General features: G+C 33.6%; 95 protein-coding genes (1 of these 95 running past the window's edge). 33 read left to right on the forward strand and 62 right to left on the reverse strand.

All coding sequences use genetic code 11. The annotated features are described in order from the left end of the window. Positions 1-395: 395 nt before the first annotated feature. Together HGP29_RS24515 and HGP29_RS24520 are read right to left on the reverse strand one after the other, a co-directional pair. Positions 396-608 carry a YozE family protein gene (locus HGP29_RS24515; protein ID WP_168885104.1) on the reverse strand — a complete coding sequence of 71 codons (213 nt, stop codon included), beginning with the start codon at positions 606-608 and terminating at the stop codon, positions 396-398. 397 nt (positions 609-1005) lie between these two features. Next, positions 1006-2574, reverse strand: coding sequence for a 7TM diverse intracellular signaling domain-containing protein (locus tag HGP29_RS24520; protein WP_168885105.1), 1569 nt, complete (start codon positions 2572-2574; stop codon positions 1006-1008). A gap of 292 nt (positions 2575-2866) precedes the next feature. Between HGP29_RS24520 and HGP29_RS24525 the strand changes: the two genes are divergently transcribed. Next, positions 2867-3298 (forward strand): PepSY-like domain-containing protein, encoded by a 432-nt coding sequence (locus HGP29_RS24525; RefSeq protein WP_168885106.1) that lies wholly within the window; start codon positions 2867-2869, stop codon positions 3296-3298. Positions 3299-3353: 55 nt separating this feature from the next. Here the strand turns inward: HGP29_RS24525 and HGP29_RS24530 are convergent, their stop codons facing one another. The 5 genes from HGP29_RS24530 to HGP29_RS24550 all read right to left on the reverse strand — a co-directional run bounded on the left by HGP29_RS24530 (position 3354) and on the right by HGP29_RS24550 (position 7854). Then, entirely contained in the window at positions 3354-4067 is a 714-nt protein-coding gene (locus HGP29_RS24530) for a hypothetical protein (RefSeq protein ID WP_168885107.1), read from the reverse strand. Between the two features lie 178 nt (positions 4068-4245). Next, positions 4246-5826: an alkyl hydroperoxide reductase subunit F gene (gene ahpF, locus HGP29_RS24535; protein WP_168885108.1), complete on the reverse strand. Its 1581-nt coding sequence runs from the start codon at positions 5824-5826 to the stop codon at positions 4246-4248. Between the two features lie 126 nt (positions 5827-5952). Then, entirely contained in the window at positions 5953-6516 is a 564-nt protein-coding gene (gene ahpC / locus HGP29_RS24540; RefSeq protein WP_168885109.1) for an alkyl hydroperoxide reductase subunit C, read from the reverse strand. Between the two features lie 239 nt (positions 6517-6755). Next, complete coding sequence (gene ahpC, locus HGP29_RS24545) at positions 6756-7319, reverse strand: alkyl hydroperoxide reductase subunit C (protein ID WP_168885109.1); 564 nt, start codon at positions 7317-7319, stop codon at positions 6756-6758. Between the two features lie 160 nt (positions 7320-7479). After that, on the reverse strand, positions 7480-7854 hold the full coding sequence (locus HGP29_RS24550) for a hypothetical protein (RefSeq protein WP_168885110.1): 375 nt from the start codon (positions 7852-7854) through the stop codon (positions 7480-7482). 329 nt (positions 7855-8183) lie between these two features. Between HGP29_RS24550 and HGP29_RS24555 the strand changes: the two genes are divergently transcribed. Further along, positions 8184-8744 (forward strand): outer membrane beta-barrel protein, encoded by a 561-nt coding sequence (locus tag HGP29_RS24555; protein ID WP_168885111.1) that lies wholly within the window; start codon positions 8184-8186, stop codon positions 8742-8744. 97 nt (positions 8745-8841) lie between these two features. Here the strand turns inward: HGP29_RS24555 and HGP29_RS24560 are convergent, their stop codons facing one another. The 5 genes from HGP29_RS24560 to HGP29_RS24580 form a co-directional block, all read right to left on the reverse strand. Beyond that, a complete protein-coding gene (locus HGP29_RS24560; RefSeq protein ID WP_168885112.1) occupies positions 8842-10065 on the reverse strand; it encodes a TlpA family protein disulfide reductase in 1224 nt (407 codons plus the stop codon). 79 nt (positions 10066-10144) lie between these two features. Then, the gene (locus HGP29_RS24565; protein WP_168885113.1) at positions 10145-11263 is read right to left on the reverse strand and encodes a BamA/TamA family outer membrane protein; all 1119 of its coding nucleotides are present in this window, start codon (positions 11261-11263) and stop codon (positions 10145-10147) included. A 149-nt stretch (positions 11264-11412) separates the two neighbouring features. Further along, positions 11413-13014 (reverse strand): mechanosensitive ion channel family protein, encoded by a 1602-nt coding sequence (locus tag HGP29_RS24570; RefSeq protein ID WP_168885114.1) that lies wholly within the window; start codon positions 13012-13014, stop codon positions 11413-11415. Positions 13015-13049: 35 nt separating this feature from the next. Then, positions 13050-13565, reverse strand: coding sequence for a hypothetical protein (locus HGP29_RS24575; RefSeq protein ID WP_211093408.1), 516 nt, complete (start codon positions 13563-13565; stop codon positions 13050-13052). 232 nt (positions 13566-13797) lie between these two features. Beyond that, positions 13798-14313 (reverse strand): glycine zipper domain-containing protein, encoded by a 516-nt coding sequence (locus HGP29_RS24580; RefSeq protein WP_235958346.1) that lies wholly within the window; start codon positions 14311-14313, stop codon positions 13798-13800. 519 nt (positions 14314-14832) lie between these two features. On the opposite strand from HGP29_RS24580, the gene HGP29_RS24585 reads away from it, so the two are divergent. Then, positions 14833-15633, forward strand: coding sequence for an SDR family NAD(P)-dependent oxidoreductase (locus HGP29_RS24585; protein ID WP_168885116.1), 801 nt, complete (start codon positions 14833-14835; stop codon positions 15631-15633). Between the two features lie 322 nt (positions 15634-15955). Here HGP29_RS24585 and HGP29_RS24590 read toward each other — a convergent pair whose 3' ends face one another. Next, complete coding sequence (locus HGP29_RS24590) at positions 15956-16882, reverse strand: helix-turn-helix transcriptional regulator (protein WP_168885117.1); 927 nt, start codon at positions 16880-16882, stop codon at positions 15956-15958. Positions 16883-17142: 260 nt separating this feature from the next. Between HGP29_RS24590 and HGP29_RS24595 the strand changes: the two genes are divergently transcribed. Further along, complete coding sequence (locus tag HGP29_RS24595) at positions 17143-17733, forward strand: hypothetical protein (protein ID WP_168885118.1); 591 nt, start codon at positions 17143-17145, stop codon at positions 17731-17733. A gap of 64 nt (positions 17734-17797) precedes the next feature. Here HGP29_RS24595 and HGP29_RS24600 read toward each other — a convergent pair whose 3' ends face one another. Beyond that, a complete protein-coding gene (locus tag HGP29_RS24600; RefSeq protein ID WP_168885119.1) occupies positions 17798-19210 on the reverse strand; it encodes a DUF1254 domain-containing protein in 1413 nt (470 codons plus the stop codon). A gap of 557 nt (positions 19211-19767) precedes the next feature. Here HGP29_RS24600 and HGP29_RS24605 point away from each other — a divergent pair. Continuing rightward, positions 19768-20472 (forward strand): FadR/GntR family transcriptional regulator, encoded by a 705-nt coding sequence (locus HGP29_RS24605; RefSeq protein ID WP_168885120.1) that lies wholly within the window; start codon positions 19768-19770, stop codon positions 20470-20472. 153 nt (positions 20473-20625) lie between these two features. Here HGP29_RS24605 and HGP29_RS24610 read toward each other — a convergent pair whose 3' ends face one another. The 10 genes from HGP29_RS24610 to HGP29_RS24655 form a co-directional block, all read right to left on the reverse strand. Beyond that, positions 20626-24477, reverse strand: coding sequence for a fibronectin type III domain-containing protein (locus HGP29_RS24610; RefSeq protein ID WP_168885121.1), 3852 nt, complete (start codon positions 24475-24477; stop codon positions 20626-20628). A gap of 30 nt (positions 24478-24507) precedes the next feature. Further along, positions 24508-25803 carry a polysaccharide lyase family 7 protein gene (locus tag HGP29_RS24615; RefSeq protein WP_168885122.1) on the reverse strand — a complete coding sequence of 432 codons (1296 nt, stop codon included), beginning with the start codon at positions 25801-25803 and terminating at the stop codon, positions 24508-24510. A gap of 61 nt (positions 25804-25864) precedes the next feature. Then, on the reverse strand, positions 25865-27232 hold the full coding sequence (locus HGP29_RS24620; RefSeq protein WP_168885123.1) for a RagB/SusD family nutrient uptake outer membrane protein: 1368 nt from the start codon (positions 27230-27232) through the stop codon (positions 25865-25867). Positions 27233-27246: 14 nt separating this feature from the next. Next, positions 27247-30396, reverse strand: a complete 3150-nt coding sequence (locus tag HGP29_RS24625; protein WP_168885124.1) for a SusC/RagA family TonB-linked outer membrane protein — start codon at positions 30394-30396, stop codon at positions 27247-27249. Between the two features lie 461 nt (positions 30397-30857). After that, positions 30858-32444, reverse strand: coding sequence for a polysaccharide lyase family 7 protein (locus HGP29_RS24630; RefSeq protein WP_168885125.1), 1587 nt, complete (start codon positions 32442-32444; stop codon positions 30858-30860). Between the two features lie 89 nt (positions 32445-32533). Further along, complete coding sequence (locus tag HGP29_RS24635; RefSeq protein ID WP_168885126.1) at positions 32534-33298, reverse strand: SDR family NAD(P)-dependent oxidoreductase; 765 nt, start codon at positions 33296-33298, stop codon at positions 32534-32536. Between the two features lie 261 nt (positions 33299-33559). Then, positions 33560-33934 (reverse strand): cupin domain-containing protein, encoded by a 375-nt coding sequence (locus HGP29_RS24640; protein WP_168885127.1) that lies wholly within the window; start codon positions 33932-33934, stop codon positions 33560-33562. Between the two features lie 50 nt (positions 33935-33984). Then, on the reverse strand, positions 33985-36279 hold the full coding sequence (locus HGP29_RS24645) for a polysaccharide lyase 6 family protein (RefSeq protein WP_168885128.1): 2295 nt from the start codon (positions 36277-36279) through the stop codon (positions 33985-33987). Positions 36280-36568: 289 nt separating this feature from the next. Further along, on the reverse strand, positions 36569-37510 hold the full coding sequence (locus HGP29_RS24650; protein ID WP_168885129.1) for a helix-turn-helix domain-containing protein: 942 nt from the start codon (positions 37508-37510) through the stop codon (positions 36569-36571). 274 nt (positions 37511-37784) lie between these two features. Further along, positions 37785-38909, reverse strand: coding sequence for an acyltransferase family protein (locus HGP29_RS24655; protein ID WP_168885130.1), 1125 nt, complete (start codon positions 38907-38909; stop codon positions 37785-37787). Positions 38910-39130: 221 nt separating this feature from the next. On the opposite strand from HGP29_RS24655, the gene HGP29_RS24660 reads away from it, so the two are divergent. Beyond that, positions 39131-40081, forward strand: coding sequence for a helix-turn-helix domain-containing protein (locus tag HGP29_RS24660; RefSeq protein WP_168885131.1), 951 nt, complete (start codon positions 39131-39133; stop codon positions 40079-40081). 40 nt (positions 40082-40121) lie between these two features. Here HGP29_RS24660 and HGP29_RS24665 read toward each other — a convergent pair whose 3' ends face one another. The 3 genes from HGP29_RS24665 to HGP29_RS24675 form a co-directional block, all read right to left on the reverse strand. Continuing rightward, positions 40122-40571, reverse strand: coding sequence for a cold-shock protein (locus tag HGP29_RS24665; protein ID WP_168885132.1), 450 nt, complete (start codon positions 40569-40571; stop codon positions 40122-40124). Between the two features lie 232 nt (positions 40572-40803). Next, positions 40804-41598 (reverse strand): DUF2071 domain-containing protein, encoded by a 795-nt coding sequence (locus HGP29_RS24670; protein WP_168885133.1) that lies wholly within the window; start codon positions 41596-41598, stop codon positions 40804-40806. 166 nt (positions 41599-41764) lie between these two features. Further along, the gene (locus HGP29_RS24675; RefSeq protein WP_168885134.1) at positions 41765-45259 is read right to left on the reverse strand and encodes a T9SS type A sorting domain-containing protein; all 3495 of its coding nucleotides are present in this window, start codon (positions 45257-45259) and stop codon (positions 41765-41767) included. A 266-nt stretch (positions 45260-45525) separates the two neighbouring features. On the opposite strand from HGP29_RS24675, the gene HGP29_RS24680 reads away from it, so the two are divergent. Continuing rightward, positions 45526-45972 (forward strand): hypothetical protein, encoded by a 447-nt coding sequence (locus HGP29_RS24680; protein ID WP_168885135.1) that lies wholly within the window; start codon positions 45526-45528, stop codon positions 45970-45972. Here the strand turns inward: HGP29_RS24680 and HGP29_RS24685 are convergent. The 9 genes from HGP29_RS24685 to HGP29_RS24725 all read right to left on the reverse strand — a co-directional run bounded on the left by HGP29_RS24685 (position 45969) and on the right by HGP29_RS24725 (position 60185). Then, a complete protein-coding gene (locus HGP29_RS24685) occupies positions 45969-47501 on the reverse strand; it encodes a caspase family protein (protein WP_168885136.1) in 1533 nt (510 codons plus the stop codon). The genes HGP29_RS24680 and HGP29_RS24685 overlap by 4 nt on opposite strands. Before the next feature lie 223 nt (positions 47502-47724). Further along, the gene (locus HGP29_RS24690) at positions 47725-51225 is read right to left on the reverse strand and encodes a T9SS type A sorting domain-containing protein (RefSeq protein WP_168885137.1); all 3501 of its coding nucleotides are present in this window, start codon (positions 51223-51225) and stop codon (positions 47725-47727) included. A 664-nt stretch (positions 51226-51889) separates the two neighbouring features. After that, positions 51890-52708, reverse strand: coding sequence for a hypothetical protein (locus HGP29_RS24695; RefSeq protein WP_168885138.1), 819 nt, complete (start codon positions 52706-52708; stop codon positions 51890-51892). 12 nt (positions 52709-52720) lie between these two features. Continuing rightward, positions 52721-53224 carry a hypothetical protein gene (locus HGP29_RS24700; protein WP_168885139.1) on the reverse strand — a complete coding sequence of 168 codons (504 nt, stop codon included), beginning with the start codon at positions 53222-53224 and terminating at the stop codon, positions 52721-52723. Between the two features lie 91 nt (positions 53225-53315). Beyond that, positions 53316-54362, reverse strand: coding sequence for a glucosaminidase domain-containing protein (locus HGP29_RS24705; RefSeq protein ID WP_168885140.1), 1047 nt, complete (start codon positions 54360-54362; stop codon positions 53316-53318). A 138-nt stretch (positions 54363-54500) separates the two neighbouring features. Next, positions 54501-56240 (reverse strand): toxin-antitoxin system YwqK family antitoxin, encoded by a 1740-nt coding sequence (locus HGP29_RS24710; protein ID WP_168885141.1) that lies wholly within the window; start codon positions 56238-56240, stop codon positions 54501-54503. A 13-nt stretch (positions 56241-56253) separates the two neighbouring features. After that, positions 56254-56583: a hypothetical protein gene (locus HGP29_RS24715; protein WP_168885142.1), complete on the reverse strand. Its 330-nt coding sequence runs from the start codon at positions 56581-56583 to the stop codon at positions 56254-56256. A 70-nt stretch (positions 56584-56653) separates the two neighbouring features. Then, positions 56654-57775 (reverse strand): response regulator, encoded by a 1122-nt coding sequence (locus HGP29_RS24720; RefSeq protein WP_168885143.1) that lies wholly within the window; start codon positions 57773-57775, stop codon positions 56654-56656. Then, entirely contained in the window at positions 57747-60185 is a 2439-nt protein-coding gene (locus HGP29_RS24725) for a restriction endonuclease subunit S domain-containing protein (RefSeq protein ID WP_168885144.1), read from the reverse strand. The genes HGP29_RS24720 and HGP29_RS24725 overlap by 29 nt, the downstream gene beginning before the upstream one ends. A gap of 127 nt (positions 60186-60312) precedes the next feature. Here HGP29_RS24725 and HGP29_RS24730 point away from each other — a divergent pair, with 127 nt between their 5' ends. Beyond that, positions 60313-61791, forward strand: coding sequence for a sigma 54-interacting transcriptional regulator (locus HGP29_RS24730; protein ID WP_168885145.1), 1479 nt, complete (start codon positions 60313-60315; stop codon positions 61789-61791). Between the two features lie 51 nt (positions 61792-61842). Here HGP29_RS24730 and HGP29_RS29090 read toward each other — a convergent pair whose 3' ends face one another. The 7 genes from HGP29_RS29090 to HGP29_RS24765 form a co-directional block, all read right to left on the reverse strand. Then, on the reverse strand, positions 61843-63654 hold the full coding sequence (locus HGP29_RS29090; RefSeq protein WP_168885146.1) for a TonB family protein: 1812 nt from the start codon (positions 63652-63654) through the stop codon (positions 61843-61845). Positions 63655-63754: 100 nt separating this feature from the next. After that, complete coding sequence (locus HGP29_RS24740) at positions 63755-63979, reverse strand: hypothetical protein (RefSeq protein ID WP_168885147.1); 225 nt, start codon at positions 63977-63979, stop codon at positions 63755-63757. Positions 63980-64041: 62 nt separating this feature from the next. Beyond that, a complete protein-coding gene (locus tag HGP29_RS24745; RefSeq protein WP_168885148.1) occupies positions 64042-64476 on the reverse strand; it encodes an energy transducer TonB in 435 nt (144 codons plus the stop codon). Positions 64477-64596: 120 nt separating this feature from the next. Further along, entirely contained in the window at positions 64597-66486 is a 1890-nt protein-coding gene (locus HGP29_RS24750; RefSeq protein ID WP_168885149.1) for a serine/threonine-protein kinase, read from the reverse strand. A 247-nt stretch (positions 66487-66733) separates the two neighbouring features. Further along, positions 66734-68893, reverse strand: coding sequence for a serine/threonine protein kinase (locus HGP29_RS24755; protein WP_168885150.1), 2160 nt, complete (start codon positions 68891-68893; stop codon positions 66734-66736). Between the two features lie 37 nt (positions 68894-68930). After that, positions 68931-71348: a BspA family leucine-rich repeat surface protein gene (locus HGP29_RS24760; protein ID WP_211093409.1), complete on the reverse strand. Its 2418-nt coding sequence runs from the start codon at positions 71346-71348 to the stop codon at positions 68931-68933. 1 nt (position 71349) lies between these two features. Then, complete coding sequence (locus HGP29_RS24765) at positions 71350-73305, reverse strand: serine/threonine protein kinase (protein WP_168885151.1); 1956 nt, start codon at positions 73303-73305, stop codon at positions 71350-71352. A gap of 153 nt (positions 73306-73458) precedes the next feature. On the opposite strand from HGP29_RS24765, the gene HGP29_RS24770 reads away from it, so the two are divergent. The 4 genes from HGP29_RS24770 to HGP29_RS24785 are packed head-to-tail and all read left to right on the forward strand — an operon-like array spanning position 73459 to position 76644. Continuing rightward, the gene (locus HGP29_RS24770; protein WP_168885152.1) at positions 73459-74235 is read left to right on the forward strand and encodes a caspase family protein; all 777 of its coding nucleotides are present in this window, start codon (positions 73459-73461) and stop codon (positions 74233-74235) included. Continuing rightward, positions 74235-75137 carry a hypothetical protein gene (locus HGP29_RS24775; RefSeq protein ID WP_211093410.1) on the forward strand — a complete coding sequence of 301 codons (903 nt, stop codon included), beginning with the start codon at positions 74235-74237 and terminating at the stop codon, positions 75135-75137. The genes HGP29_RS24770 and HGP29_RS24775 overlap by 1 nt, the downstream gene beginning before the upstream one ends. Before the next feature lie 29 nt (positions 75138-75166). Then, positions 75167-76264 carry a peroxiredoxin family protein gene (locus HGP29_RS24780; RefSeq protein WP_168885154.1) on the forward strand — a complete coding sequence of 366 codons (1098 nt, stop codon included), beginning with the start codon at positions 75167-75169 and terminating at the stop codon, positions 76262-76264. Between the two features lie 8 nt (positions 76265-76272). Next, positions 76273-76644: a hypothetical protein gene (locus HGP29_RS24785; RefSeq protein WP_168885155.1), complete on the forward strand. Its 372-nt coding sequence runs from the start codon at positions 76273-76275 to the stop codon at positions 76642-76644. Positions 76645-76714: 70 nt separating this feature from the next. Here HGP29_RS24785 and HGP29_RS28790 read toward each other — a convergent pair whose 3' ends face one another. The 5 genes from HGP29_RS28790 to HGP29_RS24810 are packed head-to-tail and all read right to left on the reverse strand — an operon-like array spanning position 76715 to position 80261. Further along, positions 76715-77374, reverse strand: coding sequence for a hypothetical protein (locus HGP29_RS28790; protein WP_211093411.1), 660 nt, complete (start codon positions 77372-77374; stop codon positions 76715-76717). Positions 77375-77393: 19 nt separating this feature from the next. Further along, positions 77394-78230 (reverse strand): PP2C family protein-serine/threonine phosphatase, encoded by an 837-nt coding sequence (locus HGP29_RS24795; protein WP_168885156.1) that lies wholly within the window; start codon positions 78228-78230, stop codon positions 77394-77396. Positions 78231-78235: 5 nt separating this feature from the next. Further along, positions 78236-78892, reverse strand: coding sequence for an FHA domain-containing protein (locus tag HGP29_RS24800; protein WP_168885157.1), 657 nt, complete (start codon positions 78890-78892; stop codon positions 78236-78238). Between the two features lie 20 nt (positions 78893-78912). Next, a complete protein-coding gene (locus HGP29_RS24805; RefSeq protein ID WP_168885158.1) occupies positions 78913-79593 on the reverse strand; it encodes a hypothetical protein in 681 nt (226 codons plus the stop codon). Between the two features lie 29 nt (positions 79594-79622). Further along, positions 79623-80261, reverse strand: coding sequence for an FHA domain-containing protein (locus HGP29_RS24810; protein ID WP_168885159.1), 639 nt, complete (start codon positions 80259-80261; stop codon positions 79623-79625). Between the two features lie 344 nt (positions 80262-80605). On the opposite strand from HGP29_RS24810, the gene HGP29_RS24815 reads away from it, so the two are divergent. The 3 genes from HGP29_RS24815 (at position 80606) to HGP29_RS24825 (ending at position 83675) form a co-directional block, all read left to right on the forward strand. Beyond that, complete coding sequence (locus tag HGP29_RS24815) at positions 80606-82108, forward strand: caspase family protein (protein WP_168885160.1); 1503 nt, start codon at positions 80606-80608, stop codon at positions 82106-82108. A 174-nt stretch (positions 82109-82282) separates the two neighbouring features. After that, positions 82283-82717 (forward strand): cupin domain-containing protein, encoded by a 435-nt coding sequence (locus HGP29_RS24820; protein ID WP_168885161.1) that lies wholly within the window; start codon positions 82283-82285, stop codon positions 82715-82717. A gap of 46 nt (positions 82718-82763) precedes the next feature. Further along, complete coding sequence (locus HGP29_RS24825; protein ID WP_168885162.1) at positions 82764-83675, forward strand: DUF5996 family protein; 912 nt, start codon at positions 82764-82766, stop codon at positions 83673-83675. Positions 83676-83716: 41 nt separating this feature from the next. Here HGP29_RS24825 and HGP29_RS24830 read toward each other — a convergent pair whose 3' ends face one another. The 4 genes from HGP29_RS24830 to HGP29_RS24845 all read right to left on the reverse strand — a co-directional run bounded on the left by HGP29_RS24830 (position 83717) and on the right by HGP29_RS24845 (position 89432). Beyond that, positions 83717-84427 carry a hypothetical protein gene (locus HGP29_RS24830; RefSeq protein ID WP_168885163.1) on the reverse strand — a complete coding sequence of 237 codons (711 nt, stop codon included), beginning with the start codon at positions 84425-84427 and terminating at the stop codon, positions 83717-83719. Between the two features lie 109 nt (positions 84428-84536). Further along, positions 84537-85721, reverse strand: coding sequence for a PepSY-associated TM helix domain-containing protein (locus tag HGP29_RS24835; RefSeq protein ID WP_168885164.1), 1185 nt, complete (start codon positions 85719-85721; stop codon positions 84537-84539). A 54-nt stretch (positions 85722-85775) separates the two neighbouring features. Then, positions 85776-87014 (reverse strand): DUF4374 domain-containing protein, encoded by a 1239-nt coding sequence (locus HGP29_RS24840; protein WP_168885165.1) that lies wholly within the window; start codon positions 87012-87014, stop codon positions 85776-85778. A 60-nt stretch (positions 87015-87074) separates the two neighbouring features. Further along, positions 87075-89432, reverse strand: a complete 2358-nt coding sequence (locus HGP29_RS24845; protein WP_168885166.1) for a TonB-dependent receptor — start codon at positions 89430-89432, stop codon at positions 87075-87077. 160 nt (positions 89433-89592) lie between these two features. On the opposite strand from HGP29_RS24845, the gene HGP29_RS24850 reads away from it, so the two are divergent. Both HGP29_RS24850 and HGP29_RS24855 read left to right on the forward strand, forming a co-directional pair. After that, positions 89593-90639 (forward strand): sensor histidine kinase, encoded by a 1047-nt coding sequence (locus HGP29_RS24850; protein WP_168885167.1) that lies wholly within the window; start codon positions 89593-89595, stop codon positions 90637-90639. Then, on the forward strand, positions 90636-91307 hold the full coding sequence (locus HGP29_RS24855; protein WP_168885168.1) for a LytR/AlgR family response regulator transcription factor: 672 nt from the start codon (positions 90636-90638) through the stop codon (positions 91305-91307). The genes HGP29_RS24850 and HGP29_RS24855 overlap by 4 nt, the downstream gene beginning before the upstream one ends. Before the next feature lie 54 nt (positions 91308-91361). On the opposite strand, the gene HGP29_RS24860 is transcribed toward HGP29_RS24855, so the two are convergent. Further along, on the reverse strand, positions 91362-91760 hold the full coding sequence (locus tag HGP29_RS24860) for a MerC domain-containing protein (RefSeq protein WP_168885169.1): 399 nt from the start codon (positions 91758-91760) through the stop codon (positions 91362-91364). Positions 91761-91848: 88 nt separating this feature from the next. Next, on the reverse strand, positions 91849-92352 hold the full coding sequence (locus HGP29_RS24865; RefSeq protein WP_168885170.1) for a Fur family transcriptional regulator: 504 nt from the start codon (positions 92350-92352) through the stop codon (positions 91849-91851). 97 nt (positions 92353-92449) lie between these two features. Between HGP29_RS24865 and HGP29_RS24870 the strand changes: the two genes are divergently transcribed. The 9 genes from HGP29_RS24870 (at position 92450) to HGP29_RS24910 (ending at position 100268) form a co-directional block, all read left to right on the forward strand. Continuing rightward, a complete protein-coding gene (locus HGP29_RS24870; RefSeq protein ID WP_168885171.1) occupies positions 92450-94870 on the forward strand; it encodes a TonB-dependent receptor in 2421 nt (806 codons plus the stop codon). Between the two features lie 7 nt (positions 94871-94877). Further along, positions 94878-95561 carry a hypothetical protein gene (locus HGP29_RS24875; RefSeq protein WP_211093412.1) on the forward strand — a complete coding sequence of 228 codons (684 nt, stop codon included), beginning with the start codon at positions 94878-94880 and terminating at the stop codon, positions 95559-95561. 9 nt (positions 95562-95570) lie between these two features. Then, positions 95571-95984, forward strand: a complete 414-nt coding sequence (hisI, locus tag HGP29_RS24880; protein WP_168885172.1) for a phosphoribosyl-AMP cyclohydrolase — start codon at positions 95571-95573, stop codon at positions 95982-95984. Further along, positions 95985-96656 (forward strand): GTP cyclohydrolase I FolE, encoded by a 672-nt coding sequence (gene folE / locus HGP29_RS24885; protein WP_168885173.1) that lies wholly within the window; start codon positions 95985-95987, stop codon positions 96654-96656. A 137-nt stretch (positions 96657-96793) separates the two neighbouring features. Then, positions 96794-97264 carry a hypothetical protein gene (locus tag HGP29_RS24890; protein WP_168885174.1) on the forward strand — a complete coding sequence of 157 codons (471 nt, stop codon included), beginning with the start codon at positions 96794-96796 and terminating at the stop codon, positions 97262-97264. Positions 97265-97269: 5 nt separating this feature from the next. Next, positions 97270-97761 (forward strand): hypothetical protein, encoded by a 492-nt coding sequence (locus tag HGP29_RS24895; RefSeq protein ID WP_168885175.1) that lies wholly within the window; start codon positions 97270-97272, stop codon positions 97759-97761. Between the two features lie 152 nt (positions 97762-97913). Then, a complete protein-coding gene (gene cobT / locus HGP29_RS24900) occupies positions 97914-98927 on the forward strand; it encodes a nicotinate-nucleotide--dimethylbenzimidazole phosphoribosyltransferase (RefSeq protein WP_168885176.1) in 1014 nt (337 codons plus the stop codon). A gap of 10 nt (positions 98928-98937) precedes the next feature. Then, positions 98938-99720, forward strand: a complete 783-nt coding sequence (gene cobS, locus HGP29_RS24905; protein WP_168885177.1) for an adenosylcobinamide-GDP ribazoletransferase — start codon at positions 98938-98940, stop codon at positions 99718-99720. Beyond that, on the forward strand, positions 99705-100268 hold the full coding sequence (locus HGP29_RS24910; RefSeq protein ID WP_168885178.1) for a histidine phosphatase family protein: 564 nt from the start codon (positions 99705-99707) through the stop codon (positions 100266-100268). The genes cobS and HGP29_RS24910 overlap by 16 nt, the downstream gene beginning before the upstream one ends. Before the next feature lie 65 nt (positions 100269-100333). Here HGP29_RS24910 and HGP29_RS24915 read toward each other — a convergent pair whose 3' ends face one another. From HGP29_RS24915 to HGP29_RS24925, 3 genes are all read right to left on the reverse strand, one after another. Next, positions 100334-100894, reverse strand: a complete 561-nt coding sequence (locus HGP29_RS24915) for a TetR/AcrR family transcriptional regulator (RefSeq protein WP_168885179.1) — start codon at positions 100892-100894, stop codon at positions 100334-100336. Between the two features lie 84 nt (positions 100895-100978). Next, positions 100979-101539, reverse strand: a complete 561-nt coding sequence (locus HGP29_RS24920) for a GNAT family N-acetyltransferase (protein ID WP_168885180.1) — start codon at positions 101537-101539, stop codon at positions 100979-100981. Between the two features lie 184 nt (positions 101540-101723). Beyond that, complete coding sequence (locus tag HGP29_RS24925; protein ID WP_211093414.1) at positions 101724-102551, reverse strand: alpha/beta hydrolase family protein; 828 nt, start codon at positions 102549-102551, stop codon at positions 101724-101726. A 93-nt stretch (positions 102552-102644) separates the two neighbouring features. Here HGP29_RS24925 and HGP29_RS24930 point away from each other — a divergent pair, with 93 nt between their 5' ends. The 4 genes from HGP29_RS24930 to HGP29_RS24945 all read left to right on the forward strand — a co-directional run bounded on the left by HGP29_RS24930 (position 102645) and on the right by HGP29_RS24945 (position 107735). Then, positions 102645-103718 (forward strand): sensor histidine kinase, encoded by a 1074-nt coding sequence (locus HGP29_RS24930; protein WP_168885181.1) that lies wholly within the window; start codon positions 102645-102647, stop codon positions 103716-103718. Further along, a complete protein-coding gene (locus HGP29_RS24935; RefSeq protein WP_168885182.1) occupies positions 103715-104476 on the forward strand; it encodes a LytR/AlgR family response regulator transcription factor in 762 nt (253 codons plus the stop codon). Before HGP29_RS24930 ends, HGP29_RS24935 begins: the two co-directional genes overlap by 4 nt. Positions 104477-104596: 120 nt before the next feature. Beyond that, complete coding sequence (locus tag HGP29_RS24940; RefSeq protein WP_168885183.1) at positions 104597-106921, forward strand: TonB-dependent receptor; 2325 nt, start codon at positions 104597-104599, stop codon at positions 106919-106921. 10 nt (positions 106922-106931) lie between these two features. Then, on the forward strand, positions 106932-107735 hold the full coding sequence (locus tag HGP29_RS24945) for a DUF4249 domain-containing protein (protein WP_168885184.1): 804 nt from the start codon (positions 106932-106934) through the stop codon (positions 107733-107735). 78 nt (positions 107736-107813) lie between these two features. On the opposite strand, the gene HGP29_RS24950 is transcribed toward HGP29_RS24945, so the two are convergent. The 4 genes from HGP29_RS24950 to HGP29_RS24965 all read right to left on the reverse strand — a co-directional run bounded on the left by HGP29_RS24950 (position 107814) and on the right by HGP29_RS24965 (position 112043). After that, positions 107814-109349 carry an amidase gene (locus HGP29_RS24950; protein ID WP_168885185.1) on the reverse strand — a complete coding sequence of 512 codons (1536 nt, stop codon included), beginning with the start codon at positions 109347-109349 and terminating at the stop codon, positions 107814-107816. Positions 109350-109552: 203 nt separating this feature from the next. Then, positions 109553-110935: an alkyl/aryl-sulfatase gene (locus HGP29_RS24955; protein ID WP_235958347.1), complete on the reverse strand. Its 1383-nt coding sequence runs from the start codon at positions 110933-110935 to the stop codon at positions 109553-109555. 19 nt (positions 110936-110954) lie between these two features. Beyond that, positions 110955-111149 (reverse strand): hypothetical protein, encoded by a 195-nt coding sequence (locus HGP29_RS24960; protein ID WP_168885186.1) that lies wholly within the window; start codon positions 111147-111149, stop codon positions 110955-110957. Between the two features lie 84 nt (positions 111150-111233). After that, positions 111234-112043 carry an AraC family transcriptional regulator gene (locus HGP29_RS24965; RefSeq protein WP_235958348.1) on the reverse strand — a complete coding sequence of 270 codons (810 nt, stop codon included), beginning with the start codon at positions 112041-112043 and terminating at the stop codon, positions 111234-111236. Positions 112044-112280: 237 nt separating this feature from the next. Here HGP29_RS24965 and HGP29_RS24970 point away from each other — a divergent pair, with 237 nt between their 5' ends. Further along, positions 112281-112730: a MarR family winged helix-turn-helix transcriptional regulator gene (locus HGP29_RS24970; protein ID WP_168885188.1), complete on the forward strand. Its 450-nt coding sequence runs from the start codon at positions 112281-112283 to the stop codon at positions 112728-112730. 97 nt (positions 112731-112827) lie between these two features. Next, on the forward strand, positions 112828-113481 hold the full coding sequence (locus HGP29_RS24975) for an NAD(P)H-dependent oxidoreductase (RefSeq protein ID WP_168885189.1): 654 nt from the start codon (positions 112828-112830) through the stop codon (positions 113479-113481). 79 nt (positions 113482-113560) lie between these two features. On the opposite strand, the gene HGP29_RS24980 is transcribed toward HGP29_RS24975, so the two are convergent. Further along, a complete protein-coding gene (locus HGP29_RS24980) occupies positions 113561-114718 on the reverse strand; it encodes a DUF1624 domain-containing protein (RefSeq protein ID WP_168885190.1) in 1158 nt (385 codons plus the stop codon). Between the two features lie 360 nt (positions 114719-115078). Here HGP29_RS24980 and HGP29_RS24985 point away from each other — a divergent pair, with 360 nt between their 5' ends. Next, positions 115079-115343, forward strand: partial view of a MerC domain-containing protein gene (locus HGP29_RS24985; RefSeq protein ID WP_168885191.1) — the 5' portion only. Its footprint extends 155 nt past the window's final position; only the first 265 of its 420 coding nucleotides appear in the window; the start codon lies at positions 115079-115081; its stop codon lies off the right edge, out of view.

Raw genomic sequence — 115343 nt, forward strand, 5'->3', positions numbered from 1 at the left:
GAATTGTCTTTTATGGATCCGCTTTCGCTGATCTTGTAATTACTTTTCAATACATTAAAAGAACGTTTGAGCCATTGCTCAATGAACTGTATATCAGTTTGTTTTGTGCTACTCCGTTTGAGAAGCGAGTGCAAAGGTAAGAACTAAATTTTAATCTCCAAACTCTTTTTGAAAAAATTTTATTTTATTTTTTCGAGCTAATTTCTGAAGATTTTCAACTCCCACTCTCTGCTTAAAAAGACCAACGTTTTAGTCTAGATCACTTCTTTGTTTCAGAAGCGAGTACAAAGGTAATATCAGATTCTTTAAATGCAATAAAATCTCACTAAAATTACATTTAACAAAATCAAATATCTATTATCCCTATAACTTACCCTCTCATAATCAAGCATTAGTTACTGAAGATATTTTGCAAAATTCTTTATCAATATTTGGAATACATCATTTGTACCTCCCATTGAAGTATGAAAATCCAAGTATCCTTTTATTTCTTCTATTGAAGTATCCCATGGAAAATTAGTATCTATCATAATATGTCTTGCTAAATCACTTTGAGCAGAATCTTCATTTGATATACTAAATATAAAGTCTCTAAATTTTTCGATCATTCCCATATGTATTAGTAACACAAAAGTAACAAATAAAAAAAGAAGGAAACAAAGCCTCCTTCTTTTCAATGTAAAGCCTTTTTAAAGACTTCCATTTCACGACATATTATATTACGATTTGATATTCTGAGAATAGTTAGTGTTAGGTTTACTAACAATGAGAAATTACTTAATTATAATTCTTCATGTTCTTGTCTACTGTGTAAATTTTTAAGATGGCTTCAGACCATTTGATAGCAATTAAAAAATATGGCTGAAATCTATCTTAGTATATCTTATGATGAATCACTTTTGATTTACTGTTGTGATTAATTCATGTTTCAAAGGAACTAAAATCCTCCCTAATTGCAAGGAAATGGGAGGTTACAATAAGTTACATTGCCTTTACAAGGTGTTACTACACTGTGATTATGTAGTCATTTAATGTTGTTTCTAGTCCTAATTTCTTCTTAATCCTAGATTTATTCACTTTTACCGCACCTTCTGAAGTACTTCTAAAACTTGCAATTTCTTTTGTTGAATAATTCAATTTTAATAAAGAACAAATTTCTAATTCAGCTGGAGTAAGATTTGGATGCATTGTTTTAAGCTTCTTAATAAAGAAAGTATCCACTTCGCTAATGTTATCTTGGAAATGAAGTTGTTTCTCATCGGAGATATTTTGATGAGAAAGATCCATAACCATCGACCTTACCTCCTTCTCTATATTTTCTTTGTTATTCAAGATCTCTTTTAATTGTAGCATTACATTCTGATGTACCGTATGTCTTCTTTTATTATCTAAAATGACTACATCTAAATCGTCTTGTTTCGTCGCCAATGTTTGTGAAAGCTTCTTCTTCTCTATTTTAATTTGTCTATATCGATCTGCAAGAGCAAAAGACATTAGTAAGACTTCTGTTACGATAGCAAATAAATAGAAATTCTGAGTTACGATATTTTGAACTAAGATTCCGTAGAAGATAAGAGCCTGACTAATGATACCTAAAAAGTAAACTGTCCATCCTAGTAAATAGAACTTTGCCACCGAATTACCTTGTTGCACTGACTTAACACCAGTTGCTAAGGCAAAGAAGCAGTATACAGTTGTCATTATCGTTAGAAACTTATAAGTGATATCAAAACCAATGGCTTGAAGTGTACAAACAAAAACAAAAATGACGATATCTACGATCATTACCGTTCTCATTATCATATAGTATAACTTACTGGTCTGTTTCAATTTCAAGAATTTGATACAGAAAACACATGAAATTACACTAACTGTACAAACGCTGACAGCAATGATATGTGGTAGAAGTACTGCTGGTATATTTAGATACTTTAGCGTAAAGAAACCTTCCAATGATAAGGCTCCAAGTAAAACAAAGAAGGCATGTAATGCATAATACCCATAAATCGAATCTTTTAAATTCACTGATAGGAATACATTATATAATACCATGACAATGAAAATACCTAAAAGGATTCCATACTTTGTTATTTGAATGAATTCAGTCTTTTCTATTTCGATATGATCCACCAAAGTGATTCCATAGATATGACTGTAGTTATTTTTTGCTCTGAAATAAAATACATTAGAGCCTTTGTGCAATGTTATGGGAAAATAAAAACCAGAAGCATTTGTTTCCGAATTGTCTACTTTCACTCCGCCAAGCTGTGATACAAGTTGATTATTTGCATCATAATGATAGAAAGTAAGACTATCAACAAGTGTCTTATTAAATTTCAGAAATTCTCTTCGTACCTCATCTGATTCTATTTCAGCCTTGATCCATACCGGAGTTGGACTGTAACTTAAATTAATCTGATGACCTGGAACGTCATTAAAAGGTACCTCGTCGATAGTACTGATTTGAATTGAATTGTTTCGATCCCATATGTATGACAATGAAAGTTTTGAATTTTTTGCACCAAGAGACGAAAAAGCAAATAGCAAAAAGATGAATAAGTGTGAGTAGTTCATATTTAAATAGTGTCGTGTAGATTCTTTAACCAGTAAAGGGTGAAAGTAGATAGATGTACTCAATTTATGTTATTTTTTTTTAGATAACATAAAATAATACGTGAAAAAAATAACATAGACTCTCCCATTTTAGACACTATTCACCACTTTTTAATCAGATTATTATACCCTTAATTTTATTCACAAATATCTATTAAATAAGTAGTTAAGAAACGTAAAATAGTTAATCTAACAATGATCACAACCACGTATTCTTCATAGTCAATGTGCTACATTAGAAAAAAACAAAATCATGAAAAAAACTTTATTTATCTTTTTATTCACCTGCTTAATATCATCATTATTTATAGGTTGTGATACTGCTCAAGAGGTGAACCCTGCCAATCTTCCAGATAACATCTATAATTATATAGAAATGCATTTTCCAGATGCTCAAATCACTTCATCAGAAATTGATGACGATGGATATGAAGTTACTTTGGATTCTGGGTATGAATTAGAATTTAATGGTCAGGGAGATATTGATAAGATCGAAGCATTAAATAATCAGCCTATTCCTCCTAGTTGTTTAGAGGAAAATATTACTGAATATGTTGAAAATACTTTTCCTGGAAATTATGTAGTCGAATGGGAAGACAATGGCGTATCTCAAGAAGTTAAAGTATCGAACGGAGTTGAAATAATTTTTGATGCCGGTGGACATTTTATGGGATATGATGAATAAAGATAGATTTTAATAAACAAAAAGGTCGAAGCGATATCACTTCGACCTTTTTGTTTTATATATCTTTAGATTGTAAGTATTCATTAAATCTGTTCATTTTGGATATTAATACTTCTACCCAATCTAAACTTTTAAATACTTCCATTCCATTTTCAGCATCATAATGTCCCGATAATAACAACATGGAATGTACAAACTTTTCTGTTTCGATCTTCTGAGCAATCCACATAATCACTAAAGATACACTAGTAAATTGAAAGTGTTCGTTGAGCATGTCCAATGCCATGACCTCTTTCAATTTAAAAGGTTTCATTAATGATTCTACTTGTTCAATAGTTGTTTGAGGAATTTTATCTCCTTCAGCAAGATTCTCCATATCCTGGTCTTCTGCCAAGGGTAAATTAATATAAGCATCTCCTAAATACTCTTTCAATTCGGTAATTGCCTTTACCTCTTCTGTATTACTTGTATTTAATCTGAATGCCCTATCCCATTGTATCACTTCAGATATATCATATTCTAATTCATCTTCATCCTCTAATTTAAGTGCAGTCAGTGAGCTTAAATTACAATAGATATAACTTCTTTGCGGAATGAAATGTCCTTCTTCATCGTACATATCACTTTCATTGAAGTCATCCATCAACATTTTAGTCACTTCTTCAGGTGTGGATAAAATTGGGTCTCCAGCATGGTTCAATAAAGGAATACTTTCATCTTCAGTTACCAAGATAGCGTGGTCCTGATCTATTCTTTGAATTTTGTACATGAGTATATTTTAGAGATGATAAATCCGTACGGTGCCAAAGATCTATAATATTAATTTGTAATAAAAGGATGCTCCAAATTGATTAATACTTATTGTGCTTAGTATTATATGAGAAAAGGCTGTTACATATTTAATGCAACAGCCTTTTTATATATTCATCTAACCTAATTTTGTCTGCTTATGCCAGTTCCAATTCTTGAGCATTTACAGTCTGTAAGTTCTTTATACTATCTTCAAAAGATGAAAGTGCCGCTTTAGAGCCTTCTCCCATTGCAATTACAATTTGTTTGTAAGGAACAATAGATACATCACCAGCAGCATAAATACCTGGTTGAGTTGTTCTACAGTGAGCATCAATCTCGATTTCACCCATTCTATTTGTCTTTACAATCTCTTTGAAAACATCACTATTTGCTTTTAAACCAATTTGTACAAAAACACCATCGGTTTCAATTGATTTAATTTCTTCAGTCGCTCTGTCTTTATATTGAAGTGCCGTTACTTGTTTTCCATCACCAATTACTTCTGAAGTAGCTGCATTTTTCACCACAGTAACATTTGGTAGAGCATTTACTTTATCTTGTAATACTTGATCACCTTTTAAAGTATCCATAAACTCTAAAACTGTTACTTCTGAAGCAATCGCAGATAAATCAATTGCAGCTTCTAAGCCTGAATTACCTCCACCTACTACAACTACTTTCTTATTTTTAAAATAAGGAGCATCACAGTGAGTACAGAAAGCAACACCTGAACCGATATATTCCGTCTCACCAGGAACACCCAGTTTTCTCCAACTTGCACCTGTAGCGATAATTAAAGAAGGAGTAGTGAAAACTTCACCCATAGAAGTTGTTACTTTTTTATAACCATCTACCACTTCAACATTTTCAACCATACGGTTTTCAAGAATATCGATAGGGTAATCTTTAAGATGACTATAAAGGTTGGCAGTTAATTCGGCTCCAGTCGTTTTTGTAATTGAAATCATGTTTTCGATACCCACAGTTTCTTTTACTTGACCACCAATTACACCTGCAACTACTGCTACTTTAAATCCTTTTCTTGCAGAGTATACTGCCGAAGCTACACCTGCAGGTCCACCACCTACAACTACAACATCGTATTCTTTTTCGATAGCTTGTGTTGGATCAACTTTAGTTTCTACTGTTGATTCTAATTTTGCTAATAATTCTCCTAATGATGCTCTTCCTACATGAAGTTGTTCACCATTAGCCAATACAGTTGGTACAGCTTGGATACCTAATTTTTCAACTTCTTCCTTATTAATACCACCATCAATAATATTGTGCTCAATATTTGGGTTTAAGATAGCCATCACATTAAGTGCCTGAACTACTTCTGGGCAGTTCGTACAAGTCAGAGAGATATAACTATTGATGACTACTTTTTCACTAATACTTTTGATTTTAGCTGTAACACCATCATCAGGAAGGTTTTTACCAAGACCTTCTAAATTTAAAACAGCCATTAAAAGTGTTGTAAACTCATGACCTGTTGGTACTGCTCTAAAAACAATATTCGACGGTTGGTTATCTTTTACTATTCGTAATGATAATCCTTCTCCATTCTGAACATCTAAAGTGACTTTATCTGAAGTTGAAGCAACATCTTCTAAAAGAGTTACCAAATCATTTTTACTTGAATGATCTTCTGCTACTTCTACCTTTAATGTATATTCACTTTTTAGGTTACCAAAAAGGGCTGTTACTTGACTTTTTAATGCTTGTTCTAACATGATGGTTTCTTTTTTCAAATGGGGGTTAGGAAGTGAAAGCCACCACACACGATGGCTTTCAATATATTTATCAGAGTGAGTGTAAATTAAAAGTACTTTTCCATTAATTAGAAAAGCTATTTGATATTAGATTAAACCTACTAGATCGATACTAGGCTTTAATGTTTCGTTACCTTCTTTCCATTTTGCAGGACATACCTCAGATGGGTTAGCAGCTACAAATTGTAAAGCTTTTAATTTTCTAAGTAACTCTTCAGCATTACGACCTACGTTACCTGCTACTACTTCGTAAGATACGATCTCACCTTCTGGGTTAACGATGAAAGTACCTCTTTCTGCCATACCATCTTCTTCGATCATTACATCAAAACCTCTTGATAACACTCCTGTTGGATCTGCTAACATTGGGTAGTTGATTTTCTTGATGGTCTCTGAAGTGTCATGCCATGCTTTGTGTACGAAGTGTGTATCTGTTGATACTGAAAATACTTCTGTTCCAGTTGCTTTGAACTCCTCGTATAAGTTGGCTAAATCTTCAAGCTCAGTAGGACATACGAAAGTAAAATCTGCTGGGTAGAAGAAGAATACTGACCATTTACCTAAAACGTCTGATTTAGTTACTTCTTCGAATCCGTTGTTTTGGAATGATTGTACTTTGAAGTCTACGATTTGTTTTCCGATTTGTGACATAATGTATGTTTAGTTTAAAAGTTTTCTTTCTGATTGATTACGATACAAACATACGGCGACTTTCTGTATTTGTAAAATTGATTGTTTTTATAACACTATAACAAAAAACTATAATCAATCATTTTTTCTTATAAGAAAAGCTTATATACCTTATAAAAGTAACTTCCGCCAGTAAAGAATAAAGCCATTGCAGTAATAAAACTACAATGGCTATTATTCTTATGGATATATTCTGATGATTAGATTAAACCTACTAAATCAATACTAGGCTTTAATGTCTCATTACCTTCTTTCCATTTTGCAGGACAAACCTCAGATGGGTTAGCAGCTACAAATTGTAAAGCTTTTAATTTTCTAAGTAACTCTTCAGCATTACGACCTACGTTACCTGCTACTACTTCGTAAGATACGATCTCACCTTCTGGGTTAACGATGAAAGTACCTCTTTCTGCCATACCATCTTCTTCGATCATTACATCAAAACCTCTTGATAACACTCCTGTTGGATCTGCTAACATTGGGTAGTTGATTTTCTTGATGGTCTCTGAAGTGTCATGCCATGCTTTGTGTACGAAGTGTGTATCTGTTGATACTGAAAATACTTCTGTTCCAGTTGCTTTGAACTCCTCGTATAAGTTGGCTAAATCTTCAAGCTCAGTAGGACATACGAAAGTAAAATCTGCTGGGTAGAAGAAGAATACTGACCATTTACCTAAAACGTCTGATTTAGTTACTTCTTCGAATCCGTTGTTTTGGAATGATTGTACTTTGAAGTCTACGATTTGTTTTCCGATTTGTGACATATGATAATATGAGATTATAAAATTATTGTTTTATTTCCTTTTTGATGACACAAACTTAATAGGCATCTCAAAATAAGTCAAAGTGATAATATCTATACTGATATAGAATAAATTTATAAACCTATATTCATCTCTTGTCTTTCAGGGTATTGAAGTACTTTTATTTCTTTACATACACCTCTTGCCAATTCGTAATTTTATCTTCTTCATTAAATTTCAACATTAGCATTGTTGAAAAATGATCTTCAGAACCATCTAGCCTCGTAATTGCAGGATCCATCACTATCACTACATTATCTTTATTACAGACATATTCTTGCACATTGTAATTAATAGAATCTATTGTCGATTTAAAACCTAGAAGGTAATTAAGGTAAGATTCATAATTTACTTCGTACTCTCTTCCATTCACCTTTATCGTAAATTCTGGTGCGAAGGATATAGCAATATCATATTTGGTAATTTTTGAGGAAGAAATTAAATGTTTAATATTCCATGCTAATAACTTTTTGGCTAATAGTTCTTTCTTTTCCATTCAATATTACTGTCAATTTTTAAATGTTTAAATTTAAGTAATTCTCTATTAGCAAATAGGCTTATTTATAGTTATTTAGATAATGCAGGCTTTAATTAAGAGGAATTATTTTTTCGACTCTTCTCCAATACTGAAGTTGATTTTATTAGAAGGTTACATCTGAGATCTCTTGTGGCTTAGTGCTTCTTGTTTTTGATGGTAAGCACTTTCTAACACCATATAATCGGATTTTGAAAAAACATAAACAAATTATAAACAAAAATACTGATAATCATCACGTTAATAAGCTCAGATGTAATTTAAAAATAATCAATTTATCAAATAATCAAATGAAAAAAAGTTTATTACTGACTTTATTTGCCCTGTTATGTATCACGGCATCGTCACAAGCTCAATTTTACGTAGGTGCCTCAGGAGGTAACTCATTCATCAACCATAACCTAAAAAGCATCGAAGGAGATAACTTTAAAGTAAACGATAACACTGGTAGCTGGAAAGTATATGGTGGTATTGGAAATAGATTCTTAGGATTAGAAGGTGGTTACCGTAGCGTAGGTACTGTACAAGGTAACGAAGGTGGTTATGCTTACGATAGCAATATCACTGGTTGGGATGCTGCTTTAAAAGGTACTATCCATATTGGACCTGTTTTCGGTTTTGCAAAAGCTGGTGCATTCTTTGGAAAATATGAAGACCAAATTACTGGTGGCGAAATGGTAAGCTATAAAGATACTTCATTTATGTGGGGTGTAGGTGCTGGCGTTCTTTTAGGTAAAACTTTCGAGATCCGTATGGAGTGGGAAGCACTTAACCTTTCTAGCAGCCAAAAAATATCAACTCTTTCTCTAGGTACTGCTATTCACCTTGGTGGAAACAAAGATAAAAACTAAGCTATCCTACATTTAGAATAATACCTTTTCAATAAAGGATAAGCTTAAGGAAAAACACCTTATCGCATAGATATTAACTATACGATAAGGTGTTTTTTTATAGTGATTTCTTTTTCTTCTTTCCTTTATTCTTGTCCGGTTTTTCATCATCAACAGGCGGAATATATTCTTTTGCTAAAGCTTTATCGATACTATAGGATAGCCTATCTACAATGTCTTTTTTATATCCAATTGTATAATTGATATAATTACCATCCTTATCAATAACAATATTTGTTGGATAAAGTGCTACTTCAAATTTATGTGCCAACTCTCTTGCCTCTTCCACTTGAGGATACTGGAAATTATACTTCCGATTGAACTTTTCAATTTTATAAGCGGGATCAAGTGAAAGTGCTAAAAAGATAACATCAGGGTTGTCCTTATACTTATTATAAAGTTCGTTTAACTTCGGTACCTCCATAATACAAGACTTACAAGTCGAAAACCAAAAGTTATAAACAATCACTTTACCTCGATAATCTTTGGTCTTCACTTTATCAAAATCCGTTGTAGAGCAACGAATATCTGGGGCCTTATTTCCTAAGAAATCGTTCTTAGCTTTATCTTTTATCTGTGCTGCTCTATCCTTTGATTCTTGTTCTTTCTTTTTAAACTCCTCTTTAGAAATAACATAATAATCCTCGATGTTATAGGCTGCATTGTCCAAAGTTGTGAAAATAACTTTCTCTGCCACTAATTTATAATGACCATATCTTTTAGAGTATTTAGGTAATTCCATAAAGAACTCTATTCTATCAATATCAAAATTCTGGACATTCTTTAAACCAAATTTTTCGGTTGTATACAAGTATTTCTTTTCACCTTTAATGATTACTTCATACTTCTTGCAATTATATCCAGCTATTTCTTTTGACTCTCCTTCTATTAAAGTTGCAGGTTTTAATTTTTCGTCTTCTGAAAAACTCTGATAGTAGCCTGCTCCGGATTTGGTTTGTCTATACCTTTTCAGGTAATATACTTGCTCTCTTTTAAAGTCGACATAAGTTAAACTCTCTAAGTAATCTGATTTGGGATTTACATAAGTAAGCTTGCTGACCAACTTTTTTCGGTTGAAGTAAACCACTCTTTCTGATGTAAAATTGGGATCATTCTTCTTTAAATTTGAAATATCATGATCAAACACTTTTCTATATTGAATCACCACATCTCCTTTCATTTTTTGAAAGGCTTCTGTCATATGTTCAGATTCTTGGGCATTACTTATTAATGAAAAAAATAGTAGTCCTAGCCACACCAATTGTAGGTAAATAAATTTCATAGATTGAAAAAAACGTTTGCTTAGTTGATTATTAACATGATAAAATTAGATAAAAATATGAATACTAAAAACATCTTCATTAAAATGCTTCTGTCATATTAAAATATATAAGCTGCTGGTTTTGAATAGGGTCATGTCCAATATCAATTCTAAAATTCATTCGAGGTTGTACTTCAAAACGTAAACCTAAACCAATGTTTGGAAGTACTCCTTTGGGAGTAAAAATATCGGGACCAATGGTTCCTACACCACTCCATACTGCATAGCCAAACTTTGAGAGAAACTTTGATGAAGAATTGACCATAGACCGAAATTCAACCATCACATAAGCTGAAGTTTTATCTCTGAATTGTCCCTTATAATATCCTCTTAGATCAAATGGAGAACCTATTGTTGATAGTTCTGTAAATGGTATATTCCCTGATGCTGTTCTCATGTAAGCAGTCCAAGCTAATACCTTTCTTTCTCCTAATCTTGGTAATTTTTTGTACTGTCTGTATTCTAACTTGATGTAATCCCAATCACTAGAACTTGATAATGCCTTATCATATACCCGCATTGAAAAGTCAAAATAAATCCCTGACCAAGCATTAGATGGAATATCTCTGGTATCGTAAGAAAGCCGTACACCTATTCCTACATTATTAAAAACGGCTCCTTTATCAGTACCTCCTTGTTCAATGTAGCTTAAATCTTCTCTCACCCCCTTTGATACATGTGTAAGTATTCGATTGGTATAATCGATAGATGGTCCTAAAAAGAACGGTGTTTTATTAATCCGAAAAAGTATATCGTTTCTTATAATTACGGAATTTTGAAAGAACCTTGTCGTATGGTCTCCTCTCTTTATTGAAATATTGTCTTCGTATCCAATACCATAAAAGTGATTGAACTTATTGAGGTATTGCCAATTAGAGAATACTCTTATTTTTCCTTGTGCAAAGTATAACTGAGGTTTAATAATAACATCATGCCCTTCTTCTAAAATGGTAAAACTTAATGGAACAACAGACCGTTGCTGGATAGTTTTACTCGTTCTAAAAGTACATAACATAGTTCCACCAACTAATAAACCATAATCTGGAGAATAAGCTGGTCCACCTAAAATAGAATATTTAAAGTCCCTTTTCTTACTTTGACCTGATGTCTTCACTATCACAAAAAACACCAAACAGAATAAGCATGTTAATTTTTTCATAGTATAGATTCATAGCATTACAGTAATCTCAAAGATAAATATAAAAACTATTCAATCGAATGATTTAATTTTATTTCACAAAAAAGCTTTTCAATTCATAATGGAGAACTGAAAAGCTATATTTCAGAAAATAAGAACGAACACATTAGTTAGTCGTCTCTTTTCATGTATAATGTTTGTGTTGGGAAAGCAAAATCAACACCTATCTCTTTTGCCTTTCTAAGAATGGAAAGGATCAGTTCTTCTCTTGCATTTAATTCTTCTGACCAGTCCTTTACACTAAAGAAAACATACAATAATACATCTAATGAACTAGCTGAAAATTCGTTCATATGCACTTCGTAAAAGTCTTTTCTAGTTCTAGGGTGTTGCTTTATAATATCCTTAACTACTTTAATAAATTCTTCGATCTTGTCTGGAGTGGTATTGTAAGGTAAAGACAGGTACGTTTTATAACGTCTATATTCTCTTTTTCCAAAGTTATCTACATCTGTATTCACTACTGTTCCATTAGGGATATTCAATAATGAATCTTGAAAAGTACGGATCCTTGTCGTTCTAAAGCCAATTTCTTCTACGATACCTTCCTGTCCTTTGATATTTACCCAATCTCCTACGACAAAAGGTTTATCAGCAAAAATCATAAGTGAACCAAAGAAGTTTTTTACCGTATCTTGAGCTGCAAAAGCTAAAGCCACACCACCAAAAGAAATACCGGTAATTAACCTAGAAACGTCTATTCCGAAAACGGATAACCCAAACAATATACCGATGACAATAAAAGTGATACGAAAACAAACCCTTATCACCGGAATTAAGTTCTTGTCTACTTTACTTGATTTATGTGAAAAGTATTGAATACGAACTACGAAAATATCTGCAATGTAGAAGAGCAATATGATAACATAAAAGCTCGAAATAAGCTTTATGATATTCATGGCAACATAAGTCACTTGTTCGGAAAGTAAAATAAAAGGAACCATATAGTACCATATCACCATAATCATGATCATAGCTATCGGGTTTCTCAACTTTAATACAATCAACTTCCCTAAGTTTTCTTGATTGATCTTCGCCAAAAAGTCTTTTAAAAACTTATTTGTCAACCATACTCCAAAGTAATAAAACAAATAACTAGAGATAATTAAAACCGCTAACGATGCCCATTGCCACAGTTTCACTCCTAAAAACTTTGAAGATGATTGCTTCGGTTTTGAAGCAAAAAGCACCAAGTTACTGGTTAGAGAAGGATATAACTCTCTAAATAAAGTATGGATTCTTTGGGTAGAATAGATCGAATACATCCATTCTCCATTTTCCTGCTTCTCTAGGTAAATATTAGGGAGATTCTTACTAACAAAATATCTATTCGTATTTGATTTTTTATCGATATAATTCTTCGTTAAGGGGATATCTTCATTATCAATAAAAATCCCTTTTTGGAAGAAAATCAATTTAAGTTCAATGGCCAGTTGTTTCCGTTGTTTGAAGGTTAAATTATACTTGGGAAACGCCATTGCTGCCACTCCAGGGTGATAATTATCTTCATCAAGGTTATCTATATGAGTATGCAAAGTATGGTAAGGAGTACTTAAAGAATACTCGATACTATCTACTTTGGCAAAGTTATAAAAGTCATGATCCGTTGGATAACTAGATAATTCCTGAACGGTTGTTACTACATTATCTGCCATTACCGAGATGATTCCCCAGAACAACAGAAGAATGAAAAGATGAATTTTGTTAAGCATTATTGAAAAGAAGTCTAGGTGATTGAAAATAGGTTTTATTGTTGTCGGTTTCGTCTTGAATATTCGTTGTAATCCTCAGTTTTAATGATTCGGGCAGTACCTGAAGCAGGAATTCCTCTTTGTCCTTGAAATAAATAATAAGATACATCAGAGATCTCTTCCATCTGTACACTGTTCATCATATCTAGTTTTATGATATACTTGTCTCCATAATCCAGTTGACTTTCAGTTAATAATCGAAAGGTGAAGTGGTCATCATGTAATTCTAAACTCTTATGTTTTCCATCCGCTTCTACGACGAAATCATTTTGATCATTTTGGTTTAATTTTAGTAATATATTCTCTCCCAAATACCCATATGGAACGGTCTCATTACTCCATAGTAAGGTATCAGTAAAGTGGAAATTCAAAAGATCCAAATAGCATGTTGGATGCTGATCTAAAACGATAATAGAATCATTAATTTGTAATTGTAACGATTGAACTCCGATAAAAACAGAATCAACATTATCTAAATTATGATGAATGGCTCCTTTAATAGGTTTCGCCATTTTAAAACCGGTAGCTTGTAAGCTAACACTAGCCTTTGTTATTGGGGTTTCAATTTGAAGTTGACATGAAGTAATAACAAGGCTGATTGAAGAAATAAAAAAAAGTAGCCTTTTCATAAAAAAATTATCCACCTGACTAATACGAAAAAGATTAGCCAGGTACTTTATGGTTAATGATAATACTGTAACTCTTAAAGAGTTTCTTGAGTATTGATTTATCTTAGAAATAGCATTATTTCACTGTATAACCTTTGCCGGTCATACAAGCAGAAAAAGCCTTTTTAAATTGAGCATCCATTTGCTGTAACTGTTGCTCAGCTTGTGCATTATTAGCAGCTTGTTGTTCTTTTTTTTGATCGTGCTTTACTTTCGCACCTCTAACAGTTCCTGCAATAGCACCTATTGCAGCACCTTTTCCTGCATCACCAGCAACAGCTCCAATTGCAGCTCCTGTTCCAGCTCCTACTGCTGTATTTTTTACTACCGTTCCATCAGCACTATTGGTTGCTTTTGTGGGTGTAATTTGGGGTGGATTGGCAGGATCATAACCTGTCTGGTTTACCGCCCATTGGTAGCACTCCGATTGGTCTTTAGTAATGTTTGCAGCACTTTGTCCGTCTGTTGGTACTATATACATCCCAAACTTCTCGGAAATTATTGCATCTTGTTTCGCATTACTATGATGCGTAAATAAGTAAAGTATGGCTACAACCAAAACAGCAACTGCAGCTATATGTGACTTTTTCATTTTAAAGCTATTATTAATATCTATACCTATTAAAAAACGAATTCAGTCTCTATACTGTATTCAAAAAAACGCTGTGGTTTTGCAAAAAATGTTTATTGGTTTTCAGTATTTCACCTCACAATAAACACTCCTATCCTGTTTATCATAAAATACCTTTACTAACTAAAATGATAGATTACTTAAAAAGTATAGATAAAAAGAAAGGGTACCAAAACGGTACCCTATCACTTAATTTAGACAGTTTTTATAGTTAGAAAATTACCTAACTCACCTATTTTCCTATACGGATATTATTACACTACTTTACTTCATCTATCTAATGTCTTTAGAGGTTTTATTTGCTATGTTGTACTTTTTCGTAGTGTACACTAATAGAAACGGCAGTTCTCAAAAAAATAAATGCATTTGCTGATTGTTGTTTTTAAAAAAATAGCTTTCTCATTTTTTCTACTCATCCTCTGATGTTTATCAACAATTATTGGATTAAATTGGTTATGGTATCAATCAATTTAAATAATCATGAAGAAAACTATTCTTATTACTGGTAGTACCGATGGTATTGGAAAACTTGCTGCAATACAGTTGGCAAAAGACGGACATATTGTTTATATCCATGGAAGAAATGTTGATAAGTTGAATGTAGTTGTTGAGGAAATCAAAAAGTTATCAACAAATGAGCATGTCAACGGATTTATTGGTGACTTATCTGATACTAAAGGGGTCCAATCGCTAGCAAATGACATTCTCAATCAACTCGATCATTTAGATGTACTTATTAATAATGCAGGTGTGTTTAAAAGTACATCAGCTAATAATCAACAAGGCATTGATCTAAGAATTGCCGTAAATTACTACGCACCTTATATTCTAACCAATGCATTACTTCCTATTCTAAAAAAAGGTAATCATCCAAGAATCATCAACTTAAGTTCTGCAGCACAAGCTCCTGTATCATTAGAGTTACTAAAAGGAAAAGCAGAGCAAAACGAAAGTTCTACGTATGCACAAAGTAAACTAGCACTAACCATGTGGAGTTTTGATCTTGCTCGACAAGAAAAGGACATTACTGTTATTCCTGTCAATCCGGGATCTCTTTTGAATACAAATATGGTAAAAGAAGCATATGGTAAATTTTGGTCTTCTGCAGATAAAGGGAGTCAAATTTTGTACGATTTAGCTACAAGTGAAGAACATGCCCAACATTCTGGAGAGTACTTTGACAATGATGCAGGCAAGTACAACAAAGCTCACTCTGATGCTTATCAAAAAAATAAAATAAAGGATTTGTTGGCTGTAACTTCTGATATGACACAGCTATAAAAACAAAGGAAGTTGTCTTAGTAATTAAAGACAACTTCTTTGTTTTATTGATCATATTAGACTTATCAACTCAACATTTTTTGATATCGTCTAACACAAATCAAGTTGGTTCTAGAATAACTGAAGTATCATTTTAATTGGATTAGTTCATAGCATCCTAACCTAATTTTTATTGTCAATCAATCATTAATGTATCAGGTTATAGATCTTAGAGAGTGTACTAAAATAATCAACTTTGTTTTTGCTAAGTACAATTATAAAAACGGTACTTTTTAAAGATGTACTAAGAGATTCTGTCAGAAAAACAATAAATTTTGTTAGATCACTCTGGTAATTGTTTTTGATATTGTTTGGGTGTTGTACCTACCTCTTTTTTGAAAACTGAAGCAAAATGACTGGAGTTTGAAAAGCCTAGGTCCATTGCAATCATCCTTATAGACTTTTCACCTCTTTTTAATAATTCTTTAGCGGAGTCAAGACGTACTTGCTGTTGAAATTGATAAATTGGGATACCAAAAGTACTTTTAAATTGTAACCTTAAATTACTATTACTCATCCCACATTCCCGAGCAATATGATCCACATCTAAAGGAGTACCATTGTTATTAAGTATCATATCTCTGGCTTTAAATACCAGTTGAATATTGATTGAAGTATATTCTTCGTTTTTTATCATTTCTCTTGAGGAAATTTGGTCCATCAAAAGGTGAAAAATAAACCTGACAAAATCCTCAAGAAATTCACTAAACAATAGTGACTCTTTCTGTTCTAGTATTCTAAAAAACGCTCCCCGTATTAAAGTAGTTAGTTCTTCAAATACAGTAAATGTTTTTCCTTCCGGGAAAACTTTCTGTAATGCTTCTGATTTTGCTACAATTTCCCGAAAGTAACTTTTTCGTACCCTAATTAATACCATTTCAACTCTTTTGTTGGCTGGTAAAGTCCATCGAATATTCTGTTTGTTGTTAGAGAGTAATGCTCCATTTAAGACCGATTGGTACTTCCCTTCGAAAATTACAGAAGACTTATGACTAAAAATGATAGGATAAAAATCTTCATCATCTTCCATAATAAAAGTAGCTCCTGAGATATCCTTGTTGAGTTTAAAACATAGCCTTGCTACATCAAAATTTGAAGATAATTTATAGGCATCCAATGTGCCCTCTCCATGTTCTGAAGGAATGGTGATTTTTCCATCTTTTTGTTGACCTCCAACTAATTCTCTCCAATAATTCAGAATATTATGCATACTATATCTAACATGATCGTTTATAATAATTTACAAAAAATCATCAAGACTTCTGATAAGGCACAATCAATTAATATGTGAATAATGTTACAAGAAATAACTCACAGAAATATTATATCTCTATATTTGCCACATCATAGTGTAACTGACACCCTATTATCATCAAAAAGATCTAAAAACAATTCCTGTAGATGCTGTGTTTTTAGGTTAGATATTTAATACGACAACAACAATCTTATATCCGTTTGACATTCTTCATCATGAAACCTAATAGAAAAAATTACAAACAACTACTTGTTTTCTTGGTTCTGTTTATCATCATAGATATCATTCAAGCCAAGTTGAGAGTTGAAGGGCGACCTACAAATTTTCTGATGACTGCAAATTACCTTGCTGCCATCGCTGGAATTGGGTTAGTTTCCCGTCTAATGATTCCAAAAAAATATGTACCATTAATCATGAGTATATCCTTCTTTTTCTTTTTGTTTGGATACATTTTCGGTATTCTAAATAATATAGATGAAGGTATTATTCAGTGGGTAATTATCAGCAGTGTATTTCTTTTAGGAGTGATGATCTATATGTTTCCAAAAGGGCATTATTATCTAGTAATAATAGGCTTATTCTTTGCATCTTTTGTCAATAGCTATTCCTTAGGCACCATTCAGTATCATTATTCTACGATATACCTATTTACAGTTCATATGCTTCTACTGTCCATTATTCTATTCTCTGTTGGATGGATTGGCGGAAAATTACTAGAAGAAAGAAGACTCCCCACTAACCCTCTAAAATTAACTGGGGCCAGTATGTTTTTATTAAGTTTAGTTACTATAGTTAGCTTTATATAAAAAAATGGAGATACTTTAAGCATTAAGAGTATCTCCATTTTATTTTCAAATAACTACAAGTGATTTAGTTTACTTTTTTTACACCTGGCATTACCCAAGTTCTATTTAAAATGGCTTCACTTGGCCAATACATTCTGAACGTTAATTCGAATTCAACGCCAGCAGTTGTAGATGGTAACCAATTGGACTCCATTCCCTCTGGAGCAGTTGCTTGGATATAAATGTCCAAAGAACCATCCTCATTATATTGTAGTTCCTTTTTATTACTCAAATTGTATCGATCGATGGTATTATCTACCAAAAAGCCTTCTTTATTGTACATTGTGATTGACCAGAAACCTTTAACAGGAGGTAATTTATCGGCATCAAAATGCAAGATATATTGATTTGATCCATTAAACTTATTTCCTTCTACGTCTATTGCTGCATTTGGATAAATCGCATCTTCTGCTGTATTCGCTCCAAATCCAATTTTAGTAACATAAGCTCTCAAGGCATAGTTTGTTCCGTATTCTCCTAATCCCTTTGTCACTACAAACCACCCATTTTGTACTAAATTCTTATCCGGATGAGCTGTTAAGTGAGCAAATAATTTTTGAACATTTGATGGAATAGCTTTTATCGCCTTTTGCTCCTCACTAGTAAATGCTGTGATATCAAAATTTCCACCAGGTGTAATACCTACTTCAGCAAGCTTTTCGATAAAAGCTTTGTCAGCTTCTTGAGGTGGATTCGTTAATAATAATTCCATCATTTTATTATAAAAAGCTGTAATTTCTAAATCATCAACAGCTTTCATAGGTACTACCTCATTGGCAGGTTTATATGTTCCTTTTGGTGCTTTATATTTTGAATTACCTCTTTCAGCAAGTGGACGAACAATCATTTCATTGTAAAAGTTTTTTACTTCTGATTTTCCATCTTTATCATTATCAACTTGTACTCTACCAAGCATCCAGTTAAGGTTTGTATTTGAACGGATCACCAAAAGATCTTTGGGTAACTCACCATTAAAATCTGGTCCTACAAGTACAATGTCTAAATCATCTTGTCCGGTAGTTCTTGATCCTAAAGACTGAACTACATCGCCATACGCATTAAGTATAGGAATTAGATAATACCTCTTTGTTGCAGGTAAATGAATATATAGTGGGCCATTCTCAAGGTTAGCATAGACCATATTGTAATATGTATCTAAATTTGGTCTCACTACGGCTGTAAAACCTGCTTTTGGAAATGGATATAAAGTTGCCGCCTGATTCACTGGTGACTTCCCCTTAATAGGATCTGGAAGTTCTGTATTTGTTACAGACCTAAATGTTTCTGCCATGGTTAGTACAGGATAACCATATAAATAAGCTTCCGTTAATAACTTCACTTTTTCGGATTGTTCAGTGCCTGTATTGCTTTGTGCATTCGCCAAGTTCATTAAACCAGATACGAATACCATAAATGATAGATAAATGCTACGTTTCATAATTATTGTTTATTCAAATCATTAAATATTACAATAAACTGAACGGTGAATGTGGTAAGTAAATCAACAAATTCTTTTATAAAAACAACAAATTATATTATATCTAAAGATATTATTGATAAATTTTATCGTTTTTATAAAATATCATATCACCACTTAGTTTTGGGATAGAAATAAGAAAAGGCTTGCTTGATTGAATAATAAATTTGCGAAAACGAATATTTGGTATACCAATTTCAAATAATTTTTCGTAAATTTATATAATTGAAAAAGTGATATTAGGACATTTACGGCTCAAAGGAAAGGTTTTATTTAAGTATAAAATGCTTCGTTTTTTGAGTTTTACATATACTTTCCATTAAAGGCTATTTGATTTTCAAATTTACACTCTATCAAAACTTAATCAGGAATAGCCAATAATGAATTATACTTACATTTGGACGATAAACAAGACACATTAAAAAAGTGCAAATTGACAGTACTCATGCTTCAACTATCCGATCCAAATATTTTTTCTAATGTTACGTCTGAAACTATAAATTAAGATGGATATAGAAATGGAAAAAATACTTGTGGAGAAACCATCAAGTATTATTATTCGAAGACTAAAAGAAATGATTGAATTAGGTGTTTTAAAACCTAATGATACATTACCCCCAGAAAGAAAACTAAGTGAGCAGTTTGGTGTTGGTAGAAGTCATGTGAGAGAAGCTCTTAAAAAAATGGAGTTTTTTGGACTGCTTAAAACTCAACCTCAAAGTGGAACTGTAGTAGTGGGACTTGGAGCTAAGGCCATCGAAGGACTTATCTCTAATATGTTGGAAATCGACAACAACGACTTTTTCTCATTAATCGAAACCCGAGTTCTTTTAGAAGTTAAAATCGCTGGACTTGCGGCAAAAAGAAGAGAAAAAGACGACCTTGATAAAGTATTAAAAACCCTTGAAGCTTATGAAAAAGCGGTAGAGGAAAATCAGGAAGATATCACTGAAAAGGATTTCCTTTTCCATCTTTCTCTTTGTCGATGTGCCAAAAACTCTACGCTTAAAAGTTTAATGAGTATCATTACTCCTGATATTCTTAACCACTTTGAAAAAGAGAGAGTTTGTACTAAACAAAGTAGACAAGAAGCGATAGAAGAACATAGAGAGATCTATAATGCTATCGAAAGCGGCGACTCTGCTAAAGCTAGAGAAGTTATGGAACAACACTTAGCTCCTATTGTAGATGCAGCTAAGAAAAAATATGATCTCGATTTATAATAGTAAGTTTTGATCTACAAAAAAGGAATGAAGACTTTGGTTTTCATTCCTTTTTTTATGAGTCTATCTAAAAAGTAAACCCCTTTTAAAAGTAGCTAATATTACTTTTAAAAGGGGTTTCACCGGTCTTCAAATTATATGTCTCTCTTTATTTTAGAAGCACAAGAGTTTTGTTGCTTCTTTATTGCCATGTTTATCCCAAGCAATCAGGATATATGAACCTGAAGGTAAATCAACAGTCACTTTTTGAGCAGTACCAGATGTTAAAGTCTGTCCTGTTAAATCAATCACTTGGTAATTTACTTCAGAAATAAATTCAATATTTACATCACTTACTGATGGATTCGGATATACTTTCTGGATTAGTTTAGAAGCTAAACCATCTTCTAGCGATAATGGTGCATCAGAAGTTTTCTGAGAGATAACATCAGAGTTTTCAGAAACATATCCCATTCCGTCTTCTGCTCTCACCACGATTTCGTATTCTGTTCCTACTTCTAAGCCTGTTAGGTTGAAAGAGAAAACTTCACCACTTAAATGAGCTACCATTTTAAACTCTTCTTCACCCTTTACTCTTACAAATACATAATATGCTGTAATTCCATTCAATGAATTTGAAGGAGCCCAACCTACAGTAAATGAACTTGCTGTAACCTGAGATGCTGTTACATCTTTTACTACATTTGGTCTATCTCCAACAACTTCGTCTTCATCGTTTGTTGTAATTACCAATGCAGTAGATTTATCAGATTCATTACCAGCGGCATCAAATGCCTGTACTTCAAATGTATATTCTGTTGATACACTTAGTCCACCTACTTTATATGAAGTAGAAGTTACTTCCTGAATTTTCAATCCATCTTGGTAAATGTAGTATCCTAAAACACCTACATTATCTGTAGAAGGTTGCCATGATAACGCCACATTTGTACCTTGAACATCTAAAGCAATTAGATCCGTTGGTGCAGTTGGTGCTTCAAAGTCGGGCTGACTGTCTGCTGATACAGAAGCAGTAGATTCCATTGAGTAGAAGAGAGCATTCGAAGAGCTGTTCTTTCTAAATAAGTGCCCTGCCTCAATGGTAAACACTTTTACAGACTTCAAATTCTCTTTAGAAATCACATACTCGTTTCCTACTACATCTTCTTCTTCCAATCCTTCTAAACGAACTCTGTAAGTAAATTCTTTTTCAGTAAAGATATCAAGGTTATAATCATATAACTCACCTGTAAGTACTGGGTCATCCCAAGATAATGTTACTGTAGTTTCATCATTTGCTTGGATTCTCACCTTCACCGGATTAATAATCGGTAAGATCTCTTGCTTAGGTGCATACATCAATTTTGCAATTTTGATATCTGGATAAGCCATAAATAACTCAATCTCATTGATACCTGCTTTTAGCATCTCTGCATTATTATTTCTGATTTGATAACCTACTAGAATCCATTGCCACTTACCTACTAAGTCTTCTGAAATTCTAGATCCAAACGAACTACCATATTCACCTGCTGTTCTTTCGTCAACATCAATACCGTTTACATTACCATACAATTTACCAGAGTGGGTAGCTCCTTGTTGTACCAATGCCCAGATGAAACCAGTTTGTACCTCTGGCATACTAATCTGATACATTAATCTTGGACTTTTTGCTCTATCTTCAGACACCTTGTTTGAGTTTGTAGTTGTATCTGTATTAGATAAGTACATATATCTACCAATTTCAGGATCTGTAGCTGTTAACCATTTCTGACCTTCAAACTCATCAGTACCCGGTAAATTTGATGCGAATTCAACTGCCTCGAATAAGAAGATTCCATTTTCGTCCGATTGATGAATAAAATCTTGGTAATCACCATCAGGGTTTTGTTCTACTGCCTCAGTTTTTACAACGTGTGTTGTAGAAGCTGCAGACTTATTACCTGCTGCATCGTAAGCGACTACTACAAAAGTATATTCTGTATCTGGAGATAAGTTGGATAATGTTACTGAAGTACTACCTGTTACCTTCTCCGGTAACTCTTGCCCATTTTGTATAATTTGATATCCTGATACTCCTTCATTATCTGTTGAAGCTGTCCATGATAGTGTCAATTTATTTTGAGATACATCTGATGATGTTAAATCAGTAGGTACTGATGGTGCTTCTAAATCTGGCTCTTCACCTGGATCATTTGGTTGAGATGAAGCATCAATATCAATCTCTCCTGGAATAGAATAAGTGCTATGAACAGAAGAACTACTCTTTTTAAACTCATGTGCTACTTCTAAAGAAAACGTTTTCGATTCCGTTAAATCTGCTACAGGAATTTGAATATTCTTTGCTGTTAAATCTGCAGCTACTTCTTCTCCCCCTAATAAAACTCTGTAGAAGTATGACTTAGGATCATAGATAACATCACTGTTATTGTATAAATCACCTGTTATTGTTGGATCATCCCATGATAAAGTAATATTCGTACCATCATTCGCCGTTACTCTTGGCATCGGAGTATCTAAGATTAAGTTGATATCTTGTCTTGGAGTAAAAGCAATCTTTGCAATCTTAATATTCGGTCTTGCCTTAAAAATTTCAATCACATTTTCACCGTCCTTTACAACACCGCTATTCGCTTGGTTATTCAAAACGATCCATTGCCACTCACCTTTCATCGCATCTGAGATACGAGATCTTGCTGCGCTACCATAAGAGTTCGCACTTCTTTTATCCAGATCCAAATCGTTTACGTTTACGTAAATACGTCCTGCATCTTTAGACCCTTCATTTACCAATGCCCAAACATACCCTGTCTGTGCTTCAGTCATGTTGATCTTATATACTAACGATGGACTAGCGTATCTTTCTGAAGAAGTCTCATTTCTATTATCAGACGTAGTATTTTCTAAGTATACATAGTCTCCTACTTCAGGATCATTTCCTTTTAACCACTTTTCTCCAGTAAAATCTTGAGCACCGAAAGCTGAACCTTCTTTTGCTTCTGCTACTTCTGTTGCAGAGAACATATAAATACCGAACTTATCTGCCACATGTGGAGTATCCGTAATTGGTAAACCTTCGTCTTCACCTCCATTGTCTGGCATAGATGAAGCATCTACACTAATTACAGTTGGAGTAGAGTAAGAGTTAATATTTGAACTACTATTTTTTCTAAATAAGTGACCTGCTTCTACAGAAATTTCTTTTGCTGTTCCTAAATCAGCCACAGGGATCGATAAACTTGTTGTTGTTAATTGATCGCCTTGTGATTCACCATCAATACTTACTCTATAGAAGAAACTTTTTGGAGTGATGATCTCTTCTGTAAAATCATATAATTCTCCTGTTAAAGTAGGCTCATTCCATGATATCGTTACATTAGTACCATCATTCTCTGTTACTTTTACTTCTGGAGCATTGATAATTAAATTAATTTCTTGCTTAGGTGTAAAAGCGATTTTTGCAATCTTAAGGTTTGGTCTTGCTTTAAAAACTTCAATAACATTCTCCCCTGCTTTCACAACACTGCTATTGGCTTGGTTATTTATTAAAATCCATTGCCATTGCCCTGCCATTTCTTCAGAAATTCTTGATTTAGCAGCACTACCAAATTCTCCTACTTTTCTTTTATCAAGATCAAGATCATTTACGTTTACATAAATTCGACCTCCATCTTTTGATCCCTCGTTGATCAATGCCCACACAAAACCCGTTTGTGCTTCTGGCATATTGATCTTATATACAACTGAAGGGCTAATTTCTCTATCTGCAGAAACCTCGTTTCTATTATCAGAAGTTGTATTTTCTAGGTAAAGATAGTCACCTACTGTTTCGTCTGTTCCTTGCAACCAATTTTCTCCATCGTAAGCATCTGTACCTGCTTCCATTTCGAAATATTGAGTGGCTTGAAATATGTATACCCCATTCTCATCAGCTTCATGAGGAACACTTGTTTGCTGTGCCTGAGCCATTCCTATTCCTCCAAAGAATAAGAATAACCTAATCAAAATGTTGTTTAATGTTTTCATGTTATTTAATCAATTTCTTTCATACTATTTCTAATAAGTCTCTTTTAGCTCTATGGATTGAACCGCTACTTCTGCGTAAGCATCCAAGGGTTCGCTTTCGTCATATTCAGACTTGAACTGAGACAAGAAAATTGAAGATTGTGTGTAGCATCCTACTTTAAAATATCCTGTCTGATCGATAGATGTCCATGTTTTTTCATAAGACTGACCGTTATCGAGGTTTTTAATTTTACAAGTGATATCACCATGGTTCACTATCACTTCAATTTCTAAAACCTCACCCAGTTCGTAATCTATCTCTGTTTGTTCTCTATTATCTTCATTCCAAATGATATGTAAACCATTGGATCCAGTTGAATATTGTACCCTCAGTGGTTCATCTTCAGGTCCATGAATCTGTACCATAGAAACTTCAGGTTTTACTACAGGAAGGTGAGTAACTCTAAGTTTTGTTTTTAGGTGTTGTTCGTCATGAACAGACCAGTAATTATTTCCACCTCCTACTCTTTGTCTGAGTTCAGATCTAGGATATTTTGATCCTTTTGTAGTTGTTCCTGCACAATGCCCTCTAAAAATTACTTCGTTGTTTTCGGCGAAGAAATACGGACGATATTCGTAACCAATAAGATCGTCATCATTAATTTCTAAAGGATCATTGTATCTATTATCTACATGATCGATTGCTGAATTATCATTTCCATCTTCATCCACTGGTAATGTCACTTTCCAATCTACCAATGAAGGAATTACATCTGTAGGTTTTTGGTCTACGATTGGAGAAGAATCTCCAGAGTAAATGGCTATAGAAAAATCATCAATTCGACCTTCTTGCTCATAAAACTTTGCTCCTATTGTGATGTACTCTTCTGTCGAAGTAAATACTAATTTCAGTTCTTCATAATCATCAAAAACAACCGTTGTGTCTTCTAGTAGACTATTGTCTTGATTTACAAATAAGTTGATGCCTCCTTTTACATAAGCGGAAACTTCATAAGTTACGTTTGTATTTACTTTTATGCGTTGTGATAGCTGATCTCCTTCACTACTTACTTTGGCGGCATTGTTGCCACCATTAGACTCTTCAGTATTACTAATTGTACCCACCTTTTCCCAATCTGGAAAGTCTTGCATTTCCAAACCTTGATCGATAATCTGTAATAATTCGAGGTCAATTACCGTAGTATCTTCGTCTTCCACTTCTGGCTCTGGAGTTTCAGTTTCTTCCTTTTCAGGTAAAGGAGGAATCTCTAACTCACTATCATCTACAGCACAGTTAAAAAGTAGAAATAAACATATGAAGCTAAAAAAATGTATAGTACTCTTCATAGAAGTCTTGTTGTTTTGTACTACCCATGAAGCCATTTTCTGACTTCATGGGTAATAAATATTAGTAACCAGGATTCTGAGATAATTGTCCTTTACTTGTATCAATTTCTCTTTGAGGAATTGGAAGTAGTAAGTGACGTTTATCGAAGTTTAATCCTTGATCATTCATGAAGTTCGTAATCGTATATTCTAGATCGCCTGTTCTGATTAAATCAAACCAACGCTTGTTTTCATAAAGGAACTCTTTACGACGCTCAGTAGCTAAAGTTGGTTTTGTGATATTGGCAATCGGATCCAAACCTGCTCTTGCTCTAATTGTGTTGAAATAATCTAAAGCTGTTGCATCTGATGTTTGGAAACCTTCACCGATTAGTGCTTCGATGTATAGCAATAACACATCAGAATAACGTAACAAGATGTAATCATTTCCTGCAAGACGGATATTACTAGAGTTGGTCAAGAATTTACCACATCCTTTTCTTTCTCCTCTATGATCTACAATATTGGTCGTATATCTAGTATCTTCTCCCGAAGTACCAGGCTGTGACTCATACAGTGCGATCATGTTATCTGTCGCATAGTTATGCGATCCTTGTTCGTATAGGAAGTAGTAAGAGAACGTTTGAGAATTATCGGTATTATCATCAATAAATGAGATCGGAAAGATAATTTCATTACCTAATTCTTGATAAAAGATATTGTCATATTCCGCTGTTAAACTGAAGTTACCTCCATCAATAATCCCTTGTAAGAGTGCTTTCGCATCATCATAATTTCCAATCTGTAGATAGTATTGTGCCAACATCATCTCTGCAGATTCTTTATTCGCTCTACCCAAATCAATATCAGATTTTGAAAGCAAGTTCTCTGCCGCAAATTTCAGATCAGATTCTACTAAGCTGTACACCTCTTCTTCAGAAACTTGAACGTAACCATCAACATCTCCTTCAGCCACCATTCGGTCACCTAGTGGTACATTACCAAATAGTCTCACTAAGTTAAAATGCATGTAGCCTCTAACAAATCTTGCTTCACCTTCGAACTGTGCTCTTTTTGTAGAATCCGCAACATTTTCAATATTGGCTAACACAAGGTTTGAACGATAGATCGTCGTATAACAAGCATTCCAATATGCTGCCACTACAGAGTTGGTAGTTAATACCGTAAATGTTTCGAATTGTGCCCAATCACCTACACCACTTCTTGTACCAGCGTTGTCAGACCTCATCTCAAGAAGAGCATATTCTTCTTGTACTACATCTTGCAATCCACTGTAAATACCAAGAACAGCAGTCTCTACTTCGTCATCGTTTCTTAAGTAGTTATCAACACCTACTTCAGATACGGGGTATTCTGTTAGGAAATCATTACAACTTGATAGTAATGATAAGAATACAACTGTAAAAAATATTTTAATTATATATTTCATCTCAAATACGTGGATTAAAATTCAGCGTTAATACCAATAATAAATGAACGAGGAATTGGTGCAGAACCTCTTTGGTAACCATAGTTCAATGGACCTTCATCGCGAATACCTTCAGGGTTGAATGATGAATAATCATCAGACATGAAGTATAACAAGTTGGTACCCGATCCGTAAATTCTAGCCTTATTTAAACCAACTTTTGAAATCCAGTTCTCAGGGAAAGAGAAACCAACGTTTACATTTCTCAATGAGATAAATGAAGCATCTTCGATAAAGTCGTCTGTTAAGATTCTCTCTCTCACTTGATCCATTTCATCAAAGAAAGCTGTATTTGGTCGCTGTCCTTGCATTGTTTGGTATTCGTAGTATTGAGGGTCAATATTCAATACCTGCCCGCCCATAGATCCTTGGAACATGAAGCTTAGATCAAATCGACCTACTTGGAATGAGTTGGTGATTGACCAGATAAAGTTAGGGTAAGGATTACCGATGATCGTACGGTCATTTTCATCTATTTTACCATCTTCATTTAAGTCTTGAACATATCCCATTTGCGAAGTACCACCAATTGGCCAGAAACCTTCATATAAATATTCGAAAGGTACTTTACCATTATCACCTTTTGAATGATCTATTTTATATCCATAGAAAGATGAAATTGGTTGTCCTTCTACTGCAATCCAGTTTGCAGGACGCTTACTATCTACAATTGTGATTAAGCTGTCTACTCCACCAAAATCAACTAATTTATTTTCGTTTGTAGAAGCATTACCTGTTAATGTCCATTGGAACTTATTGGCAACGATTGGCTTCACACTAAGTTCTACTTCAAAACCTTGGTTTTGTACCTTACCTAAGTTTACTGTACGCTCATCAAAACCAGTAATTGATGGAATTTGTTGAGTAAGTAATAAATCTGAAGATGTACGGCGGTACCATTCTAATGAACCAAATATTCTATTTCCGAAGAAACCGAAGTCAAAACCAGGGTTCAATTCTACTTGCTGCTCCCAACGTAAATCAGGTTGTGCAATGTTAGAAGGAGCATATCCAGAAGATACTGTACCATTAATTACTGCACTTGATGGAGACATTCTCTCTAAAGCTTCGTAGTATCCGATACCTGAATTGTTACCAGTTACACCATAAGAGATTCTTGGTTTCAATACTGAGATCCAGTTCACATCTCTCATAAAGTTTTCTTCTGTAATTCTCCAACCGAATGAAGCTGCAGGGAACACCCCGTATTTGTAATTTGCTCCAAACTTCGAGCTACCATCAGTACGTACTGAAAGTGATAATAGATACTTGTCTTTGAAAGCATAATTAACACGGGCGAATACTGAATGTAATGTTTGTACTGCTTTATTATGATCACCGTAAGCGATTGTAGAAGCTGCATTCATTGTTTGTACAGCATCGTTGGTAAAGCCTGTACCAATGGTCTCTGTAAACTCGTATTGTCTATGTTCTAATGACATACCCAATGTAGCACTGATATCATGCGAACCACCAAATGTTCTGTTATAACTAAAGTAGTTATCATTAATCCATGCTAAGTCATTATATGTTCTATAACGTAAACGAGCATCCGCTGCACCGTTTCTTGACGCCTTAGTACCATCATAATAGTCTCTAACTCTGTTTTTGTAGTTAGATACAATCGAAGATCTAAAGTTTAATCCCTTTGCTACCTTGTACTTTAAATAAGCACTAGCATAAATTCTGAAAGTCTTCTCTTGGTAGTTTCTTTCAACGATATTCGCATAAGGGTTAGAGTTGTTTGTTACACTAACATTTGGAAGTGTCTCTGTTGGATCTTCCGGATCAGGATAATTATTAAAATGCGATTCCTGAGTATAATCTCCCACTGCAATATTGGGGAAGTTATTTCTATCAACAAACTGAATAGTATGTTCGTCGTGTACAATCGGCAACCAAGAAGACTGACGTAACGACTCATGAATTGATGTCGGGAATACACGCTTTTCCTCTCTTGTAGGGTTAAAGTTTACTCCTAAAGTTAACCTTTTGTTTAACTTACTCTTCAACTTAAAACGTACGTTCATTTTGTTGTACGAGTCAGTAAGTAACACTCCATCATCTTGCAAGTAAGCACCCGAGATATGATAGTTTGTGTTTTCTGATCCACCTGTAGCACTCAAAGAGTACGATTGAATATTACCATCTTCGAAGATGATATCTTGCCAATCTTTTTCTTCACCTTGAGAAATACGCTGCATGTGTTCCATTCTTTCAACAGTGCTTAACGCTTTTCTGTAAACAGCATATAACTGCTCATCGTCCTCAAATCCTGGGAAGTTGTTTTCAATTTCCTGGATATATGTTTCTGCTTTTAACTTTGTCTCTGCTACAGTTGGACGGAAGTTTTCTCTTCTAATCGACCATTTTCTACCGTAGAATGAATTAAAGTTAAATTTAGTTGCTCCTGATTCTCCTGATTTTGTCGTAATCATTATTACACCATTACCACCACGAGAACCAAAAATTGCTGCAGATGAAGCATCTTTTAATACTTCAATAGAGGCTACATCATTCATATCTAATGATGCCAAGTAATCTGAATCTACTAAAACTCCATCTACAACTACTGCTGGAGATGCATCTGCTCCGATAGATCCTACACCACGTACTTGAATCGTTGGTGATGAACCCGCTTGTGGGTTAGTCATTTGAATGTTCACACCAGATACCTGACCGATTAAGGCTTCATCCACTCTGGATACTGGAATCTGATCTAACTTTTCATTTTTTACTTTTGATATTGCTCCTGTTAAATGTGATTTCTTTTGTGTACCATAACCTACAACCACAACTTCTTCTAATTGCTCTGTAGACACATTCATAATTACATCGACAGTACTTAATGTACCTACTGAAACTTCTTGTTGTTCCATACCGATGTATCTAAATACTAACACATCTTCTTGATTACACATTAAAGCATACTTCCCGTCAAAGTCAGTGATTGTACCTTTTGATGTTCCTTTTATTAATACAGATACACCTGGTATCGGAAGCTGGTCTTCAGATGATGTTACTGTTCCTCTGATTGTTGTTTGTGCAAAGACTGAAGAGGTTGATAGTATTGTGAGAAAAAATATTAATGGAGTTAACCATTTAAATAGTGATGTTTTTGACATGTAAGTATTTGTTTATCTTATGTTCATCATATTTTAAGTGAAATTGGATATTGGTCAACCAAAAAATTATTTACAGCAATTTAAGTGAAAAAATTACACTTATCAACATTTTTCCGCATAATTATTAATAAATATTAATGAAGATGACTTTTAATTCCTTTATAAGACTTTTTCAACTGAAAATCAAATAATTACAGAAAGAGTACTACTGCCAATTATTTTGTATTGGATACAATAAATAGCCTATAATCAATAAATAATTGTCGTGTTTTATTCTAAAATAAGTATTCCTTGTGTTAATCGTCAGATGAAAGAAGTGTAGTAATATTAGATTTGAAGTAATTTCAATTCATTCTACTATGGTAGTAGGAATAACTTATGACCTTATCCAATCAAAAATTAGTGTTCATAATGTTACGGAAAAACGAAAACATTAGTGGATCAAAAGTTATTCCTTTCTATTATTTGCTGGGTGAATAAGTGGTTTTTAACACAATAGACTTAACGGCTACTTCACCGTACGAATTTTTCGGTTCGTCTCTTGCTCCACTCTTGATTTGACTTTGGAACTTTGAGGCTTGGGTATAGCAACCTACTTTAAAGTATCCCGTCTTATCCATAGACTTCCATATTTTCTTGTATTCTTTATTCTGATCCAAGTTTTGAATATGGCAAGTAATGTATCCCTTATCTACTGATACAGTTATTTTTAATTGCTCCCCTAACTTGTAAGGTACAGCATTGTCGTAATCTTTATTGTTTTCATTCCAAACAATATAAACACCTTTTCTAGTATGGTATTGTACTCTTAATGGCTCATCATCTGGACCATGAATTTGAGTGATACAAACTTCTGGTTTATATACTGGAACAGATGTAACTCGTAATTCTGTCTCTAGGTATTGCGGAAGATCCATAGACCAATACAAGTTACCATATCCAGAACGTTGTCTTAGTTCTGAACGTGGATATTTTGATCCTTTTGTTGTTACCCCTGCACAATGTGCTCTGAAGTATACTTCTCCATTTTTAGCATAAAAGTAGGGCTTGTATTCAAAGTCTACAATGGCACCATCGGCGATCTCCAAAGGATTTTTAACTCTTGTTTCTACATCAAACTGTTTTTGATTATCCCTTCCTTGTCCATCGATAGGTAATGTCACTTTCCAGTCTGTTAAAGATGGAATTACATCTGATGGAAACTGATGGTTGGGATCGATTTCCTGATTCAATAACGTTACTTTAAAATCATCGAATCTCACTTGTTTTTCAGTATACCTACCTCCAATAGTCACATATTTTCCTTTTGCTGAAGCTGAAAATTCTAAAGAAACGACCTCAAACTCTTTCGTATCAAAATCCTTGGTTACTTCTTCACCTTTCACTTCAGCAAAGATCTGTCCTCTACCTTTTACAGCTACATCCAAACGATACGTTTGCGATGGGTAAATTTTTACTTTCTGTCTCAACTCAGCTTTTCCATCCATTTTAGCAGATTTCACTCCACTGTTGACAACATTCGAAGCAGAAACTTCTCCTGTAGATTCCCAGAAGTTAAACTTACTTTCGAAACCACTATTGACAACGATAATTGGATTAAAAGTTTGAGATTCCTCTGAAGTAGATGTCGCTATTATTTTGAAATCATCTAGCCTAGATTGTTCAGAAAGATATTCTGCACCAATGATTATATTTTTTGCTTTACCAGAATTAAATGTAATCTCAGTGCTTGCGTATTTTTTGTTGTTTGTTGTCACCTCTGTTTTTTTCCCTTTTACGGAAACAAAAACGGTTGCTTTTCCTTTAACACTGACAGTCAGTTTATAGTCTGTCTTTGGTGTAACTCTTATAAATTGAGAGATTGTTGCTCCTTTTTCTGCTAGTTTGGCTGCTCCAACTCCTTGTTGAGTGTCCTGAGACTTCTGAACTTTTCCTTTTACTTCCCAATTCTTTAAACCGTCTTCAAATCCACTATTGAGAATTAGAACCGGTTTTTGAGCAAATACTTGTGATTGCCATAACAAGAATAACAATAAAAAATATTTCATAGTTGTCTGTTTTATTGTGATCAAAACTACTAAGGAAGCTATACTCCACCCGAAAACGAAAAGGAGGTGGAGTATAGGTAAACATTCTACTAAGAGAATGCTAAACCTCCATTAATATCAATGTTATTTCCTGATATAAATGACGATTTACCTGATGCTAAATATACAACCAAATCAGCAACTTCTTCAGCATTTCCTTCTCTACGAAGTGCTGTAGCGTTTGCTACATTTACTCTTGCTTGATCTGGTGTGTGATCATCATGGAATTTTGTCGCAATCATACCTGGGCAAATTGCATTACAACGGATACCATGAGGACCTAATTCTTTTGCCATTGCTCTTGAGAATCCCATTACTGCTGCCTTTGATGCACCATATAATGAAGCTCCTGCTCCTGCTCCATCTCTACCTGCTTGAGAAGCAAAGTTAACGATAGAAGCACCTTCTTTTAAATGTGGACGAACGGCTCTTGTCATAGACCAAACAGTTTTCATGTTCAAGTCCATCAATAAGTTATACCAGTTTTCGTCTTGCTCTTCAATTTTCTTACGTCCTACAATACCTCCAGCAACATTTACCAGTATATCTATCTGTCCATCAAATGTATCTAACGCAGTTTGTACTACATTGTCTACATCTTCTTGTTTCATTAAGTCACCTGCAACAGTTACTACTTTAACTCCTTTTGCCTGTGCCATTCTTGCTGTTTCTAATGCATTTTCTTCTGCATTTTCCTCTGCATCATAGTAGTTAATTACTAAGTTCGCTCCAGCATCTGCCATCGCTAAAGAAATGCAACGTCCTATGTCACGCACACCACCTGTAATGATGGCCACTTTTCCTGATAAATCCATAATTCTAAATTTCTGATTTGATCAATATTCTATTGTTAGTTTTTCCAATAATTAGATTGCAAAGAGAAAGAAATCAAATACTCCAATTTCAATGTGTTAGCTTCCAGTCCGATTTACCGTAATTACGCTAAACGAAATTATACTAACGATATATTAAACTTATTGCTCTCTGCTAATTTTAATAGTGAGTTGTTTATTGGATAGCTTTATGACACACTCACTACTTGTTGACCTATGATATATTCTTACTAAATATTATCCTTATTTACCTACAAGGTATGCTGGCTTTGAACCGTCTAAGAAATCCATTCTTGCCGGACCGAAAGTATCGATCAACATACCATCTTCTAGACATAAAGCTTCATGTTCTACATGTGGCTCACAGTAAAATGCATCTCCTGCATTAATTACTTTTTCCTGATCACCAATTCTCATTTTAAAAGAACCTGATACGCAATATGTTACTTGTGAATGAAAGTGCTCATGTGGTGTACCCACTGCACCTTTTTCAAAAAGAACTTTAACTGCCATTAATTGATTGTCATAACCAATAATCTGACGCTTAATTCCATTTCCTAACTCTTCCCATTCATTTTCTGATGACACAAAAAATGCTTGACTTTGTATTTTTTCCATGATGTTGAAATATGTATGTTACTTTCTAAAGTATCGCTTAATTTCTTTTCTTAAGATCCTTTTTTCGTAGATTCTTGAAACCCTATTTGCATCGATTTCTTCTTGGATAAAGCCTGTTCTTTCGACATTTCAGAAGAAACTGTTGTTATATTTTCTCCCAATCTTGGGTAATAAGATTCGAACCTTCCCGATTCAATACTTAAGATATTATTGATATTTGCTACTGCCCAATTAGGGTCTTCAAAGCGTATTGTTCTACCTGATCTACCAGAATTAAAGAAAAACAGTTGATCTACATTTAATTTCTGTACTCCCCACAACAACACTGCACTTCCTAATTCTTTATTTCCAACATCGATAAAATCGCAATTTGTTAGTGAAACATAAGGACCTGTTGTCGACTCATCGTTCCCTAATCTTGTGATTTCCATTGCTCCGGTCATCACATTTTCAAACTTACAATTATCAATAATTACCTCCTCTGCACTATATCTACCCTTGTTTTCAGCTTGTCCATTAATATTTAATGCAACACCTGATATATTGTAAAACTCTGAATTCTTGATTACAATTTGATCCGCAAAAGTGCTTGTGTAAGCTCTAAAAACACAATAATCAGAAGCTTCAAAGTGATGGAAGGAACAGTTATCAATCACTAAATTATAATGTTGGATCATTGGTGATTTTGATGTTGATATCCCAGCTTTTGCAATGCCAACTTGAGATCTACCATTCAAATCTAAACCTTCAATTGTCAAGCTTCCACCGTTTTCAATCACAAAAAATGATTTCTGCTTAGGGTTATTCTCATAATAAAGCTTTACCCTATTTTCTGATTTGTTTATTATGGCTAACTCAACTTTTAGATGAATAGCATCTTCAAAAACTATCTTTTCTGATGTTATTTCTATTACTGCTCCATTCTGTGCTTTTTCCACTGCTTCTACTAATGAAGTATAATCCTCTACTTTATAGTGTTCTTTACTTAATGCTTTCACAGTGTTAGATGCTTGATACCAACTCGGTCCACACACCTCTTTTGTTACTGGAACTTTTGGTTGGAATGATTTACTCTCATAAAGACCTGCTTCATTTTTTGTAAAACTTTCCTTCAATGGCTTCATTCCTTTGTTGTATTTAAGAGGAGAGCCATCATTTTTATATTTGTTGTTTTTAAAAGTAAAACCCGAAATATCATCCAATACTGTAAATACTTCTTTCTTATCAGTATAGTAGAAAGTATTGTTCTGAATAGTGATATGATCTGGTGTTTGTGTTCTTTCTCTATCTGATCCAACACACAACTCTATATGGTCACAATTAAAAAAGTAGTTGTCTTCAATATTTACATTATGTGCTCTGATATATCTATTAGGTAAAGAGTTCGGAACTCCATTCATTACCGGTAGAGCTCCGAAAAATCTCTTTCCTTTTAAATCTTGGAAGTAATTGTTCTTAATTGTATGTCCACCATTAATTACTCTTACTCCACCTGCATTCTTAGAATCCTCTCCTAAGAAATAATTACCCGATACGACATTTCTATCGCCATGTCTTAATGCTAACACACCATCACAAGCCACAAATAAATTATCTTTTATGATATTTTCTGAAGATTTTATGGAAACCACTTCTACCTCTCCTGAGCATCTGTCAAACAAGTTGTTTTCTATAATCGTTTGTGATGACTCATTACAATAAGTGGAAACACCTACTCTTAATGTCTCTCCTCCATTCGAACCTAACTTTGGACGGTAACCAAAATGATTATGATGAATGTGGTGTTTATTTTCTCTTGACTCTAAGTTGTTTAACTTAACTGCCATAAGTACACCTGCATTCAACTTCCCTCCAAAGTAGCAATGATCGATTTCGTTTTCTTTACCATACACTTCAACCCAAGATGTTTTTTCGAAACGATCTGCAGGATTATAATGATCCACAACGACATTGGTCATACGGCAATATTTTGCCACTTGATCTTTTATTTTAAATTTTATCGCCACTCTACCTTTAGCATATCCTTCTCTGAATACTAAACCATCTACCACCAAGTGTTCACCTCCAATCTCTAAAGATGAATTACCTGCAAGAATTGTTTCTCCTCTTTTTTCAACAGTCAAAACAATAGGTTGGTCTGCTGTACCCTTACCTTTAAATTTTATCTTCACATCCTTCCATACTTGTGAGGCCATAATGATGGTATCCCCTGGATCAGCATTATTAATTTGTTGTTCCAGTTCATCAATAGTCGTCACTTTGTTCTCTTTGAGTGTGTCAAAAGACATCGCTCCAAGAGTTGTTAGTACTGCTATGCAAAAAATTGTGATAGTATAATTTTTCATTTCAGATTCTCTAGATTGAGTAATTCGAAGTCATTGTGTCCAGCCAATATTAGATTGAAGTCTAATTTTAACTTTACTGGTTATTGGTTGACCAAATATGATAAATGATTTTTTATTATCCTAAATATGGGTAAAAAATACTCTTATAAGTCGAATATTTTTTTTGATTTTCTGAGTATTATTCAATTATCAACTAAATAAAATACTATTTAGTATTTGATAAGTACATAGGGTATTTCGAGATAATAATTCTTATAAATAAAGAAAAAACAGCTATAACAATGTGTATTTAAGGGTTTTCAAGCTCCTCTTTTTGTTTTTTCTGATACTGTTTAGGTGTAATGCCGAAAGCTTTTTTAAAAACAGACGCAAAATGACTCATATTTGAAAAACCTAGATCTACAGAGATCATACTCACTGTCTTTTTCCCTTCTATTAAAAGGTCCTTTGCTTGATCCAACCTCACTTGTTGCTGAAATTGGTAAATTGGTTGGCCAAAAGTTTTTTTGAACTGAATCCTCAATCCACTACTACTTAACCCTGCTAACTTGGCAAGACGATCAACCTCAATTGGAGGACCTATATTTTCTAATATCATCGCCCTTACTTGTATCAACCCATGAAAGTGAATTCTAGTTTCGTGATGTTCACTCGAAGTATCTTTTTTCGATAATTGATCGATTAATAAATGGAATAAATAATAGGTACAAGAAAACAATAACTCGTCTAAATAATCTGAAGTTTTTATATCCAATAATTTATAGAACCCGCCTTTGATCGCTAAGCTCATTTCTTCAAAGACTATATATTCTTTATCAGACTGGATATACTTAGCAAGTTTTTGGGATTTCCCGATCATCTTATAAAAGTAGTCGAACTTTACTCTTAAAATCACGAGTTGTAAGGGTTGATCGATAGCTAACTCCCAAGTGACGTTTCTTTTTTTATTCGAGAACAATGCTCCATTCAATGGAATATTAATTTTGCCTCCGAAAAGAATAGATGAAGCATCTCCGAATATGATTGTGATGAACTCTTCTTCATCATCATACACATATGGGCTTCCCTCTAATTTTTGATATAAAATGGCATCCACTCTTACCATCTTGAAATTTTCATTAAACTGGTAATAATCGACAAGTCCTTTTCCGACATGATTATCAAACTTCAGAATGTTATCCTGAATCTCTCCATGTAAATTGATATTCCAATATTGTAAAAGTTCCTTCAAAGTAGTGATCTTTTGTGATACAATAAGATACTACATTATCACTTTTTTAAAGAGCCTTAGACTCAATTTTTATTTTTTCAGATAACGTTAGGGTTTTTGTAGTGCTTTGTCCCTTCTTAAAGTGAAGATAAAATTGGAATACTTAAACGATCAAAGTCATAAACAACAGAATAGATTTAAATGCTTTCTACGCTATCGTAGACTATTTACAATAAAAAAATCCCCTAAAGAACTTTATTTCAATCTTTAGGGGATTCCAGTTTTTCTATTTTCTTTATGATCTCTTTAACCACTTAGAAGACCACCATTTTCTAAGTGGTTCATCATAGAACTTCACAGCTACCCAAGCGATAAGTATCGAAAGTATAAATGTCAATGCACCGTATACAAAAGCCATTTCGTAAGATGCTTTTCCTTTTAATACTTCATCGAATACCCAAGCTGTATATAAATAGATTAGAGGATAGTGAGTGATGTAAATAGGATAAGATATATCCCCTAGGAACTTCGCTACCTTCTTTGTTTTATTGCTCTTAATTTCTCCATTTGCTCCTATGTAAACAATAAGAGGAAAGATTATTAAAATCACTAAACCCTCATATAAACCATTCATCCATATTTGTTCTCCTCCAATTCTAGGAACAGACAGTACTACAGTCATAATTAAACTACACCATAAAAATGCATTTTTAATATGGGTTGGTTTCATCAGTCTAGACAATAATAAACCACTTAAAAACGGATATGTTAATCGGATAAAACCAATTTTCAATTCTGTTTCATTGAGAGCCCAGCCCCCAGCCATATCGCCTCTTTCTCCTGTTACAGCATAATGCATTAATAAAGCACCTGCGATAACTGCCAAAATAATTAATATGATGTTCGGTAATTTTCTAAGAATAAAAGCATACACCGTATAGGCAATGTATTCGAAGAATAAAGTCCAGCCCGGTCCATTTAAAGGATACATCTCTTGCCAACCTCTAACATCCATAGATTGACCTACAGGAATCATTGTAAACCCAATGACCATTACTACCAATACTTTCCATATTGGAGCATCGTTAATTAATGGAAATAGTTCTGGAGATGCTTGTGCATAAAGTGTTACTGCTCCAATAATAGAACCGATAATCACCATGGGTTGTAATCGGATGATTCTCCTTTTGAAGAATTCTGTTAGGGTCATTTTATCCCAACGGTTGTCGTAAGCATAACCAATCACAAAACCTGATAAAACAAAGAAGAAGTCTACTGCCAAATAACCATGATTAATTATTTGATCTGGTCTGTTTCCTAATGCAAATGCTTCCAGTATGTGAAATAGAACGACAATAATTGCTGCTACACCTCTGAGACCGTCCAAAATCTCGAAATGTTTGTTAGTAGATTTAATCATTATGACTTTATAGTTGAGTTAATATATCGATAAAACAATTTATCACAATACTTATTTATGATGTTCAAAATAAGAATTTTTTCCTCAGATATCATTAGCTCTCAGTATAAATTTATAATGAAAAAAAGCTAACAATTCTATATACAAATCTGAAAGTCAGTACTTATTCAAAAAGTCTATTTTTAATCGTGTATTTTAAATAATACACCTAAAAAATAACTATGAAAACTATTTATGGTAAAGACCGCCCGAAGATTCCATACATTGACTTTATACAACAAAAATTAGGCGGTGAAAAAGTATCTGATATTGAACTGCGTATTGATAATGAATTATCTACTGCAAAATTTATCGTTGTTGAGACAGACCAATATCGAATTACAGGCTTTGAATATACAGCAAAAGAAGATACACAATTTCAAATTGTACATGACCCCAAATACGATTACACACTAAGTATTTTCGCGAGAGATGTTATTTACTATAAAGAAGAGGAAGAGAGAGAAATTAGTGTCCCCAATGGGTTTATCTTTGCAAAAGGAACACAGAAGATGGCCATCAACTTTAAGAAAGGAGTAACAAAGACCCAAATGGTCTATGCATTTAACAAAGGAAATATCTCTGAGTATTTACTACAAGTGATTGATACTTTAGACCATTTCTTTTACCACTCTGGAAATGAAAATATCACTGCATGGAAGAGTTCCTTTACACAAGAACTACGCAATAATATCCATGAACAATTCAGAAAAGAATTTGTGACACATAAGTTGATGGAGTTGAAAGTGATTCTTCACAATACATTGTACCAATTTAATGAAAAGAGTGATGATGTTCTGTTTACGGACTTCGAGATAAATGCCGCTTTTTCTATCAGAAACGATATTAATAAAGATTTTACACAACGCCCTAATATCAAAAAATTAGCGTTAACATATGGAATCAACCATACTAAACTAGGAAAGATATTTAAGGAACTTTTTGGTAAAACGATCTACAAATATTTTAAAGATGAAAGACTCTTTAAGGTAAAAGAGTTAATTACTAACACCAATAAAACATTTACTGAAATTGCTTACGAATATGCTTTTACAGACGTGAATCATTTCTCTAAATCCATTGTCGATGAATTTGGTATGACTCCAAGTGCTATGAGAAAAGAAGGAAAATAAAAAAACCACTTTCCGTTCTGAAAAGTGGTTCTTATATATATTATGACTTGGTAATATCAACACATGATTTTCCTTTAGGAGTATCAATAACGTTGAATTCAACAAAATCTTTATCTTTAATATCAAAGTTTGGATCTACATCATTGATGTGGAAGAATAACCTTTCTCTTCTTTCTTTTTCAATGATAAAACCAAATTTCTTTTCAGTATTGTAGAAATCTACTCTTCCTTTTTTCTTACTAGGAGCCTCATTGTTTCTAGATACTGAAATTTGAATATCCTCCAGTTTTATTTCTTCTTTCTTTTCTGTCGGATCTGGTGGAGTATCAACAATATTGCCATATTCATCAACATAGGCCATCATGCTTTCCAAATCTCCACTACCTTTGTTCTTTTTTTGGGCTTCTTTTTTGGCTAGCTTTTCTTGTCTTTTCTTCTGCTTTTTTTTCTCTTTCTCTAATTTATTAAATGCTTGTTGCGATTTTGCCATTTCGATCTTTTAAAGTGAATTGCCAAGTATAACTACTATATAAGAATGAACATTTAATAAATTAAACTGTTTTACAAATTCAAGATGAAAAATGAAAATAAATATGTAGTCATGTGTATTCAAATACGAATACCTTATGCAATTATAAAGGTACGGATATTCATTCTGACATCATAATAAAGTTGACGTTTGTAAAGATAATAGACCTATTAAATAACAGATGTTCAATTTGTTAGTATATTTTTAATTTAATAGGTGGTAAGAAAATGTCAAATTCAATTTGGTTTGTAATCAGTACTGAGTGTGGGTTGTTCATATCTTTTTGTGATAAAAAAACCAATTTCTCGAGAAATCCAAAGTACAAATTTTGAGGTTTTGCCTGATATAATGAAAACTTTGGATGCCATATCTCATACGTACCAATCTCCTGTTTTGGTAAGTTGTAATAACCTTTTACGGGGTGAGTTAGAATTAAATATTGTTCATCGAGGTCTTTAAAACCTTCTAATAAAGTCATCTCTTTTGTAGTTCCAATGAGATCTATTTGTCCTTTTCCAAAAGAGGAAGAAAAATCAACTTGATACTTTCTGTAACGGTCACCTTCCATTTCAAAACTTAATGAATACTTACCATACTCCCAAGGCATATTCCAAAAATATTTGGGTAGTATATGTGTCACAGAGCCTAAAGTTGTTCCAAAAAACCACGCCGCATAAGATCCATCTCGTTCATCTATCACATAAGTTCTGAAATTGGTTTGAAAAAAATTAAACTTTAAAAAAGGGAACAGTTGACAAAAATGAAAATCTACATCTTTGAAAGGAACTACACTTACCAAAGCAAATTCATCGCCCGCTTCATCTTTAAAACTCCATAGTTTAAATGGCTTTGGAATCAAGTGTTCAATCTTTCTGATAGGAACTTTATAACTGATGATTGCAAAATGTTCAAGTATTGTGTTCACATCAATACCGCTTTTGGATGGTCTCTGAGTAATTCGTTCTTGGAGTGTCTTGGCTGATATCATGTACACTAAGTTAGTGCTGAAAACTCATTTATTTCTCTTAAAATAAAAAAGTAGATTGAAAAGTAGTTGACAGTAACTGCCAATACTTTTCGAATCTACTAGATAAAGAAGATGTTTGTTAGTACTTAGTTTAATAAATCGATATATACTTATTGAAAATAGTTGATTAATTGACAATTAACTTTTTAAGTTGTCTTTCTTTTTTATTGATATATTCTACGATATATACCCCTGAGGCTAACTGAGAAGTATCCCATCGTAAACTATTGTTGTATGAGCTATCTACTAAAATACGGTTTACTATTTCACCTAATTGTGTATAGATATTTAACTGAATAGCATCGGATGAAGTATTGAAAAACTTAAAAGTAAGAATACCTTTATTGGGATTTGGGTACATTAAAAACTCTCCAGTAGCCTCTTCTCCCATAGTGATCTCTTGAGGAGAGAATACTTCCATTTTTCCATCAAAATCTAGCTGTACCAATCTATAGTAAGAAGTTCCTTGAAATGGTGTAGTATCTTCTGTACTGTAATCATTTCTTACTGAAGTAGTCCCTTGTCCTTTTATAAAGTCTACTTCATGCCAATGTTTTTTATCCACTGACTTTTCAATGTAGAAACCATCGTTATTTAGCTCTTGAGCCGTTGACCACTTCAATTCAACGATACCAGTATTCACTTCAGCTGTAAAATCGATTAATTCGACTGGTAAATCTTCGTTGATAGATAGGCCTGGAGTAAACTCATAGTTTGAAAGCCCTGACATCACTCTTAACCCTGAGGCTCCTGATGGAATCTCTCCGGCATTAAAAGAAAAAGCCTCTGTCTTTATAGCTAATAGTTTATCTTCATTGCCCGGAGTATCGTCTCGTTTAAATTCTTTTGGCGGGTTACCAATGCCCGATCTGTGCTCCCAAGTCATATTATTCGATAAAGAAGAATTATCTCTCGTTAGCACTCTAAGGTTATCCGACTTATCTTCCCCATCTACCTCTGTGATATCTGCATTTTCTAAAAAGAACGTTATTTCTGTTGATGTTGCCTTATTCGGATTAATACGCCACATCCCGTCTTCATACTTTTTAGAATACTGATCACTTGGAATATCACCTCCAATGGCCTCATCTACATACATTGCTTGCCATGTGATTAGATTTGCACCAGCACTAACAGTTCGATTAAAATCGGTTAAAGGAGCTGGCCCAACACCTGCAAGGTAAAATCCACTTGTTCCTCCAATTGGGAAGTAAGCACTACCTCCTTGATCTACAATAAACGATGCTTTACCTATGATATAGCTGTCTTTACTGATTGCAGAAGATTGTTTTTCGTCTGTAGTAGTATCCCAAGTCAATAGACCATTTGCATTTAGTAATCCATTATTGAAGATGACATTGTTGGTAAATACTTCATAGTCTCGTACTACCAAACCTGGTTGACTTCCCCCTACTGACTTGTCGATGATTAACTGACCAATTCTAAAATCAGTATCAAAGTCAGCTGAAATATAAGACTGTCTTGTCCCCGAAAATTTTATTACGGGATCACTAGCACCTGATCTTTTTACGACCTCTGTACCTTTAAAGAAGTTTCCTGTCAGTGTCATGATTCCCGAACGGTAATTAAATTTACTGTTGCTTCCATCAAAAGTAACATTACCATCTACAGTCAATAAGCCATTAGTACTACCTCCATTAGAAATTCCTAATTGTAATGTTCCTTGGATGGTTAGATTGGTTTTATTTAATGCAATTTCTGAAGTTGAAACGGCAGTCATAAAACCTCCATTTTCGATAATAAGAGATGCTGTATCTATTGTATTTACACTGATTTGATTACTACCTGAAATCCAGATATTCATACCATCAGTAATCTTTCGAATAGGGTTTTCTCCACCAACTGTAGAGGTAATCAGTTCATGTTGTACATTATCGGCAAATCTTAATCGACCTTTTACCAATTCGATATGGAATAAACTTGGATCGTAATTTCCATCACCATCAAGACCATTATTTGGGGTGGCAGAGTTAAATTCTAACTGATAGGCTTCATTAGTAGATATAATCTGTACTTGATCTTTTACATCGGGTCTTTCTATTCTTACCTTTTTGACCTTTGTAGGGCCGCCAATCTGAAATCTTTGATAGTAGGTGTTATCATTGTCTTTCGACCCTTCACCTTCGAATCTTACTAGTGTGTTTTCTATATCTACTTCACAACCATCAGAAATATTAAAATGCCCTCTGATCATTAACTCCCTATCATTTCCATCATCAATGATCTTAGAAGAAGAGTAGAGTACAAAATTGGAATCCACCTCCATATCATGCGTCAATTTTATCGTTGAATTATATACCTTCAACGTATCATAGACATGTACATCAGATCCAAAATCAAATTCATAAGCTCCAATATTCACGATAAGGCTATTAAAATTGAAAGTACTATAACGATCATCAGACAAAGCTACATCACTATTATTATTAAGGTCATCTGCTGAAAAATGGAAAATCCCTCCTCCTTCAAGATAGAAGGTTTCATTGCCTAGTAAATCACAATTGGGTAACTCATTGGCATATGTTCTATACGTACCTGTACCTTTGAACGCATGGAAATTATGGTTGATATACTCACGAGCATTAACGACTGCATTTTCATCAATCATCAACTCATTTAAATTCACATGATTTTCAATCATATTTATTGTATGCCCTTTCATTACAAAAGCTTTATCTCCTGTTACAGGGTATGAATAGGGTGCATTCCCCACATCAAGCGTGGTACTATCTAGTGACCATGCATTGGTACCATCCCAAGATGTACTTGAAGCTGTTGTAAACCATTGACGTTGTTGGATCTTGTATTTATCCTTGATATAGTCTTTCAAATCATCTTGTTCACTGAATGAATCATTGTAAACAATAACCTCTGCAATTTCTCCTTGAAAGAACATATTTGTATTATGAACTAAACGACCTAACTCAATATTACTCCAATTTCCGTCTCCATTTGTTCCTTGCACTAAATCTCTTGAAGTAATGTATTCCACCTCTACAATTTCCCATTCATTATAGGTCCAGGCATCATCTCTTGGATCTGTATTATCATGATATTCATCGGATAAGGAATTAAAGTTGATAGCATGTTTTGCTGTTGGATTCCACTCACTATTACCATCTAAACTAAAAGTATAGGGTACATATTCTCTGCCCAATCCTGCATTTACAACTCTACTTCTTGTTTCTAAAGCTACTTGAGTATAACGATCTCCAAAAAGCATCATTAAATCTGTGCTATTATTATACAGAGGTTTGAAACTAGATTTGTAAACGATAAAGACACGCTTTACATCTGAATAAGTCACATTCGATTGCAACTTTAAATATCCATTATCTGAAAATTTAACAGCAGAAAAGTCTGTGTTTAGACCATTGTATTTTACATCGACTACTTCAAGGTCTGTTGTTCCATCACTGACAAAAGAAGCCCCTTGAATCTGTTCTACCCATGTTACCTTACCATCTCCTCCTACCGTTAGGCCTTGATCAGAATCTAAGTGGAAAACTAGACCTGATGTTGGCAAAGTCTGTGAGTATACAGTGTTAGAAAAAAAGTAAAGACACAAAGATATAAGTAGTGTTAGTTGTATTGTTCGCATAGTATAATAAGTGAAATTTAATTCCGTCCTGGCTTATTCTAAAAAATTCTTAACGGTAATATTAGAGGATAATCTTTCAATAAATGGGGACGAATTTTACTTAATCTTCAAAGAGACACCTACAACAACAATTTTTAAACGCTTAACAACAAAGTACTATAAATATGGAGAAGATCTTTCAAAAACATTAATGAGGATATTACCTTAAAAACCCTTATTTTAATAGTAAAATCGACTAGTTTTCATAAAAACAGCCTTAAAATAAAATGATAAATCAAGTACTCCCAGCAACAATAAATAATGAATATAAAGGACATAAATTAGCTCTTTATGTCTTTTACTTGATCACTGTAATGACAGTGGGAAGATCGCTGGTTCATATGTTTGCTACAGATGGAGGAGCACAAAGTATCGCTACTATTCCCTTAGATAGTTACTCTACTCCTGCTGCTCAAACTGTCATTCTTATTTTTGCGTTATGGGGGCTTTCACAACTCACAATGGGTGTATTCTATGTTATCATCATCTTCCGTTACAAAAGTCTTATTCCGCTTATGTATATCTTTCTTTTTATAGAATATGCAATGCGTTTAGTAATGATGTATATGAAACCAATTATCACTGAAGAGACTGCTCCTGGTGCAACGGGCAATTACATTTTTATACCTCTATCGATTGTTATGTTTATTCTTTCTATGAGAAAAAGGAGTTAGTATGTTCTTAAAAACGCACCTTTAAGATTGATATCTTCTGTATGAGATTTTATATACTGTTGATATTTGACTGCATCTTCTTTTGTTGCATAATGGTTTAATATCACTCTGTAATATGTTTTACCCTTTACATGTGATTTCTGGATATAAGGAGTTCCCAACTGTTTATCGTTATATACTCTTGCTTTGGTTAATGAATAGACCAAGGATGTATCTGAAAATATTTGAATACCATATCCAGAGAAATCTTGAAGTATCAAATCAGTATTGTAAATCTCATTCAGCTCAATGTTATCGTTGGTGGGTAGTTGGCTACTTTTAATAAATGCTCCTTGGATATGTTTATCTTGAGGGTACTTCTTCTTTAATGATTGCAATTGCTTATCTGCATAACTTCGATCGTTATATCCACCTGTTAATAGACGATACCATTCTTTCCCTTTGATGTTCACTTTTTCAACTTTTAAAGTGAGTTCAGGATAATTTTTATAAACTCCGATGCTCTCCTGCAACTCATTAAATGATGGTTCTGATAGAATTTGAGTATAATATTTAGCTGGTAATAATTCATTGTTCGAAAGGTCGTATACTTTCCCTAAAGCATATGTGGGTATAGAACTTCTAGATCGAAAATCTTCCACACTTGGTGTATATTCTTTTTTTAGAACAATCCCTGCTTTCGAATTAGACACCCCTAATATATAATCTGCTCCAGGTTCATGATCCCCAAAATGACCGACTACTGGTTGAGATTCCATTCTAGACACATAACTATACAAGTCGCTTCCTGTAATCACAGACTTTTGAGATGGCAGTACTCTTAATGCTTCAATAAATTTATAGGCAAATGGCGAATGATGCCCTTTTACTCCATCCAATACAGGTTCTAATCCGCCAGAGGTAATGACAGACCTTGTGGTTAGCTTTAGTTTTCTCTCAGCAAATTGTACTGCTTCCAGTTCATCATAAATATTTGATCTATAAGCTGATCTATAGTTCTTCATTTTCTCATTAAAAGAACCACTAAAACAAACATCTAATACTACTAACACTTGTTTTGCTGGTAACTTATTTATCAGACTGTTTAAGGTATTGTAAGAAATATAGGTTTTACGATTGATATCATCGGCTAATGGCTTTGAATCCTTGGCAACGATAAACCCATCATCAAAGATTTGGTCATCATAATCTCCATGCCCTGCCACAAATAGAAAAAATCTATCATTCGCTTTTAATACTTTATGATAACGTATCAATGTCGATAGTATCTGATTAGACGTAGGATTTCGTAATATTTCAGTATTATACCCCATATCTTCTTCTAAGATAGCTCCAACAGTTTCTGCATCATATACCGGATTGTTAAGGTCTACCCAATCAGGTTTCCCATCATATTTATCCGTTCCGATGAGTAGAGCAAAAGTTCTACTTTCAATAGTATTTTGCTTTAACTGTAAACCTTGAGCTTTAGAAAAGGAATAAAAAGAAATTAGAAAAAGAACAGTGATAGGTAAAAGTCTGATTTGCATGGAGTATTCAAATAAAGTCGAGTTTCTTATTTAAAGTTATGACTTTACAATCAACTTTTAAATTTTTAGTACAGAAACCTACACTCAAAATCACTCCTTCCGATAAAAGAAAAAAGTAGATTGAAAAGTAAAAGGTGGATACTCCCAATACTTTTCGAATCTACTTTAAAGTTCTATTATCTCTGAATACTTAATTTTATCGACATCTATCAGAATGCGATATCTAATTGACAATTAACTTTTTAAGTTGTCTATCTTTTTTATTTATATATTCTACTATATATACTCCTGAGGCTAACTGAGAAGTATCAATTTTTAAACTATTGCTAGTTAAAGCATCTACTTTTGTACGATTCACTACTTCTCCTAATTGTGTATAAATATTAAGTTGAATAGTCGAAGAAGATGTTTCATAAAACTTAAAGTTCAGTACTCCCTTATTGTTCGGGTTCGGGTACATTAAAAACTCTGCTGCCACCAATTGTCCAAAAGATATTTCTAGTGGCGAGAAAACTTCCATTTTCCCATCTAAATCTACTTGGACCAAACGATAATAAGAAACCCCTTGATAAGGTGATGCATCTACAGCACTATAATCGTTTCTTACAGAAGTTGTACCTTGACCTTTAATAAAGTCTACTTCATACCAATGTTGTTTGTCTACTGATTTCTCAATATAAAACCCATCGTTATTAAACTCTTGTGCTGTCGACCAATTTAACTCAACAACACCTGCGTTAATTTCAGCTGTGAAGTCAATCAATTCAACAGGTAAGTCTTTCTCTATCGATAACCCTGGTGTAAATTCATAATTCGAAAGTCCAGACATTTTTTTTGAAAAGTCCAATGGAATTTCACCAGCATTAGTGAAAGTAAACGCTTCTGTCTTTATCGCTAATAGCCTGTTTTCACTACCTAGTGTATTATCCATTTTAATTTCTTTTGGAGAATCACCAATGCCAGGTTTATGCTGCCAAGCCAAGTTATTCAATAAAGAAGAGTTATCTCTAGTTAAAACTCTTAGGTGGTTAGACAAACCCTCCTCATTAGCGATATCAATATTCCCCATGAAGAGTGTTAACTCTGTAGAAGTTGTCTTATTAGGGTTGATACGCCACATGCCCTCTTCGTACTTTCTGAAGTATTGATGGCTAGGAATATCTCCACCAATTGCTTCATCGACATACATTGCTTCCCATGTGATTAAGGGAGCACCTGTTCTTACTGTTCTATTTGTACCAGACAAAGGAGTAGGCCCAATCCCTGCCAAATAAAACCCATTGATTCCACCAATTGGAAAATATGCACTACCACCTTCTTCTACAATAAAGGAAGCCTTACCAATAATATAGCTTTCTTGATTGATAACAGAAGTTTGTTTCTGCCCTGTAGTTGTATCCCAAATTAAGAAACCATTGGCATCAAGTAGTCCCTTATTGAAGATGACATTATTGGTATACACTTCATGGTTTTCTATCACTACCCCAGGTTGATTAACGATCGACTTGTCAATAATTAACTGTCCTAATCTAAAGTTGGCATCGAAACCTTCTGCAGAAATATGAGACAAATTAGTACCTGCGAATTTTATTATAGGATCACTAATACCAGGCATCTTTTGTAGCTTCGAAGTAGTCTTCAAATTACCATGAATAGTAAATACACCAGAACGATAGTTTAACTTACTATTCTTACCCTCGAAAATAACATCTCCACCTACTGTTAAGAAGCCATTACTATTTCCTCCATTAGAGGTACCTAACTGTAATTGACCTCTTACTGTTAAATTCGTTTTGTTGAATTCAGTTTCAGCATTAGACATAGCAACCAAATACCCTCCGTCTTCAATAATGATCGAAGCTGTATCTTTAGTATTGACATTAATCTTATTATTATTTCCTGAAATCCAGATATTCATATCTGCTGAAATTTTTCGAATCGGTTGTTCTCCTTCAACAGTAGAAGTAATCAATTCATGGCTAATGTTATCAGAAAATCTCAAACGACCTCTGACTAATTCGATACGGAATAAACTCGGGTCGTAATTTCCTTTACTATCAATACCATTGTTTGGTGTGTTGGGGTTAAACTCTAATTGATATTTCACCTTCGAAGATCGAATCTGCACCTGATCTCTTACACTAGGTCTATCGATTCTTACTTTTTTAACCTTTGTAGGTCCACCAAATTGAAATTGTTGGTAGTAACTATTAAAATCATCTTTTGAGTTCTGGCCTTCAAATCTCACCAACGTATTTTCCATGTCAATCACACAGCCATCATTGCTCACAAAGTGTCCTCTAAGCATTAGCTCTCTTTCATTCCCATCATCCATTACTTTTGCTGGATAAGTCAGAATAAAGTTGGAGTTCACTTCCATATTATGAGTAAGCTTTAATGTAGAGTTGTTTACTCTCATTGTATCAAAAACATGTACGTATCTACCAAAGTCAAATTCAAAAAAGCCGACATTGACAATTACACTATTAAAGTTTAATGAGTCATATCTATCATCTGAGAAAGTGACATTACCATGGTTGTTTACATCAGCAGTAGAGAAATGAAAAATACCTCCACCTTCTTTATAAAATGGTTCCTCCATTAATAAATCACAGTTAGGCAGTTCATCTGCGAAAGTGATGTACGTTCCTTTACCTTTGAAAGAATGGAAGTTATGATACTTAAACTCACGAGTATTTACTACAGCATTTTCACCAATAGTTAACTCGCTTACATTCACATGGTCTCCCATGATGTTTATTGTATCCTCTTCCATTATATAAGCCTTGTCTCCTGCTACTGGATAAGGATATGGAGCATCACCTATAGTAAAACTTGTACTGTCCAATGACCATGAGCCTGAACCGTCCCAAGATTTAGCTGATGCAGTAGTAAACCATTGACGCTGCTGAATTTTGTATTTATTCTTGATGTATTCTTTAAGGTTTTGTCTATCAATAAATGAATCATCATAAACAATAATTTCTGCAATTTCTCCTTGGAAGAACATCGTAGTATTATGAACCAGTCTACCTAATTCAATTCTACTCCAGTTACCATCTCCATTTATTCCATGCACTAAATCACGAGGTGTATTATATTCTACCTCTACAATTTCCCATTCATTGAAAGACCATGCATCATCTCTTGGATCTGAATTATCATGATACTCTTTCGATAAAGAATTAAAATTGACAGCATGTTTTGCAAGAGCAGTTTCCTCGCTTTTACCATCAAAGCTAAAAGTATAAGGAATATATTCTGCTTCATTCACTTTTTGGTTTCTTGTTTCTAAAGCTACTTGAGTAAAACGGTCACCAAAAAGCATCATAAGATCTGTACTACCATCATTTAAAGGTTTCATGGTAGATTTATAGACAATAAATATTCTTTTTACACCCGAATATCTAATATTATTGAGCTGTGGTTTTAAGTATCCACCTCCGATAAATTTTACGGCATGGAAATCTGTATTTATACCATCATGTTTTACATCAACTACTCTAAGGTTAGTAGTTCCTGCAGTCACAAAAGAAACATTTTGAACTTGTTCGACCCAAGTCACTTTTCTATCAGCACTTACCGTTAGGTCTAGATCAGAAGATAAATGAAAAACTAGTCCTGATCCTGGTAATTTTGTCGATGAATGTTGTGGGTATACATTATTAAGAGAGAAGTAGAAACACAACAATACAACGAGAAAAGGTAGCTGTTTTGTTTGCATAGCGTTTAAAATGAAACGGAGTTCACTTGTTTAAGTATAACATGTAATTAATCGCAAAATTATAATTACACCTTAAGCTAAATAGTGACAATCATCACCAAAAACACAAAGAGATCTAAATAATAACACATTTTAATTCTACAGTAATAAAAAGGATAAAAAATCGACTATTTTTCTCTATTTTTAACATTAAAAATTCAAACACAAAACACTAATTACCAATTATTTACCAAACTAAAAAGTAATTCAAAAACAGAGTATATTAACGAAGTCATAAATAATATAAAATTAGCAATACACCCCCAATTTATTGAACTTTACTAGGATACTAGAGATGTGATAATTTAGAATAAAACAACGTAGAAAAAGACAATTACAATCTTAAAATAATCACATTTAAAACCACACCGAAAACACTGTAACTGTATCCTTCTTACTTTAAAAAATATTTTACAACAGATTGAAACTTGTAAACGCTATAGTATTCCATTATTTTATCAAACACATTTATTTCCGTTGACAACTGAAATCAAAAACTTTATAAAACCACTCCCAACTACGTATACGAAACCTTTTCTTTCCATCAGGGAAATTGATATTTTAAGTTTTAAAAAAAAGGAATCTACTGATGCGATTAAAATCTCAGTTTAATTCCTTTAGTTTATTATAATTCAATAGTTCTATCCGCTAAATAAATCATTTGGAGGTCTGGAACCCGATGTTTAGGTACTTTCATCTGAACAAAATAAAAATGATCTGATTTTTCTTGCCTTGATATCACTTTAAAATGATCTGAAAGTGAAAATGATCTTTTATACCATGTGATATCTTCTTCAGTTGGTTTTAATTCCCACTCAGTACAGTAGATAAAGGACAAGACATAATCTTTATCTGTTTCTAACATATTGTAAAATAGAAATTGAATGAATGGTGGTAATGCTTGCTTTGCCTTTCGCTCTTTTTCCCAACTTTTGATATAATCAATATTTAATGAAGTGTAGTCTTGAATTTTTTTTACTATAAAGGTCTGCTGTAAGTCAAATACAGTTTCGTTTATCTCTATTCCTAATAAAGTATTCGATTCATTTAGGTTGAAATTAATGATCTCGACCTTCATCCAATAAGGTTCACCAGTTCCTTGAAGTTGACTATTATAAGTAATATCAATTCTTTGTGTCTTTCGATTAAAAAAAGTAGTAGAAAATTCTGGGTAAGGTTCATTGTTGTTTCTCAATACAGGAATCAGAAAAGTTAACTCTTCAAATTCCCTTTCTTTATGATCTACTTTTCTGTTGTGATGAAGATCAAATAGCCCTTCAATAGAAATGTATTGATTTTCACCCTCAGCTAATTCTTTCCAAAAATTATAATAGTATACCTCTTCTGGATTATTAAAGTTAATGGGGCGCTCAAATCCATAACTCAAACAAAAAGAATCGATTGAAACGAAAGACAATAATACTATTACCATAAAATACTTCATAGACACTACTTATTAAATCAAGAATTTATTTTGCTCTAGCTCTTTCTGTCTAACATACATCACAATAGACTTTCCAAACATTGAAAAGGTAAACAACACAACCGGCTCATCTAGACAATCGCATCTATATCCTGGTTTAAATTGATGTATAGTGAATTCGATAATAGAATCATGGTAACCTTCAAAGTAATTATCGCTTGTAAAAAAGGCTCCTTTTCCTTGATGAAGGGTATAATATTCCTTCTCTTCACTAGTTAAGAGTTTACCGTATTTCAGTTCATACACCTTCCTATACTGACCATTGTTCAATAATCGATATACTTCTGCATGATATTCTCCATCTTTATTTTTCAAGGATAACTTCACCTGTTTTTCTAAAAACATCTGACTTGTTTTGGGTATTTGATTTCCGCATGTGGCTAAGAAGTTTCTTGTTACTTTAATGGGGTAAACATCGATATTTTGTGAGTAAGCAGAAACAGTAAAAAACAATAGAAAGAACAGAGTACGCATCATATCATTCATTAGAGTGAAAAGAAAGAAGTACCTGCCATAACGTATATGGCAGGTTGGGGGTAAAGAGTCGGTTAATCACCAACTAACTATGTCACATTGTTTGGACATTTTCCAGTTGATATTTTATAATAATCTCATTCAGTTCGGCCATTTCGTCTTGGTTGATGTAACCCACTTTTACCAATAGCTGAGTCCACTCCTCATAACTTTTATCGGCATTCAAAAACTTCTTTGGTATTCTATAGTTTTTTAAAATGTATTGAGCAGCGTCGTTATAGCTTTCCTCAACGGATGGATATACTCTGTAGACTGTTCCTTCGGCAGTTTTATAAGTACCCCAATCCCAATCTTTATAAATCGTTAGGCTAAAATGATTATTCGTAAATCTTGCCATATCACTATTACCAAAATCTGAGTAATAAGCACCTAACGCTAATATAATTTCAGCAGGAAGACTGTATTCTTCTTCTACAGCAAGAGCATACATTTCAAATTTCGGATTGAAATACCTCTTGTGTGATAAATTCTGAATAACACCCAACTCATTTATTTCTTCACCTTCATAGAGTTGTACTGTATTTGTTTCTTCCTCTGCCTCTTCCCATTCCGATGCTTCAGAAGGATAAGGAGATGAATAATTTTCTAGAAACGCAGCCACATCTTCTTCGCTTGCTTCTTTCCCTAAGCGAACAACACTCAGTAATAAGTGCATTTTATCTTTTTCTAAAAACCCTCCCCATGAAGCAAATTGTTGATTATCTGATGTTAGAAATGCAGTAGTCGGGTATGATAAAGGCTTTTCAGAAATAAACACTTCAAATTCATGAAAAGGTGTTCCTTCTAGTTCATCCTTTCCGTATTCTTCACCGTTGAAAGTAAAAGTTCCGGAGGTTTCAGGGTTAAATTTCACCGCCCAATAATGTTCATTGATATAATCAATAATAATTGGGTCTGCATACGTTTTCTTATCTAATTCTTTACACCAGCCACACCAATCTGTGTAAATATCTATAAGTATGGGCCTTGCTTCTGTTTTATTTCTTTTTTCAGCTTCCTGAATAGTGATCCATTCGATTTCAGCTCCTATTGTAGTCAATGAGAGTAAGAGCAATGTGCTTAGTGAAAGTAATAGTTTCATGATTAAAGAGATTAGTGAAATAATTTATTTTCACTTACACATTATTCATAAAGTATACCAACAGAAAAACACAATGAAAATCAATATTTTATTAAAAAATTAACTCAATAATAAATTTAAATAATCAATATTTGAGCATTAATCACCAATAATAGAGTTTAAAAAATATAAAAACTGATCTACTGAAAAATTAAGGTTCTTTATTCCAAAGATAGGCTGTTCCTTTTCATCTAAAATTAGAATTGGCAATAGTTGGTTCGTTGGAGATGTAATTATTTCATAGTTCATTTTTTTAGGGTCATCATCGAATACTACTACATGCATTGAAGAATAAGTCTCCTTTTCTTGATCACTCATATTTTGAAACCTATAGCAGTATAAATTTTTCTTCACGAAGTCAATCACCTTCTCATCATAGAAAATGCGTTTCTTCAAATCTTCAAATTGATTAGAAGGAACATACTCGTCCATCAGAACCAAACATTTAAAGTCAACATAAAAGTACTTGATTGGATTTTTCGCAGTGTAATTCCAGTAGATCGATTTATAATCCTCATTATAATAATCTCTTCTGATCTTGTTGTTTCGAGAATTGACAGTCAGCTCAAATTGTAAAACATGATCCCAATCTGTTTTATACACTCTACTGATTTTATTGTCTGAAAATTGAATATGAAAGTAATACCGTAGCATCGTTCTATTCGAATACATCACACTTTCTACCTCTCCTTTGTCATTTGTTTCTATTTCCAGAATGTGTTTATCAAGATCTGCTGTCAAAAAATCATCCCCATTTAAAAGGATCTGATCATTTACCTGATAATGCTGATCTATCACTTTGTTATTCTTATCAACAATTAGATATACTTTTAAGTCACATTGCCTACATGCGGGAATTAAATGAGGGTTTATAACAAATAATCTATTTCCATTAGCAGAAGTAAAGATTTGATAATACTTCGAATGATCAGTATAGTTATATTCCACATCACGCCAAGTCACTGAAATTAGTGAATCTGATACCACTTCTTTTTTCAGTAATTCAGACTGTTTGTTATATAAGTATATAACCTTATTTCTATAATCTGGACTACGTTCTGTAATCACTTTAATTTTGTTAGAGCCTTGATAGAAACCCGTCGATTTTTCCCAATGATTCTCCCAATTAAATTCTTCTAAATAGGTCAGTTGTCCCTTCCTATCATAGGTTTTCTCATATCGAATAGTACCTTCTGTATATTTTTCCGTTTTCAGTTTTCCATCTTCATAGTAAGAAAGTGCTTTCCCTAATATTTTACCTTCTTGGTTATAATGTGCTTTGTATTTCAGAGACCCATCATCATAAAACGAAGTTTCGTCTCCTACATTTCTTGAAATTTTTTGGTTATAAAAATAATGTTGGACCAAAATGGATGTATTTTTTGAATAGGATTTCTTTTCTATGACCTCTTCGTTTCCATCCTTATAGTCAGCGTATGTGGTATAAGCTTTTTCATACTTTCTCCATATACCTACTTTTTTATTATTGACTAGCAATCCTTCCTCTGCTAAAATTCCATCATAAAATTGCTGCTCATATTGTGAACTATCGTTTAGAAAAGTTACCTCTAATTCTTTGTCACCTGAATAAGCATCATAAAACTTCCAAGAACCTATCAATGTATATTGACTTGAATCGTAAGCATGACGAAACGTAAACAATGTAATCGAGAGCGAAGCAGTATCTACTTCTTCATGGAGAACAAGGTTTCCTTCAGACTCTACATTGTAACCAAAGTCATACGTTTTATGATAGATAGATTGGGCAAAAGTTTGATAATTAGCAAGAAAAAGTAATAGACTAAAAAAAAACACTTTCTTCGATACGGTCTGTAACATTAATATTATTCAGTTAATAGGTAAATACTTGCTCAAAGCCTCCACACTCTCTAAGACAAATTTCTTTCTCGTAGTCTGAAGTAAAAAATCCTCTGCGATCTATTTCTAAAAGTCCACAGATTTCAAAGCCTTCCATTGATTCGATGGTTAAAATAAACATCCCCGGTTCACCGTTGAATGCTCCTTCTATTTCTCCTACCTTTTCTCCCTCAAAATATACTTTACCTCCTTTGTGGTGATAATTATATATTCTGATAGTTCCATTACTACAATAGTCTCCACATGAAAAAAATTGTGTAGCAAATACTAATAGCAAGAATGATAAAGTTTTAATTTGCTTCATTTGTTGAGAATTTTCAGTTACTAATGCATCCTACTTTCCTAGTTAGCATCCATAGTAAGTGAAATCTCAATTATAAATAATACTTCACAAAATAAGGATACCTCTTCCTTGTAGTAGGACTTGTGTTTTTTTCAAATTGCGTTACTTCTATTTCGTCCCCTTCCTTATTGTGATCATAGACAAAGCGTTTATTCAATAGAAACTCACCACAATGGTAATTTCCGAATTGATCTTTTTCTATAATCCCTTTATAATTTTGGGAAACTACTTCTTTCCAATTATTCGCTTGTGGATGGGTATCTATAAAAGACTTAAACCAACATAGCACATCAAACAGCTGATACAATACGCCTTTAAGAAGGTAGTTTTGAGTATTCAACTCTAAGTGTCCATCCAAACTCGATCGATGAGAAGCAGGCTGGGTAACGGCCAAAATAAACTTCACTTGATCCGCAATTAATCTTGGAAAATAAGGTTGATTTAGCTCGAATCCGTCTACATCGAATCCTGCACAAAATCTATTCGAGGGGCCTAACCTCACTTGTCCGTTGGGTACTAAGGCCAAGGGTATTAAATCTTTTCGATACAACACTTTGAAGAGATCTTCCAATAACTTTCGGATGGGATTGAATAGGTAGACTTCCAAGTTGTTATTCACTTCACTATCATCCTGAATAATGGATAATAATGTGATCAATTCTTTTTCTGTATGCTGCCCTAAGTATTGATCAGAACAAAGTTTAAAAAGCTCGTAATGTTCATTGCGAATCTTCCAATTCACCGCCTCTTCCTGTACAAAGGTTTTAATTCGTTCTATAAGGCGATTGTCGTCCTTTCCCTTTAAGAAAAACTCACTATCGTCCTCATCAAAACCATATGTTTCTCTAAAGGATTCATCATATTCCAGATTTTTTACACCAGTGAAGGTAAAGAACTTCATCTCTTGGGTAGTAAAAAAAGACACCGCTTCCTGATAGGCCTTTTGCCCTACTTTAGTACTTCCTTTTTCGAGGTAAAAACGAACATCCAAGATCACAGCATCAAAGTGATTCTTTTTATTTAAAATCACTTCTTTGGCTTCTTCCAGGCTTTTTACTTCGAAAATATCCAGACCTTTCGTTTCAGCATTTACAATAAACGATTCTAATTGATCCAGTTGATCATCAACTAATAGTACCTTTATTTCTAACATCACAAGAGAAAAATAACTTATAGCATACAGAATATTCGCTATTCCTATCTAAATATAAGTCAAATTCTCCTTTCATGGCCTTCATTGTTCTATAAATATCATTCCCTCCAAGGCCTGTATTAGAATTTCGTTTCGACGTTTGTCCTCTTTCAATCAAAGCATTAAAATCAAAGTCATCAGGAAATGGCTCTCCATTATTACTAATTTCCAAGCAAAGGTTCGTTCCTTCTTGATTTTGAATTAGGTTGAACTCTGCTTTTAAAGCATAGCTTTTAGTACGGTCAACAAACCCATGATGAATAGCATTTTGGACAACATTATCTACCACTTTTACAAAAGCATCTTTGTTGAGATAAATATTGATATCAATATCTTTTTTGGGTTTCTCGTACTCAAACGTAAATTCTTTACGGTCTTTGAAACGTCGCTCTAAAAAAGAAATCACTTCCGGTATCGGTACTTTTTCTAATGGATAATCTTGTCGAAGTTGATCCTCGAAGCTCTTCAGCCAATTATAAATATCGCCACTACTTTTCTTTACTTTATTCACTTGATCACCAAAAGTTACCTGTCTTTTTTTATTGATCACAGTAGCTAAGTCAATATCATAATTTCCATTTTCAAGAACATTACCGATCACCTCAATGCTCGACTGAATGGTAGAAAGTAAATGGCCAATATTATGACGAAGAGACCTATATTCTTTATAAAAGTCTTCCTTCAAAGCTAGATTAGCTTTTTCCAACCCAATTTCTTTTGCTTTTGAATGTACATAAGCCTCTCTAAAACCAACCACTTTTAATTTCTGATCATGAATTGAGATAAGAGGAATCTTTATTTTCAAGAAATCATCTATTATGATTTCCTTTATTACATTTCCATTGGCATAGGCCTTCAGTTGCTCTAAGAAATAATCCGAATGCAGTTCATTAATCAAATAAGGAACATAAATTTTATTTTCATCTACCTGAAAATACGTCAGACTTGTATCTGCTATTATTCCAATCTCTTCCTGATGCGTCACCCAACCATATTGCAACTGTTGATTTTTTAAATGCTTTAAGTGACAGATAAAACAACTCTGGTCGATGGTTCCTTCATTTTCAATCCAAAACTTTTCTCTTAGCTGATCGATTTCAATTTCATAATTCAAAAAGCTTTCGCTGAGATCATCGGAGGTTAGTTCGATAAACTTTGAAGTATAATCACTAGTATCTGAAGCAACGTTTAAAACAGTGAGCACATCTCCCAATGTGATGTATGTTTCCTCTGTATCATCAGCTTTCAACAAATACCTTCTAGGTGAAAGGTTGAACTGATTTTCTTTCAACTCGCTATTACTTACGATAATCGATTGTAGGCCATCGTCAGTTGTTTTAGCAGAAAATTGCACATTGGGTATATCCTGCTTTCCTTTTTTGAAGAGTAAAAGAGTATCTAGTCCATTCAGTATTTCATCACCTAGATCATAAATTTCCAACTCTGAAATACACGACAAGAAATACTCTTTATAACTTTTCAACTCTTGCTTTTCAAGAAAAGAAGAATGCACAGCCACTACAGCCCTCCCTTCATTTTTTAATAACCTTAAGACGATATCGACAAGATACCAATGCGTATTTTCGGAGGATATTTTATGCTGAACTCTTTCATTGGCCAATGATACTGCTATTGCATTTTCATCATCTACTTTAGGAGGATATATACTGATGATCGCGTCTTCTAAATCTTCCTCTTCTGTTTTGAATATATCGCTCTTTTCCTTTTTTAAATCGTGATGCTCATTGGATAAAAAAGTATACATAAAAACAAGCTCTCCAAATAGCTGGTCTTTTGTGACAAGTTTTCTAAACTGTATACTTAAATGTAAATGATCACTCAAATAATTTTCAGAAATCAATAGAGCATGGTCCACCCCTTCAGTAAAAATTTTTGAGGTAGACATTATCTGAGAGAGTATTTTTTGCTCGAAAAGTTCCTTGTCTTTAACATGAGAAAACTTTCGATGCATCAATTCTTCAATGGTAAATTGGAAAAGTGAGAGAATAGAATGATCGTCTGATTCGATATTATCTAATACATGGGTATAATCATTTCCATAAAGATCATTTTCCTCCATATAAATATCTAGTTCGTCAATTCCTGTTATCTCCAATTTGATATAGGACAACAACTGAGTGAGTTCAAAAAAAGGAAAATCTTTAATCCTGTCTTTTACCGTAAAATCTCCAGAAAAAGATACAGACTTATTCTTACCTTCCTTTTTATCCCTTCTTTCTAGCTCTAAAAAAAATAAAATATACGCTAGACCAACCAATTGATCTGTTCGTACTCTTTGGTATTCTTTTTTTGCTTCGATCTCAAAAATTGACTGACGGAATAATTTATATATAATCTGAGGTTTGTTCATGATGATCATTAAGTATGTTAGCTAAAGACATGCATAGATAATACCAAGTGATTTCCTTTGCTATAATTCAATAAATAACTATTTTTCATATCAATAATTAATTTACCACTCAAATATTGAATATAAAATGAAGGTCTTAATTTCTTTTATCGCTTTTTCACATGACTTTATCAATACTGAAGATCATGAATTAAAAGTCAATAAAAAAGGAACGACATATAGTTTTTATCAAGATGTATTTGAGTCTGAAAAATATGACAAGCACCACTTAATCATAGCTTCACCAAGAAATGAAAATAGAGTGCGACAAAACCTATTAATCAACACACTGCAAGAAGATTTCCCCCAACATAAAGGTAAAATTGTTCGCTCAGAATTGATGATCCGAGACATTATCAATCACTCTGAGATTTCATCTGAAATCAGAAAGTTTTTAATTGGATTAGAAAGTGAAGATGTCAGCCAAGCAGATTTATTTATCTCACCCGGTACACCTGCCATGCAAACATGTTGGATTGTCGCTCACCTAAATCCAAACATCAAATTAAATACCCGTCTTATTCAAACTAAGAAGCCTTTAAATGAGGAAAAGACCAGTCTGCAAGAGGTGTATTTTGAAATGGGAGGTATTCCTGAAAATGTGGAGCGTAAGTCTTTATATATTGAGAGCAGTAATAGTGTTGAACATAAAGAAGATTTCTTGCTTATTGATGATCTAAAAGATGTATACTCTAGAGCAAGAATGGTCGCTGAAAGTAAAGATGTTACTACGCTTATTTATGGAGACACTGGGTCTGGTAAAGAAAATCTCGCCAAAAGCATTCACCTGTTTAGCAGTAGAAGAGAAAATAAATTTGGAGCTATAAACTGTTCCGCATTAAATGATGAACTTCTTGAAAGTAGACTCTTCGGGCATAAAAAAGGTGCATTTACAGGGGCTATAGACAACCATAAAGGAATCTTTGAGCAATGCAACGGCGGCACAATTTTCCTTGACGAAATCGGTGATATTTCTCCCAAAATGCAGCAAACACTACTAAGAGTATTACAAGAAAAAGTGATTACACCTATTGGCGGCAATGATAAAAAAATAGATGTTAGGGTAGTTTGTGCCACACATAGAGACTTATCAAAAAAGTGCGAAGAAGGAACATTTCGTTGGGATCTTTTCTACAGATTATCAGTAGTAGAACTCAACTTACCCTCATTGAAAGATATTTCAAAGGAAAGTAAAAAAGCATTAATTAAGCACTTCTTAAAAACACAGCAACGCTATTTCAAAAGGAAAAAAGTAATGAAGCTCGCTCCAGAAACGGAGAAAATGATGATGGATTATCATTTCCCTGGAAATATCAGAGAACTAGAAAATATTATTATGGGACTCTATGTTTTTAATAAAGAAGGGGAAACTGTTACGCCTGCAGAACTCCCACAACGTATTGGCAATGCTATCGACAAACAAGTCAACTCATTAAAGCAAGATTTCATTCTTCATCAACACTACCATAAGGTCTATCACTTAGTCAATAAGAATAAAGCCAAAGCCTATAAATTGATAGGTGTATCTCAGAATACCTTTGAGAAATATTTTAATATGAGTTTTTAGACATTAAAAAAGAGTAGTGAAAAATAATCCACTACTCTTTAATACTTTATGTTAACCTAATTTAAAGCTTATTGGTAAAACCATTCTCTGTTTTACTTTTCGACCCCTTTGAGTACCAGGTTTCCATTTCGGAGCTTTCCTAATTACTCTAACAGCCTCTTCATCACATCCTGCACCGATACCCCTTACAACTCTTACATCAGTAAGGGACCCATCTTTATCTACTACAAATTGAACGTATACTTTACCCTCTACTCCCATTCTTTTTGCCTGTGATGGGTATTTCATATTTTGACCAACCCATTTATAAAATTGTCCCATACCCCCAGGGTATGCAGCAGGATCTTCAACAATCTCAAAAATTTCTTCGACTACCTCCTCTGGTTCATTATCTATTTCAGCTTCACCTATTGCCATCTCAAGGTCTATGATTGCTTGTTCAGCATTTGTTCTATATTTCCCTTTTTTATAATTGGCTAGATAACTTTTATACGCTGAAATTGTATTAGTTTTTCTAGCCTTATCCCAAGCTTTTTTATCTTTTGCTTTAGCATATGCTGCTCGAAGTGCACTAATTCTACCTTTTGCATCCTTCACATAATTTCCTTGTGGATATTCTTTAAGATAAGCTTGGTAAGCACTTACTGTATTTTTCTTTCTAGCTGCATCATACGCCTCTTTATCTTGTTGCTTTAATAACTCTTCTTTGGAAAGTTGAGGTTTTGTTGTTTCTACTTTAGCCTCTTCTGTTTTAGCTGGCACTGCTTCTGAAATAGTTTCAGAAGATGGTGTTGTTTCGTCTCCTCCATAAAAAACAACAAAGACTGTAGACAGTAATACTATAATACCTACTGCTACACCGATAATTATCTTTTTATTGTTATCTCCATCACCTTTTGTCACCGGAATAGCCTTCTTCTCTTCTTTTACTTCTACTGACTTTTGTAAAGATGGACGTTCTTCAATAACGGTCGCTTCGCTATTTTTGGGATTTGTTTCAATCACCGTATCATCACCTAAAATAGGTAATGGAAAATTATCCACATCAGATAAAGCTGAACTGAATTCTTCACATGACTGAAATCTTTGTTCCAAATCTTTAGCGGTCGCTTTATCAATTATAGCCTCTAACCGTGGAGTTACTTCGCTATTAAACTGACTTGCTCTCGGCAATGGCTCTGAAACGATTTTATTCATTACATCCCACTCTGATAAAGTAGTGGTATCGTAAACCCTCTGGCCCGTTAATAATTGATATAAAGTCACTCCTAAACTATAAATATCACTGCGGTGATCTAAATGCTTCGCACTTTTTACCTGTTCAGGAGACATATACAATCTACTTCCCATCAAAGCATTTGTACCCGTTAACGACAGCTCTAAATTATCCTGTAGCTTAGCAATACCAAAATCTAGGATAATAGGAGTTTCATCTTTCTTTACCATTATATTAGATGGCTTAATATCCCTATGTACAACTCCTTGTCCATGGGCAAAAGAGAATGCTTCTAGGACTTTTTGAAAGAACGTTATTGCTACATCAGGTGATTTTATCTCAGGATGAAGTTGAATATGTTCTTTTAAATCAACCCCATCAATAAAATCCAAAATCATGATCAATTGCTTGCCATTATCTTCATAATTGAGAAGTCTAACAATATATGGGTGACTTAATTTATATAGTGCCTTGGCTTCATTGATAAACCTTTGGCGAACTGTTTCATTAGAAACAAAAGCCGAGTCCAAAACCTTAATAGCTGCTGGGGTTTCTAATTGCTCATGTATACCTAAGTATACTTTAGCCATCCCTCCTTCACCTATTTTTTTGGTAAGTCGATAGTTAAAAATTACAGAATCCAACATGATGTTAAGACGGATTTAAGTTAGGGTTGAGTTAAAAGAGTGATAAATAATTTGAAAGATTGAAATACCTATATCTATATAAATATGATTTTATTGAACATTAAACTGCACCTGGTGTAGAACCTGCATGGGTACACCCTACAACAGTACCTTGTCCAATAGGTGTTGAAATAATATCTCCTTCCGAATAACCATAATTTGGTACTCGAGTTTCACCTGCTGGAGTAATTACTTTTACCCAATCACAATACAATGAATTGTCTTCTTCATAGGTACAACTAACAAAGGGGATTGTAAGTAATAATACTACTATTATTTTTTTCATAATTGTAAGTTTGCTCCTGAGTAAATCACCCAGAAATGGTAAGAATCTATTTTATATCAGTGCTACGATTTCTTATTCAAGAATTTCTTTCTGGCTTTATAGTCAAAAGATATAGGTAACATCATTTTTTGTCTCACTAATTTTTCATTATTCTTTGCAGGAATCCATGGAACTAATTTCTTTACGATATCTTTCGCTGCTCGATCACATTCTTCATTTAGAGATCTTTCAACTAAAACATTGGATACCGTACCATCTTTTTCAACAACAAATGATATATACACCTTCCCATTTAACTTACTTTCAAAAGCCGAAATTGGATAATCTATCTGCTTTTGTACTTCCAAGTAAAATGCTCCCATACCCTTTGGATACCCTGCCGGATCTTCTGGATTTTCATAGACTGTTGTATCAGATAGTATCAACTCGTCAGACATTGAGCCATAAACAGTAGGTGCAATAAAAAATAAAGCACTAAAAAAAATTAAATATTTCATGGTAAAGATTAATAAGGCAGTTTCATTCTACAGATGATAACACAGAGAAGTCTTGAAAATTATTCTAGCTCTTAGAAAGATTTCTAAAAGCTAGAATAATACTTGTTTATATAAAATAGACTAGAAGACTGCTTTTTTGCCTTCTGATAATTTAATGGCTTCATTAATAAGGTCTACTAGATGAAGAGGTGTCAATTTATAATCAACGTTTCCTGTATACTCATTAATATTATCCCAATTAAACGGAATGTTCACTTTTTTATTATAATCTGAATTTCCTTCACTATCTAACGGTATTACCGTTTCATAATTATAAGACATAAAGTAAGATGTATTTCCATCTCTTAATGATAGAGATCTAATTCTAAATCCATCTTTAGACTTTTCGAAATTATTAGAAGATAGAGGTTTTAATGAAGATAATTCAAAATCATCATAGTAATCACCTTCACTATCCCAACCATAAGCTGTACTTAATTGATTGGCTTTCCATTTCTCCCAATGTTCATGTATAAATAGCTTACCTTCTTTAATATACATGTTCATATTCACTTCCAACTTATACGCTCTTCTTAGACCACTTCTTGCGAAATACTGTTCTGAATCATAAAGTTTTGTCAATTTTGTAAGTTCAGTACTAATAGCAGCCAGTCTTGCTTGTCTTACCTCAAATTCTTGTTTCGATTCTTTAGGTTCCTCTACTACAACTTCTTGAACAACCACTGGCTCTTCTTTTTTACGAACAGGTTCAGGCTTTGTAACCTGAGGTCGTGGCTTAGGTTTTGGTGCTTCTTCTTGAACTACTTCTATAGGAGTTTCTTCTTCTGGAGCCTCTTCGTCAATGTTCTCTTCTAAAGATGCAATAGATAGACTATCTACTAAACTATCACTTGCGATTTGCATAGATGTCTCCTCAGGGGTTTCCTCTACTACATTTGCTGTCACTACAGAATCATCTGATGATGATAATGAGAAAGTGAGAATAACAATTAATAGAACGACTGCCGCTGCTGCACCACCGAACATGATCATCTTCTTCTTTCGTTCTTCTTCATTATCTGAGCTTTGGTTATTCTCTTTAGGTATTGAAGCCTTTTCTGTAGGGACTTCATTGACAGGAGTTGTATCAATTTTAGTCTCTTCAAAGTTAGGTTCTTCTTCTATAATGGTTGAATCATTAAATTCATCCAAGTTATTTAAAGCATAAGAGAATTCCTCACAAGATTCAAAACGAGCGTTAGGGTCTTTTGCTGTCGCTTTCTGAATAACTTTATCTAAAGCAGGAGTAATATTTGTGTTTTTTGAAGAAGGCAATGGCAGTGGTTCATTGACAATCTTCATGATTAAATCATATTCTGAAAGTGTATTGGTATTGTACGCACTTTCTCTTGTTAAGAGTTGATAAAGAGTGATACCAAGACTATAAACATCCGACCTTTTATCAATATGCTTAGAACTTTTAATTTGTTCTGGACTCATATAAGGTCTACTACCCATCATTGCGTTAGTACCTGTCAACGAAATCTGTAAATCGTCGGCTACTTTGGCAATACCAAAATCTAATATTATCGGTTTTCCACTAGACGTAACCATTATATTAGACGGTTTAATATCTCTGTGAATAATATTATTTTGATGGGCAAAATTAAAGGCTGCTAAAATTTGAATAAAGAAAGGAATAGCATTCTCTAATTCTGAAATTGATGGATTCTGTTCAATATAGGTTTTAAGATCAATACCGTCAACATAATCCAATATCATGACTAATTCTTCTTCAGATTCATGATAATTTAAAAGTCTTACAATATTTGGGTGTGATAATCCATAGAGTGCTTTTGCCTCATTGGAAAATCTTTTTCTTACATTTTCGTTAGTGGTTAAATTCTGATGTAAGATTTTGATGGCTGCTTTTGTTTCTAATTGTTCATGTATCGCTTCATAAACTGTGGCCATCCCGCCATCACCAATTTTCTTGGTGATTTTGTAGTTAAAAAATGTCTTTCCTATCATTTTAGGGTAAGGGTAGAAGTTGTTGAATAGAAGGTAAAAAAAATAATCTGCCTCTGTATTTAGATCCTGATTGCTATAGAACTAATTATCGGTAAAGAAGCGTGATTCACAAGTATACAAAATTTAATTTACGTTAAAAAGAGTTCTCTTTTTGAATTAATAATAGGTTCAATTTAAGATGTACTATAAGTAGTTTTCAATGAAAGAGATACACCAGTATTGAAACTGGAGATATCTCTTCATGTATCTATTTTCGACGTTTAAACAACCCTTTTCTTTCTGCTGCTTTCAATACAGTTGTTATATTTTGTGCTGTACCAATGGTGTAATACTTTTTTTCATAACCTATAAACGAAAAATAAATAGTTTCACCTGTTTTTACAGACAAAGAATAATTACCATTATAATCCGAAACAACACCTCTATTAGTGCCTTGTACTATCACAGAAATTCCTGGTAATGCATTTCCATATTCGTCTGTAATATGGCCTCTAATTGAAGTGACTTTTTTGAATTTTTTCAGAAATTCTTTTGCCTCATTTACATGTTTTCCATTGGGGTATTTTAGCAAATAATTACTGTAAGAAGATTCTGTATTTGTTCTTATCGCTTTTGCCCAAAAATCTTCCTCTTCTTTATTTATCTCTTCATTTTCAATTTTTAAAGTCGAAATAAAAAGCTCAGCATCTGTTTTATAAACACCATAAGGATATGATCTAAGATAATACTCATATGCTGATATTGTATTTTGTCTCTTTGTGGATGCCCATAAATCATTTTCTTCAAATGAGGCCTGATTTGTCTTTAGTTCCTCAATTTTCTTTTGTGCAACCACTTTATATTTTCCTTGAGGATAATAGCTTAAATAAGTGCTGTAAGCAGTTATTGTATTTTGCTCTTTTACAAAGTTCCAATATTTTACTTCTTCAGCATCTTTAGCATCTGCTTTTAACTTATTTATTCTACTTCTCGCACTTGTTTTAAATTTCCCTTGAGGGTAATAACTCAAATAATTTTCGTAAGCTGATACTGTATTTTTCTTTTTTGAAGAAACCCATAACGATTCTTCTCGCAAGGTCTTTATTTTCTTCTCTGCTTGTATTGTATATTCTCCATTAGGATAGGATGATAAATAACTTTTGTAAGAAGTAATACTATTTTCCTTTTGTGCTAAACTCCAAGATTCATCCTCTGAACTTTCATCTATCTCACTTTTGGTGATATTATCACCTTGAGTAATTACTTCCTCACTCGTATTTTCCTCTTCGACAGCTGGTGCTTCTGAAAGGGTTATATTCTCACCTTCCAAATGATCAGAAGAGTCAGTGGTAAATGAATAAAATAATACTCCAAATAAAATACAGAAACCTACAACTCCTGCAGCAACTAATGGAAGTTTATTTTTACTCTCTTTATCCTCATTAATAACATTGTTTTCGCTTTTTTCATCACTCTGTACAATGTTACTAGTTGTGCTATTGGAAGATAAATTCTCTTCAATTATTGTGTCTTCTACAGACTTTGAAGGGAGAGCTTCTTCATAAACTGTCGCTTCATAGTCTATTTCTGCTTGCTCTAACATTTTATAGTTGACAAGCGCTTCAATAAACTCTACACAGTTTTGATAACGTTGAGTAACATCTTTCGCTGTAGCTTTATCGATTACTTTTTCAATACCACTAGTCACATCTGAATTCTTGCTACTTGCTCTAGGTAGTGGTTCAGTAACGATCTTATTCATTACATCCCATTCAGAGAGCGTTGTTGTATCGTAAGCATTTTCACCAGTGAGCAATTGATATAATGTCACTCCTAAACTGTAAATATCACTACGATGATCTAAATGTTTAGCGCTCTTAATCTGCTCTGGAGACATATATGGTCTACTCCCCATTAAGGCATTTGTACCTGTTAAAGACGCTTCCATATTATCTTGTAATTTGGCGATACCAAAATCCAAGATAACTGGATTCCCATCCTTATTCACCATTATATTAGAAGGTTTGATATCTCTATGTACCAATCCTTTTTTATGTGCATAAGCAAAAGCTTCTAAAACCTTTGCAAAGAAAGGAATCGCATTATCTACTGATTTAATTTCAGGATGTTTCTGAATATATTCTTTAAGGTCTACACCGTCTACATATTCCAAAATCATGATTAAATGTTCCCCATTATCATCATAATTTAAGAGTCTTACAATATATGGATGAGATAAAGAATACAATGCCTTCGCTTCATTAATAAAACGCTGGCGTACTTTTTCATTTTTGGTAAAGTTCTTATGTAAAACTTTTATGGCAGCAGGTGTTTCCAAATTTTCATGGATACCTAGGTAAACGGTTGCCATACCCCCTTCACCAATCTCTTTGGTGAGTTTGTAGTTAAAAATAGTTTGGTTAAGCATATCTATAAAAATTATAGTATTATTTCAAATAAGGCTTTTAATACTTATTCACATTAAGTACTCTATCATCTGATGATATATAAATATAATCCTTAAACTTTTTCCCTTCATAGGTTAGTTTATAAGAAAAACCATCAAAATCACTAACAGAAAATTCCGGTTCATAAAATATTATCTCTCCTTTGTCATTTGTATACCTTGTATATTTCGTTATTCCTAACCTATTTCTAAACTCTATTTTAGCATTCTTAATTATCCTATCGTTAAAACCAGTAACTATAACCTTCATTGCATATTTTTCTACTCTTTTGATCGTACCTGTTATGTCAGCTTTGGTTTTAATTGGTTGTTGACTCCAAGTCTTAATAAAACCTTTATTAAAAGAATCTGCTCCTTCAAACATGTCACTCATATCTTTTACATTACTTACATCCCAATGTGATATATCGGAATTAAACGACTTTGCTCCTTCAAACATAGAATTCATATTAGTGACATTACTTACATCCCAATTTGAAAGATCACTATTAAAATAATGTGCCCCATGAAACATACCTCCCATATTAGTTACATTAGAAACATCCCACTTAGATACATCTCCATTGAATGAGTAAGATGTATTACTTTTTCCAGATGACGTCACCATCATTCCCTTGATATATTTTTGGAAAAACATATATTCCATTTCGGTAACATTACCTACATCCCAACTTGATATATCGGAATTAAATGATTCTGCACCTGCAAACATCCTACTCATATTAGTAACATTACCTACATCCCAATGTGATATATCGGAATTAAATGATTTGGCACCATTAAACATCTCATACATACTTTCAACATTGCTTACATCCCAATTTGAAAGGTCATCGTTAAAGTCTGTTGCACCTTCAAACATACCTGCCATATTTGTTACATTACTCACATCCCAGTTTGAAATATCTCCATTAATACTAGTGGCTCCATAAAACAAGTAGCTCATATCTGTAACGTATGTAGTAATTATATAAGTTAGATTCTTACCGTCTTCGACATATTTTTTTAATGATAAATAATCTACAACTAAATATGCATTTCCATCAATTTCTACCTTATCACCTACTTTATAGGTTTCATCACTAGAGTTATTTGAGGAAAAGTTTACCTCTTCATTATTAGTATTCTGATTATTATCTATATCTGTTGGCGGAGTATAGGGTTCTTCTTCAGTTTTAGAAGGATTATTATCAATAGTAGCATTATTCAATGATGAGCCTGTTTGTGTAGCGTCATCAATACCTTCTACTATTTCCACATTCTGACTTTCTTCTATCTTTTCAGATTTCAAAACTTCAACAAGGTCAGGTTCTTGTTCTTTAACAGTTTTATCTACATCAGAAAAAGAATAATAAAGAATCCCTGTAATTAGAAGTATCCCCACAATACCAGCGGTAATAAATGGAAGTTTACTATTGTTTTTATTATTGATATTATGAACATCTGAAGAGGAAACCTCTTCTGTAACTTTTCTTGTTTTAGTTTCTTGGGAAACATTTTCTTCTACTACAGTTGACTCTAAGTCATTTGTTTGAGCGTTATGCTCCTCTACAAAGGTTGCTTCGTCAATAATATTTTCAACGTCTAGGCTTTTATAATTAATAAGTGAAGTAGCAAACTCATCGCAGTTTTGGAAACGGTCTTCTGCTTTTTTTGCTGTCGCCTTATCAATTACTTTTTCAATGCCAACACTAACCTCAGTGTTCTTTTCACTAGCTCTTGGTAATGGATCATTTACTATTTTCATGATCACATCGTATTCAGAAAGTGTTGTTGTGTCATAGGCATTTTCACCCGTCAACAATTGATATAATGTTACACCTAAGCTGTAAATATCACTTCGCTGATCTAGGTGTTTTGCGCTCTTTATCTGTTCTGGAGACATATATGGTCTACTTCCCATCAAAGCATTTGTTCCAGTTAAAGAAGCCTCCATATTGTCTTGTAACTTGGCGATACCAAAATCTAAGACCACAGGATTCCCTTCCTTATTCACCATAATATTTGAAGGTTTGATATCTCGATGTACCAATCCTTTATTATGTGCATAGGCAAATACCTCCAAGACCTTTGCAAAAAATGGGATAGCATTATCTACAGATTTGATTTCAGGGTGCTGCTGAATATATTCTTTAAGATCTACCCCGTCTATATACTCTAAAATCATGATTAGATGTTCTCCATCATCTTCATAATTCAAGAGCCTTACGATGTATGGATGAGATAAAGAATACAATGCCTTCGCTTCATTGATAAAACGCTGACGGACTTTTTCATTTTTGGTAAAGTTCTTATGTAAAACTTTTATGGCAGCAGGTGTTTCCAATTTTTCATGGATACCCAGGTAAACAGTTGCCATACCTCCTTCACCAATCTCTTTGGTGAGTTTGTAGTTTAAAATTGTGTTATTAAGCATATTAGTTGTATAGGGTAATTTTATTATCTCCTTTTATAGTCACTTTTTCTGTTGTCCCTAATGAGTTTTTCCTAACTACAGTATTAATATTAACCTGGTATTCAATAGCTTTATCTTTCCACCTTCTAAGATCAACCTGTTGCTTACCACCTTTTATTTTGTGTGTATAAATAATCTCATCATTTTCACCAATAATATCAATGGACCAATCTACTACACGGTAATTTGCTTCATTAGGATAGTTAATTTTAAAGTTTTTGTTGGAAATTGGTTTTACTAAAATTTGCAAATCCTCGAACTTATATTCAATTGTCGGTTGAGGTGTGTTGATAACTTTAAAATATTTGTTTGCTGATTTTCCAGATCCATTAATTTTAATATTTACCTTATTATTATCTTTTGCAATTATAGAATATTCGTTTTTCCTCCCTTCTCTTTTTGCTACTTTTGAATTACTACTCGCATTAACATTGTAGTTATTGTTACCGGTATGGCTTACTTTAATTACTTCAGGTACATTTTTATACAAGAATGTCTTGCCACTTTTAATTGTAATATCGATTGGAGGAAATTCCTTCTTTTTTAGTTTTTCATAGTTTGACCTTATAGAGTCACTCAAATGTTTCGATAATTCCGTTTTAAAGAAATTAGCAACCTGTTCATGTTTATTCTTAAGGCCTAAAAGGCTATCGAAATGAATTTTTGCAAGATTTTCCAGAGCGTTTTTTTTATGCTCACTTTCTGGAAACTTTTCAATAAATGTTGAATAACTAGAAGACGTATTAAGGTTTTCTGCCTTTAACCATTCATTATCATCGCTCTCTTCTACTTTTTCCACTTCTACTTCCGATACTAAACTCGATTCTTCTTTTATCGAAGTATCACTTCTCATAAACGAATAATAAACGATTCCTGACAATAGAAGAATACCTGTAATACCTGCTGCAATGAATGGTAATTTATTATCTCTGTTTTCTTTAGTTTTTGGAACTCCGGTTGAAGAATTCTCTTCAAACTTTTGTGTCTTCTGAGATATGTCTTCTTCTACTAGAGTTGAATCCACATCATAGGGTTTAGAGTTTTCTTCTTCCACTAAGGTTGATTCATCAACAATATTTTCAGACTCAAAGCTTTTATGATTAACTAGTGCTAAAGCAAACTCATCACAATTTTGAAAACGGTCTTCTGCTTTTTTTGCTGTTGCTTTATCAATTACTTTTTCAATACCTTCAGTTACATCGATATTCTTTTCACTTGCTCTAGGTAAAGGCTCTGTTACGATTTTATTCATCACATCCCATTCAGATAATGTTGTCGTATCGTAAGCGTTTTCCCCTGTCAATAATTGATATAATGTTACCCCTAAACTGTAAATATCACTACGATGATCCAAATGTTTTGCACTCTTAATCTGTTCCGGAGACATATACGGTCTACTTCCCATCAAAGCATTTGTCCCAGTTAAAGAAGCCTCCATATTATCTTGCAACTTGGCGATACCAAAATCTAGGACTACAGGATTCCCTTCCTTATTCACCATAATGTTTGAAGGTTTGATATCTCGATGTACCAATCCTTTTTTATGTGCATAAGCAAACGCTTCCAAAACCTTTGAGAAGAACGGAATAGCATTATCTACAGATTTGATTTCAGGATGTTGCTGAATATATTCTTTAAGATCTACCCCATCTATATACTCTAAAATCATGATTAGATGCTCTCCATCATCTTCATAATTTAAAAGTCTTACGATATATGGATGAGATAAAGAATACAATGCCTTTGCTTCATTGATAAAACGCTGCTTTACTTTTTCGTTTTCAACAAAATTCTTGTGTAAAACTTTTACTGCTGCAGGAGTTCCTAATTTTTCATGGATACCTAAATAAACAGTAGCCATACCACCTGTTCCTATTTTCTCAGTTAGGCGGTAATTGAAAATAATATTATCGATCATTAATGTTAAAAAAATTTGGGTAAGGCATGTATACTTGGGGTAAACAAGCTTTGTTGATAAAGATATCAATCGCTAAATTATGATTTTTTTAATTTTATTTTGAATTTATTGGAAATAAATATTTCATTTGTATTAAATGAAAATAAAATATAAATGTTACGGACAACGTATTTTTTACTTCTATTATTCTTTACACCATATTTTTCTTTTACTCAAACTCCCCAAAAATATGCTGTAGTTGTTGGCGTTGCCAACTATGAAGGTTCAGGTTATGATTTAAACTATTGTGACGATGATGCCTATCGTTTTTCTTCTTTTCTAAAAAGTGATAAAGGAGGAATAAAAAAAGAGAATATGGCTGTTCTGATTGACGAAGCAGCAAATAAAGTAAATATCATTAACACTATGCACAAGATCTATTCTAAGGCATCACCCAATGATATGATTGTATTTTTCTTTTCCGGACATGGAGGAGAAAATAATGTCTTTTACCCTTATGATATCTCCAGAAACGTACTTGCTTTTGACGAGATAAAAAGCGTTTTTAAAAGGTATAAGGTAAAAAATAAGATTGTTTATGCCGACGCTTGTTTTGCTGGAAATATTGGAAACAACTCATCAAATCGAGTAAATACTTCAGTATCTACTTCATTCGACCAACAAGACACTAATATTCTAATATTTATGTCTTCCACAGGACAAGAAGTATCACAAGAAATTGCAAGTGTTCGACAAGGTGCTTTTTCGTATTTTCTTATCAATGGATTAGAAGGTAAAGCAGACAGAAATAAAGATAATTATGTTACTGTAGAAGAATTATACCCATACGTTAAGGCCAACGTTTTAAAAGCCACAAATAATAAGCAGACACCTACCATAAAAGGTAAAAGTCCTAGAAAATTAGTTTTAAGTTCTTTAAATGAATCATAATGCATAAGAAAAGTATGGATAAAACTCTCATCATGAATGAGGAGGAGTTTAAAGCACAAAATAAAGAAGCAAAAACAGAAATATCAGAAAAGTCTTCTACCCAAAAGCCCATTTTAGATAAAGATAAACTAGAAACTGCGAAAGAAGTACTGGTACACGGTGGAGGACATATTGTCGGTGCATTTGCCATTGGCTTAGGAGCTAGAATGGTAAAAACTTTTATCGATGAACATTCTGGAGAAACTGCTGAAGGCGCTTCTGAAGAAGCTACAGAGCAACCACCTACTGCTCTTAATGCAAGTGAAAATGAAGCGACACCTTCGGATACTTCTGAAACTCCCGAAGTAACTGCCACTGTAGAAGAGGAAAATGATCCTTTTGATCCTCATACTGCCCCAATGGCATCTGATGGAACTGTTACAGACGATATGACTTTCAATGAAGCATTTGCTGCTGCTAGAAAAGAACTCGGTGCTGGTGGAGTTTTTGAATGGAATGGAACACATTACGCTACTTTTTATGCGGAAGAAGTGGATGAAAATGGTGACCCAACAGTAGATTACGATACTGTACCATACCATGACCTTGAAGTAGAAAAAGATGATCCAGAAGACGTAGTTACAGGTGAAATTGCTGATGACCAAGAAGATATAGTTTCTGGTCAGGTACTCACTGAAGATGACAGTTTGGAAGGTGATGTCGTAGCTGGTGAAATTGCCCATGAAGGCGATATGGATGCCGATGAAGGTATGGTAGGTATCATTGAAGATGACTCCAACGAATTTGACGGTGAAGTGATGGATGATGCCCCAATCGAAGTAACTGATATCGATATGGATGCATATAACGATGACCTTAATAACTTAGAAGATGATTTCGATAGTTATGATGAGTGGTCATAAGCACTCAAACTTTAATAATTTAATACACTATGAACAATTTTTTTAACAAGGCGCTATTAATTGCAAGCCTTGCTCTTACCCCTATCAGTGTTGTAACAGCCCAAGATAAGGTTGTTTTTTCTGATAGTTTTTCATCCAACTCCAATCAATGGCTTGAAGCAAGTAATGATGTTGCTGATGCAACAGTAAAAAATGGTGTTTACCAAATTACCTCAAAAGGAAACAGATCGTTTCTAGCATTACGTGATGTAAAATTCAATTATAAAGAAGACTATACCATAGAGGCAAAGTTAACACTCAACGAAAGTGCAAATACGAATGCATTCAACTCTATCAAGTTTGGGTATACAAAAGATGGATCTTACGAGTACGGCTTCAATGGTAATGGTAGTTTATCAGTAAGAAAACTGATAAAAGGTAAAGGTTCTATGGTCATTGCTCCGACTAAATTATCAGGATTCAATGCCTACAATCAAAACAAACTTTCTATTATCCACCAAGGTGACTCTGTACATTTTTTAGTCAATGATAAAATCTGGAAAAGCACTAAAGCTTTACCTTTCTTTGGTCCAAAAATCGGCTTTAAAGTAGGAAGTAAGAATACAGTTACTGTAGATGACTTCTATATTGGGTATGGTGTAGGTGATTTTGGAACAGCTACAGTTACTGAAACTCCTGCAGCGCCAGAAGAAACAGTAGTAAAATTAGATATAGGTGAAACTGCTCCTCATTTTGTAGCACAAAGAGTGAATGGCAATGACTTTGAGTTAGATCAAGCTCAAGGTTCTTTTACATTAGTTGTTTTCTGGGCATCGTGGAATCCAAAAAGTAGAGAGCAAGTCACAGAACTTAATAAGGCTTACAAAAAGTTTGCAAAGGACAATTTCAAAGTTGTTGCTTTTGGTGTTGAAAATGACAAGGACTCATGGATAAAAGCAATCGAAAGCGACAAAACTGAAAAATGGATTCATGTTTCAGACATGAAATATAAGAAGTCCGATATTGTTGAACTATATCAGATCGAAGAACTTCCTAAAAACTTCTTACTAAATACAGAAGGTAAAATTATCGCTGTAGATTTAGATAAAGAGTTTTTAATCAACAAACTTAACGACCACTTCAATTAATTTAAACTATGAAAAAGCTTATTATAGCATCTATCTTAACACTCTTTACCCTTCTTTCTTTACCCTCATTTAATACTATAGATCAGCCATTAAAGGATGCAGAAACAATGTTATCTGCGTATGATGATGGAAAGTATTATATGGTTACTTGGCAGAATGACAAAGGGTATTGGTTTGGTATTGGCCCAATGCAAAACCTTTGGGCTGGCGAAGAATCAGAAGAAAAAGCGATCAAATTAATTAAATCGTCTGCTGCCACTAAATGGAGTTATTTAGGTAACTGTGGTAAATACAGAGTTTATAAATGTGATAAATTCAATTCTTGGGATGAAAACACAATAAAGAAAGCTCAAAAGAAAGGGTTTTCAATGTGCTTCTAAATATTGAATGAGATCAAAAAAGGCTTCCTATTTTTATAGGAAGCCTTTTTTGATCATTATGTTTTTTTATCTATGCGTAACTATCATAATCACCGTCATCATCTGTATCGTAATAAGTGATATCAGCATCGCCATCTCCGTCTGTATCTACATTAGCATAATCAAAGGTTCCATCATGATTCACGTCTACTTCTGCTATATCCGCTTGACCATCATTATCTGTATCATGAGTTACAACATCAACATAACCATCACCATTTGTATCATAAGCTACGGTATCTAAGACTCCATCACCATCTGTATCTAACGAAACAATATCAATATGACCATCCTGATCAACATCTTCTGTTTTTGTATCTACAGTACCATCACCGTTGGTGTCATATGCTACTGTATCTACGACACCATCATGGTTTGTATCTGATTGAACTGTATCTATATAACCATCTCCATCTTCATCTGTATAATATTCATCAGCAGAACCATCTTTATTCGTATCAACAACAGCGGCATCATAAATACCATCATGGTCTGTATCTGTTTTTATTACATCAATATTCCCGTCACCATCTGTATCATACCCTACTTTATCCTCGTAACCGTCACCATTGGTGTCTATAGAGACCGTATCATGTTGCCCATCATTATTGGTGTCAGATACTCTTGTTTCAGTGTACCCATCATTATTCAAATCATAATACTCTGAACTTTTCTTTGTTGATTTTTTCATAGTTTAAAGTGTTTTGGTGTTAAAAAATTCGTTCGAATAATCTAGAAAGCAACCCTTTGCCTTCATAAGATTCATCAGAAACCTCTTCTTCTTTTTCTACTTCATTTAACCGAATTAGAAAGCAAGTATGATTATCTTTTGATGTTTCAGCACAAGTTTCTTTTATCTTTTGTATTCTCTCCAAATCAGTCATTTGAGAAGAAAAAAGATATTCAAGACCATTGTCTGTCATACTTTCTAAGATTCCATCTGAACACATAAAGAAAACATCATATGGTTCTAGATCATTGAATAATGCAACATCAGGAACTACTTCTTTCATGGATTTGCCCATTACAGCTCTTGATATCACATTCTTTTTGGGGTGGTCAATGGCTTCCTCTTCTGTAATTAAGCCTCTCTGTAGCAACTCATTCACATACGAATGATCATTTGTTTTCCAAATAATTTTTCCGTTACGAATAAGATACACTCGGCTGTCTCCGCAATGTGCTACGGTTGCTCCTTTTTTATGCAGTTGAAGAAATGTCATAGTAGTTCCCATTCCTTTTGCTTCAGGGTTTTCTTCTAGATATTTATCTATTAACCCTTGAACCTTTTCAAAAACAATGGCAACACCTTCTTCGTCCGCACCTTCGGAGTAATTTTTAAGAATTAATTCAGCGAAAGATTTTGCAACTATTTCACTAGCTACTTCTCCTCTTTCATGACCACCAACTCCATCACAAACAAGAAAAACTCGATTATCTAATGATACATCATCTAACGTTGGGTAAAGATAATCTTCATTATTTTTTCTTTTGCCTAATTCATGTAGTCCTAATGGAGTAAAGATATTTAATTTTTGGAATGACATGATGTCTATTGAATTATTGTTTTCTGGAAATCTGAATTAGCTACTTCATCAATCACAGTGTGTACATCTTGATTGGAAATACCTTTAAATACAAGCTTTGTCCGTCCAATTTGGATGGTATCATTTTCCTGAATGATCACTTCCATTTTTTCGTTTAGCCTTTTTTCATTCCCATTGACATAAGTACCATTGGTACTGCATCTTCCACCGCTAAATCTTCCATTATCTGCCAAGATTATTTGAGTGGCATTACCTCTCCTTATAATTTCTAAGTAGCAATGAATACGACTTACATATTTATCTCCTTCTAATGGTACTTCAGGAATATTTTGTTCCGATTTACGTCCCACTTTATTAATTCCTAAGAATAAAGGAAATGAAAGATGTTCTTTATCTTCAGTATGAACTATTAACCAACCTACCGCTTTTTCTCCATTTTTCTCTGGAGTATTTTGAGGTGCTTCGTTGACTTGATTAAAAGTGCTAAACGTATTATTTGTCTCATGTACAACAGTTTTCTCAATTTCTTGAGGAGGTGGGGTAAATTTCACCACATTAATCGTTGAACATTTTGGACACTTAATCTTAAGTTGATTTTTCTTCTGAAAGGCCTCGTTTTTTACAGAAACCAAAACCTTACAGTTATTACATTTAAATTTCATTTTTAAAGCTTTATGAGAGATTAAGCGTAATCCTCTGGATTTTCATAACCAAAATCTTCTTCTGTTGTATCTGTTGATGTATATGTTTCATCATTGGTAGGATCATCATCATGATTATCTACCGAGGCATAAACTATATCAGATGTATTACCATCTTCTTCTACAGCATCCTCCTCAGTATAATTTTCTTCAAAATCATCTGCCTCGATGGCTACAACTTCAGCTTCTTCCACATCAACAGTTACTTCACCAGTAGTAGGATCATACTCTTCTTCAGTAAAAGTATGGTAAGGAGATCCATTCCAATAGAAAACACCACCGGCCCCTAACTCTTCTCTAGCTGATGAGAAGGCTTCCGAAAATGTCATGTCGTCATTCACCGATTGTGCAACTGGTGCTTCTTGCCAGTTATAATCGGGTTGAGCTACTGGTTCTACCGGTTCATCGGTATTATCATTTTGAGCACTATCATCAGATAACAAATCTGAAACTTTCTCAGCTCCCAATACCCCACCAATAACTGCAGCACTTCCTAATGCAATGTTGCCTGCAGGTTTTGCTGCTTTTTTAGAATATTGCTTTAATTCTTTTAGTTTGGGATTTAAATCATGCTTTAATGAAGTAGTACTTTTTGTGGGTAAGGGTTCCTTTAAGCCATCATTAATCAAAGAATTAATCTTTTCTTTTTTTTGATCTTCCATGATACTAATCAGTTATGTTTACTTTATCGTTATTGTTCTAACCATTTTGTCTTACAGGCAAAACAGAAGCCTCTTTTCTTTAAATTTTCGAAGGGTTCATTACCAAAAAACTTATAGCATTTAGGGCATACATAGTTTTTCTTATGCTCTTCGTCTAAATCCATAATTTTCTGTTGAACATTACCTCCAACATTCGAAGATAAGATGCCAAGTGCAGGGCCTACTACAGGGATAAAGGCTAAGCCCGCTCGTATACCAGTTTTCTTCGTTGCGTCTACCAACATGATCTTTTTCTTCTTGGCAATGTAATCGTCATATACATTTTCCAATTCCAAAAATTTATCTTTGATCGATGCATTACTTTCTTTTTCTGCAATATGATTGCTCAATTCTGGGTAAGGAATTTTATCTCCTTCTTTCAAATAGTCAAACGCCCTTAATACTTTCTGTAAATCGATTTCATAGTCTGCTAATACTAGTCTATCTGTTTTTTCAATAATTGACGTTCTTACTAAATGTCCATTGATATAAGTACCATTCGTACTGTCACAATCATATATTAAATAATCATTTCCATCGTCATGAATTTCACAATGTTTGGAAGATATTTTAGAGTTTGATAGTATGAGTGTATTATCTGGAGCTCTTCCTAAAGATATTTTTTTCATTTAGTGGAAGTGTTTATAGTCAACGCCTTAAGTTCCAAGAAAATATATGAGTTTAAAAAATGGAAATTAAAGGTTGAATAGATGTATGTTTTGTTAAAGAATCAATTTTAATATAATGGTGTAAATTATATTTATTTAAAAAAAAATACAAATATTTAGAAGTCAATTTTCAGATTACTTAACAATCATGATTAAACAGGCGAGGAAACTACTTTTCGTAAAATCAGTGAGGTTATCCTTAATCAATTCACTCTTGAAAAATTTGAGAATTATCACTTTACATTTTATTCCTGTAACTTTGTAACATCAAATAAAACTTTCGTATCTAACTGTAACTCCAGACAATGAAACTTATTACTCTTCTACTTTCTTTATTACTGGCTACCCAAGTAATTGTTGCTCAAGATTTCAGAAAATTCGATGCTGTACCTCATTATGCAAAAGAGATCAGTTTTATCGATGAATTTGATGATAACCACAATGAATGGACGATTGTAAAATACCTAGAAGACGATGTTAGGGAAAGTAAAATCAAAAATAGTACTTACCGACTTACCTCTTATGACGGTGATGAATCTGTCGTAGAAATCAAATCTGGTTTCGGTTATCCTTATCTAAAAGACTTCGAAATTGAAACAAGTATTCAACATGAAGATTACCAAAAAGACCATGGAAATGGCTTAATATGGGGAATGTCTTCAGACGGGCAAAAAGGATATGCGATTAGTTTTACACAGAGTGGGTATTACTGTATCCAACAGATGCAAAATGGTATAGAAAGTTATTTAGTAGATTGGACTTATTCTGATCTATTGTATGAAGATGATTACAATGATTTAATGGTGAGAAAAGTCGGTGATTGGTACCATCTTTTTATCAATCAAAATCACGTATATTCTTTTCCTTACGAACCGTTAGCTGAAGATCAAGATATCACTGGGTTCTATGCAGAAGGAACTTCTATTAGTATTGATTACATTAAAGTAACCAGTATTAATGCTAACAAGTTACAGACGTATCAACCTACTGCTACTACTGCACCAAAGCAACAAGTAGCCTATCAACAACCTAAGAAAGATACTCGAGCATTGGTGATTACAAACCCAGTAAATAATAATCAGCAACAAAAAGCCGGAACATATCATGCACTAATTATTGGAGTACAAAATTACAAAGACAACTCTGTAAAAGACCTACAGTTTCCACTAAGAGATGCCAATAATTTCAAGGACATCCTTGTTCAAAAATATGGCTTTAAACTTCAGAATATTATCTTCTTAGAAGACCCTACTCGTTCGGAAGTACTTAAGTCACTCAATACCTTAAGAGAACATGTAAAACATGATGATAATGTGGTCATTTTTTATGCAGGACATGGTTACTATGATCAGAAGGTAAAAGAGGGATATTGGTTACCATCAGATGCTGTTGCGGGTGATGATTCCAACTGGTTAGCGAACGCCAACTTAAGTACAAAATTGAAAGGTATTGATGCTAAACATATTCTTTTAATTTCTGATTCTTGTTTTGGTGGAAGTATTTTTAAACCTTCCAGAAGTGCTTTTGCTGATGCAGAAAGATCTATTACCAACTACTATGAGAAAAGAAGTAGAAAAGGTATGACAAGTGGTACACTGAAAACTGTTCCTGATGAAAGTGTTTTTGCAAAATACTTATTGAAAAACCTTCAGCAGAATAAGCAAAAGTATCTTACAGCCTCTAAACTGTTTTATAGCTTTAATGATGCTGTTGCCAATAATAGCGAAAATGCTCCACAGTTTGGCACACTGCATAATGTAGGTGATGAGGGCGGACAATTTGTATTTATCAATATGCTCGCAGAATAAAAATAGAAGAAGTATTTTATCATAAAAAGGTCAGGTAAATCAGTTCAAATTTGCCTGACCTTTCATGTTTCCAACAAAATATTACACTTTGTTAGGATGGGTGTTTGTTTTCTTTCAGTTGAATAATTTTAATGGTATTATTAGTACATCAACTCATTAAACAACTATTTTAAAATGAAAGAAAAAGAAGTCATCCGACAAGGAGATGGTGAAAACTACAACTATTCACAAGACCATTGTTTTATAAAGCTTTCCTCTCTCAAAACCAATGGTGAACTTTGCTTTGTAGAGGATACCCTTAAGCCTGGTTTTTATTTGGCGAGGCATCATCACAAAATCATGACTGAAGTATTCTATATTCTCGAAGGAGAAGTAGAACTTATTTTTGATGATGAAACGGTAGTAGCTAAAGCAGGAGATACTATTACTGTCCCTCCTCATGTATGGCATGCTGCAAAATGTGTAGACGGTGGAAAAATGTTGACCATCTTTAAAAATGGTCAGTTCGATCAATACCTAGAAAAGCTATCTAAACTAAGTGATGCAGACTTTGAAGATGCAGAACTAATGAAATCTATTTCAGCAGAGTTCGATATTTATGAAGAATAATCCTATGTAATCATTCAAAACATTCCTCCACCTAAAAACCCATTTTATGAGTACCCAAAACAACGGATGGCCTGTGCTAAATTTCGATGAGATTGAAGATACTTTAGCTACACTTCATCAATGGATTCAGATCGTAGGAAAGATACGTTTGAAAACAATGCCATGGCAAAATCACTCTTGGCATGTCCCGTTATATGTCAGCCCAAAAGGGTTCACAACCAATCCTATTCCTTATGATGGTAGAGTATTTCAGATCGATTTTGATTTTAAGAAACATCAACTATCTATTGAGTGTTCGAATGCAGGTAGTGTCACCATGGAGCTTTATCCAAGAACTGTTGCAGATTTTTATCAAGAGCTTTTTGAAAAATTAGCAGAGTTAAAAATTCATGTAAAGATCCATGCAAAGCCCAATGAAATCGAACCTGCCATTCCTTTTGCAGAAAACACTACTAATAAGGCTTATGATAAAGACGCTGCTCAAGCTATCTGGAAAGCTATGTTAAAAGCAAATGAGGTCTTTAATACATTCCGAAGTGATTTTATTGGCAAAGCTAGTCCCGTTCACCTTTTTTGGGGAGCATTTGATTTGGCTGTTACTCGTTTTTCAGGAAACAACGCACCATTACATCAAGGAGGAATGCCAAATATGCCATTGGATGTAATGCAAGAAGCTTACTCGAAAGAAGTAAGTAGTGCTGGTTTTTGGCCAGGGTCTAAAGATTTCCCCTATCCCGCATTTTACGCCTATGCTTACCCTAGTGATGCACTCTTTGGAAGTCAAAAGGTAGCTCCTGAAGAAGCTTTCTGGAGTGCTGAGATGGGAGAATTTTTCTTAAAATATGAAGATGTGCAGAAGTCTTCTGAACCTGACAAAGTATTACTCACTTTCTTACAAAGTACTTATGAAGCTGCTGCCAATACATCAAAATGGAACAGAGAAGATTTAGAAAAATAACACATTTAGCCCCGTATCCAACTAAGGTTCGGGGCTCTTTTCTATAAAAATATCGTAGTGCCTATTCTAAAAGTATTTCCGAACTTTTCATGACCAAGATGGAAAAGCTGTAGTTGTACTTTTGGAGAAATAAAGTAATTAAACTGTGTTTCAAAAGCCATCGAAATACTTGAGCTTCTGAAATCTGGCATTTGCCAAATTGGAGTAAATCGAATAAAACAGTTGTCATTAAACTTAACAGGAGTAATCACCTGAAAACTTGCACCGTGTTGCACCGCACCTGTATTAATATTGGATCTATATTGATAAGATATGATTGGAAAAAATTGTACTTTTTCTGTTGCTATCACACCCACTAATATCCCGGGAGAAATCATTAGATTATTATCACCAATACCTTCTTGTCCAGGAACAAATACATCTACAGAATAACCAAAGGCCCCTAAAGTTTTAGCGTAATTTTTATGGGTAACATGGAAGAATCTAGCTCGTATATTCCCTACGCCAAACTTTCCCTTTTGACCTTCTACTCCTTCTTTATATAATAATGGCAACTCAATACTATATAAGATATTATCCTTGGGTACACCATTAAAAATCAACCTTGTACCATAGGTTCCTGAATCATTAAATTCAGCTACTGCATTAATCCTTTGATATAGATTTGTCGGTTTACTATTGTCAATTTTTTCTTGCCCAAACAGTGAAAATGACCAAAATATCAATAGACTTATAATTAATTTCTCCTTCATAGATTCATTAGAACAATAAGAATTTCTTTTTAGAGAAGATGTCCAACAACCTTATGTGGATCACCTTCTGAAAGGAGAAGTGAATATTTTGGTCAAAAACCCTTTTATTTTAATGAGTTACTAAACTTTTCTTATTGCTCTTTCTTTTGGAGGACTTTTTCTTTCTTCCTCTCCAAATCAAAAAACCTGATATGGGCAAAGACGCCATAGTAAGGCTCATAATAAACATGATTATTTTCGTCGGTAAACCACCAATACTACCTACATGTAGATCATAATTTAAAGCCTGAATCTTGTCCCCATTATTTTTATCTTTAAACGTTTGTCTACCTAACAATTCTGCTGAATTTCGATCGTAGTACATTTCTATTCTCGTAAAATTCAATGCTTCATCCACATAAGATCTAACGATATAGGGAACTTTATCATTGGGGTGTCTTCTGATCAGAAGAAATTTACTTTCAGGGATTTCATTTAAAGTTTGCTTCAAGATATCGTCGAGCGGAGATAAAGAGTAAATTCCTTTTGTAGGCTCTTTAAGAGGTTTTTCTTCTTGCTCAATACCAGCATTTGCAGCCCATTTTACAGCTTTATTAAAGTCCTCTGAAGCCCAAAGCAAACCCGTTAAAGCTGCTAATAGAGCAAATGGTAAAAAGTAAAATCCTAGAATTTTATGAAGGTCATAGTTTTTTCGCCTCCATTTAGTTGATGACGTCCAACGAAAAGAAAAACTTTGCTTACGCTGATTTTTCTTAAACGGCCACCATAAATACAGTCCCGACAAGAGAGAGAATACAAAAATCCATACAGCACCAACCACCAGAATATGACTAACAGGGTTATACCCTAAAAATAAAGTGATGTGTACCCAAAAAATTACGTTAAAAAACTCCCATTTGGTATTCTCTACTTTTACTACTTCTCCAGTGTAAGGATTGATAAATACCGTCTTATTAAATTTCATATAGTTGGGATACAAAAATTTATCCTCATCTGTATCCTGAAAAATAAAGCTAACAGTATGGCCTTCAAAATTAGGGATTACTATATTCTGAAAAGTATACTTATTATCAATTGCTTTTTCTGCGATCTGAGTTAATTGACTTATTGGAAGACGCTCAGTACCTGAAGTAGGTAAAGTGATCTGATTTCTATCTTCATAAAAGACAGATTTCATCTCTTCACTAAAAACATAAATACACCCCGTAATAGAAATAATAAATACTATTATTCCAGAGGCTAACCCTAGCCAAAGGTGTAACTTACCGATGATATTTTTTATCGTAAACTGCATAAAGAAAAAAGCACCAAGAAAATAACTCCTTGGCACTTTTGATATAGTAATGAACTAGTATGTTTTTAAACCAACAATTGCCTCAGCTCCTGTGTAGTTCAAACCTTCAAATACTTTTCCTGTAGAAGGTTCATAGATATATAAAGAATTACCATCTTCATGGTTAGTAAGTATTACACCTTTCCCATTAGCTAAAAGACCCATTGATCTTCTTGCTCCATAGTACCCACCTCTTGATGCAGGAATATCTAAAGACTCTACTGATTTAGTTTCTAAATCAACAAGCACATACTCAACATAGTAATCGCTATTATCCCAAACATCGCTATTGAATACTTGAACAATCGCTTTATTGTTACCTAAATATTGCATACCTAATGTATGGAAACCTGTAGCTTCAGTGATATCTAAGAAATATGAATCGTCGAATTCAGAAGTACCTGTTTTTATTCTTACAATACCTGAAGGAACGCTTTCATTTCCAGCATAAAGAGCCGTATTTGATGAACATAAGTACAAATCACCTGATTCCGATACTCCGTAAGATGGGTTGAAACCATTACAAACTGACGCTGTTTTTGAAGAAGTAATTTTCTTTTCATACTCCATTGTTTCTGCATTATATACAGCTACTTGAGCTTCGTCATAAATAGCACCATCGCTTTCACCTGCCTCAACATAAGGAATATATACTTTACCTTCGAAGAAGACATAATTATTAGCCCACATATAAGAGTATCCTGCATCAGCATCAGCGTTAATAGGTAATGTTATTGTACCACTAGTCTCTTCGCTCATTGTCGAAACGTTGATAATTTGGTAGCTATATACACCATCTACTGGCCATAATTGCTTCGATGTCAATAAAATTCTATTGTCATCTAAAAATGTAAATAGAGGGTTACCATTAGTACCTAAGTTTGGAATTTCCCCCATATCCTCAAGGACACCTTCATCATTTACCTTTAGCTTCTTAAAAGTCTCTCCTGTGTAGTCATTTACATAAGTATAACCATCTTTATTCGTGACTAAAACAGCTCCATCCGATTTCATTAATTCTTGAGCTTCTTCGATATCCGCAGAACCAGATTCAGCATCATCCACAACATGTAAAGGATATAACCCTTGTGCTTCCAAGTCAAGACTTAATAGCACTCTCGCACTTAGTTCATCCTCGACTGTCTCCTCGTCTTCATTCTCGATGATTTCCTCTTCTGTTTCGGTAGTTTCACAACCAATTAAGGCAATAGATAAGAAGAAAAAAGTAAAAATCAGTTTGTTTAGATTTTTCATGTTAGTAAAAAATTAAATGTATTTTAAATTGAAAGTTGAAAGTTTCTTTTTGAGTATATTCTATCGCAAGAAGTACCTTACCTTCATATAAAAGGCTCTTCCTGGTTTCTGAATATTAAAATTGTCGAAAGCCAAAGCATTAAAAATGTTCTTTGATTCTAGACTTATATTGTAGCGATTGTCTTTTGTTGAAGCGGTAATACCAACATTATGCAATAATTGAGTAGGTATAATATTCTTCTCTCCTCCTTGAGCAATAGATTCATAACCTAAGAAAAACTCATGTACATAATTCAGGTTATAACTTAGGAGTAAACCCACTTTCTTTGATGGCAGTAAGCTGTAACTAGCACCCAAATTTCCAAATAGGTAAGGTGTGTTAGGTAATTGATCTCTGTACACTCTACTTTCATCACCTGTAGCATCTACTTTTTCATTATTTAGAACATATTGTCTAGAGATATTGGCATTCCAAAATAATCTGTTGTTCCACTGCCACTCTAAATCTAATTCATAGCCATAGATCAAAACACTTAGGATATTTTCATACCGACTACCTCTAATAAATGATTCTCTAAATGTGAAGTTATCCACATCTCTCCTAAAGAAGTTAACACCCGTTTTTAGCTTGTTCTTCCCAAAACTAGGGTTATAATTGAAGCCAAAATTAAGGTTATAAGTTGCTTCTGGCTGAAGTTCAGGGTTTGCATAAATGGCTAAACCATCACCAAAAACTTCTACAGGTTCTGGTAATCTATATCCTCTTTCAAATGAACTTTTAATGAGTAATTGAGGGAGTATAAAATAACGGCCGCTAATCGCATACCCCATCTCACTTTTAGTGGTTTCTAGGTCTTCGATTTCTACAGAGTGGTCTTTCAGGTACTTTGCATTTCTAGTATACATGTAGAAATGGTAATTCTTTAATGCCACATTTAAGTTTAATCGATTACTCATTAAGTGAGCATTATACGATATGCCAAAAATGTTTTTCCTTAATTTATTTGGAGTACGGAATGGTTCATTCTCAGGGGTTCCTAAACGGTTTTCGCCTTGTCTTTCTACTTGGTAACCAATGTAATTGGCATTAATTGTATGGTTTTCAAATAGCTTATATTTAACATTACCTCTGTATATAAATGTTTTCTGCTCAAACTCATAAAGAGTTTTCTGATTGAATAATTCCGCAGAGTTATCATTTGTGACTCTTGTTACTTCACCAAGCCAATTGTACCTATTCGAAGTGGTATCTATACTGATAAAGTTTCTTGTGTTGTACACCGCAAATAACTTCACTGACATTCTATCGTCTAATAAATTTGATTTACTATACTTAAGTGTAGTTATATGACTATCTTCCTCGGACCTTACCTCTCCTCTTGGATTACCATAAAAATCCGTTTGTGCATCATCTTCAGTTCTTGTAAATGAGTGACCAATAATTAAATCATCAGCCCACTTTACTTGTGTAAAACCACCTTCCAACATTGCAGTATAAGACATAAAGTCATCATGAAAACGCTCTACATCTACCGTTTTCCATTCTTTATCTACATACACTTCCATGTCGTACATGGTGTAGTTGTTATTACTAAAATTATAGAATAGTTTGGGTCTTACAGTAAAACCAGACTTTTCATGTCTATACTGACTGTTTACTGCTAATCGATGGGTATTAAAAGAACCATAGCTATAAGAAGCATCTAAATATGAATCTAAAGTTTCTGTAGGAATTATATTAACAGCACCACCAAGTGCATCGGCTCCTAAATCGACGGGCACTACACCTTTGTATACATCAACCCTATCAATCAGGTTAACAGGAAAGTTATTTAATTTATAAGCATCACCTAAATAATCCGTTGGGATATCATCAACAAAAAATCGGACCCTGTAATCAGATAAACCATTTAACGAGAAGTTATAATCTGAACCCACTCCACCCGATTCTCGAATACGAACTCCCGATGTTCTGTTCAATACTTGGTTCATATCGATTGTGGAGTTTTTAAATACTTCCAAGTCTATTGATTGCACAGCAAAACCACTTTCTTCTACTGTAGTAGAGTTAGATTTTCCAGTAATCACCACCTCATCGATGGCAACAACATCTTCAATTAAAACGATATTGAATTCAGAAGATGGTTGATTTTCAAGATCAACCGCTTTCACCATTTTTTTATAGCCTAAACGAGTAAAAATAAGGTTGAACTTTGTTTGCTTTACTTTCTTTAAACTAAAGTATCCATCTTTATCAGAGAAGGTGACAATATTTTTTCCTTCAATACCTACAATTACATTATCAATAGGTAGACCTTTTTCACTCATTACAGAACCAGTGATAACGGTACCCTTTTCTTGAGAAAAAGCTAGAGCAACAGTTATAAAATAAAGAAAGAGTGTTAATTTTTTGTTCAAGATTGAAAGTATTTGCTATTTAGACTAATTACAAATAACAAATTTATTAAATATTAGTAAGTTGCAAAGGTGAAATCGGTAAACGACATTTTTTTTACCGCTAACAACATTCAAACAATTTGATATACCTCAGTATATTATACTTTTAGTATTGATTGCTATGACTTTCTCTTTCCAAAAATTAAAGAATAATTATAATGAAATCACCTATCAAGGAGTCATTATTACAATACTCTTTATTTATTTTTCGTATACATTAGACGGTACACAAAACGTATCACTTTACTCTCTTGTTTCGATACATAAATTTGCTTTCTTTGGTAATTACTTAGTTGCCGCTATTATTATTAATTACTTTTTGCTTCCCTATTTTTATTATCGCAACCAGACATTATTGTTTGTTATTTTTCTTAGCTTTCTAATAAGCTTTGTGATTCTAACAGATGAATTTATCCTCGAACAGATTTATTATCCTGATACTAGAGGACAATATTTCCCTGGAATCTTATTTACCTTAATAGAGACGCTCCCATTAATTTTTATCATGGTTGCTTTTAAGATTGTATGGGACTTTAATAAAAAACAAAGTGAAATTGAGCAATTAAAATCTTTAATGAATGAAAGTGAGCTTCAATTTTTAAAATATCAGATCAACCCGCATTTTCTTTTTAACCATCTGAACAATTTGTATGCTTATGCTTTAGAAGAATCACCGAAAACACCTTCAATAATATTAGAGCTATCTTCTGTGCTTCGATATATGCTGTATGATTGCAAGGAGAATGAAGTAATGCTTTCTAAAGAATTAATGCATCTAAAAAACTATACAGCATTAAATGAACTACAAATTCATGAAAGAGGTATTGTTAATTATAAAGAGGAAATCCTTTCAAGTGATTTTAAGATCTCTCCACTAATCTTGGTTGTATTTATTGAAAATGCTTTCAAGCACAGCAACGAAAGTCAGATTAAAAATATTACTATCGATATTGATATAGTAGTAAATAAAGAAGGCCTACTCACTTTCACCTGCATTAATAATTTTTTACCTCATTTTGCTAAAAGTACACACTCTGGAATTGGATTAGAGAATGTAAAGAAACGTCTGCATTTACTATATCCGAACCAACATGAATTATCCATAGAATCCATCGACAATTTATTCAAAGTCACACTAACATTAAACTTAAAACACATCGAAATATGATTACATGTATTATAGTAGAAGATCAGGCTCCAGCTCAAAAGATTCTTAAAAACTACATTCAAAAAACGGATCAACTTTCATTACTTAATACATTCTCCGATGCTATCGAGGCAAAAGAATTTATCGAAGAACATCCTGTTGATTTAATGTTTTTGGACATTAATTTACCTCAATTATCAGGTATTGAATTTTTAAAGTCTCTAAAAAATAGTCCTGTAGTGATACTCACAACCGCTTTTTCCGATTATGCATTAGAGAGTTATCAATATAGAGTGATTGATTATTTGTTAAAGCCGTTTTCTTATGATCGATTTATTTTATCTATTAACAAGGCATTGTCTTTACTTAATTACTCTAGTCATAATGAAGTGATCTTTATTAAATCACGAAATGATATCATTAAAATTAAACATCAAGATATATTCTATATTAAATCTGATGTGGACTATACTGAAATATTTACCACTTCTAAAAAGTACCTTTCTTCCTCCTCTTTAAAAGAATGGAACCATAAATTGGACAACACATTTTGTCAGGTTCATCGATCGTATATTGTCAATTTAGAACACCTTCTTAAGATCTCTCAAAATAAAGTACACCTTTCTAATGAAGAAGTTATTCCAATTGGCCGAGCGTATAAAAAAGAGTTTATGGAGAAATGTAATTAATTATATTTTGGGCAAAAAAAGAGAGACTATAAAGTCTCTTTTAATCAGTAAGCGTTAACTGCAACAGGTATCTCCTGCACATTTACAATCTTTCCTATTGTATAAATGTAATGCAATTAATGAAAGAGTAGGAACAAAAATAAGATTTTCATGAATACTCATCCAATGGAATTGCTCATTCATAACAATGCCTAAAAGCACAATCCAACTAATACTGAACAATATCTGGATGATTCGTCTTCTACTGATTTTAATTGAACGATAAACAGCAACAAAAGAGATCAATACAAAAAGTATATCAAATTGTTTCCACCAAACTGGAGAGGCTTCACAGCAACCACTTGTTGTACAGCTATCAACCAAAAAGAAAAGAGGAGTAGCAATACAATGTAATAAGCATAAAAAGCTAATCGCAGCACCTAAAACATCAGATTTAAGACTTAATGTATTCATATAGAAATTGAAATATTTAAATAATGAAGAGACAAAAATAATCAAAAATCTATTTATTGCGATACCGTTGCAATAATAATAAATGTAATTAACCTACAACTACTTCTTGTTCAGCACAACTTGGACAAATACCTTCAAGTACTAGCCTTGCCGAAGTAATACTAAAACCATTAAAATTTGTGTACTCCGGGAGTGCTAAATCATTCATACAAAATGTTTTCTTACATCGTTTACATAAAAAATGTGCATGATTTTCAGAATGACAACTTACTTCTTCTTGAGTTAACGCATATTTCGAAACGCTATTAAACCCAGGCACTTTATGAATAACACCCTTCTCTAAAAAAATATCAAGAGCTCTGTAAATTGTTGCTTTGTCTGGGTTTGATTTAATCCTTTGTTGCAAATCTTTATGAGTTAAACCATAAGAATTTTCCATAAAAATCTCTAACAATTCTGTTCTAAATGGTGTACTCCTAATCCCATAATTACAAAGGTATTCCCTCTTCGAATTAAATTTCTTCATTAAAAAATCGTCATTAACACCCTCAATAAATACAACATTGTTGTCTTTAATAAAATAATTCTCCATTTTTGCGACACTATCGCATTTAATAGCAAATATATAATTTTGTTTAAATATTTGTTGATAAATGATTCAATTAATAAATCATCCTAACACTTTTTTAATGAAAAAGCTACTTCTTCTTTTTCTCTTTCAACTTTCAAGTCTCCTTGTTTTCTCACAGGCTTCAGGCAATTGTGACTATAAATTGCAAGGAACAATCCTTGATATTGAAACAAAAGAAGCATTACCTTTTGTAGTTGTTAGTGTTAAAGGAACTAAGCATTATACTCTTACAGACAATGAGGGCAAGTTCCAATTAACTGGATTATGTGAGATCACCAATTGTTTAGAAATTACTTGTAATGGCTATTGTAACACCACATGTGATGCTACTTGTTCTGTGCATAAAGAGCACAAAAACAATTCTGTAATCTATTTAAAACCAGATGTTGTTGCTCTAAATGAGGTTACTGTAACAGATATAGAAGAAAAAACCGGTACTGTTAGTATTGCACAAGATCTAGTAGATAGACAATCACTCGCCCTTAACCCAACCCAAACATTAGCTTCTGCTATTACCAATATCGATGGAGTCACTTTTACTTCTACAGGTAATAATGTACAACTTCCTGTTATCCATGGATTGTACGGAAATAGGGTTCTAGTATTAAATAATGGCTTAAAACACGGCTTCCAGAATTGGGGATCAGACCATGCCCCTGAAATAGATATTACTTCAGCGAATAGCGTAACAGTGATCAAAGGAGCATCTGGTGTTCGTTATGGCCCTGAGGCATTAGGAGGAGCAATTGTAGTCGATGCAAACCCACTAAATTTTAATCGGCCACTACATATTGGTGCCGGAACGGGGTATCAAACCAATGGTAAAGGATATAATTTTAATACAGAAATAAGTGAAGGTTTTGATAACCTTAGCTATCATGTTGGAGGTAGTTATACTAGAATTGGTGATAGACATGCTCCTGATTACTCTTTAACGAATACAGGAAAAGAAGAAAAATCTTTCAACGCTGGATTAAAATATAAATTCGGGAATTTTGATGTTAAAGGATACTATAGTTTTATCGATCAGAACTTAGCACTATTAAGAGCTTCAGTTGCAGAAACTGGCGATTCTTTTATTAAGGCCATCAATTCTGATGTACCGCTTATTGTGCGTCCTTTTTCTTATGATATTAACGAACCAAATCAGTTAACTCAACATCACCTGCTCAAAGGTGAAGTAAATTGGTGGATTTCAGATGATGAAAAACTTACGTTTAGAGTTGGTCGACAAATCAATAAAAGAAAAGAGTTTGATGTAAGAAGAAATGCTGACCTTCCCATTATTGACCTTGACTTAACAACTTCAGATTATCAATTAGAATGGGATCATAAAAATTGGCTTCAATTAGATGGAATCATTGGAGCTCAGTTATTTACTCAGGATAACAACAACAACCCTGGTACAAATACTACAGCCTTTATTCCTAATTATAACACTACTAGAGTGAGTGGTTTTATCATTGAAAGTTTTCAACGAAATCAAAATACCTTTGAAATTGGTATTCGAGCTGATTATGAAAACAACAATGTAAGAGGTAGAGATATTTATCAAAATGTATTTAGAGATGAATACAGTTTTGTCAATGTCACTTCATCATTAGGATACATCCGTCAGATCAATGACAATACTACTTTCAGAACAAACTTGGGTACAGCATGGCGTACTCCAAATGTAGAAGAACTTTACAGCTTTGGTCAGCATGGATTTAAAATTACTTATGGTATGCTTCGATATGGTTTCGATGAAAATGGCAGCATAAATACCGATGAAGTAAAACCTTTAGCTGAAAGTAATGTAAAACCCGAAAAAGGATATAAGTGGATTAATGAACTAAAGCACCAAAGTGGTGATAATACTTATACGGTTACTGCTTATTCACATTACATCCAAAACTATGTATTTGAAAGACCTTTCGGAGTATTAGGGACTATCAGAGGTCCTATGCCAGGATTTATTTTTGATCAGGCAAATGCTGTTTTTATAGGAAGCGATTTCACATGGCAAAGACAGTGGTCTAATTCATTAACGGGCACATTTGGTATTAGCTACCTATGGTCACAAAATATTGAAGATAATGAACCTCTCATCAATCAGCCTCCAATTACAACACATTATGAACTGAATTGTAATTTGAAGCCATTTTGGATCGTTGAATCTTCTCATTTATCTCTTAGACCAAGTTTTACTTTCAAACAATTCCAAGCTCCAAGAACTGTTCCTCCAGAAGATATCATAGATGGAACAGTCGAAATAACTCCTACTTCAGAAATATTCGATTTTAAAGATGCACCAGAAGGATACTTCTTATTTGATATATCCTATGGATTTAAAATCAAGGATTTTACTGCCAACATCGCAGTTCATAATGTATTTAATACTCGTTACAGAAATTACCTCAACAGCATGAGGTACTTCGCAGACGAAATGGGAAGAAATTTCCTCTTCTCTATCAATTATAATTTCAACGCTAAATAAAAAACAAATGAAAACTTTAAGCATTTTCAAAAGAAGCAGTATTGCACTTTTTGCAATATCAACTTTCGCTTTTACAAGTTGTGATGACAGTGAAGATATTCCACCAGAAGAGCATGATCATGAGACCATCACAGATGTAAAATTAATTTTTACAAATACACAAGATGCTAATGATGTAGTAACTGCTTCTGCTCAAGATGAAGATGGTGAAGGTGTAAAACCTCTTGAAATCAAAGATGAGATTACATTAGATGCAAATAAGACTTATAAACTTACTTATGAGATCTTAAACACATTAGCACATGACCATGATGAACATGAAGAGGAGGAGGAAGAAGAAGAGCATCATGACGAAGAAGAACATGAAGAACATGGTGAAGATATCGGTGCTGAAATCTTAGAAGAAGATGATGAACACCAATTCTTCTATGCATTTACTGAAGGTGCTTTTTCAGACCCAACAGGAGACGGTAACATCGATAATGCTAGTGATCCAATCAACTATGATGATAAAGATGAAAACGATCTTCCTGTAGGTTTACAAACAACTTGGACTACTTCAGAGGCTTTAAACAGAGGTGAATTCAGAGTAAGATTAATGCACCAACCTAGTGGTCTTAAAACTGAAACATCTACTGCTGAAACTAGTGACCCAGATTTTGATTTAACTTTTGTATTAAATATCCAATAAGACATTACAATGCAAGACAGTTCAAAAATTGCATTAGAAGAGAAACTTATTCCCCAACTCCAATTTGAGAAGAGAGGTGGATTGTTACCCGTCATTGTACAGGAGTATGACTCCGGACAAATACTTATGTTGGGTTACGCCAATGAAGAGGCTTTTAACTATACTTTAAAAAGTAAAAAAGCCACTTTTTGGTCCACCTCTCGGAACGAATTATGGACCAAGGGAGAAACTTCTGGCAATTACCTTCAGATGAAAAACATTATGGTGGACTGTGATCAAGACGCTATTATCTATCAAGTAGAATTGATGGGTAGTGGCGTTTGTCATACATTCGATCAACAGGGCGAGAATAGAAAAGCATGCTTCTATAGAAGCTATGATATTGACGAAAAGAAATTGAAATTTATCGAAGGAATGGAGTAAATGAAAAAGAAAGAGAAATTAAAAATAGAAGCTGAGGGAGACAACCATATCATGACGAGTGTAGATACACCTATGCTACCCAATGCTTTTGAAAAAACAGACAAAGAAAAGATCGAAATCATTCAAGATTACTTTGCAGGTATTATGGAAACCTTAGGATTAGATTTATCAGATGATAGTCTTAAAGGAACCCCTTACCGATTTGCGAAAATGTATGTAAAAGAACTTTTCTCTGGCTTAGACCCTAAAAATAAACCTTCATTATCAGTATTCGACAACAAGTATCAGTACGATAAAATGCTGATTGAGAAAGATATTACCTTCTCTTCTGCATGTGAACACCATTTTTTACCAATTGTCGGAAAAGCACATATCGGCTATATTTCTTCAGGTAAAGTCATTGGTATATCAAAGATTAACAGAATAGTAGAATACTACGGCAAACGTCCTCAAGTACAAGAAAGAATGACTCTTCAGGTTTATAATGAACTGAAAGACGCTTTAAAGACGGAAGATATCATTGTTATTGTAGATGCTGAACACCTTTGTGTGTCTTCTCGAGGAGTAAAAGATAAAACCAGTTCAACTGTAACCTTAGAATATGGTGGAAAATTTAATGATATCGCTTTAAGAGATGAGTTCATTAAATTATTAGACTTAAAAATAAAATAAAAGAAGTTATTAGTGTTGATAAATGCATAATTCCATAATTTAAATGCGACACCATCGCAAAAACAAAATTTATTTATATATTTATCGCGAAAAATGGTCCGCTATGGATCATCTCAAAAACATCTAATTAATCTAAAATGGTAACTAAAGAACAAGTAGTAAGTGCCCAAAACGAATGGGGAGCAGGAGTAGTGAAAATCGGTTCACTAAAAGAGCAAAGAGCTGAATGTGAAGCTTTCGCCAATGAATTTCTTGATAAGCTTTACTCTTTTGAAGCTGGTCCTGTTTTGTTCAAACCTACAAAATGTGCTGTAGAGCAATTTAGACCAACAAAAGCTGAAGCTTTATCTTATTTTATTGCAGGTGAAGATCGTGCTTGTGCAGAAGACAAAGGTTTTGCAATTAACCCTTGGACAAAAGTAAGATTCGAGAATTCTGATATCATTCTTGAAGAAAATAGAGCTATTGCTATGGGTAACTACTTCTTTACTGATTTAGAGGGTAACGAAGCAAAAGTGGAATATACTTTTGGTTATAAAGTGAAAGATGGTGCCTTGAAAATTGATCTACACCATTCATCATTCCCATACAACCCAGTGGTTGCTTAATTAAAATGCAAAAACATCTATATTTTGTCTGTCCGACAGATCATCTAGAAACAATTATTGAAGCTACTTTTAAAGAAGAGAATTATTATTATTCATCTTTGGGTAATTCTGTCTCTTTTGAAAAAGATATTATCAGTGAAATCAATGACGTTATTGAAACCAATAATATCAAAGAAGTCACATTTATCCTGTCCAATACAAATAAGTTGATTTTGGATGCAATTCAGCATGAAAATCAGCCTTTAGTGAATGGGATGAAAAGGTTCTATTATGATGTAATCAGACAAAAAAGGCGAAATAAAGTGTTTTTAAAGAATACACATATTCCAATTATCTCTTACTTACTGGACAAAAAGGTAACTGAGTTGAAACCGAAGATAAACAAATGGCTTATTGAAGGAATTACAATCAACGCAAAAGTTTACCATAGAGAAAAAGGGATATTTAATGAGGTCAATCAAGACCTGTTTAACATCAAATATTTTTCTATCAACTGATAGTCTTTTTTGATGAAAAACATATAACCCCTATCAGAATATTGTATGATTTTGATAGGGGTTTATTGTGTTCAAAAACCTATTTTTTATTGTATTCATTATCTATCTTTGACCTGTAAAAAATTCACAAACAACTCTCTCCAATGAAGATTATGGAAAACATTGAAAAACAACTTCAACAAAAAATTGACTTAAAAACTAAACCACTTGGAGCTTTGGGAATGCTCGAAAAACTAGCTTTTCAAATCGGAAAAATTCAAAATACATTAACCCCTAAATTATCAAAACCATCATTAGTGGTCTTTGCTGGAGATCATGGTATTGCAAAGAGTGGAGTAAGTGCCTACCCACAAGAAGTAACTTTTCAGATGGTACTAAACTTCTTAAATGGAGGTGCAGCAGTAAATGTTTTTAGCCAACAAAACCACTTCGATCTAAAAATCGTAGACGCTGGAGTCAACTTCGATTTTGAAGTAAACGATCAGCTTAAAAATGCTAAAGTTGGCAAGGGAACAAAAAATTTCCTTGAAGAAAAAGCCATGAGTAAAGAAGAGTTTGAAGCTTGTTTACAAAATGGAAAAGCTGTAGTAGAAGAAATGGCTCTGAAGGGTTCAAATGTCATTGGCTTTGGAGAGATGGGCATTGGAAACACGTCGTCATCCGCCATGATAATGAGTAGTCTACTAGACCTACCAATAGAAAAATGTGTTGGAAGAGGAACAGGTGTAGACGATGAACAATTAAAAAATAAGATTGATATCCTACAGAAAGCAAAAGACTTTCATGGTCCAATAAACTCTGCAGAGGAAGTAATGGCTACTTTTGGTGGTTTTGAAATGGCACAAATGTGTGGTGCTATGCTTGAAGCATATGAACAAAATATGATCATCTTGGTAGATGGCTTTATTGCCTCAAATACATTTTTAGTAGCCTATAAAATGAACCCTGCCATTATTCATAATGCTATTTTCTGTCATTTATCTAATGAGAGTGGTCACAAAGTGCTTCTTGATGAATTGAATGTCTCTCCTATTCTGAATTTAGGAATGAGACTAGGCGAAGGAACAGGATGTACAGTTGCTTATCCAATTATTGAAAGTGCCGTTAATTTCTTAAATGAAATGGCTAGCTTTGAAAGCGCTGGAGTAAGCGATAAAGAAAATTAATACTACGTTTATGAAAGAAGAAATCCGAATATTCTTCACATCACTAATGTTTTATACAAGGATACCGAGTCCTATTAAATTTGATTATGATCCCGATTATATCAATAAAGCCACTCGGTACTTTCCTTTAATAGGGTGGATCGTTGGTCTCATCTCTTTTGGTGTTTATTGGTTAAGCTCTATTCTCTTTGATACTTCTATCGCTGTCGTCTTTTCATTAATTGCAGGTGTTTTGACTACAGGTGCTTTTCATGAAGATGGACTGGCAGATGTAATGGATGGTTTTGGAGGAGGATGGATAAAAACCAAAATCCTAGAGATTATGAAAGACAGTCGAGTGGGTGCTTATGGAGCCATTGCTTTAGTGCTATTATTTTTGATAAAATACACTTCCCTTCTGTCATTATTTACAACATTAGAAAACCAACCTCCATACGTTATCGCCTTGTATTTTGTAAGCTATCATGCGTTAGGAAGGCTAACAGCTATTAATATCGTTTTTACTTCGGTTTACTCAAGAGAAGATGCTACCAGCAAAGTAAAACCTATTGCTAAACAGCATGGCTGGAAAGAAATCATTGGTGCATATTTCTTTGGTATCACTCCCTTATTTCTTCTTGGTCAATGGCATTTCTTTATTGTACTACTCCCATTATTTGTGACCTACCTTTATTCAAAAAAGTACTTCGAAAAATGGATTGATGGATATTCTGGAGATTGTCTTGGAGCGGTAGAGCAAATTGCAGAATGTGTGTCTCTATTAACTTTTATCTCAATATGGAAATTCATGTAATTCGACATACTCCTGTTGCTGTTCAGAAAGGTATTTGTTATGGACAACTAGATGTTGATGTAGCCGATACTTTTGTTGATGATGTCGGTAAAATTAGCATTCAACTTGATACAGATTACGACGCTATTTTTTGTAGTCCATTAAGTAGATGCCTAAAGTTATCAAAGGCACTTCATCTAGAAGGTGTAAGACTGGATAAGCGGTTAATGGAATTTGATTATGGAGATTGGGAAGGTAAAAAGTGGGAAGATATTCCACAGGAAAAACTTCAGCCTTGGATGGACGATTTTGTAAATCAAAAAATACCAAACGGAGAATCTTTAAGAGATATATTTCATAGAGTCGAAGAGTTTATCACTACCTTAAGAACTGCAGATTACAAGAAAGTTTTACTGGTGACTCATGGTGGTGTGATTCGATGTCTATGGGCTTCAATATTAGAAATACCTTTACAAAACCTATTTAAGGTTCCTGTCGGCTTTCATGAAAAATTTGTTTTCAATCTTGGTACAACCAAAGAACTGGATGGGATTATAAGAAAAGGATAAATAAAACCACAAGCGTTCACTGATAAGATCAAGAACTCTTGTGGTTTACTATTTTTAGTATCTGACTACAAAGTATTTTCTTCGATATAAGCGTTATATCTTTTTTTGAATTCAGCTTTTATTTCTCTCAAAGGATAGCCTTCAAAAGAGTAGATATAATTCATACCAATACCATCTAATTCAGAAATAAATTGATAACTGTATAATGTCTGTTTTTCAGCAGGTAACTCTTCAAAGAAATATTTAGTCTGCTCCAATAAAACAGAAAACCGCTCTTGAATTAGATCTGCTAAAACTAACCTTGTAGAAGGTTGAAACATAATATTTAGATACAACCTGAAGGATAACTTATCATGAACCATTGAATCAAAAGCCTGATCAATAAGAATATTTAATCTCTCGATTGGACGTAAAGTTCGATCTAATGATTTGTTCATCTCAACCACCTGATTCGTTGTTTTTTCAAAAATTGCTCTTAACAATCCATTTTTATTTTTGAAATGATGGAAAAGTAATCCATGAGATACCTTCGCTTTTTCACAAATTTCCGCTACAGGAGTTTTATCAAACCCCTTTTCTGAAAATAAGCTTTTGGCTACATCTATGATCTGTTCTTTTTTATCCATAGTTTAATCATTTTGATTGATTAATCGGTCAGTAGATAAGTTAAAACTCAATAACTAGAAAACCATATTTTATTTCCGAAAATGTTATTCGTCAAATTGTTCTGATGGATGACTCCATTGTTTCGGCTCTGAATAAGGACCTGAAATTGATGTTGATGATTCGATACCATCTAAACAACCTGGTGTTAATTCTCTTGCAAACCAGTTTTCTAATGGCATTTCTGATGCTACAGGAATATCAATTTTATGTGGAGTACTATATCTTCTTCCGTAATGATGCTTTTCACCTGCAACGAAAACTACGTCTGGCTTTAGCTCTGATTCAGCGATTTCCATAAGTTTTGTTGCAAATCCCTTACCTTGATGTCCCGGTAATACTGCTAATGGTGCTAACACATAACATTTTAAGTGTGGAGCTTGGTCAATTTTCATTGGAGTATAACAAGCATGACCAACGTCTTCGATGATAATTGAATAACTACCATCGTTAATCATATCTACTGCCAAATTGCCATAAAGTTTCGCATGTCTTTCATCGTAAATTCCACCCGCCTCTTTAAATGCTGTAAATTCGATATCGTATGCTAATTTTTTATGCTCTTCTGTTTGTGAATCTGTACGATAATTTAAAATTGTTTCTTTCATGGTAATAAAATTAAGTTTAAAACTGACTGACTATTCGGTCAGTTATTTTAAATTACGAGTTTAATTAAAATTAGGTTGATATAAAATAGAATCAATTGAGCTTTGTTAACTTAACGAATGAGACTTATAACACAGTTAATCAATGAACTACAATATCATTTAAGGCCCTTTTATTACCTCTAAGCTAACTTAAATAGATGGTTACCCACTGAGCAATCATTTTTCCTACATAATTAGAATATTTACTTTCTGTCAATAAATGATCTGCCCCATTCAGAGAAATAAAGCTTTTGGGATGATGTGCATATCCATAAATTTCTGCTGCATTCTTTATTTCGACGGTTGTGTCTTGTGGAGAGTGAAGAATAATGATAGGCTTTCTTAATGTATCCATTACCTCTTCCATGTTGGTATTTGTAATATCCTCTACAAATTGCTTTGAGATTGTAAAACCTCTCCCTCCTAACTGAACTAATGCTTTCCCTTTTTCTTTAATCTCATCAATACTGTGTTGAAAAAGGTGTTGAACATGATGAGGTGCCGATGGTGCTCCTACTGTGGCAATCGCGTCTATCGATTCAATTTTCTTTCCTGCGTAAATGGCTGCCGCTCCACCTAAAGAGTGTCCGATCATTAACTTGGGTGCTTCATATTCTTCACTTAGATACTCAGCAACATCTACCAAGTCTTGAATATTGGAAGAAAAGTCTGTTTCGCTAAACTCTCCACCACTTTGCCCAAGACCTGTGAAGTCAAAACGCAATACGGCAATTCCCATAGAGTTTAAAGCTTCGGCAATATTCACTACAGCATTTAAGTTTTTACTACAGGTAAAGCAATGAGCGAAAATTGCATAAGCTATTACTTCATTTTGTTCTGGTAGTTCTAATTTAGAAGAGAGCGTAATGCCCTTACTGTTTTTGATTTTAAGATTGATAGATTTCACTTGAGATAGTTTTTGGTTTGGTTCAATTAATATACACATAAACCATGGAGATCTTGATGCCTTCATGACCCTTTATTGTTTCGGGACTATAAATTAATTTGATTCAAATTAGAATCAGATTATTACTTTAATACGTCTTCTTTTAATTACTTTGAAAGTATGAATACTCTTAATGCTGAAAAATCACAACTTCGACAATTGGTAAAAATTGCCATCATGACTTCTCCTCTGATTGCTATTTATACCATAATGCCTATGATGCTGTTCATTTCTTCTTTACCTCAAACGGAGATTGTAGAAATGTATATTAGTCGCTTTAGTTACACCGTGATTTTTAAAGCACTGTTTTGGGTAAGTGTAGTTATTTTTATTCACTGGATGCTGAATATTTGGTTGTTTCATTTAATGGATCATCAATTAAAAAGAAGAATTCATCAGTACTGGAAGTATTTTATATCTTACTCCTTTATGTTTCTTGTAGTGATGATCATTCAAAAAAAGCGAGCTGAAATTAACCCCATTGATTTTGGGGCATTCAAGTACTACCCATTTATTGGGGCAACAGCCAACAATACTTTTATTCTGATTATGTATTGGCTAATTACTAGTAGATATGAAAAGGCAAAACTTGAATTAGATAAAACAAGGTTGGAACTCGCCCAATCCGTTACTCAGCAAGAACAACTAAAAAATAAGATACACCCTCATTTTATTTTCAATGCACTTAATACTCTCAAAATTTTAATCAAAAGAGAGCAGAAAACAGCAGAAGAGTATCTTGTAAGGCTTTCTGCCTACCTCCGATTCTCAATCACAGAAACATCAAAAGATCTTGCACTGATTAAAGATGAAATCGAATTCTGTCAGAACTATATTGAATTGCAAAAGATTCGTTTTGCAAATGCTATCGTCTTCGAAAATGACTTACCAAATACAGTTCAAAAAACAGCTTACTTGCCTGTTGTTACCCTACAGTCGTTAGCTGAAAATGCGATTAAACACAATGCATTTACTTCAAAAAATATTCTGAAAATACAGATTAAGCAAAATGAAGATCAATCGATTTCTTTTATCAATAATATTATTCCTAAAAGAAATAATGAAGCGACCACTGGTACAGGATTAGACAATCTAAAACAGAGATTTCAACTTCTTGGAATCGATACACCAACCATTCACAAGAATACACTGTCTAATCAATTTGAAGTAACCTTTAAGACGATAAACAAATGAGAATCGTAATTATCGAAGACGAATACTTAATGGCAGATGAGCTCGAATCTTTAATTCTAGACTATAGTCCCGAACATACTATTGAAGCAAAGCTGACAACCATTGATGAAACCATTGAGTACTTCAATCATCACCCTGAACCGGACCTTATCTTCTCTGATATCCAATTGGCAGATGGATTAAGTTTTGAAATCTTCCAAGAAATAGATAGTCATGCCCCTGTGGTATTTTGTACTGCTTATGATGAATATGCATTAGAAGCTTTTAAAGCCAACGGTATTGATTATATCTTAAAACCATTTGACAGTGATACAATCACTAAAACATTAGATAAAATACATCGACTGACAAAAACGAAGTCGGATAACGATACTACTTTTAAGCAAGTAATGAATGATCTTTCCAATAAGAACCAAGTAACAACCAAAACGAATATCCTTATTTTTAAAGGAGACAAGATCATCCCTATCAATACTTCTGATATTGCTCTTGTACAACTAGAAAATGGGGTGTCGTATCTCTATACTTTTGAGGAGAAAAAATATGCTACAGAACAAACATTAGACGCTTTGGAAAATGATTTGGGGCAAGATTTCTATAGAGTAAATCGTCAATTTTTAATCAATAGAAAAGCCATTCATCATGTATCTAAATACTTTGCAAGAAAACTTCTTGTTGAGGTAAAACTTGACACTGAAGAAAAAATTATTGTGAGTAAAGCAAAAAGCAGTGATTTTTTAAGATGGCTTCAAGCCTAGTTTTTATTTCACATAAAATAGGCTGTCCGTTTCATATGCAAAATTGTCCGCCTTACATAGATTTTCAACCTCTATAAAACAGCATTAGATAATATTTGTATAAATAATTAATCTATTTATATGAATTTCAAAGCTGTCTTACTCTTAACGTTTCTTCTCAGCTCATCTTTCTTATTTAGTCAATCAAAATATGCAATCAACGGACAAATAAAAGATGCTTCCAATGGAGAAGATTTACCTTATGCTACGGTAACCATTAAAGAATTGCCAGGTGTAGGTACTACTGCCAATCTTTATGGGTATTACTCATTGAGCATTGCAGAAGGGGATTATACCATCATATACCATTATGTAGGCTATGATAAAATTGAGCAAAAAATTAGTCTTACAAAAGATACCAATATAAGTATTGAACTAAATCCCACTGCTCAAAGTCTAGAGGAAGTTGTTATTACTGCGGAAAGGGAAGATCAAAATATTACTCAAAATGAAGGTAGTGTCACTAAACTAGATACAAAAGCGATAAAAGAATTACCCACATTTGGTGGTGAAGTAGATATCATTAAAGTGATGCAAACACAACCCGGAGTAAAAACTTCTGGAGAAGGAGGATCAGGTTTCTATGTTAGAGGTGGAGGCTTGGACCAAAACCTTGTATTACTTGATGAAGCACCGGTATACAACCCATCACATCTAATGGGCTTTTTCTCTGTTTTTAATGGTGATGCAATAAAAGGTGCTACCATGTACAAAGGTGGAATGATGCCTGAGTATGGTGGACGTACTTCTTCTGTTCTAGATATTAGGATGAAAGAGGGAAATGCAAAAGAATACAACGTTACTGGAGGAATTGGAACCATTGCTTCGAGACTTACCGTTGAAGGTCCTATTGTAAAAGACAAAGGCTCATTTATGGTTTCGGGTAGAAGAACCTATGCTGATTTATTTTTAGGATTATTAGACGACCCTGCCTACAAGAATTCAGACCTTTACTTTTATGATTTAAACCTTAAAGCGAATTATCGAATTTCAGATAAAGATAGAATTTTCTTATCAGGATACTTTGGTAATGACAAGTTCGGAATGAGCTCAGACATGGGGATCAATTATGGTAATATGACAGGTACGCTACGTTGGAATCATGTATTCTCAAGTAAAGTTTTCTCTAATACATCCATTATTTACAGCGATTACAATTATGAATTTGCTATCGGTGAAAATGAAGACCTTATCGCACTTGAATCGGTAATCAATGATATCAATATAAAACAAGACTTCACTTTCTTCGCCAGTAACAAGCATACGTTCAAATTCGGTTTAAACGCTATTCATCATACAATTCAGCCAGGTAATATATATGCGGGTGAAAACACTGGCATTAATTCACAACAACAAGCCAATCAATATGGTATTGAAGGAGCCGTATATATTCAAGATGAATTTAAGGTATCCAATCGTCTAAGTTTAAATTATGGTATCCGCTACTCACTGTTCCAAAAAATTGGTGAAGGATCAGAGTTTGAGTTCAACGATAAAGGAGAAGTCATTGGAATGAAAGAATACCAAGATGGAGATCTAATGCAATACTATGGTGGTTGGGAACCTAGACTATCTGCTAATTATTTATTGAATTCGGTCAGTTCAGTTAAGCTTGGATACAATAAAAACTACCAATACATGCACATGCTAACAAACTCTACTTCATCTTCACCTACAGATACATGGATTATGAGTTCAAATAATGTGAAGCCTCAGGAAGCTCAGCAAATTTCATTAGGCTACTTCCGTAATTTTAAAGACAACACTTTTGAAACATCGATCGAAACTTATTACAAAGACATGCAAAATGTCATTGATTATAAGACGGGAGCTAATGTTTTTCAGAATGAATATTATGAAGGTGATTTAGTATATGGTATAGGCCGAGCTTATGGTGTAGAAATGATGGTCAAAAAAAATAAAGGAAGGTTTACAGGTTGGGTAAGTTATACGCTATCAAGAACCGAACAACAATTTGATGAAATCAACCAAGGGCAATGGTTTGCTGCTAGACAAGATAGAACTCATGATATCAGCTTAGTGGGGATTTATAAGATCAACCCTAAATTAACCTTATCAGGAAACTTTATTTACTACACAGGTGATGCTGTGACTTTCCCTTCTGGAAGGTATGAGGTAGATGGCAAAATTGTTCCCTATTACACTGAAAGAAACGGATACAGAATGCCCGACTACCACCGTCTTGATTTAGCATTAACTTGGATAAGAAAGAAAACAGATAAGTTCGAATCCAGTTGGAATTTCTCGATCTACAATGTTTACGGTAGAGAGAATGCTTACATGATCAATTTTGAACCTAACGAAACTGATCCTACAAAAACAGAGGCTGTACAAACAGCATTATTTAAGTGGGTTCCATCAGTGACTTACAACTTTAAACTCTAAAATAGACCTCATGAAATATATAAATCTTATACTGCTCTCTTTTTTACTTTGGAGTACATCCTGTGAAAAAGTTATTGATATTGAGCTCAACGATGCAACACCTCAGGTGGTTATTGAAGCGGTAATTTTAGAAGGAGAGCATGATTTCACTGTGAAAGTATCTCGAACTGCCCCTTACTTTGATAATACACCTTCAGAAAAAATAGAAAACGCTGTCATTACACTCAAGTATGATGATCAAATACAGGATATTCCACATATTGGAGAGGGGGAGTATCAATTTCCTTTAGATGCAAAAGTGGATACTGAATTTGCTCTTGAAGTCGATGTTGATGGAACAGTCTATACAGCATCCACTACTCTAATTGAAAAAATTGCTATTGATAGTATCTACTATGAATATGAAGAAGGTTTTGGCCCAAGAGAAGCAGGATATATCGTATATATCAAATACACTGACCCTGCAGCCTACTCCAACTTCTATAGAATTACACATAGTCTAAATGGTATTTATCAAAATACAAGTAAAGACCTTCAGGTGTTTGATGATAGCAAGACAAATGGTAACCAAGTGAAGGTACCAGTACGATCAAAAACTTTCGAACTGGGAGATGTGGTTCACCTTCAATTAATCCATTTTGATGAGCCTTCTTATGATTACTTTAATTCACTTGATGATATTATTAGTTCTGGCGGTGGGCCAAGGGGAGGTTCTGCTGCTCCAGGTAATCCATTGTCGAATTGGTCAAATAATGCATTAGGTTATTTTTCTGCTTATAGTTCCGATACGGCGAATATTACAATCACAGAATAAATAAAAAGCTAGGCTGTTCCATCGCTCATGAATGAAACAGCCTAGCTTATATTTTATTACTCTATTAATCTGAAATTATTATTTCGACATTTTCTTTGATGGGGTATTATTGCCCTCAAATAATTTAATTCCTTTTTGACTGTAGTTATACGCTACTTTAAAAACACTTTCTATATCATAAGGTTTACCTACGATCTGCATTCCTATAGGCATATTTTGTGAGCTCAACCCAACCGGTACACTTGCTACAGGGCAGTAGTTTAAAAGGTTGAAAGGAATAGTGTAAGCACCACCTACAATACCAGGAAAAACTCTACCATCTTCTTCCACTGTTCCATCTACAAGATCAAAATCAGCAGGAATATGACTTGTTGGAAGTGTTGGTAAAATAACAGCTTCATAACCGTTTTCAAAAGTAGCCTCTGCTAATAGATGATACATCTTTTTGATTAGCAACTCCACTTCTGCTAAGTCTTTTCCATTATAACCTGCATTCGCTGCTGCATCCACGAAGTTAGAAGCGTATTTCGTCAATGAATCTTGATACGTTTCATAGACAGACATTTGTCCACCCATTGGTCCTGCAAAGGCCATTTTCTTGAAATTGGTCAGTAATTCTTTCGCATCCATACCAAAATCAATTTCAATAATATCGACTTGAGCTCCACTTTTCTTTAAAGCCTCAATTGCATTATTCATGGCAGTTTTCACCTCGTTAGTTGGCTCTAATATTCCTAATCCTAAAACATAAGCTACTTTTACGCCTTCTAAAGACTCATAATTAGTAGGAAGTTGTTGGTGTGCCATTACGTTTGGTGAGTAAGGTGTTGGACCAGCAATTACATTATACATCATTGCCATATCTTCAAAAGTTCTAGCCATTGGGCCTGTACCTGAGAAATAAGACATTGGTAAATCTGTATGTACAGTTCCGAAAGAAGGTTTTAAACCGTAAACACCATTAAAAGCAGAAGGGATACGAACAGAACCTCCCATATCAGAACCTGTTGCAATTGTACAGTATCCAGCTGCTAAAGCCGCACCAGAACCTCCTGAAGAACCTCCTACTGAATATTTATTATTCCAAGGGTTTCGTGTAGTTCCCCAAGCGCGTGTATCTGTACAAAAGTGAAGGTATAATTCAGGAACAGTACATTGAATAGTAAAAATTGCACCTGCATCTTTCAATTTTTGTGTTACAGGATCTGCATAATCTTTTGGAGGATCATTTCTATGTACTAACGAACCTTGTGTCACTCTCATTCCTACATCATGATGTTCATCTTTAAGACCTACTGTAATTCCTTCTAACGATCTGTAGGTTCCATCTTTATAATGTTGCTCTGCAATTTCTGCTTGTGCTAAGGCTTTATCCCAATAGGTAAATGTCGTTGCATTGACCTCTCCATTTGTTTTCTCCCATTGTGCTTTTTGAGCTTCAACAACATCTACAGGTGAAACCGCTAATTGTTTATACAGTTCTAATAATGATGAAGCAGGCATAAAAGCCAATTCTTCCTGAGAATATTTTGAATTTTGAGCATAGGTAAGATTTGCAAATAATAAAGTTATTGTGATGAGAAATATTCTTAGATTGATAAAGTAACTTTTCATTTTTTATACAGTTTTTTGTTGAATTAATGTTCAACCTTAGAAGGGCAAACTGATATAAAAAACCCTATATCTTTTTAAAAAAATTTCTAAATCCAATCTATTTTCTCAAATCTCAACCTTTATAGAATCGAAAAAACTATTATATAATACTCCAAAGCACCTTGAAGTAAACCAAACGCTCCATAATGTTTTGAGCTAGTTTTCTATTCAGACAATTGCCTTTTTAATTCATTAGCATACGATAGGTAATAATTTCTGGCAGGTGCATTAATCTGTTGAGCTGCTAATCCTCTCAAACATTCAATTTTTTGTAAAGTGACCTTTTCTTTAGAAGAAGCTACTTGCAGTAGATAATCTGAAAGTTGTAATCCCCATTGGTAATTTCCTTTCTTTACTGCCAAGTTTAATTCCTCTAACATTTTACTTTCTCCACCAGCCAAATTTATTATGTTCTTTGCTTCTTGTACAGATGAGAGAGGATATAAGTGGGTAGGGTTTCCATCAAACCACCCAACATAATGGGTGAAAATAGATCGAACACCCCAAGGTACACTACCATAAAACTCCTGAAGATTTGGACTATTTTTTAATGAGTCAGGAAGTTGGACATGCTCTACTGTTTGTTCTAATGAATACCCCTTATTCATGCATTCGATTGTCTTATTAAAAACAAACAAGATCGCCTCCCCATAATTATGTAAGTTTTTATAAATCTTATCTCTACCGGCTAATGGTCTTGTATGTCCAGGAACAAGATAGTCTGCATGAAAAGTATTCATCTCTTTTATGGCCTTCCCCCATGCTTGTACATCTCTATATTGAGAACCTCGAATGGCATATAAATTTGGAAAAGCATGATAGTAATTGTCACCAACAAATAATGTTGTCTGAGAAGGAGTCCATACATACAAGCCATCATTAGTTTCACCATTTACAGCATAAATATGTAAATCTATTCCTGCATAAGTTACCTTCAACGAATCGTCAAACGTTAGATTGGGCTGTATATAACCCTTCCCCACTCTATCATTAGAGGTAACTCCAGCAGTGACTCCTCTATTGATAATATCCTCTTCTGGCAAGTCCCTACCAAATTGTCTTGCATTCCTTTTTCTTAGAATGGGTTTCACTGGTGAATTTTCCTGTAGCTCTTCCTTAAAACCATTTCTTGCAATAATCGTTACCCCTTTTGTATCACCAATAAATGCAGAAGCACCACCGGTATGATCTTGATGACCGTGTGTATAGATTAATGCTTTGATAGGTTTATCCGATATTTCTCTGAACTTATTAGCCACTATTTCAGCAGCTCCCAACGCTCGAAGAGCATCGATAATAATGATTCCATCTTTTCCTATTATCATCGATGTATTAGAACCATCGTATCCGACAGCAACATATACATGCTCATTTAATTGAATGATTTCAGGTTGAAACTCTTTAGACTGCTCCTTCAATTTTGTGATATTGGGGTGCTCTGCTTTCTGATCGTCAACATTATCTTTTGATGTTTGACAACTGCTCACCAAAAGCATCAATAGTGCAAGAAAAGTGTAAAGAATTGAATTGATAGGGCGATTTTTCATTTTAGGTAATTGAAGGTTTTTATTTTGATTTCAGTGCTTTCAGTTCTGCTTCTAGTGCTTCAGACTTTTCTTTATATTTCATCATCGCTTTCTTCAATTGCACAATCTTTTTCTCTAGCTCACTATTTTGTAGTGATTCGTACTCCACAACACTATCTACTTCTTTTACCTTCGATGCTCCACCACAGGTAGGGCAAGATTTTACGTTACTCATAGGAATTTCTTTTTTAAACAAAGATCCATTCAATTATAAAAAATGTAAAGGTTAATCCATTTCAAAAAATGGTAAATATGAAACCTACTTATAGTCTTTTGGTGTAATTCCTGTATGTTTCTTGAAAAACTTCGTGAAGTTGGTGATTTCATCAAAGCCTACTTTAAAGGCTACTTCTTTTAAAGATATATCGGAACTCAATAAGGTTCTTTTAATTTCTAATATCACATACTGATCAATAAATGACTTTGCTGTATTTTTTGTAAACTCCTTTACAATGGTATTTAGGTGTTTTGTAGAAATTGAAAGTAATTTTGCATAATCTTTTACATTCCTAGTTTTGGCATATTCTTGATCCACTAAATCTTTAAACTCAGAAAACAGAATAAACTGTTTTTTATTTGCTTCTAACGGCGTTTTACTGTGAACACTTCTTTCCAACCTCAACAAAAAGATCTCTAATATTTTAGCCAGTATATCTAGCTTCAAATAATTATTACCTTGGTTAAACTCTTTTGTAAAATGCTCTATAAAAAAATCATTAATAGGCACATCTTTAACAAGTGGAGGAGAAATATGATAATTGTAAAAATGAGAAATAGCATAGATTGAGGATGCCGAAAAGTACCTCAACAAAAAGTCTTCAGTGAGTACAATGCAATATCCGTTGTAATCTTGGTCCTCTGTAAATGCATGAATCTGTCCTTTCGCAATTTTTAATACGCTACCTCTTTTCAGTTCATATTTATTTAAATCAACCTGATGCGTACCATTACCATTTGTAATGACATATAGCATAAAAAAGTTAATCTTATGTGGTTTATAAGGGTTATGGTCTGTAGTATTTTTTAAACGTTGAATGAGATCGTTTAAAGGGATCAATTCTATTCCCATTTGGGCTTTTTGAGTTTTAAACGGGATGTTGGGGATTTTTTCCAATACTATCTGATTTAATGATTCACAATGGAATTGGTTATAGATTTATCAAAGTGGGATATAAATTAATCAAAAGTATAAGAATCAGCATGATCAATAGAGTATTATTTTATTTTACACCAAAATATTTTACATGTAAAGTAAATTTATTACATTTGATTCATAGATATTAATTATTCAAATAGTTTAGTACAAATGCCTAAAATAGAACAAGAGTTAAAAGTGAAATTTGCAAATCATAAACACCGTTTTATGACCAACTTGATCTATACTTCAAAATGGCTGGAAACAATTAATACGAACTATTTAAAACCTTTCAATATATCATCACAACAGTATAATGTATTGAGAATATTACGTGGAAATAAAGATTGGATGAATATGAATGATGTGAAAGCATTATTAATAGACAAAACTCCCAATACAACACGTTTATCAAATAAGCTGATTGAAAAAAATTATATCATAAGAAAGAGAAGTCAAACAGATCGAAGAGTTGTATATCTTAAAATCACAGATGAAGGACTGGAGCTTTTGAAACAGATTGATATTATCGAAAGCAAAGATCCCTTCGACATTCTACATAAATTTACTGATGAAGAAGCACAGCAATTCAGTGATTTACTGGATAGGCTTAGAAGTTAAATGCTTCAACCTTCTATCATCATTGACCTTAATGGGTCTTTTTTATTAATTATTTATTTTACATGTAAAATATTTACATGTTATTAATTTATTTATCATGGCTATTATTAATTCTTTAAAATGGAGAGCTGCTGTAAGAAAGTTTGATACTTCTAAAAAAGTAAATGCTCAAGACATCGAAACACTTTTAGAAGCAGGAAACCTTACTGCTACTTCAATGGGATTACAACCATTCAAAATAATTGTAATACAAAATGAGGCACTGCAACAAGAACTTGTTCCTCTTTCTTATCATCAGCAACAAGTTGGAGATGCATCTCATTTGCTGGTTTTTGCTATTGAAACAGAAATTGGTAAAGAGAGTATCGATCAATACATTCAAAGAGCAATGGATATTAGAAATGTGCCTTATTCCTCACTGGAAGGGTATCATCAATCTGTGTCTGGATATATTTCACAAATGGATGAGAAAACAAAAAAAGACTGGGCCACAAAACAAGCTTATATAGCCCTTGGTACTGTAATGACAGCTGCTGCTGAACTACATATCGATTCTTGTGCAATGGAGGGGTTTGACACACAAGCTTATCAAGAAAAGTTAGGTCTAGATAAGAAGAACCTTTTACCTGTAGTTATTCTTCCAATTGGGTATAGATCTGATGAAGATACAAATTCTAAACTACCTAAAGTAAGAAAGAATAGAGATGAGTTTGTCATTGAAATGATTGAACCTACATCTGTCTCTCTATAATTCATCCCTAGAATAAACATGGTCTCCTCGTTCTTATAGCAGCGAGGAGACCTTGAAAAAATTAGATGAAAGGGAATTCTTAAAAATATTTTATCCAACGTGAGTGACTTTTCTTCTTATAGTTTGAAAACGCTCTAGTCGGAAAATAAAGAAAAACAGATAAAACGATAGTCACCAACCAGATTTGCCAGAGACTATCCAATCCAAAGTAGTTTCCCTGGTTTGTACCAAAAAGATAGATACACATTTTATATAAAGACAGAAGTACATATAAATGCATGATATAGAAAAACATAGGAGCCGAACCAAAGGTCTTTAATATAGAAGTAAATTTATTGTGGAATCTTTCAAATATGAGTAGTAAAAACATACCTATTCCAATGGTTAATAACAGAAAGTCTAACGACGGTGGGTACTTCTTAAAATTTAAAAATGACATGACCGATTGAATAAATGTTTCTTGTCGCTCCCAAGGCAATGTCTCTCCATATATATTCCACCCTCTCAAAAAGCAAAGTAAAATTAAACTACCTAGACCGATTTGGAAAAGAGCTTTTATTCTTCTTTCGCTAGTAAATTTCTCTCCAAAAAGTGGTCCTGTAAAATAGCCTAACAAAATGACTCCAATCCATGGCAAAACTGGGTAAGAAGCTTTTATGGATAAAAGATCGCTTGAAAGTATGTATCCTCTCTGATATAAAATAGTCCATAATGTAAAACCCCATTCATCCGGTGATAAGATAAAATTGGTCAGTGTATTATGGCCAAAAACAATGATAAAACCGACAATACCAATCCATCTGTGAGGAAGCTTACTTAATACCGAAAGGCAGATCATACTTACTCCAATGGCCCACATTACCTGTAAAAAGAGAATTTTATATTCCCCAAACCAAGAAAAGTTGATGAGTGTAACCTCGACTAGAATAATAAGAAGTCCTCTTTTAAATAGAAAACCACTTGCAGACCTTTCAGGTTTTCCCTTAGGGTGTGCATATAACCAAGCTGATAAACCCGTCAGAAAGACGAATACTGGAGCACATAGATGAGCCAATATTCTAGTGAAAAATAATTCCGAACTTACCGCATGAATATCAATAGGATCTGATATTGGTACATGATAGAAGAATCGCTCTCTCACATGATCTAACAACATAAATAACATCACTAATCCTCTCAATATATCAATGGAGTATATTCTTGATGACTTTGAGGGTATATCTTGATTCTCTTTCATAAACTTAATTTTTGCAACACCATCGCAATAAATGAAATATAGTTTTAGCTTCTCACTTAAGACTAAAAGTATTTGGGTAATAATTACTAATTGATGAATTATTATAAGAAAAAAGAAGAATAAAACTTCTAGATGGAAACTACCTATTAGGTATTAGCAATACTACTATTTATTAAGAGAGCCTTCCAATTATGATTATAAGTTCATCTAAATGTACATTTTGATTCAGGAAAAAATTGCCGTTTTCTTTCAAGCACCTGACGATTCCTTTCAATCCTTTTCATTTAGAAATCAAGACTTTTGTATTGTTCAGTAATTAGAACAACAAAAAATCATCTTTAATCATAAATAATTGACACTATGTACGCTTTAAAAAGGGAATTTATCAGGTACACCGATCAGATAGGAATTACAGGATCATTTGTTTGTTTGGTCCATTGTATTATCACCTCAGGAGTGATGATTGGAAGTTCTTTCTTATCTCATTCAACCCATCATCATCACGATCATATCCACCATATTCATCAATTAGATATTTGGGGAATGATTGATTTATCTATGATCGTTATTAGTGGTATGGCAGTTTACTTTTCAACATTAAAATGTAGTGCACAATCGCTTCAAA

Source organism: Flammeovirga agarivorans (assembly GCF_012641475.1).
In the GTDB taxonomy this organism is placed as follows: domain Bacteria; phylum Bacteroidota; class Bacteroidia; order Cytophagales; family Flammeovirgaceae; genus Flammeovirga; species Flammeovirga agarivorans.

Coding starts and splice junctions, on each gene's coding strand:
- HGP29_RS24515 (WP_168885104.1), bottom strand. CDS start 608: ATGATCGAAAAATTTAGAGACTTTATATTTAGTATATCAAATGAAGAT.
- HGP29_RS24520 (WP_168885105.1), bottom strand. CDS start 2,574: ATGAACTACTCACACTTATTCATCTTTTTGCTATTTGCTTTTTCGTCT.
- HGP29_RS24525 (WP_168885106.1), top strand. CDS start 2,867: ATGAAAAAAACTTTATTTATCTTTTTATTCACCTGCTTAATATCATCA.
- HGP29_RS24530 (WP_168885107.1), bottom strand. CDS start 4,067: ATGTACAAAATTCAAAGAATAGATCAGGACCACGCTATCTTGGTAACT.
- ahpF (WP_168885108.1), bottom strand. CDS start 5,826: ATGTTAGAACAAGCATTAAAAAGTCAAGTAACAGCCCTTTTTGGTAAC.
- ahpC (WP_168885109.1), bottom strand. CDS start 6,516: ATGTCACAAATCGGAAAACAAATCGTAGACTTCAAAGTACAATCATTC.
- ahpC (WP_168885109.1), bottom strand. CDS start 7,319: ATGTCACAAATCGGAAAACAAATCGTAGACTTCAAAGTACAATCATTC.
- HGP29_RS24550 (WP_168885110.1), bottom strand. CDS start 7,854: ATGGAAAAGAAAGAACTATTAGCCAAAAAGTTATTAGCATGGAATATT.
- HGP29_RS24555 (WP_168885111.1), top strand. CDS start 8,184: ATGAAAAAAAGTTTATTACTGACTTTATTTGCCCTGTTATGTATCACG.
- HGP29_RS24560 (WP_168885112.1), bottom strand. CDS start 10,065: ATGAAATTTATTTACCTACAATTGGTGTGGCTAGGACTACTATTTTTT.
- HGP29_RS24565 (WP_168885113.1), bottom strand. CDS start 11,263: ATGAAAAAATTAACATGCTTATTCTGTTTGGTGTTTTTTGTGATAGTG.
- HGP29_RS24570 (WP_168885114.1), bottom strand. CDS start 13,014: ATGCTTAACAAAATTCATCTTTTCATTCTTCTGTTGTTCTGGGGAATC.
- HGP29_RS24575 (WP_211093408.1), bottom strand. CDS start 13,565: ATGGCGAAACCTATTAAAGGAGCCATTCATCATAATTTAGATAATGTT.
- HGP29_RS24580 (WP_235958346.1), bottom strand. CDS start 14,313: ATGAAAAAGTCACATATAGCTGCAGTTGCTGTTTTGGTTGTAGCCATA.
- HGP29_RS24585 (WP_168885116.1), top strand. CDS start 14,833: ATGAAGAAAACTATTCTTATTACTGGTAGTACCGATGGTATTGGAAAA.
- HGP29_RS24590 (WP_168885117.1), bottom strand. CDS start 16,882: ATGCATAATATTCTGAATTATTGGAGAGAATTAGTTGGAGGTCAACAA.
- HGP29_RS24595 (WP_168885118.1), top strand. CDS start 17,143: ATGAAACCTAATAGAAAAAATTACAAACAACTACTTGTTTTCTTGGTT.
- HGP29_RS24600 (WP_168885119.1), bottom strand. CDS start 19,210: ATGAAACGTAGCATTTATCTATCATTTATGGTATTCGTATCTGGTTTA.
- HGP29_RS24605 (WP_168885120.1), top strand. CDS start 19,768: ATGGAAAAAATACTTGTGGAGAAACCATCAAGTATTATTATTCGAAGA.
- HGP29_RS24610 (WP_168885121.1), bottom strand. CDS start 24,477: ATGAAAACATTAAACAACATTTTGATTAGGTTATTCTTATTCTTTGGA.
- HGP29_RS24615 (WP_168885122.1), bottom strand. CDS start 25,803: ATGAAGAGTACTATACATTTTTTTAGCTTCATATGTTTATTTCTACTT.
- HGP29_RS24620 (WP_168885123.1), bottom strand. CDS start 27,232: ATGAAATATATAATTAAAATATTTTTTACAGTTGTATTCTTATCATTA.
- HGP29_RS24625 (WP_168885124.1), bottom strand. CDS start 30,396: ATGTCAAAAACATCACTATTTAAATGGTTAACTCCATTAATATTTTTT.
- HGP29_RS24630 (WP_168885125.1), bottom strand. CDS start 32,444: ATGAAATATTTTTTATTGTTATTCTTGTTATGGCAATCACAAGTATTT.
- HGP29_RS24635 (WP_168885126.1), bottom strand. CDS start 33,298: ATGGATTTATCAGGAAAAGTGGCCATCATTACAGGTGGTGTGCGTGAC.
- HGP29_RS24640 (WP_168885127.1), bottom strand. CDS start 33,934: ATGGAAAAAATACAAAGTCAAGCATTTTTTGTGTCATCAGAAAATGAA.
- HGP29_RS24645 (WP_168885128.1), bottom strand. CDS start 36,279: ATGAAAAATTATACTATCACAATTTTTTGCATAGCAGTACTAACAACT.
- HGP29_RS24655 (WP_168885130.1), bottom strand. CDS start 38,909: ATGATTAAATCTACTAACAAACATTTCGAGATTTTGGACGGTCTCAGA.
- HGP29_RS24660 (WP_168885131.1), top strand. CDS start 39,131: ATGAAAACTATTTATGGTAAAGACCGCCCGAAGATTCCATACATTGAC.
- HGP29_RS24665 (WP_168885132.1), bottom strand. CDS start 40,571: ATGGCAAAATCGCAACAAGCATTTAATAAATTAGAGAAAGAGAAAAAA.
- HGP29_RS24670 (WP_168885133.1), bottom strand. CDS start 41,598: ATGATATCAGCCAAGACACTCCAAGAACGAATTACTCAGAGACCATCC.
- HGP29_RS24675 (WP_168885134.1), bottom strand. CDS start 45,259: ATGCGAACAATACAACTAACACTACTTATATCTTTGTGTCTTTACTTT.
- HGP29_RS24680 (WP_168885135.1), top strand. CDS start 45,526: ATGATAAATCAAGTACTCCCAGCAACAATAAATAATGAATATAAAGGA.
- HGP29_RS24685 (WP_168885136.1), bottom strand. CDS start 47,501: ATGCAAATCAGACTTTTACCTATCACTGTTCTTTTTCTAATTTCTTTT.
- HGP29_RS24690 (WP_168885137.1), bottom strand. CDS start 51,225: ATGCAAACAAAACAGCTACCTTTTCTCGTTGTATTGTTGTGTTTCTAC.
- HGP29_RS24695 (WP_168885138.1), bottom strand. CDS start 52,708: ATGAAGTATTTTATGGTAATAGTATTATTGTCTTTCGTTTCAATCGAT.
- HGP29_RS24700 (WP_168885139.1), bottom strand. CDS start 53,224: ATGATGCGTACTCTGTTCTTTCTATTGTTTTTTACTGTTTCTGCTTAC.
- HGP29_RS24705 (WP_168885140.1), bottom strand. CDS start 54,362: ATGAAACTATTACTTTCACTAAGCACATTGCTCTTACTCTCATTGACT.
- HGP29_RS24710 (WP_168885141.1), bottom strand. CDS start 56,240: ATGTTACAGACCGTATCGAAGAAAGTGTTTTTTTTTAGTCTATTACTT.
- HGP29_RS24715 (WP_168885142.1), bottom strand. CDS start 56,583: ATGAAGCAAATTAAAACTTTATCATTCTTGCTATTAGTATTTGCTACA.
- HGP29_RS24720 (WP_168885143.1), bottom strand. CDS start 57,775: ATGTTAGAAATAAAGGTACTATTAGTTGATGATCAACTGGATCAATTA.
- HGP29_RS24725 (WP_168885144.1), bottom strand. CDS start 60,185: ATGAACAAACCTCAGATTATATATAAATTATTCCGTCAGTCAATTTTT.
- HGP29_RS24730 (WP_168885145.1), top strand. CDS start 60,313: ATGAAGGTCTTAATTTCTTTTATCGCTTTTTCACATGACTTTATCAAT.
- HGP29_RS29090 (WP_168885146.1), bottom strand. CDS start 63,654: ATGTTGGATTCTGTAATTTTTAACTATCGACTTACCAAAAAAATAGGT.
- HGP29_RS24740 (WP_168885147.1), bottom strand. CDS start 63,979: ATGAAAAAAATAATAGTAGTATTATTACTTACAATCCCCTTTGTTAGT.
- HGP29_RS24745 (WP_168885148.1), bottom strand. CDS start 64,476: ATGAAATATTTAATTTTTTTTAGTGCTTTATTTTTTATTGCACCTACT.
- HGP29_RS24750 (WP_168885149.1), bottom strand. CDS start 66,486: ATGATAGGAAAGACATTTTTTAACTACAAAATCACCAAGAAAATTGGT.
- HGP29_RS24755 (WP_168885150.1), bottom strand. CDS start 68,893: ATGCTTAACCAAACTATTTTTAACTACAAACTCACCAAAGAGATTGGT.
- HGP29_RS24760 (WP_211093409.1), bottom strand. CDS start 71,348: ATGCTTAATAACACAATTTTAAACTACAAACTCACCAAAGAGATTGGT.
- HGP29_RS24765 (WP_168885151.1), bottom strand. CDS start 73,305: ATGATCGATAATATTATTTTCAATTACCGCCTAACTGAGAAAATAGGA.
- HGP29_RS24770 (WP_168885152.1), top strand. CDS start 73,459: ATGTTACGGACAACGTATTTTTTACTTCTATTATTCTTTACACCATAT.
- HGP29_RS24775 (WP_211093410.1), top strand. CDS start 74,235: ATGCATAAGAAAAGTATGGATAAAACTCTCATCATGAATGAGGAGGAG.
- HGP29_RS24780 (WP_168885154.1), top strand. CDS start 75,167: ATGAACAATTTTTTTAACAAGGCGCTATTAATTGCAAGCCTTGCTCTT.
- HGP29_RS24785 (WP_168885155.1), top strand. CDS start 76,273: ATGAAAAAGCTTATTATAGCATCTATCTTAACACTCTTTACCCTTCTT.
- HGP29_RS28790 (WP_211093411.1), bottom strand. CDS start 77,374: ATGAAAAAATCAACAAAGAAAAGTTCAGAGTATTATGATTTGAATAAT.
- HGP29_RS24795 (WP_168885156.1), bottom strand. CDS start 78,230: ATGTCATTCCAAAAATTAAATATCTTTACTCCATTAGGACTACATGAA.
- HGP29_RS24800 (WP_168885157.1), bottom strand. CDS start 78,892: ATGAAATTTAAATGTAATAACTGTAAGGTTTTGGTTTCTGTAAAAAAC.
- HGP29_RS24805 (WP_168885158.1), bottom strand. CDS start 79,593: ATGGAAGATCAAAAAAAAGAAAAGATTAATTCTTTGATTAATGATGGC.
- HGP29_RS24810 (WP_168885159.1), bottom strand. CDS start 80,261: ATGAAAAAAATATCTTTAGGAAGAGCTCCAGATAATACACTCATACTA.
- HGP29_RS24815 (WP_168885160.1), top strand. CDS start 80,606: ATGAAACTTATTACTCTTCTACTTTCTTTATTACTGGCTACCCAAGTA.
- HGP29_RS24820 (WP_168885161.1), top strand. CDS start 82,283: ATGAAAGAAAAAGAAGTCATCCGACAAGGAGATGGTGAAAACTACAAC.
- HGP29_RS24825 (WP_168885162.1), top strand. CDS start 82,764: ATGAGTACCCAAAACAACGGATGGCCTGTGCTAAATTTCGATGAGATT.
- HGP29_RS24830 (WP_168885163.1), bottom strand. CDS start 84,427: ATGAAGGAGAAATTAATTATAAGTCTATTGATATTTTGGTCATTTTCA.
- HGP29_RS24835 (WP_168885164.1), bottom strand. CDS start 85,721: ATGCAGTTTACGATAAAAAATATCATCGGTAAGTTACACCTTTGGCTA.
- HGP29_RS24840 (WP_168885165.1), bottom strand. CDS start 87,014: ATGAAAAATCTAAACAAACTGATTTTTACTTTTTTCTTCTTATCTATT.
- HGP29_RS24850 (WP_168885167.1), top strand. CDS start 89,593: ATGACTTTCTCTTTCCAAAAATTAAAGAATAATTATAATGAAATCACC.
- HGP29_RS24855 (WP_168885168.1), top strand. CDS start 90,636: ATGATTACATGTATTATAGTAGAAGATCAGGCTCCAGCTCAAAAGATT.
- HGP29_RS24860 (WP_168885169.1), bottom strand. CDS start 91,760: ATGAATACATTAAGTCTTAAATCTGATGTTTTAGGTGCTGCGATTAGC.
- HGP29_RS24865 (WP_168885170.1), bottom strand. CDS start 92,352: ATGGAGAATTATTTTATTAAAGACAACAATGTTGTATTTATTGAGGGT.
- HGP29_RS24870 (WP_168885171.1), top strand. CDS start 92,450: ATGAAAAAGCTACTTCTTCTTTTTCTCTTTCAACTTTCAAGTCTCCTT.
- HGP29_RS24875 (WP_211093412.1), top strand. CDS start 94,878: ATGAAAACTTTAAGCATTTTCAAAAGAAGCAGTATTGCACTTTTTGCA.
- hisI (WP_168885172.1), top strand. CDS start 95,571: ATGCAAGACAGTTCAAAAATTGCATTAGAAGAGAAACTTATTCCCCAA.
- folE (WP_168885173.1), top strand. CDS start 95,985: ATGAAAAAGAAAGAGAAATTAAAAATAGAAGCTGAGGGAGACAACCAT.
- HGP29_RS24890 (WP_168885174.1), top strand. CDS start 96,794: ATGGTAACTAAAGAACAAGTAGTAAGTGCCCAAAACGAATGGGGAGCA.
- HGP29_RS24895 (WP_168885175.1), top strand. CDS start 97,270: ATGCAAAAACATCTATATTTTGTCTGTCCGACAGATCATCTAGAAACA.
- cobT (WP_168885176.1), top strand. CDS start 97,914: ATGGAAAACATTGAAAAACAACTTCAACAAAAAATTGACTTAAAAACT.
- cobS (WP_168885177.1), top strand. CDS start 98,938: ATGAAAGAAGAAATCCGAATATTCTTCACATCACTAATGTTTTATACA.
- HGP29_RS24910 (WP_168885178.1), top strand. CDS start 99,705: ATGGAAATTCATGTAATTCGACATACTCCTGTTGCTGTTCAGAAAGGT.
- HGP29_RS24915 (WP_168885179.1), bottom strand. CDS start 100,894: ATGGATAAAAAAGAACAGATCATAGATGTAGCCAAAAGCTTATTTTCA.
- HGP29_RS24920 (WP_168885180.1), bottom strand. CDS start 101,539: ATGAAAGAAACAATTTTAAATTATCGTACAGATTCACAAACAGAAGAG.
- HGP29_RS24925 (WP_211093414.1), bottom strand. CDS start 102,551: ATGAAGGCATCAAGATCTCCATGGTTTATGTGTATATTAATTGAACCA.
- HGP29_RS24930 (WP_168885181.1), top strand. CDS start 102,645: ATGAATACTCTTAATGCTGAAAAATCACAACTTCGACAATTGGTAAAA.
- HGP29_RS24935 (WP_168885182.1), top strand. CDS start 103,715: ATGAGAATCGTAATTATCGAAGACGAATACTTAATGGCAGATGAGCTC.
- HGP29_RS24940 (WP_168885183.1), top strand. CDS start 104,597: ATGAATTTCAAAGCTGTCTTACTCTTAACGTTTCTTCTCAGCTCATCT.
- HGP29_RS24945 (WP_168885184.1), top strand. CDS start 106,932: ATGAAATATATAAATCTTATACTGCTCTCTTTTTTACTTTGGAGTACA.
- HGP29_RS24950 (WP_168885185.1), bottom strand. CDS start 109,349: ATGAAAAGTTACTTTATCAATCTAAGAATATTTCTCATCACAATAACT.
- HGP29_RS24955 (WP_235958347.1), bottom strand. CDS start 110,935: ATGAAAAATCGCCCTATCAATTCAATTCTTTACACTTTTCTTGCACTA.
- HGP29_RS24960 (WP_168885186.1), bottom strand. CDS start 111,149: ATGAGTAACGTAAAATCTTGCCCTACCTGTGGTGGAGCATCGAAGGTA.
- HGP29_RS24965 (WP_235958348.1), bottom strand. CDS start 112,043: ATGGGAATAGAATTGATCCCTTTAAACGATCTCATTCAACGTTTAAAA.
- HGP29_RS24970 (WP_168885188.1), top strand. CDS start 112,281: ATGCCTAAAATAGAACAAGAGTTAAAAGTGAAATTTGCAAATCATAAA.
- HGP29_RS24975 (WP_168885189.1), top strand. CDS start 112,828: ATGGCTATTATTAATTCTTTAAAATGGAGAGCTGCTGTAAGAAAGTTT.
- HGP29_RS24980 (WP_168885190.1), bottom strand. CDS start 114,718: ATGAAAGAGAATCAAGATATACCCTCAAAGTCATCAAGAATATACTCC.